Origin of the sequence: Sphingomonas kyeonggiensis, from assembly GCF_030812785.1 — a bacterium.
GTDB classification, from domain to species: Bacteria; Pseudomonadota; Alphaproteobacteria; order Sphingomonadales; family Sphingomonadaceae; genus Sphingomonas; species Sphingomonas kyeonggiensis_B.
The window spans coordinates 1-106,659 of sequence record NZ_JAUSTJ010000002.1; the positions used below are offsets into that span (position 1 = coordinate 1).

General features: G+C 67.5%; 117 protein-coding genes and 1 tRNA gene (1 of these 118 only partly in view). 66 read left to right on the plus strand and 52 right to left on the minus strand.

Features of this window, described 5'->3' with window-relative positions:
* Positions 1-261: 261 nt before the first annotated feature.
* A complete protein-coding gene (recN, locus tag J2W22_RS09405; protein WP_307118017.1) occupies positions 262-1,923 on the plus strand; it encodes a DNA repair protein RecN in 1,662 nt (553 codons plus the stop codon).
* Between the two features lie 133 nt (positions 1,924-2,056).
* On the opposite strand, the gene J2W22_RS09410 is transcribed toward recN, so the two are convergent.
* The 5 genes from J2W22_RS09410 to J2W22_RS09430 form a co-directional block, all read right to left on the minus strand.
* Positions 2,057-2,350, minus strand: a complete 294-nt coding sequence (locus tag J2W22_RS09410) for a winged helix-turn-helix domain-containing protein (RefSeq protein WP_307118018.1) — start codon at positions 2,348-2,350, stop codon at positions 2,057-2,059.
* Between the two features lie 5 nt (positions 2,351-2,355).
* The gene (locus J2W22_RS09415; RefSeq protein ID WP_307118019.1) at positions 2,356-2,985 is read right to left on the minus strand and encodes a hypothetical protein; all 630 of its coding nucleotides are present in this window, start codon (positions 2,983-2,985) and stop codon (positions 2,356-2,358) included.
* Positions 2,982-4,193, minus strand: a complete 1,212-nt coding sequence (locus J2W22_RS09420; RefSeq protein ID WP_307118020.1) for an acyltransferase family protein — start codon at positions 4,191-4,193, stop codon at positions 2,982-2,984. Before J2W22_RS09420 ends, J2W22_RS09415 begins: the two co-directional genes overlap by 4 nt.
* A 148-nt stretch (positions 4,194-4,341) precedes the next feature.
* Positions 4,342-5,160: a hypothetical protein gene (locus J2W22_RS09425; RefSeq protein ID WP_307118021.1), complete on the minus strand. Its 819-nt coding sequence runs from the start codon at positions 5,158-5,160 to the stop codon at positions 4,342-4,344.
* Positions 5,161-5,226: 66 nt separating this feature from the next.
* Positions 5,227-5,508, minus strand: a complete 282-nt coding sequence (locus J2W22_RS09430; protein WP_307118022.1) for a TM2 domain-containing protein — start codon at positions 5,506-5,508, stop codon at positions 5,227-5,229.
* Positions 5,509-5,765: 257 nt separating this feature from the next.
* Between J2W22_RS09430 and J2W22_RS09435 the strand changes: the two genes are divergently transcribed.
* Positions 5,766-6,140, plus strand: a complete 375-nt coding sequence (locus tag J2W22_RS09435) for a hypothetical protein (RefSeq protein WP_307118023.1) — start codon at positions 5,766-5,768, stop codon at positions 6,138-6,140.
* A 220-nt stretch (positions 6,141-6,360) separates the two neighbouring features.
* Here J2W22_RS09435 and J2W22_RS09440 read toward each other — a convergent pair whose 3' ends face one another.
* The 3 genes from J2W22_RS09440 to tgt all read right to left on the minus strand — a co-directional run bounded on the left by J2W22_RS09440 (position 6,361) and on the right by tgt (position 8,996).
* A complete protein-coding gene (locus tag J2W22_RS09440) occupies positions 6,361-7,392 on the minus strand; it encodes a cell wall hydrolase (RefSeq protein WP_307118024.1) in 1,032 nt (343 codons plus the stop codon).
* Between the two features lie 124 nt (positions 7,393-7,516).
* A complete protein-coding gene (locus J2W22_RS09445) occupies positions 7,517-7,843 on the minus strand; it encodes a hypothetical protein (protein WP_307118025.1) in 327 nt (108 codons plus the stop codon).
* Positions 7,844-7,865: 22 nt separating this feature from the next.
* A complete protein-coding gene (tgt, locus tag J2W22_RS09450) occupies positions 7,866-8,996 on the minus strand; it encodes a tRNA guanosine(34) transglycosylase Tgt (protein WP_307118026.1) in 1,131 nt (376 codons plus the stop codon).
* A 184-nt stretch (positions 8,997-9,180) separates the two neighbouring features.
* Here tgt and J2W22_RS09455 point away from each other — a divergent pair, with 184 nt between their 5' ends.
* Entirely contained in the window at positions 9,181-9,498 is a 318-nt protein-coding gene (locus J2W22_RS09455) for a cupin domain-containing protein (protein WP_307118027.1), read from the plus strand.
* Here J2W22_RS09455 and J2W22_RS09460 read toward each other — a convergent pair.
* From J2W22_RS09460 to coaD, 8 genes are all read right to left on the minus strand, one after another.
* A complete protein-coding gene (locus J2W22_RS09460; protein WP_307118028.1) occupies positions 9,467-10,399 on the minus strand; it encodes a bifunctional helix-turn-helix transcriptional regulator/GNAT family N-acetyltransferase in 933 nt (310 codons plus the stop codon). The genes J2W22_RS09455 and J2W22_RS09460 overlap by 32 nt on opposite strands.
* An 82-nt stretch (positions 10,400-10,481) precedes the next feature.
* Positions 10,482-11,552 carry a calcium:proton antiporter gene (locus tag J2W22_RS09465; protein WP_307118029.1) on the minus strand — a complete coding sequence of 357 codons (1,071 nt, stop codon included), beginning with the start codon at positions 11,550-11,552 and terminating at the stop codon, positions 10,482-10,484.
* A 59-nt stretch (positions 11,553-11,611) separates the two neighbouring features.
* Positions 11,612-12,259 carry an HAD hydrolase-like protein gene (locus J2W22_RS09470; RefSeq protein WP_307118030.1) on the minus strand — a complete coding sequence of 216 codons (648 nt, stop codon included), beginning with the start codon at positions 12,257-12,259 and terminating at the stop codon, positions 11,612-11,614.
* Positions 12,252-13,199: a cation diffusion facilitator family transporter gene (locus tag J2W22_RS09475; protein WP_307118031.1), complete on the minus strand. Its 948-nt coding sequence runs from the start codon at positions 13,197-13,199 to the stop codon at positions 12,252-12,254. Before J2W22_RS09475 ends, J2W22_RS09470 begins: the two co-directional genes overlap by 8 nt.
* A gap of 43 nt (positions 13,200-13,242) precedes the next feature.
* Positions 13,243-13,761: an EF-hand domain-containing protein gene (locus J2W22_RS09480; RefSeq protein WP_307118032.1), complete on the minus strand. Its 519-nt coding sequence runs from the start codon at positions 13,759-13,761 to the stop codon at positions 13,243-13,245.
* Positions 13,762-13,846: 85 nt separating this feature from the next.
* The gene (gene queA / locus J2W22_RS09485; protein ID WP_307118033.1) at positions 13,847-14,905 is read right to left on the minus strand and encodes a tRNA preQ1(34) S-adenosylmethionine ribosyltransferase-isomerase QueA; all 1,059 of its coding nucleotides are present in this window, start codon (positions 14,903-14,905) and stop codon (positions 13,847-13,849) included.
* A gap of 4 nt (positions 14,906-14,909) precedes the next feature.
* Complete coding sequence (locus J2W22_RS09490) at positions 14,910-15,653, minus strand: peptidylprolyl isomerase (RefSeq protein ID WP_307118034.1); 744 nt, start codon at positions 15,651-15,653, stop codon at positions 14,910-14,912.
* Positions 15,654-15,710: 57 nt separating this feature from the next.
* Positions 15,711-16,220 (minus strand): pantetheine-phosphate adenylyltransferase, encoded by a 510-nt coding sequence (coaD, locus tag J2W22_RS09495; protein ID WP_307118035.1) that lies wholly within the window; start codon positions 16,218-16,220, stop codon positions 15,711-15,713.
* A 107-nt stretch (positions 16,221-16,327) separates the two neighbouring features.
* On the opposite strand from coaD, the gene J2W22_RS09500 reads away from it, so the two are divergent.
* Positions 16,328-17,080, plus strand: coding sequence for a hypothetical protein (locus J2W22_RS09500; RefSeq protein WP_307118036.1), 753 nt, complete (start codon positions 16,328-16,330; stop codon positions 17,078-17,080).
* Positions 17,081-17,589: 509 nt separating this feature from the next.
* On the opposite strand, the gene J2W22_RS09505 is transcribed toward J2W22_RS09500, so the two are convergent.
* A complete protein-coding gene (locus J2W22_RS09505; RefSeq protein WP_307118037.1) occupies positions 17,590-18,489 on the minus strand; it encodes a polyprenyl synthetase family protein in 900 nt (299 codons plus the stop codon).
* Positions 18,490-18,497: 8 nt separating this feature from the next.
* Positions 18,498-18,743 (minus strand): exodeoxyribonuclease VII small subunit, encoded by a 246-nt coding sequence (locus tag J2W22_RS09510; protein ID WP_307118038.1) that lies wholly within the window; start codon positions 18,741-18,743, stop codon positions 18,498-18,500.
* A gap of 110 nt (positions 18,744-18,853) precedes the next feature.
* Between J2W22_RS09510 and J2W22_RS09515 the strand changes: the two genes are divergently transcribed.
* Positions 18,854-20,236 carry an NAD-dependent succinate-semialdehyde dehydrogenase gene (locus J2W22_RS09515; RefSeq protein ID WP_307118039.1) on the plus strand — a complete coding sequence of 461 codons (1,383 nt, stop codon included), beginning with the start codon at positions 18,854-18,856 and terminating at the stop codon, positions 20,234-20,236.
* A 121-nt stretch (positions 20,237-20,357) separates the two neighbouring features.
* Here the strand turns inward: J2W22_RS09515 and J2W22_RS09520 are convergent, their stop codons facing one another.
* From J2W22_RS09520 to J2W22_RS09550, 7 genes are all read right to left on the minus strand, one after another.
* Complete coding sequence (locus J2W22_RS09520; RefSeq protein ID WP_307118040.1) at positions 20,358-20,720, minus strand: copper-binding protein; 363 nt, start codon at positions 20,718-20,720, stop codon at positions 20,358-20,360.
* A complete protein-coding gene (locus J2W22_RS09525; RefSeq protein WP_307118041.1) occupies positions 20,717-22,411 on the minus strand; it encodes a long-chain-fatty-acid--CoA ligase in 1,695 nt (564 codons plus the stop codon). The genes J2W22_RS09520 and J2W22_RS09525 overlap by 4 nt, the downstream gene beginning before the upstream one ends.
* A 31-nt stretch (positions 22,412-22,442) precedes the next feature.
* On the minus strand, positions 22,443-22,649 hold the full coding sequence (locus J2W22_RS09530) for a hypothetical protein (RefSeq protein ID WP_307118042.1): 207 nt from the start codon (positions 22,647-22,649) through the stop codon (positions 22,443-22,445).
* Between the two features lie 41 nt (positions 22,650-22,690).
* A complete protein-coding gene (locus J2W22_RS09535) occupies positions 22,691-24,376 on the minus strand; it encodes a GGDEF domain-containing protein (protein ID WP_307118043.1) in 1,686 nt (561 codons plus the stop codon).
* Between the two features lie 140 nt (positions 24,377-24,516).
* The gene (locus tag J2W22_RS09540; RefSeq protein WP_307118044.1) at positions 24,517-25,698 is read right to left on the minus strand and encodes a hypothetical protein; all 1,182 of its coding nucleotides are present in this window, start codon (positions 25,696-25,698) and stop codon (positions 24,517-24,519) included.
* A 192-nt stretch (positions 25,699-25,890) separates the two neighbouring features.
* Positions 25,891-28,215 carry an ATP-dependent Clp protease ATP-binding subunit ClpA gene (gene clpA / locus J2W22_RS09545; RefSeq protein WP_307118045.1) on the minus strand — a complete coding sequence of 775 codons (2,325 nt, stop codon included), beginning with the start codon at positions 28,213-28,215 and terminating at the stop codon, positions 25,891-25,893.
* 224 nt (positions 28,216-28,439) lie between these two features.
* Entirely contained in the window at positions 28,440-28,709 is a 270-nt protein-coding gene (locus J2W22_RS09550) for a DUF1192 domain-containing protein (protein WP_373422964.1), read from the minus strand.
* Between the two features lie 4 nt (positions 28,710-28,713).
* Here J2W22_RS09550 and J2W22_RS09555 point away from each other — a divergent pair, with 4 nt between their 5' ends.
* Positions 28,714-29,712 (plus strand): NAD(P)H-quinone oxidoreductase, encoded by a 999-nt coding sequence (locus tag J2W22_RS09555; RefSeq protein WP_307118046.1) that lies wholly within the window; start codon positions 28,714-28,716, stop codon positions 29,710-29,712.
* A 190-nt stretch (positions 29,713-29,902) separates the two neighbouring features.
* Here J2W22_RS09555 and J2W22_RS09560 read toward each other — a convergent pair whose 3' ends face one another.
* Complete coding sequence (locus tag J2W22_RS09560) at positions 29,903-30,073, minus strand: hypothetical protein (protein ID WP_307119615.1); 171 nt, start codon at positions 30,071-30,073, stop codon at positions 29,903-29,905.
* Between J2W22_RS09560 and J2W22_RS09565 the strand changes: the two genes are divergently transcribed.
* From J2W22_RS09565 to J2W22_RS09590, 6 genes are all read left to right on the plus strand, one after another.
* Positions 29,990-30,553 (plus strand): YqiJ family protein, encoded by a 564-nt coding sequence (locus tag J2W22_RS09565; protein WP_307119558.1) that lies wholly within the window; start codon positions 29,990-29,992, stop codon positions 30,551-30,553. The two genes, J2W22_RS09560 and J2W22_RS09565, sit on opposite strands and share 84 nt — an antisense overlap.
* Before the next feature lie 37 nt (positions 30,554-30,590).
* Complete coding sequence (locus tag J2W22_RS09570) at positions 30,591-32,306, plus strand: flotillin family protein (RefSeq protein ID WP_307118047.1); 1,716 nt, start codon at positions 30,591-30,593, stop codon at positions 32,304-32,306.
* A gap of 35 nt (positions 32,307-32,341) precedes the next feature.
* A complete protein-coding gene (locus J2W22_RS09575; RefSeq protein WP_307118048.1) occupies positions 32,342-32,932 on the plus strand; it encodes a hypothetical protein in 591 nt (196 codons plus the stop codon).
* 92 nt (positions 32,933-33,024) lie between these two features.
* Positions 33,025-33,645: a glutathione S-transferase family protein gene (locus J2W22_RS09580; protein WP_307118049.1), complete on the plus strand. Its 621-nt coding sequence runs from the start codon at positions 33,025-33,027 to the stop codon at positions 33,643-33,645.
* Between the two features lie 142 nt (positions 33,646-33,787).
* A complete protein-coding gene (locus tag J2W22_RS09585; RefSeq protein ID WP_307118050.1) occupies positions 33,788-34,666 on the plus strand; it encodes a UDP-2,3-diacylglucosamine diphosphatase in 879 nt (292 codons plus the stop codon).
* Positions 34,667-34,686: 20 nt separating this feature from the next.
* Positions 34,687-35,709, plus strand: coding sequence for a glycosyltransferase family 4 protein (locus J2W22_RS09590; RefSeq protein WP_307118051.1), 1,023 nt, complete (start codon positions 34,687-34,689; stop codon positions 35,707-35,709).
* A 6-nt stretch (positions 35,710-35,715) separates the two neighbouring features.
* Here the strand turns inward: J2W22_RS09590 and J2W22_RS09595 are convergent, their stop codons facing one another.
* Entirely contained in the window at positions 35,716-36,462 is a 747-nt protein-coding gene (locus J2W22_RS09595) for a hypothetical protein (RefSeq protein WP_307118052.1), read from the minus strand.
* A gap of 155 nt (positions 36,463-36,617) precedes the next feature.
* Between J2W22_RS09595 and J2W22_RS09600 the strand changes: the two genes are divergently transcribed.
* Positions 36,618-37,310, plus strand: a complete 693-nt coding sequence (locus tag J2W22_RS09600) for a DUF1013 domain-containing protein (protein ID WP_307118053.1) — start codon at positions 36,618-36,620, stop codon at positions 37,308-37,310.
* Here J2W22_RS09600 and J2W22_RS09605 read toward each other — a convergent pair.
* Complete coding sequence (locus tag J2W22_RS09605; RefSeq protein ID WP_307118054.1) at positions 37,307-38,119, minus strand: arylamine N-acetyltransferase family protein; 813 nt, start codon at positions 38,117-38,119, stop codon at positions 37,307-37,309. The genes J2W22_RS09600 and J2W22_RS09605 overlap by 4 nt on opposite strands.
* A gap of 139 nt (positions 38,120-38,258) precedes the next feature.
* Between J2W22_RS09605 and J2W22_RS09610 the strand changes: the two genes are divergently transcribed.
* Together J2W22_RS09610 and J2W22_RS09615 are read left to right on the plus strand one after the other, a co-directional pair.
* Positions 38,259-39,104, plus strand: coding sequence for a dienelactone hydrolase family protein (locus J2W22_RS09610; RefSeq protein ID WP_307118055.1), 846 nt, complete (start codon positions 38,259-38,261; stop codon positions 39,102-39,104).
* A 103-nt stretch (positions 39,105-39,207) separates the two neighbouring features.
* The gene (locus J2W22_RS09615; RefSeq protein WP_307118056.1) at positions 39,208-39,846 is read left to right on the plus strand and encodes a glutathione S-transferase family protein; all 639 of its coding nucleotides are present in this window, start codon (positions 39,208-39,210) and stop codon (positions 39,844-39,846) included.
* Positions 39,847-39,852: 6 nt separating this feature from the next.
* On the opposite strand, the gene J2W22_RS09620 is transcribed toward J2W22_RS09615, so the two are convergent.
* The 5 genes from J2W22_RS09620 to J2W22_RS09640 all read right to left on the minus strand — a co-directional run bounded on the left by J2W22_RS09620 (position 39,853) and on the right by J2W22_RS09640 (position 43,667).
* Positions 39,853-40,806, minus strand: coding sequence for an amidohydrolase family protein (locus J2W22_RS09620; RefSeq protein ID WP_307118057.1), 954 nt, complete (start codon positions 40,804-40,806; stop codon positions 39,853-39,855).
* A gap of 117 nt (positions 40,807-40,923) precedes the next feature.
* Positions 40,924-41,112, minus strand: coding sequence for a DUF1289 domain-containing protein (locus tag J2W22_RS09625; protein ID WP_307118058.1), 189 nt, complete (start codon positions 41,110-41,112; stop codon positions 40,924-40,926).
* The gene (locus tag J2W22_RS09630; protein ID WP_307118059.1) at positions 41,109-41,624 is read right to left on the minus strand and encodes a thioredoxin family protein; all 516 of its coding nucleotides are present in this window, start codon (positions 41,622-41,624) and stop codon (positions 41,109-41,111) included. Before J2W22_RS09630 ends, J2W22_RS09625 begins: the two co-directional genes overlap by 4 nt.
* A complete protein-coding gene (locus J2W22_RS09635; RefSeq protein ID WP_307118060.1) occupies positions 41,621-43,033 on the minus strand; it encodes a DEAD/DEAH box helicase in 1,413 nt (470 codons plus the stop codon). The genes J2W22_RS09630 and J2W22_RS09635 overlap by 4 nt, the downstream gene beginning before the upstream one ends.
* A gap of 160 nt (positions 43,034-43,193) precedes the next feature.
* Positions 43,194-43,667, minus strand: coding sequence for a hypothetical protein (locus J2W22_RS09640; RefSeq protein ID WP_307118061.1), 474 nt, complete (start codon positions 43,665-43,667; stop codon positions 43,194-43,196).
* Between the two features lie 74 nt (positions 43,668-43,741).
* Between J2W22_RS09640 and J2W22_RS09645 the strand changes: the two genes are divergently transcribed.
* From J2W22_RS09645 to J2W22_RS09660, 4 genes are all read left to right on the plus strand, one after another.
* Positions 43,742-45,190, plus strand: a complete 1,449-nt coding sequence (locus tag J2W22_RS09645; protein WP_307118062.1) for an FAD-binding oxidoreductase — start codon at positions 43,742-43,744, stop codon at positions 45,188-45,190.
* Positions 45,191-45,242: 52 nt separating this feature from the next.
* Entirely contained in the window at positions 45,243-46,022 is a 780-nt protein-coding gene (locus J2W22_RS09650) for a SapC family protein (RefSeq protein ID WP_307118063.1), read from the plus strand.
* A 15-nt stretch (positions 46,023-46,037) separates the two neighbouring features.
* Positions 46,038-46,586, plus strand: a complete 549-nt coding sequence (locus tag J2W22_RS09655) for a cytochrome b (protein WP_307118064.1) — start codon at positions 46,038-46,040, stop codon at positions 46,584-46,586.
* A 251-nt stretch (positions 46,587-46,837) separates the two neighbouring features.
* Positions 46,838-46,984 carry a hypothetical protein gene (locus J2W22_RS09660; RefSeq protein ID WP_307118065.1) on the plus strand — a complete coding sequence of 49 codons (147 nt, stop codon included), beginning with the start codon at positions 46,838-46,840 and terminating at the stop codon, positions 46,982-46,984.
* An 8-nt stretch (positions 46,985-46,992) separates the two neighbouring features.
* Here J2W22_RS09660 and J2W22_RS09665 read toward each other — a convergent pair whose 3' ends face one another.
* Positions 46,993-47,877 (minus strand): N-formylglutamate amidohydrolase, encoded by an 885-nt coding sequence (locus J2W22_RS09665; RefSeq protein ID WP_373422965.1) that lies wholly within the window; start codon positions 47,875-47,877, stop codon positions 46,993-46,995.
* A gap of 74 nt (positions 47,878-47,951) precedes the next feature.
* Between J2W22_RS09665 and cpdR the strand changes: the two genes are divergently transcribed.
* The 4 genes from cpdR (at position 47,952) to J2W22_RS09685 (ending at position 50,340) form a co-directional block, all read left to right on the plus strand.
* Positions 47,952-48,326, plus strand: a complete 375-nt coding sequence (gene cpdR, locus J2W22_RS09670) for a cell cycle two-component system response regulator CpdR (protein ID WP_307118067.1) — start codon at positions 47,952-47,954, stop codon at positions 48,324-48,326.
* A gap of 69 nt (positions 48,327-48,395) precedes the next feature.
* Positions 48,396-48,470 (plus strand) — tRNA-Val (locus J2W22_RS09675).
* Between the two features lie 100 nt (positions 48,471-48,570).
* Positions 48,571-49,467 carry a TRADD-N-associated membrane domain-containing protein gene (locus J2W22_RS09680; protein ID WP_307118068.1) on the plus strand — a complete coding sequence of 299 codons (897 nt, stop codon included), beginning with the start codon at positions 48,571-48,573 and terminating at the stop codon, positions 49,465-49,467.
* Between the two features lie 45 nt (positions 49,468-49,512).
* A complete protein-coding gene (locus J2W22_RS09685) occupies positions 49,513-50,340 on the plus strand; it encodes a class I SAM-dependent methyltransferase (protein ID WP_307118069.1) in 828 nt (275 codons plus the stop codon).
* Here the strand turns inward: J2W22_RS09685 and J2W22_RS09690 are convergent.
* On the minus strand, positions 50,337-51,644 hold the full coding sequence (locus J2W22_RS09690) for a methyl-accepting chemotaxis protein (RefSeq protein ID WP_307118070.1): 1,308 nt from the start codon (positions 51,642-51,644) through the stop codon (positions 50,337-50,339). The genes J2W22_RS09685 and J2W22_RS09690 overlap by 4 nt on opposite strands.
* Positions 51,645-51,803: 159 nt before the next feature.
* On the opposite strand from J2W22_RS09690, the gene J2W22_RS09695 reads away from it, so the two are divergent.
* The 3 genes from J2W22_RS09695 to J2W22_RS09705 all read left to right on the plus strand — a co-directional run bounded on the left by J2W22_RS09695 (position 51,804) and on the right by J2W22_RS09705 (position 54,588).
* Positions 51,804-52,424: an ATP-binding cassette domain-containing protein gene (locus J2W22_RS09695; RefSeq protein WP_307118071.1), complete on the plus strand. Its 621-nt coding sequence runs from the start codon at positions 51,804-51,806 to the stop codon at positions 52,422-52,424.
* A 105-nt stretch (positions 52,425-52,529) separates the two neighbouring features.
* Positions 52,530-54,026, plus strand: a complete 1,497-nt coding sequence (locus tag J2W22_RS09700; RefSeq protein WP_307118072.1) for a CoA-acylating methylmalonate-semialdehyde dehydrogenase — start codon at positions 52,530-52,532, stop codon at positions 54,024-54,026.
* 4 nt (positions 54,027-54,030) lie between these two features.
* Positions 54,031-54,588 carry a hypothetical protein gene (locus tag J2W22_RS09705; RefSeq protein WP_307118073.1) on the plus strand — a complete coding sequence of 186 codons (558 nt, stop codon included), beginning with the start codon at positions 54,031-54,033 and terminating at the stop codon, positions 54,586-54,588.
* On the opposite strand, the gene J2W22_RS09710 is transcribed toward J2W22_RS09705, so the two are convergent.
* Together J2W22_RS09710 and J2W22_RS09715 are read right to left on the minus strand one after the other, a co-directional pair.
* Positions 54,507-55,310, minus strand: a complete 804-nt coding sequence (locus J2W22_RS09710) for a sterol desaturase family protein (protein ID WP_307118074.1) — start codon at positions 55,308-55,310, stop codon at positions 54,507-54,509. The two genes, J2W22_RS09705 and J2W22_RS09710, sit on opposite strands and share 82 nt — an antisense overlap.
* 93 nt (positions 55,311-55,403) lie before the next feature.
* Positions 55,404-56,438, minus strand: a complete 1,035-nt coding sequence (locus tag J2W22_RS09715) for an AraC family transcriptional regulator (protein ID WP_307118075.1) — start codon at positions 56,436-56,438, stop codon at positions 55,404-55,406.
* Positions 56,439-56,530: 92 nt separating this feature from the next.
* On the opposite strand from J2W22_RS09715, the gene J2W22_RS09720 reads away from it, so the two are divergent.
* From J2W22_RS09720 to J2W22_RS09750, 7 genes are all read left to right on the plus strand, one after another.
* The gene (locus J2W22_RS09720; RefSeq protein WP_307118076.1) at positions 56,531-57,517 is read left to right on the plus strand and encodes a polysaccharide deacetylase family protein; all 987 of its coding nucleotides are present in this window, start codon (positions 56,531-56,533) and stop codon (positions 57,515-57,517) included.
* Entirely contained in the window at positions 57,514-58,656 is a 1,143-nt protein-coding gene (locus J2W22_RS09725; RefSeq protein WP_307118077.1) for an acyl-CoA dehydrogenase family protein, read from the plus strand. The genes J2W22_RS09720 and J2W22_RS09725 overlap by 4 nt, the downstream gene beginning before the upstream one ends.
* A complete protein-coding gene (locus J2W22_RS09730) occupies positions 58,653-59,696 on the plus strand; it encodes an enoyl-CoA hydratase/isomerase family protein (RefSeq protein ID WP_307118078.1) in 1,044 nt (347 codons plus the stop codon). Before J2W22_RS09725 ends, J2W22_RS09730 begins: the two co-directional genes overlap by 4 nt.
* Positions 59,696-60,049: a YunG family protein gene (locus J2W22_RS09735; protein WP_307118079.1), complete on the plus strand. Its 354-nt coding sequence runs from the start codon at positions 59,696-59,698 to the stop codon at positions 60,047-60,049. The genes J2W22_RS09730 and J2W22_RS09735 overlap by 1 nt, the downstream gene beginning before the upstream one ends.
* On the plus strand, positions 60,050-60,823 hold the full coding sequence (locus tag J2W22_RS09740) for an enoyl-CoA hydratase (RefSeq protein WP_307118080.1): 774 nt from the start codon (positions 60,050-60,052) through the stop codon (positions 60,821-60,823).
* 125 nt (positions 60,824-60,948) lie between these two features.
* Positions 60,949-61,824 carry a 3-hydroxyisobutyrate dehydrogenase gene (gene mmsB, locus J2W22_RS09745; RefSeq protein ID WP_307118081.1) on the plus strand — a complete coding sequence of 292 codons (876 nt, stop codon included), beginning with the start codon at positions 60,949-60,951 and terminating at the stop codon, positions 61,822-61,824.
* A 127-nt stretch (positions 61,825-61,951) separates the two neighbouring features.
* On the plus strand, positions 61,952-62,908 hold the full coding sequence (locus J2W22_RS09750) for a right-handed parallel beta-helix repeat-containing protein (RefSeq protein WP_307118082.1): 957 nt from the start codon (positions 61,952-61,954) through the stop codon (positions 62,906-62,908).
* 107 nt (positions 62,909-63,015) lie between these two features.
* Here J2W22_RS09750 and J2W22_RS09755 read toward each other — a convergent pair whose 3' ends face one another.
* On the minus strand, positions 63,016-63,363 hold the full coding sequence (locus tag J2W22_RS09755; RefSeq protein WP_307118083.1) for a VOC family protein: 348 nt from the start codon (positions 63,361-63,363) through the stop codon (positions 63,016-63,018).
* A complete protein-coding gene (locus tag J2W22_RS09760) occupies positions 63,360-65,015 on the minus strand; it encodes an alkaline phosphatase family protein (protein ID WP_307118084.1) in 1,656 nt (551 codons plus the stop codon). The genes J2W22_RS09755 and J2W22_RS09760 overlap by 4 nt, the downstream gene beginning before the upstream one ends.
* Before the next feature lie 78 nt (positions 65,016-65,093).
* Here J2W22_RS09760 and J2W22_RS09765 point away from each other — a divergent pair, with 78 nt between their 5' ends.
* The 5 genes from J2W22_RS09765 to J2W22_RS09785 all read left to right on the plus strand — a co-directional run bounded on the left by J2W22_RS09765 (position 65,094) and on the right by J2W22_RS09785 (position 71,231).
* Complete coding sequence (locus J2W22_RS09765; RefSeq protein WP_307118085.1) at positions 65,094-67,118, plus strand: protein-disulfide reductase DsbD family protein; 2,025 nt, start codon at positions 65,094-65,096, stop codon at positions 67,116-67,118.
* A 14-nt stretch (positions 67,119-67,132) separates the two neighbouring features.
* Positions 67,133-67,747 carry a redoxin domain-containing protein gene (locus J2W22_RS09770; RefSeq protein ID WP_307118086.1) on the plus strand — a complete coding sequence of 205 codons (615 nt, stop codon included), beginning with the start codon at positions 67,133-67,135 and terminating at the stop codon, positions 67,745-67,747.
* Positions 67,748-67,859: 112 nt separating this feature from the next.
* Positions 67,860-69,296: a circularly permuted type 2 ATP-grasp protein gene (locus J2W22_RS09775; RefSeq protein WP_307118087.1), complete on the plus strand. Its 1,437-nt coding sequence runs from the start codon at positions 67,860-67,862 to the stop codon at positions 69,294-69,296.
* Between the two features lie 178 nt (positions 69,297-69,474).
* Positions 69,475-70,410 (plus strand): alpha-E domain-containing protein, encoded by a 936-nt coding sequence (locus J2W22_RS09780; protein ID WP_307119559.1) that lies wholly within the window; start codon positions 69,475-69,477, stop codon positions 70,408-70,410.
* A gap of 8 nt (positions 70,411-70,418) precedes the next feature.
* Complete coding sequence (locus J2W22_RS09785; RefSeq protein WP_307118088.1) at positions 70,419-71,231, plus strand: transglutaminase family protein; 813 nt, start codon at positions 70,419-70,421, stop codon at positions 71,229-71,231.
* Between the two features lie 153 nt (positions 71,232-71,384).
* Here the strand turns inward: J2W22_RS09785 and J2W22_RS09790 are convergent, their stop codons facing one another.
* Both J2W22_RS09790 and J2W22_RS09795 read right to left on the minus strand, forming a co-directional pair.
* Positions 71,385-72,170, minus strand: coding sequence for an arginyltransferase (locus J2W22_RS09790; protein ID WP_307118089.1), 786 nt, complete (start codon positions 72,168-72,170; stop codon positions 71,385-71,387).
* Positions 72,171-72,818: 648 nt separating this feature from the next.
* Positions 72,819-74,063, minus strand: coding sequence for a threonine ammonia-lyase (locus tag J2W22_RS09795; RefSeq protein ID WP_307118090.1), 1,245 nt, complete (start codon positions 74,061-74,063; stop codon positions 72,819-72,821).
* Between the two features lie 126 nt (positions 74,064-74,189).
* On the opposite strand from J2W22_RS09795, the gene J2W22_RS09800 reads away from it, so the two are divergent.
* Together J2W22_RS09800 and J2W22_RS09805 are read left to right on the plus strand one after the other, a co-directional pair.
* A complete protein-coding gene (locus J2W22_RS09800) occupies positions 74,190-75,845 on the plus strand; it encodes an amidohydrolase (RefSeq protein WP_307118091.1) in 1,656 nt (551 codons plus the stop codon).
* A gap of 1 nt (position 75,846) precedes the next feature.
* Complete coding sequence (locus tag J2W22_RS09805; protein ID WP_307118092.1) at positions 75,847-76,524, plus strand: HPP family protein; 678 nt, start codon at positions 75,847-75,849, stop codon at positions 76,522-76,524.
* A 57-nt stretch (positions 76,525-76,581) separates the two neighbouring features.
* On the opposite strand, the gene ctrA is transcribed toward J2W22_RS09805, so the two are convergent.
* From ctrA to J2W22_RS09820, 3 genes are all read right to left on the minus strand, one after another.
* Complete coding sequence (gene ctrA, locus J2W22_RS09810) at positions 76,582-77,295, minus strand: response regulator transcription factor CtrA (protein ID WP_307118093.1); 714 nt, start codon at positions 77,293-77,295, stop codon at positions 76,582-76,584.
* Positions 77,296-77,456: 161 nt separating this feature from the next.
* Positions 77,457-78,386: a LysR family transcriptional regulator gene (locus tag J2W22_RS09815; RefSeq protein ID WP_307118094.1), complete on the minus strand. Its 930-nt coding sequence runs from the start codon at positions 78,384-78,386 to the stop codon at positions 77,457-77,459.
* 22 nt (positions 78,387-78,408) lie between these two features.
* A complete protein-coding gene (locus J2W22_RS09820; RefSeq protein ID WP_307118095.1) occupies positions 78,409-78,993 on the minus strand; it encodes a hypothetical protein in 585 nt (194 codons plus the stop codon).
* 146 nt (positions 78,994-79,139) lie between these two features.
* Here J2W22_RS09820 and J2W22_RS09825 point away from each other — a divergent pair, with 146 nt between their 5' ends.
* The gene (locus tag J2W22_RS09825; protein WP_307118096.1) at positions 79,140-79,838 is read left to right on the plus strand and encodes a pirin family protein; all 699 of its coding nucleotides are present in this window, start codon (positions 79,140-79,142) and stop codon (positions 79,836-79,838) included.
* Between the two features lie 18 nt (positions 79,839-79,856).
* A complete protein-coding gene (gene wrbA / locus J2W22_RS09830) occupies positions 79,857-80,483 on the plus strand; it encodes an NAD(P)H:quinone oxidoreductase (RefSeq protein ID WP_307118097.1) in 627 nt (208 codons plus the stop codon).
* Here the strand turns inward: wrbA and J2W22_RS09835 are convergent.
* Positions 80,414-81,175: a M15 family metallopeptidase gene (locus tag J2W22_RS09835; RefSeq protein ID WP_307118098.1), complete on the minus strand. Its 762-nt coding sequence runs from the start codon at positions 81,173-81,175 to the stop codon at positions 80,414-80,416. The two genes, wrbA and J2W22_RS09835, sit on opposite strands and share 70 nt — an antisense overlap.
* Positions 81,176-81,327: 152 nt before the next feature.
* Between J2W22_RS09835 and J2W22_RS09840 the strand changes: the two genes are divergently transcribed.
* The 3 genes from J2W22_RS09840 to arfB are packed head-to-tail and all read left to right on the plus strand — an operon-like array spanning position 81,328 to position 83,140.
* Positions 81,328-82,041: a mannan-binding protein gene (locus J2W22_RS09840; RefSeq protein WP_307118099.1), complete on the plus strand. Its 714-nt coding sequence runs from the start codon at positions 81,328-81,330 to the stop codon at positions 82,039-82,041.
* Between the two features lie 54 nt (positions 82,042-82,095).
* Positions 82,096-82,746, plus strand: a complete 651-nt coding sequence (locus tag J2W22_RS09845; RefSeq protein ID WP_307118100.1) for an RluA family pseudouridine synthase — start codon at positions 82,096-82,098, stop codon at positions 82,744-82,746.
* Complete coding sequence (gene arfB, locus J2W22_RS09850) at positions 82,739-83,140, plus strand: alternative ribosome rescue aminoacyl-tRNA hydrolase ArfB (RefSeq protein WP_307118101.1); 402 nt, start codon at positions 82,739-82,741, stop codon at positions 83,138-83,140. The genes J2W22_RS09845 and arfB overlap by 8 nt, the downstream gene beginning before the upstream one ends.
* On the opposite strand, the gene J2W22_RS09855 is transcribed toward arfB, so the two are convergent.
* Complete coding sequence (locus J2W22_RS09855; protein WP_307118102.1) at positions 83,137-84,192, minus strand: AraC family transcriptional regulator; 1,056 nt, start codon at positions 84,190-84,192, stop codon at positions 83,137-83,139. The genes arfB and J2W22_RS09855 overlap by 4 nt on opposite strands.
* Before the next feature lie 54 nt (positions 84,193-84,246).
* Between J2W22_RS09855 and J2W22_RS09860 the strand changes: the two genes are divergently transcribed.
* From J2W22_RS09860 to J2W22_RS09870, 3 genes are all read left to right on the plus strand, one after another.
* A complete protein-coding gene (locus J2W22_RS09860) occupies positions 84,247-85,053 on the plus strand; it encodes a DUF2306 domain-containing protein (RefSeq protein ID WP_307118103.1) in 807 nt (268 codons plus the stop codon).
* 40 nt (positions 85,054-85,093) lie between these two features.
* On the plus strand, positions 85,094-85,579 hold the full coding sequence (locus tag J2W22_RS09865) for a GAF domain-containing protein (protein WP_269574408.1): 486 nt from the start codon (positions 85,094-85,096) through the stop codon (positions 85,577-85,579).
* 114 nt (positions 85,580-85,693) lie between these two features.
* Positions 85,694-86,710, plus strand: a complete 1,017-nt coding sequence (locus J2W22_RS09870) for an RcnB family protein (protein WP_307118104.1) — start codon at positions 85,694-85,696, stop codon at positions 86,708-86,710.
* Between the two features lie 374 nt (positions 86,711-87,084).
* Here J2W22_RS09870 and J2W22_RS09875 read toward each other — a convergent pair whose 3' ends face one another.
* Positions 87,085-88,350: a M20/M25/M40 family metallo-hydrolase gene (locus J2W22_RS09875; RefSeq protein ID WP_307119560.1), complete on the minus strand. Its 1,266-nt coding sequence runs from the start codon at positions 88,348-88,350 to the stop codon at positions 87,085-87,087.
* Between the two features lie 179 nt (positions 88,351-88,529).
* A complete protein-coding gene (locus J2W22_RS09880; protein WP_307118105.1) occupies positions 88,530-88,985 on the minus strand; it encodes a universal stress protein in 456 nt (151 codons plus the stop codon).
* 130 nt (positions 88,986-89,115) lie between these two features.
* Here J2W22_RS09880 and J2W22_RS09885 point away from each other — a divergent pair, with 130 nt between their 5' ends.
* The 7 genes from J2W22_RS09885 (at position 89,116) to J2W22_RS09915 (ending at position 94,824) form a co-directional block, all read left to right on the plus strand.
* Positions 89,116-90,426 carry a pyruvate dehydrogenase complex dihydrolipoamide acetyltransferase gene (locus J2W22_RS09885; RefSeq protein ID WP_307118106.1) on the plus strand — a complete coding sequence of 437 codons (1,311 nt, stop codon included), beginning with the start codon at positions 89,116-89,118 and terminating at the stop codon, positions 90,424-90,426.
* 17 nt (positions 90,427-90,443) lie between these two features.
* Positions 90,444-90,671 (plus strand): hypothetical protein, encoded by a 228-nt coding sequence (locus J2W22_RS09890; protein WP_307118107.1) that lies wholly within the window; start codon positions 90,444-90,446, stop codon positions 90,669-90,671.
* 49 nt (positions 90,672-90,720) lie between these two features.
* Complete coding sequence (locus J2W22_RS09895) at positions 90,721-91,056, plus strand: acyl-CoA thioesterase (RefSeq protein WP_373422966.1); 336 nt, start codon at positions 90,721-90,723, stop codon at positions 91,054-91,056.
* Between the two features lie 65 nt (positions 91,057-91,121).
* A complete protein-coding gene (lpdA, locus tag J2W22_RS09900; RefSeq protein WP_307118109.1) occupies positions 91,122-92,519 on the plus strand; it encodes a dihydrolipoyl dehydrogenase in 1,398 nt (465 codons plus the stop codon).
* Positions 92,520-92,582: 63 nt separating this feature from the next.
* On the plus strand, positions 92,583-92,981 hold the full coding sequence (locus tag J2W22_RS09905; protein ID WP_307118110.1) for a hypothetical protein: 399 nt from the start codon (positions 92,583-92,585) through the stop codon (positions 92,979-92,981).
* Between the two features lie 19 nt (positions 92,982-93,000).
* Entirely contained in the window at positions 93,001-94,404 is a 1,404-nt protein-coding gene (locus J2W22_RS09910) for a hypothetical protein (RefSeq protein WP_307119561.1), read from the plus strand.
* A gap of 75 nt (positions 94,405-94,479) precedes the next feature.
* Positions 94,480-94,824 carry a DUF3140 domain-containing protein gene (locus J2W22_RS09915; protein WP_307118111.1) on the plus strand — a complete coding sequence of 115 codons (345 nt, stop codon included), beginning with the start codon at positions 94,480-94,482 and terminating at the stop codon, positions 94,822-94,824.
* Between the two features lie 221 nt (positions 94,825-95,045).
* On the opposite strand, the gene J2W22_RS09920 is transcribed toward J2W22_RS09915, so the two are convergent.
* Together J2W22_RS09920 and J2W22_RS09925 are read right to left on the minus strand one after the other, a co-directional pair.
* A complete protein-coding gene (locus tag J2W22_RS09920; protein WP_307118112.1) occupies positions 95,046-95,576 on the minus strand; it encodes a hypothetical protein in 531 nt (176 codons plus the stop codon).
* A gap of 252 nt (positions 95,577-95,828) precedes the next feature.
* Positions 95,829-96,302 (minus strand): GFA family protein, encoded by a 474-nt coding sequence (locus tag J2W22_RS09925; protein ID WP_307118113.1) that lies wholly within the window; start codon positions 96,300-96,302, stop codon positions 95,829-95,831.
* Positions 96,303-96,403: 101 nt separating this feature from the next.
* On the opposite strand from J2W22_RS09925, the gene J2W22_RS09930 reads away from it, so the two are divergent.
* Complete coding sequence (locus tag J2W22_RS09930; RefSeq protein WP_307118114.1) at positions 96,404-97,006, plus strand: DUF4142 domain-containing protein; 603 nt, start codon at positions 96,404-96,406, stop codon at positions 97,004-97,006.
* 182 nt (positions 97,007-97,188) lie between these two features.
* On the opposite strand, the gene J2W22_RS09935 is transcribed toward J2W22_RS09930, so the two are convergent.
* Complete coding sequence (locus J2W22_RS09935) at positions 97,189-97,674, minus strand: bactofilin family protein (protein WP_307118115.1); 486 nt, start codon at positions 97,672-97,674, stop codon at positions 97,189-97,191.
* Between the two features lie 5 nt (positions 97,675-97,679).
* A complete protein-coding gene (locus tag J2W22_RS09940; protein WP_307118116.1) occupies positions 97,680-98,234 on the minus strand; it encodes a hypothetical protein in 555 nt (184 codons plus the stop codon).
* 271 nt (positions 98,235-98,505) lie between these two features.
* Here J2W22_RS09940 and rpsL point away from each other — a divergent pair, with 271 nt between their 5' ends.
* From rpsL to rplB, 10 genes are all read left to right on the plus strand, one after another.
* Positions 98,506-98,877 (plus strand): 30S ribosomal protein S12, encoded by a 372-nt coding sequence (rpsL, locus tag J2W22_RS09945; protein WP_019831557.1) that lies wholly within the window; start codon positions 98,506-98,508, stop codon positions 98,875-98,877.
* Positions 98,878-98,940: 63 nt separating this feature from the next.
* A complete protein-coding gene (gene rpsG, locus J2W22_RS09950) occupies positions 98,941-99,411 on the plus strand; it encodes a 30S ribosomal protein S7 (protein WP_184169897.1) in 471 nt (156 codons plus the stop codon).
* A gap of 101 nt (positions 99,412-99,512) precedes the next feature.
* Positions 99,513-101,606: an elongation factor G gene (gene fusA / locus J2W22_RS09955; RefSeq protein WP_307118117.1), complete on the plus strand. Its 2,094-nt coding sequence runs from the start codon at positions 99,513-99,515 to the stop codon at positions 101,604-101,606.
* A 106-nt stretch (positions 101,607-101,712) separates the two neighbouring features.
* Positions 101,713-102,909, plus strand: coding sequence for an elongation factor Tu (gene tuf, locus J2W22_RS09960; protein WP_307118118.1), 1,197 nt, complete (start codon positions 101,713-101,715; stop codon positions 102,907-102,909).
* A gap of 163 nt (positions 102,910-103,072) precedes the next feature.
* A complete protein-coding gene (locus J2W22_RS09965; RefSeq protein ID WP_307118119.1) occupies positions 103,073-103,519 on the plus strand; it encodes a hypothetical protein in 447 nt (148 codons plus the stop codon).
* A gap of 164 nt (positions 103,520-103,683) precedes the next feature.
* Positions 103,684-103,995: a 30S ribosomal protein S10 gene (gene rpsJ, locus J2W22_RS09970; RefSeq protein ID WP_029936463.1), complete on the plus strand. Its 312-nt coding sequence runs from the start codon at positions 103,684-103,686 to the stop codon at positions 103,993-103,995.
* Between the two features lie 387 nt (positions 103,996-104,382).
* Positions 104,383-105,141, plus strand: coding sequence for a 50S ribosomal protein L3 (rplC, locus tag J2W22_RS09975; RefSeq protein ID WP_307118120.1), 759 nt, complete (start codon positions 104,383-104,385; stop codon positions 105,139-105,141).
* Positions 105,142-105,756, plus strand: coding sequence for a 50S ribosomal protein L4 (gene rplD, locus J2W22_RS09980; protein ID WP_307118121.1), 615 nt, complete (start codon positions 105,142-105,144; stop codon positions 105,754-105,756).
* Positions 105,749-106,069, plus strand: a complete 321-nt coding sequence (locus tag J2W22_RS09985) for a 50S ribosomal protein L23 (RefSeq protein ID WP_307118122.1) — start codon at positions 105,749-105,751, stop codon at positions 106,067-106,069. Before rplD ends, J2W22_RS09985 begins: the two co-directional genes overlap by 8 nt.
* Positions 106,069-106,659, plus strand: the 5' portion of a protein-coding gene (gene rplB, locus J2W22_RS09990; protein ID WP_307118123.1) for a 50S ribosomal protein L2. 261 nt of this gene lie beyond the right edge of the window; the window shows 591 of its 852 coding nt (coding positions 1-591); the start codon lies at positions 106,069-106,071; its stop codon lies beyond the right edge, outside the window. The genes J2W22_RS09985 and rplB overlap by 1 nt, the downstream gene beginning before the upstream one ends.

Sequence of the window (106,659 nt, forward strand, 5' to 3'; positions counted from 1 at the left end):
TGGTCGTGTTGATCCTGACCCTCGGCTTCTCCGGCGACCCTACCGACCCCCCCGCGCCCCCCCACCCCCCCCCCCCCGCCCCCCCCCCCCCCCCGCCGCGAAGCGGTCGCGTCAGGAAGGCCGCTGGACAGCGTCACGTCTCTTGCGCGTGGCGCCGCCACGCGACTGCGAGCCGTTCCTTGCCAGCGGCCTTCCTGACGCGATCACGGCCGTTGCGGGAAGTGGGTGCACACCCTTGGTTCCTGCGATAGGGGCAGGCGCATGCTGACTGCGCTGGCCATACGCGACGTCGTCCTGATCGAGGCGCTGGACCTGGAGTTCGGCGCCGGCCTGGGCGTGCTCACCGGCGAAACCGGGGCGGGCAAGTCGATCCTGCTCGATGCGCTGGGCCTGGCGCTCGGCGCGCGCGGCGAGACCGGGCTGGTGCGGAACGGCGCGAGCCAGGCGGTGGTGACCGCCAGCTTCGAGCCGCCGGCGCGGGACGGCGAGATCGCCAATATCTTCCACCAGAACGGGCTGGAGCTCGAGCCGGGCGAGCCGCTGATCGTGCGGCGCATCGTCAAGGCCGATGGCGGCAGCCGCGCCTTTCTCAACGACCAGCCGGCGTCCGCCGGGCTGCTGCGCGAACTGGCGCCGCATCTCGTCGAGATCCATGGCCAGCATGACGATCGCGGAATGCTCAATGCGCGGGGGCACCGTGCGCTACTCGACGCATTCGGGCGGTGCGATCCGGGTCCGGTGGCGGTCGCGCACAAGGCGTGGCGCGATGCCGAGGCGGCGCTGGCGGTGGCGCGGGCCGAGCAGGACGTCACCGAGCGCGACCGCGAATGGCTGGAACATGCTGTGGCCGAGCTGCGCGCGCTGGCGCCCGAGGCGGGCGAGGAAGAAACGCTGGCCGAGCGCCGGGCGAGCATGCAGCGCGGCGAGAAGATCGCCGGCGAGCTGCAGGGCATCGCCGAGCTGCTCGACGGATCGGAGGGCGGGCTGAGCCAGCTCCGCCAGGCCGCGCGAGTGCTCGAGCGGATCGCCGAGGATCATGCGGCGCTGGGCGAGGCGCTCGCCGCGATCGACCGCGCGATCACCGAAGCGGCCGAGGCGCAGGACAAGGTCGACAGCGCCGCCGAGGCGCTCGCCTTCGATCCCGCCGCGCTGGAAGCGGACGAGGCACGGCTGTTCGAGTTGCGCGGCATCGCCCGCAAGCACCGGGTGCAGCCGGACGAACTGCCGGCGCTGCTCGAGGAACTGGCCGGAAGGCTGGAACGGGTACAGAGCGGCGGCGCGGGGATCGCCCGTCTCGAGGCGGTGGTGCGCGAGACGCACGCCGCCTATGCCGATGCCGCGAAGACGCTTTCCGCCAATCGTACCCTCGCCGCGGCACGGCTCGATGCGGCGGTGATGACCGAGCTCAAGCCCCTCAAGCTCGACGCTGCGCGATTCCGCACCGTGGTCGAGCCGCAGGCCGAGGCGAACTGGTCGAGCTTTGGCATGGACCGGGTCGAGTTCGAAGTCTCGACCAACCCGGGCGCGCCCTTCGCGCCGCTGATCAAGATCGCCTCGGGCGGCGAGCTGTCACGCTTCATTCTGGCGATGAAGGTGGCGCTGGCCGAAGAGGGCGGGGCGCGGACGCTGATCTTCGACGAGATCGACCGCGGCGTCGGCGGTGCGGTGGCGAGTGCGATCGGCGAGCGGCTTGCCCGGCTGGCCGACACCGCCCAGCTGCTGGTGGTGACGCACAGCCCGCAGGTCGCGGCGCGCGGGGCCCAGCATCTGCTGATCGCCAAGAGCCATGACGGCATCGTCACCCGCACCGGCGTGACGCCGCTCGATGCCGCCCAGCGCCGCGAGGAGATTGCGCGGATGCTCTCGGGCGCCGAGATCACCGACGAGGCGCGTGCGCAGGCGGAACGGCTGATTGCGGCCTGAAGCCCTCTCCCTCTGGGAGAGGGTTGGGTGAGGGCGACGGTTCCGCTAGCGATGCGTCTGGAGCTGCGCGACCCTCATCCCTCCCACCCGCTTTGCGGGCGGGCCCCTCCCTTCTCCCAATGGGAGAAGGGGCTCACCCAATCAGCTTTCCCAGCGCTTCCAGATATTCCGCGAAGGCCTTGCGCCCCTTCGCGGTGATCCGCGCGCGGGTCAGCGGCTTGCGGCCCATGAAGCTCTTCTCGATCTCGACATAGCCGGCATCCTCCAGCTTGCGGAGATGGACCGAGAGGTTGCCCTGCGTCGCCTGGAGCAGCGCCTTGAGCTCGTTGAACTCCGCCGCCTCGGCATCGACGAGATAGGCCATGATCCCCAGGCGCATGCGCCCGTGGATCACGTCGTCGATCTTGCCGATGTCGAACTGGCTCATGGAAGTCAGGCGGTCTCGCGCTGGCCGGCGCGCATGAGGAAATAGCCGGGCAGGGCGAGCAGCCCCAGCATCGCCGCGCCCAGGATCAGCAGGAACAGCGGGATCGGCCCGCCCATGCCGAGCAGTCCGGCCAGCACCAGCGAGCAGAGGAACCACCCCGCCGAGACCAGCCCGTACCAGCCGCGCCGCCGCACCGCATGGGCGATGTACCAGATCGTGCCCTGCACCACGCAGATCATGATCGGGTGGAGCAGCCAGGTCCCCATGTTCTGGGTGCGGAAGGCGAGGAAGCCGAAGATCAGCGCAGTGCTCAGCGCCGCCAGCCCGCCGCCGCCGAACGCGGCGTTGATCGCGCGGGTGCCGACGCTGTGCTTGCTCATCCCCTTGTCGCGCACGGTGATGCGGATGATCGCGACGAGGAAGATCACCGTCGGCAGGATGCCTACCACCAGGTGCACCGCGACGGGCACCGGCACGCCGGTGGAGAGCCAGGACTGGATCAGGCACTGCACCCCGTAGCAGGCGCCGGCCCAGAGCAGCGCCTGTCCCAGCGAATCCTGGACCTGTCCGCTCTCGCTCATGAGCGCGCGGACGAATGCCAGGTCGTCGCGCGCGCTCTCGGTCGGGTCCTTCATGCCGCCTGCATCTCCATTCCGCTCCTAGCCGCGCGCCGGGGAAGCTTGCGCCCGTTCAGCCACTTGCCGATCCAGCTGTGCCGGACAAGCAGGTGATAGCTGGCGAGCAGGATAAGGAAAGCGCCGCCGGTGACGAGGGCGAGTTTCATAAAGGCGGGCGCCTGGACCGGATAGACCAGCACCTGCAGCGCCATCACCACCGGCAGGTGGACGAGGTAGATCCAATAGCTGGCATCGGCGACGTAGCGGATCGCCGGCCGCTCGCGGGTGAGGAAGCGCAGCGCGGCACCGGTCAGGCCCAGCGTCCAGCTCCACACCGCCAGCGCATAGGTGCAGGCAAGCGCGGTCTTGGCGCCACCCTCGGCGATCGGAACCACGAAGCTGATCGCGCCGAGCTGCCACAGGCACGCGCCGGTCAGCGCCAGCGCCGCGACCAGATGGACCGGGAACCAGCGGCGGATGTCGCCGAGCAGGTCCTGTTGGCGGTGGAGCAGCCAGCCGAACGCGAAGGCCGTGCCGAAGCCGATCAGCGCCGCGCTGTTGGGCAGGAAGCCCTTGTCGGGCGTCGGGATGCCGCCCCAGGGGAACCACAGGGGCTGCATCGACAGCGCGATGGCGAGCGGGGCGGCGAGCGCCACCGCGGCGAATGGCGTGGCGGTCAGCAGCCGCATCGCCCCGTCGGCGAGCCCGCCGTCGCGGTCGACCAGCCGGCCCAGCGCCCTAAGCGCCAGCGCGCCCGCATAGAACAGCAGCAGCAGGTACAGGAACCATAAATGGGTGAGCGGGAAGGTCTGCGCCGTCATCGGCGGGGGCGGCGCCTGGTTGGTCGGCGGAGTACCGCCGTTCATCACCACCGCGCCCCAGATGAAGGTGGCGACGATCCCGAACATCGCGATCGGCCAGAAGGCGAGCAGCGGCAGGCCGATGCGCGCCAGCCGGTTGCGGACGAAACCGCCGGTGCCGCGCCGCTCGAGCAGCATCCGCCCGAAAAAGCCCGCGATCAGGAAGAAGGCGGCCATGCGGAAGATATGGGCGACGAAGAAGAAGTCGAGCACGCCGCCGCTCTCCACGTCGCGCACCACCCAGATCTGGGGGCCGGGAAGGAAGGAGAGCGAGGCGTGGAAGGCGACGCCGAGCAGCAGCGCGCCGGCGCGGACGGCATCGAGCGCATGGAGCCGCTCGGGGGCCTGAACCTGGTCTGTGGTCATGGCGAATCTCCTCGGGCGACGTCCGCCCGCGAATCGCTGGATACGTGAACTAGTTTGTAATGTAAACTTGTTGGCGTGTTTCGGGTCGGCGCAGTAGGATACGCCTTCACGGAAACGGTGGAAGATCAGCGGACTGGAAGGGCAGCGCTCAGGCGGTGACGGCGCCGCTGGGCGGCGTGGCGCGGCGTCCCGCGATCCAGCCGGCATAGCCGATCCCCGCGCCGATCAGCCCGGCGGCGAAGGCGAACGGCATCGCCGGCAACTGCGCGAACTGGGCGAATATCTGCCGCCAGGCCGGAAGCGGGCCGAGGAACTGGAACAGCAGCGCCCCCAGTACGACCACCGCGCCGGCGAGGAAGAAGGGGCGGCCATGGCGTCCGCTGCGCAGCGCCAGGACGAAGGCGATCGCGGCGGTGAGCGCATTGGCAAGCTGGAAGCCGATGCCGAGCTTCCAGAAATCCTCAGGCCCATTGATCGCGAGCGGCGGCAGGATCGGCATGAGCCGGCCCAGGATCGGCGGCAGCAGGAAGATCACCGTCGCCAGCATGTAGCGGGCATGGATCTGGACCTGCCGCCGCGTGCGCAGCGCCGAATAATAGCACCAGGCAAAGGCCGCGACCGAGACGACATCGATCCAGGCCAGGCCCGGGGCGAACAGCGGATAGAAGGGCGAGGGCGCCTCGACGAAACGCTGGGCCATGCCGAGGAAGATCATCGATCCGCCGGCGAGGAACAGCGGGAACAGCACCAGGCTCGACGTGCCGAGCGTCCGGTGCAGCCGATTGTTGCCGGCATGGATCGTCCAGCTCTGCGCGATGAGGAGCAGCAGCCACAGGGTCGCGGTCACGCCATGCGCATGCATCTGCAGCGGTGCGGTGCCGATCGTGGCGAGATAGCCGGGCCAGAAGGCCAGTGCGGCCAGCGGGAAGATCGCGAGCAGGAACCAATGGGCGTGACGATACGGCATGCGACTGATCCCCCCGGCATTCACCTTCAGAATATCGCAGGTATGGGGGCAGTCAATGCGGGGAGGTCAGCCCCGGGTCAGCGCCCGCATCAGGTCGTGGCGGATTTCGTCCTGCTTCTCGCGGATCATACCGGGGATCAGTGCGGCGTCGACCAGCAGCCAGACGAAGCCGATCAGGATGAAATAGGACAGGATCTGCAGGATCGCCGACACCGGCTTGCCCAGATAGAAACGGTGCGCGCTGACGAACCAGAGGAAGAACCAGAACAGATAGGCCACCGCGATGCTCGGCCCGTCATTGGTCACGCGCTGTTCGACCAGCGTCATTTCGGCAATCGAGAGCGCCATCGGGTTCCTCTTGGTTTCGCCCCTGAATCTAGAGGCAGCCGACGGGGCGTCAATCGCTTTGCCTCGGCGCGGCCGGCAATCCGCACCGCTTCGGTACGTCGCACCGGGGACTCCTCCTCCCGAAGATGAACGGAACTCTGCGCCCCGCGACAGCTTGCGACACAAAAGCACAGGTCCGGGGACAAGGCTGCGACAGGCACTCGCCATAACGGTGTCAGGCCGCAGGGACGGCCAGGATTTCGAAGAGGAGCGTAGACATGAAGAAGTTCACCCTGATGCTCGCCGGCCTTGGCATCGCCGTCTCAGCCGTTCCGATGACCGCCGCGACGGCCGCGCCGCACCCGGCGCCCGCCTTCCAGGCATGGCAGTCGATCAATGCGCGCCAGGCCAATCTCGATCGCCGGATCGACCAGGGCGTCCGCTCGGGCGCGCTGACCCGGGGCGAGGCTGCCCGGCTCCGCGCCGACCTCAACGGCCTGGCACGGCTCGAGGCCCAGTATCGCCGCTCGCGTCCGGGCCTGACGCTCGCCGAGCGCCGTGACCTCGATCGCCGTTTCGATGCCCTGTCGGCACGGGTCCGCATCGAGAAGCACGACCGCAACGATCGCCCCGGCCGTCCCGGCCGCTGGTAAAAGGCTGACGGGTTCCCTTTTGCCCCCTTGGGGAACCTGACCAGGACGGGCTCCTCCGCAAGGCGGGGCCCGTTGCTGTTTGGGGGCAAGTAGATCCCTACTTCGTCACCCCGGGCTTGTGCCGGGGTCCACTGTGCCGCGAGGACGTAGCAAGCACCTCTTGTCCGGTATCCGCCTCCCGGTGGACCCCGGAACAAGCCCGGGGTGACGGTGGTGTGGGTCACCGCAGCGGCTTGCCGCTGTCCTTCCACTTGTCGAGAATCTGCGACTCGCCCTGGTCCATCGGCGAGACGCTCGGCGCGGGCTTCGGCGCGACATAGCCGCCGATCGGCGTGCCGCTCTGGGCATAGGCCGGCTGGATATTCTCGCGCGGCGTGGCGACGGGTGCGGCACTCTTGCCCGGCACGGCTGCCACCGGCACGGGAAGGGGCGGCGCTACCGGCGCTAGGTCCACCCGGGCATGCGGCTCGGGCAGCGGCTCGCCGCCGCGATAGGCCTGGCGGAAGGCATTGGCGGTGCCCCACCAGCCCTTCCAGCGATGGAAGAAATGCGCGCCGAACACCCCGGTCATCACCAGGCTGCGGTTCCAGGTCGGGGTGACGGCATAGGTGTGGTAGTGCGTCGCCATCCCCACCGGCGCGAACACCTGGCCGGCGAGCGCCGCGGCGGCGACGCGGCCGGCGCGGTCCCAGGCCGAACGGGCCGGCTGGCGGGCCATCGCGCCGTCACAGGCGAAGCTGAACTGGCAGCCGCGCTTCTCCGATCCCTGGAACACCACGCCGCACACGGTGGCGGGGAAGGCGGGATGGCGCACGCGGTTGAGGATCACCTGCGCCACGGCCCGCTGCCCGTCGTTGGGCTCGTTCGCCGCCTCGTAATAGATGGCGGTGGTCAGGCACTGGAGCGCCCGCGTCTTGTCGAGCCCGCTCCCCGCCAGGTGGAAGGGCAGGGCCGGCTGGATCGATCCATCGACGGCATTGTCGACCGCGTCGGCGGGGATCGGCATGTCGGGCAGGGCGGTGGTGCCGGTCGTGCCCGCGCCGACCGCGGCATCGTCGTCCACTGCGTAGTAAAGCGCGGCGCCGGGGAAATGGTCCTCGGCCTCATAGCCGACCGCGACGGGCTTCGGCTCGGCCTTGCGCGGCTGGGCAGGGGCGAGCGCCTGGGCGGAGAAGCCGGCGCCGATCAGCGACACGACGATCGCCGCCGCGAAACCGCGCGCCTGCATCTTCGAGAAACGCCGCCAGAACAAAGTTACGCCTACCCCGCTCGAGCCTTTCGCCCGGGCGCGGCATAGCCGATTTCAGGACGCGCTTCGCCCCCGGATTCTACCGCGTCCCACGGCGAAACACTTGATGGTTAAGGTAATTTTTAGACTAGTGCCCGCCGCCGGCCATTTTCGGGAAGAGCAGCAGGATCACCACCAGGTTCACCGCCATGCCGGCGATCAGCAGCGGCTCGACCGGCCGGCTCGGCACCAGATAGGAAGCGAGCGCGACCGAGAAGACGCCGAAAGCATAGGCATTGGCGGCGACCAGGGCTGCGGCCGCGCCCTTGTTCGGGATCAGCGCGGCAAGCACCATCGCGGCGCCGACGGCGAGGTCGGGCACCTTGAACAGCGTGCCGACCATGTGCCCGTCGAGCACGCGCCAGGCGGTGAAGCCGCCGACGATCAGCGAAAGCAGGCGAAGCGCCAGCAGCATCGGATACCCCTCTTGTCCCGGATCAGTCCCGCCCGCCATGATAAGCGGCGCGGAAGCCATTGGCGAATTCGGTCAGCCGGCCCGCCGCGATCGCGTCGCGCAGGTCCTGCATCAACACCTGGTAGAACCAGATATTATGCTCGGTCATCAGCATCGCGCCGAGGATCTCGCCGGCGCGGACGAGATGGTGGAGATAGGCGCGGCTCCAGCCCGCACAGGTCGGGCAGGGGCAGGCGGGATCGAGCGGGCCCTGGTCCTCGGCGAACTTGGCGTTGCGGATGTTGATCGGGCCGGTGCGGGTGAAGGCCTGGCCGGTGCGGCCGGAACGGGTGGGCAGCACGCAATCGAACATGTCGATGCCGCGCTCGACCGCGCCGACGATGTCGTCGGGCTTGCCGACGCCCATCAGATAGCGCGGCTTGGCGGGATCGAGCTGGCCTGGGGCATAGTCGAGCACCCCGAACATCGCTTCCTGGCCTTCGCCGACCGCGAGGCCGCCCACGGCATAGCCGTCGAAGCCGACGTCGAGCAGCGCGTCGGCGCTGGCCTTGCGCAGCCCCTCGTCGAGCGCACCCTGCTGGATGCCGAAGATCGCATTGTGCTCGGCATGGTCTTCGGCGGCTAAGAAGGCGTCGCGGCTGCGCTTCGCCCAGCGCATCGATCGCTCCATCGCCGCGGCCTGCACCTCGCGGGTCGAGGTGGTCGGGACGAGCTCGTCGAACGCCATGGTGATCGAGCTGCCGAGCAGCCGCTGGATCTCGATCGAGCGCTCGGGGCTCAGCATGTGGCGCGAGCCGTCGAGATGCGACTTGAAGGCGACGCCTTCCTCACTGCGCGTGGTCAGGTCGGCCAGGCTCATCACCTGGTAGCCGCCCGAATCGGTGAGGATCGGCCTGTCCCAGCCCATGAACTTGTGCAGCCCGCCGAGCCGCGCGACGCGCTCGGCGCCGGGGCGCAGCATCAGGTGATAGGTATTGCCGAGGATGATGTCGGCGCCCGCAGCGCGGACGTCCTGCGGCTTCATCGCCTTGACGGTGGCGGCGGTGCCGACCGGCATGAAGGCGGGCGTGCGGATTTCGCCGCGCTGCATGGCAATGGTGCCAAGGCGCGCCTTGCCATCGGTGGCGTGGATGGTGAACTCGAAACGGGGCATGGGAGTTGCCTTGGCGCGAGAGGCGAGCAGAGTCTACATCTCCCGCTCCCTTTGGGAGCGGGAAGGGGCCCGCGAGGCGAAGCCGAGTGGGAAGGGTGAGGGTCGTGCTACTTCTCGACCCTCACCCTTCCGCCGCTTCGCGGCTCCCTCCCTCTCCCGATGGGAGAGGGATATAGGAACAGGAATGATCGCCAATCTCCTCGCCGATCTGCCCGATGCCAGCGCGGGCGAAGTCTTCACCGAGCTGCTCGAGCGCCCCGGCATCCGCATCGAGCGCATCGTCTCGCGCGGCCAGTCGACGCCCGAGGACGAACCGATGGTGCAGGACTGGGACGAGTGGGTGCTGCTGCTCGAAGGCGCCGCCGGTATCCGGATCGAGGATTCGGCGGTGGTCGCGCTGGCACCCGGCGATCACCTGCTGATCGAGAAGGGTCAAAAGCACTGGGTCGCCTGGACCGCGAAGGACCGCGCTACGGTGTGGCTGGCGGTACATCTCGGCTGAGATCGAGCGACCAGGTCTCGCCCATGATCGGCTCGCCGAACCGGTCATGTTCCTCGGTGCCGACCAGTTCGAAGCCGTGTCCGTCATAGATCCGCCGTGCACTCGTCAGGATCGTGTGTGTCCACAAGTCCAGTCGAGCATAGCCCGCCTCCCGCGCGAACGCGATGCAGCGCCGGACCAGCGCCTCGCCGATGCCAAGGCCCCGGGCCCAGGACTCGACATAGAGCAGGCGCAGCTTGGCGACGCCGTCGCCGCCATCGGCGAGCATCACCGAGCCGAGCATCTCGCCGCCGCGCTCGGCGACCCAGCATTGCTCGCGCCCCGGCTGGAAGTCGCGCAGGAAGCCGGTGGTGACGTCGTTGAGCAGCAGCTCCATCGGCCGCTCCCAGCCATAATGCTCGGCATAGAGGATCGCCTGGCGGCTGGCGATCGCGCCCATGTCGCCGGGGCGGAGCGTGCGGATCGTCCAGGCACCGGCGCCGCCCTCGATCAGCGCGCGCGCCGCCGCGAGATGATGGCCGAGCAACGCGCCACCGCCTGGGCCGAGCGACTCCAGCTGGCGGCGGCTGTGGGAACGCGTCGCCTCGTCGAGCGCGTCGAATATTGTCTGTCCGGCGGGTAGCAGGGCGATCGGGCGCTGGCGGGCGTCCTCCGCGCCGCGTTCGCGCACGACCCAGCCGCGTTCCTCGAAGCGCTTGACCGCCCGGCTGACATAGCCGGCGTCCAGTCCCAGTATCTCCTGAAGTTCGCTCGCCAGCACGGGCTGGCGCCCGGCGATCTCGTAGAGCAGCCGCGCTTCGGCGACGCCCATTTCCGTGTCCATATAGTGCGGAGCGAGCACTGCGGCGAAGCGGGTATGGGCGCGGTTGAAGGCGCGGAATTGATCGACGGCATGTTCCATGGGCAGAAAGGTGCACTGATATAGTTGATTGAGTCAAGTATATCAGTGCGAGAAGGTGCCCGTCGGCGCCACTTTGGCGAACTTAGGGGACCAGAGTGGTGAAGACGAACACCCCGAAGATGACTAGATGGACCACGCCCTGCAGCACCGTCGTCCGCGCGGTGGCGAGCGACTGGGTGGTGACCAGCAGGGTCAGCGAGAGCAGCACGATGCCCTTCGAATCGAGGCCGAGCGCCAGCGGCAGGCCCTGGCTAAGCGAGAGCATCGCCACTGCCGGGATGGTCAGGCCGATCGTCGCCAGCGCCGATCCGAGCGCGAGGTTGAGGCTGGTCTGCAGCCGGTTGGCCATCGCCGCGCGCACCGCCGCGACGCTCTCGGGCAGCAGCACCAGCGCTGCGATCACTACGCCGACCACGGCATGCGGCGCCCCCGCCGCGGCGACGCCATCCTCGATCGACGGCGCCAGCGCCTTGGCGAGCAGCACCACTTCGACCAGGCAGGCGATGAGCAGCACGCCGGAGATCAGCGTCTGGCGGTTGCTGGGCGGCGGGGCATGCTCTTCCTCCGTGGCCTCTCCGCCGGGCGGGAGGAAATAGCCGCGGTGCCGCACCGTCTGGACCATCACGAAGGTCAGGTAGAGCAGCAGCGACACGATCGCGACGAAGGCGAGCTGCGAGGGCGCGTAATAGGGGCCGCGCTCTGCGGCGGCGAAATTGGGCAGGACCAGGGTCAGCACGGTCAGGGTGCAGAGCGTGGCGAGCGAGGCACTGACTCCGACCTGCTGGAAGCTCTGCTCGCGGTGGCGCAGCGCGCCGAGCAGGATGAACGCGCCGAGCAGGCCGTTGAGGATGATCATCACCGCGGAGAAGACCGTGTCGCGCGCCAGCGTCTCGGCGCCGGCCTTGCCCTGCAGCATCAGCGTGAGGATCAGCCCGACCTCGATCACCGTGACGGCGAGCGCGAGCAGGAAGGTGCCAAAGGGCTCGCCCACCTTGTGCGCGATCAGCTCGGCATGATGTACCGCGGCCAGCACGGTGACGATCAGCACGATGCCGAGCAGCAGCGCCGGGATGGAGGCCGTGCCCCCGAGCAACAGGCTGGCCGCGCCCGCAAAGGGGGGAAGCCAGATCCAGGTCCAACGCAATCGCTCCATGCCCGTCACTCTACAGGTCGGGCAGGCGAGTTCAACGACCAGCTGGACCGGTTCGGGCCTCAGCGATGCGCGGCGACATATTCGATGATGTCCTGCGGGGTGCGGAACATCACGTCGGGCTGCATCGCGGAGAGCAGCTCCTCGGCGGCATAGCCCCAGAGCACCGAGCCGGCGCGCATGCCCACCTCGCGCGCCGCATCCACGTCGCGGGTCTCGTCGCCGATCGCTAGCACCTCGTGCGGCTTCACGCCCATCTTCCGGAGCACGCGGCGGAACTTGGGCGCCTTGCCGAACAGCGAGGAGCCGCAGGCGAAGCAGTCGATCCGTGCGGCGTGCACCGGGCCGAGGATCTTGCGGGCATTGTCCTCGGCATTGGAGGTGACCAGCGCGATCTTCACGCCGGTCGCGGCGATCTGCTCGAGCAGGTCGGGCGTGCCGGGAAACAGCTCGATCTGGTGCGCGTTGCGGCCGACCAGCCGGCGGACATGGCGGGCGATCAGTGGCAGCTTCCACTTGGAGATGCCGAGGAACTCGATCACGTCGCGCGAGCTCTTGTTGCGCAGCATGTCCACTTCGCCCGGCTGGACGGTGCGGAATCGGAACTTGCGCGCCAGCTCGTCGACGACCGACAGGAACCAGTCGCCGCTGTCGCTGAGCGTACCGTCGAAATCGAAGATGACCAGGCGGATGGGCGCCGCGTCAGTCATGCGCGTGTCCATTCCCATGCATCCGACATTCTGCCCCGTCCCCCAATTCGATCTGAACGGTCGTATGATCGATCCTGAAGTCGTGCGCCAGCCGATGTTGCAGCGCGATGAGGAAAGCGTCGCCGGGATGCCCGTCCGGCATGATCAGATGCGCGGTGAGCGCCGCCTCGGTCGTGCTCATCGGCCAGATATGGAGATCGTGCACGCGCGTTACGCCGGGTAGTGCTGCGAGCGCGGCTTCCACCGCCTGCGAATCGATGCCCTTCGGCACGGCCTGCAGCGCCATGGTGAGCGATTCGGTGAACAGGCCCCAGCTGCTCCACAGGATCACGCCGACGATGACCAGGCTGATCACCGGATCGATCCAGTCGGCGCCGGTGAACAGGATCAGCCCGCCGCCGATCACGACCCCGGCGGAGACCGCAGCATCGGCCGCCATGTGGAGATAGGCGCCGCGGATGTTGACGTCGCCCTTGCGCCCGCGGGCGAAGAGCAGGGCGGTCGACAGGTTGATGACGATGCCGGCGCCGGCGACCAGCATCACCGCCAGCCCCGGCACGTCGCGCGGCTCGGACAGGCGCTGGATCGTCTCGAGCAGGATCGCGCCGACCGCGACGAACAGCAGCACGGCATTGGCCAGCGCGGCGAGGATCGAGGAGCCGCGCAGGCCATAGGTGAAGCGCGGCGAGGCCGGGCGCTTGGCCAGCTCGGCACCGCCCCAGGCGATCAGCAGCCCGAGCACGTCGGACAGATTGTGCCCCGCGTCCGCCAGCAGCGCCATCGAATGGGTGAGGAAGCCCGCCGTGCCTTCCACCGCGACGAACGCCAGGTTCAGCGCGGTGCCAATGGCGAAGGCGCGCCCGAAGTCCGCGGGCGCGTGGCTGTGGCCGTGATGGCCGTGGCCATGGTGGCTGTGATTATGCTCGTGATGCGCGGCCATCGTTTCCGCTCTTAGCCGGCTCGCGGCATGTGATGCTAGGACATCAATTCGGGCGGCGATCCTTCTTGCCCCGGCCCGGGCCGTTCGTCGCCTGCGGGCGGATGGTGACGAGCTCCTTGCGCTCCAGCACGCCGTTCTTGTCGGCATCGAAGCGGGTGAAGAGCAGGTCGAAGCGCTCGGCGATCTCGGCATAGGTGATCTTGTTGTCGCCGTCGCGGTCCACCTCGAACGGGCTCGGCACGGTGTTGCGGTCGCCCATCCAGCGCTCCTGCCAGTCCGAATAGGCGATATAGCCGAGCCAGCCCTGGCGCCGCGTGTCGACCGCGTCGAAGCTGCGCCGGAGCCCGGCGTCGAACTCGGCGCGGGTCACCTTGCCGTCGCCGTCCGCGTCGAAGGCGGCGATCATCATCGCGGCCGGCTCGACGATCACGGTAAAGGCCGGCTGCTGGCGCGTGCTGACGCCGATCGCCGTGCCGTCCTGCTGCGGCGTCGGTATCGAGAGCTGGCCCTGCGCAAAGGCGGGAGTCGCGATGAGCGTCGCGAGAGCAAGCAGCAGGCGCATCGGGGTCCTTCTCGAATCGCGGCGGCGAGAACCGCCGGCGCGCGGCCACCCAAGCCGCAATCTGTGGCGAAGGTGGGGCGGGCGCTCAGGGCAGGAGGAGCGAGGCATCGCCATAGGAGTAGAAGCGGTAGTCGCTGGCGATGGCATGGGCATAGGCGCCCTGCATCCGGTCGAGCCCCATCAGTGCCGAGACCAGCATGAACAGCGTCGAGCGGGGCAAATGGAAGTTGGTGACCAGCCCGTCGATCCCCTTGAAGCGATAGCCGGGGGTGATGAAGATCGCGGTGTCGCCTTCGAAGGGGCGGATCAGCTTGTCCTCGCCCGCGGCGCTCTCGATCAAGCGCAGGCTCGTGGTGCCGACTGCGATCACCCGGCCGCCGGCGGCGCGGACGGCGTTGAGGCGGTCGGCGGTGGCCTGGTCGATGCGGCCCCATTCGGCGTGCATCTTGTGATCCGCCGTGTCCTCGGCCTTGACCGGCAGGAAGGTGCCCGCGCCGACATGGAGCGTCAGCGTGGTATGGCCGACGCCGGCGGCATCGAGCGCCGCGAGCAGACCGGGCGTGAAGTGCAGCGCCGCGGTGGGAGCGGCGACGGCGCCGGGTTCGTTGGCGAACATCGTCTGGTAATCGTCGGCGTCCTGGACGTCGGTCGGGCGCTTCGAGGCGATATAGGGCGGCAACGGCATGCGGCCGCAGCGTTCGAGCAGCAGTTCGACCGGCTCGTCGCCGTGGAAGTCGAGCGCGAAGCTGCCGTCCTCGGCACGGTCGCCGGCGGTTGCGGTGACGCCCGCGCCGAAATCGACCGTGTCGCCGTCGCGCAGCCGCTTGGCGTTGCGGATGAAGGCGCGCCAGCGGCGCGGTCCCTCGCGCTTGTGGAGCGTGGCGCCGATCTTCGCCCCAGACGCGCTTTGCGCGTCGTCTTCCCGAGCTTCGCGGGTGCCTTCGAGCTGCGCGGGGATCACGCGGGTGTCGTTGAACACCAGGCAGTCGCCGGCGCGGAGCTGGCCGGGCAGGTCGCGGACATGGAGGTCGCGGGTCGCCTCGGGGCCGTCGAGCACGAGCAAACGGGCCGAATCGCGCGGGGCCGCAGGGCGCAGCGCGATCCGGTCGTTCGGCAGCTCGAAATCGAAAAGGTCGACGTTCACCGGATTATTGCGGCAGCGTCGCCTTGGTCTCGCCCGGCGGCAGCGCCTTGGGGGCGTCGGCCGGCAGGTTCGCATAGGGCGGCGGGTTGTCGGACTGGATATAGGCGTGGACGATCTTGGTCGGGTTCGCCGGCGGCTCGCCGCGCTGGATCTTGTCGACCCACTCCATGCCCGAGACGACGCGGCCGAACACGGTATAGTCGTGGTCGAAGGCCAGCTTCGGCATCATCATGATGTAGAATTGGCTGTTCGCGCTGTTCTCGGCATCGGTCTTCTGCGCCGCGGTGGCATTCTCCGGCGCGCCGCGGCGGGCGGCGGCGACGGTGCCGCGGGTGTGCGGCAGGTTGTTGAACTCGGCCGGCACGTTGGGCAGGTCCGAATCGCCGGTGCCGTCGCCCTTGGGATCGCCGCCCTGCGCCATGTTGTAGGGATCGTCGACCACGCGGTGGAAGGTCAGGCCGTCATAGAAATGGCGGCGGGTGAGCGTCTTGATGCGCTCGACCATCTTGGGCGCGGCATCGGGGCGCAGGCGAATCAGCACGCGACCGCCGGTCGACAGGTCGAGCACCCAGGTCTCGGCGGGATCGGCGGGCACGACAGCGGGATAGATGCTGTTCACATCCTCGGCGCCGACGCCCTTGAGCGGCTCGGCGACCGGCTTGGGGGCCTTTCCGCCGCCGCCCTGGGCGAGCGCGGGCGTGGCAATCATCATCAAGGCCGAAGCGGCCAAAGCGGCAAGCAAACGCATCAAATTCCCCACTCGGAATACACCCTCGATCGGACCGTCTAGCCCAATAGCGTGGGCTCAACCACTCCCTTTGCGACCGATCGTCGCGATCCGGGTAACCATCTCGTCGTTGACCGCGGGTGAGACGAATTTGCGGATGTCGCCGCCATAGAGCGCGATCTCCTTGACCAGCCGGCTGGCGATCGGCTGGAGCGAGACATCGGCCATCAGGAAGACCGTCTCGATCCGGTCGTTCAGCTGCTGGTTCATCCCTGCCATCTGATATTCGTACTCGAAGTCGGCGACGGCGCGCAGGCCGCGGACGATCATGCTGGCGCCCTCGCGCTCGGCAAAGTCCATCAGCAGCGAATCGAAGCTGACGACATGGATCTCGCCGGCGATCCCCTCGACCTCGCGCTTCACCATCTCCATGCGTTCCTCGACGGTGAACATCGGGTTCTTGGAGGGGTTGGTGGTCACGCCGATCACCAGCCGGTCGACCAGCTTCGCGCCGCGGCGGATGATGTCCATATGGCCAAGCGTGATGGGATCGAAGGTGCCGGGATAGACGCCGGTGCGAGTGGTCATGCTGTACCTCGTCTCAGGAACCCTCTGGACGTGCTGCGGGTGCGAAGCCGAGTCAAGGGCGGTGCTGCGCGCTTGCGGCACGCCAGGCTTTCCGCCAGCCTGCGGCCATGATCGACGATGTGCGTAACAACGCGGTGCTGGTGCTCGAGATCGGCTATTACGACGCGGCCGATGCGCGGACCTCCGGCACCGCGATCGAGCGGCTGGCCAATGCCTTTGCCCAGGAGACCCGGGCGGGGCAGAACCGCTATGGGCTGGAGCTGGTCCGCGTCGAGATCGCCAGCCTCCATGCCTGGTTCGACCTCGGCAAGACGATGCTCGACCTGTACGAGCAGCGCGCGCTGCTGGGCGGCTTCCTGCAGACGGTGGCGGTGGCGCTGGAGACGGTGATGAACGCCAGCGGCGGCCAGGTCGGCGGGATTTCCGCCTCGGTGCGCAGCTTCCTCGTCTCGCTCGCCGGGCCGATCGTGCGGAAACAGGCTTCGCACGCCAAGCTCTCGGTGCAGGGCGACAACAACATGATCATCTATATCGAGAACCTGCAGGCCGAGCGGATCGACCAGCTGTTCGACGCGCCGCGGCGGGTGCGGGGCGGGGGCGGGTTCGTCACCCAGGTCGAGAGGGCTCCGGAGGCCAAGGCGGATCTGCCCGCGCCGGAGGAGACCAGTGCGACTTTGCTCAACATCGCCGGCGCCTGGTATGCGCGCCCGGCAGGGTTCCAGGGCGTGATGCTGCCGGTCGCCGAGGGCGGCGTGGCGGTGGAGAAGCTGGCGGAGGCGAGGAGCTATACGGCCTCGGGCATGATCGTGCGCGAAGGCGGCAATCCGACGGCGTTCCGGGTGCGGCGGGTGGAGCGCTGAGGGGGTAGCTTGTGTCAGCCCCTCCCCCGACCCCTCCCGCGAGCGGAAGGGGAGCGATTGGGGCAGGCGCTCCCCTTCCTCGTTCCCCTTCCGCTTGCGGGAGGGGCTAGGGGAGGGGATGGTTGCCTCGGGCGGGTGCCGCCGCTCCCTATTTCGGCCGCGGCGCCGACTCGGCAAAGTCCACGAAGTTCACGCCCAGAGCGGGTTCTTGCGCGCGGAAGTTCACCAAGTTCGCACTAGTGGCGGGCAGCCGCGCAATATCCTTGCGTGGGCGGGGTCCTATTTTTCCTACGGCGTCAAAGAGCGGCTGGGTGGTGCCCGGCCGGAGGAAGGCAAGCAGGGGGAATCCTATTTTGCAAGGTGCGGGCGCCCCACCTTCCCGTCATCCCGGCAGAAGCCGGGATCTCGTGCGGCTCCTGTCCCGCGCCTTCGCCTGAGATCCCGACTTTCGTCGGGATGACGATTTGGGGCGGGATGACGGTTGTGAGGCGGGGTGGCGCCGGCGGGTTCTAGCGATCGCGTTCCAGCGTGTAGCGCGCGATGTCGCGCAGCAGGTCGGCTTCGACGCCATAGGGCTTGAGGTGGGTGATCGCCTGATCGACCAGCATCCGGGCCTGTTCCTTCGCCCGGTCGAGCCCGAGCAGCGAGAGGAAGGTCTCCTTGCCTGCCTCGCCGTCCTTGTGGAGCTTCTTGCCGACTAGCGCCTCGTCGCCCTCGGCATCGAGGATGTCGTCGGCGATCTGGAAGGCGAGGCCGACGTCGCGGGCATAGCCGCGCAGACCGGTGCGGCCCTCGGGCGGGATGCGGCCGAGGATCGCGCCGCTCTCCACCGCGCAGCTGATCAGCGCGCCGGTCTTCATCGCCTGGAGGCGGGTGACGGTGGCGAGGTCGAAGCTCGATTTCTCGGCCTCGAGGTCCATCATCTGCCCGCCCGCCATGCCGGCGGGGCCGGCAGCCTGGGCGAGCGTGCCCGACAGCTCGATCCGCACGAACGGATCGGGATGGGTCCGCTCGTCGGCGATCACTTCGAAGGCGAGCGCGTGCAGGCAGTCGCCCGCCAGGATCGCGGTCGCTTCGTCGAACGCCCTGTGCACCGTCGGCTTGCCGCGGCGGATGTCGTCATCGTCCATCGCCGGCAGGTCGTCGTGGATCAGCGAATAGACATGGATGCATTCGAGCGCGAGCGCGGTGCGGGCGATGCAATTGCGGTCGACGCCGAACAGCTGCGCGGTCGCCGAGACGAGCAGCGGCCGCAGTCGCTTGCCCCCGCCGATCGCGGCGTGGCGCATCGCCTCGTACAGCCCCTTGCGCGGATCGCCGGGCACGGCCAGCAACAGGTCGAACTGGCGGTCCATCTCCGCCGAGACCTGCTTGAGCGCCGCCTGCAGCGCGAGGGAGGCCTGCGCCATGTCCGGGATCAGCCGGCGGCGAAGGGCGTGGTGCCGGCGGCGCGGCCTTCGGCATCGGTGCGGATCGCCTCGATCCGCGCCTGCGCCGCATCGAGCCGCGCGGCGCATTGCCGGCGCAGCCGGTCGCCGCGCTCGTACAGGTCGATCGCTTCCTGGAGCTGGGCCTCGCCGCTCTCCAGCCGTGCGACGATGCGCTCCAGTTCCTTCAGCGCTTCCTCGAACGAAAGCGCGGTGACGTCCGCTTCTTCTGCCATGGCGACGCTATGCGCCGGGCTTGGGCCGGAAGGCAACCTGCCATGGTATGATTGCAACCATGCATCCGCCGCCCTAGCTCCACGTTACCTCGGCTGAAGGAGACGCGCGCATGTTCACCAGCATCAATCCCGCCACCGGAGAGACGGTTGATACCCATGAGGCGCTCGATGCGGACGGGATCGAGATGGCGCTGGCCCGCGCCGATGCCTGTTTCCGCTCATGGCGCGATTCGCCGCTGGAGCGCCGCACCGAGCTGCTGACGAAGATCGCGGATGCCTGGGAGGCCAACAAGCAGCACCTTGCCGAGACCGCGACCAGGGAGATGGGCAAGACGCTGGCGAGCGCGATCGCCGAGGTGGAGAAGTGCATCAGCGGCTTCCGCCATTATGCCAAGGCCGGCCCGTCCTATCTGGAGCCGACGACCGTGCAGACCGCGAGCGGCCATGCCGTGGCGCGCTGGCTGCCGATGGGGCCGGTGCTGGCGGTGATGCCGTGGAACTTCCCTTATTGGCAGGTGATCCGCTTCCTCGCGCCGACGATCATGGCGGGCAATGTCGCGCTGCTGAAGCATGCCTCGAACGTGCAGGGCTGCGCAGCCCTGATCCAGCAGATGATGGGTGCGGCGGGCGCGCCGGACGGGCTGTTCCAGAACCTCGCCATCAAGTCCGACAAGGTCGCCGCGATCATCGCCGACAAGCGGGTGGTGGCGGTGACGCTGACCGGCAGCGAAGGCGCCGGCGCGCAGGTCGCCCAGGCCGCAGGGCGTGCGCTGAAGAAGGTGGTGCTGGAGCTGGGCGGATCGGACCCGCTGATCGTGATGCCCTCGGCCGATCTCGACCTGGCGGCGAAGACCGCGGTCACGGCGCGCGTGCAGAATGCCGGGCAGAGCTGCATCTGCGCCAAGCGGATGATCGTGCATGCCGACGTGTATGAGGCGTTCCTCGAGAAGTTCGAGGCGGGGATGAAGGCGGTGAAGATCGGCGACCCGATGGAGAGGGAGACGGGCATGGGCCCGCTCTCCAGCGTCGCCCAGCGCGATACGGTGCTGGAGCAGGTGGCGCGTGCCGTCAGCGAAGGCGCGACGCTGCGCTTCGGGGCGGAGAAGATTGAGAAGGAAGGCGCCTGGATGACGCCGGGCGTGCTGACCGACATGGATCCGGAGAGCGACGTGGCGAAGGAGGAAGTCTTCGGACCTGTAGCGGCGGTCTACAAGGTCGCCGATATCGATGCGGCGATCGCGCTGGCCAATGACGTGCCCTACGGGCTCGGCTCGGCGGTGTGGACGACGGACGAGGCCGAGATCGAGCGGTTCGTGCGCGACATCCAGTCGGGCATGACCGCGGTCAATTCGCTGCTCGCCTCGACGCCCGAGGCGCCGTTCGGCGGGGTGAAGCTGTCGGGGCATGGCCGCGAGCTGGGGCCGTGGGGCATGCACGAGTTCATGAACCTGAAGGCGGTGATGTTCGGCAAGGATGTGGTGGCGGGGGATTGAGTAGCAATAGCCCCTCCCCTTCAGGGGAGGGGTTGGGGTGGGGGCTGTCAACGGGCTCCCGGTCTCGATGAGATACATGCCCCACCCCAAACCCCTCCCCTGAAGGGGAGGGGCTTAGGAGTTAGCTCACCACGAACTTCCCCGTCATGCCGAAGCTGGCATGGAGCAGGTGGGTGCATTTGATCGGGTAGCTGCCTGCCTTGGGCGCAGTGAAGTGGAGGTCGACGGCGCGGTCGCTGTCCAGCTCGATCTTGCCGTCCTTGAGCTTCGCGCGGTCCGCGGCGGGCATCGTCGCGGCGGCGAAGAAGTCCCTTGCCGCGAAGCTGTGGCCGCCGCTGCTGGTCAGGTGCAGGACGTAGCTCTGGCCGTGGACCAGCGCGATCGTCGCGGGCGTGAACTTGAAGTTGGACAGCGCGACGTCGATCCGCTGCTCGTGCGCGGGGGCCGCGAGGGTCAGTGCCAGAAGCGCCAGCAGCGTCTTCATGCCTGTTCTCCCTGCATTTCCTTCAGCAGGTCCTTGCGGCTGAGCTTGCCGATCATCGTCTTGGGCAGGGTCTCGCGGACCACCACCTCGGACACGCGCTCATGCTTGCCGAGCTTGCCGTTGAGCCAGGCGCAGATCTCGGGCCCGCTCACGTCCGAGCCTTCGTCGAGCGTGACATAGGCGTGGGGCAGCTCGCCATGATAGGCGTCGGGCAGGCCGATCACGAGCGCCTCCTTCACTGCCGGATGCTGGTAGAGCACCGCCTCGATCTGGCTGGGGAAGACCTTGAAGCCGCCGACCGCGATCATGTCCTTCAGCCGGTCGACGATCTTGATATAGCCGTCCTCATCGATCAGCCCGACATCGCCGGTGCGCAGCCAGTGCGGCTCGCCATCGACCGTGACGAACACCTCGGCATCGGCATCGGGGCGATTCCAGTAACCCTGCATGATCTGCGGGCCATGGACGACGATCTCGCCGGGCTCGCCCTCGGGCGGCGGGCGGGTCGGGTCTTCCTTGTCGACCAGCTTGACGCGGGTGCCCTGGAGCGGCTGGCCGATCGTGCCGGGCTTGTTGAGGCCGACATAGGGATTGGTGCAGACCACGCCCGAGCTTTCGGAGAGGCCATAGCCTTCGATCACGCGGGCGCCGGTGATCTTCTCCCATTCCTCCTTGAGCTGGGCGGGAAGCGGGGCGCCGCCCGAGATGCAGTAGCGCAGCGAGGCGAAGTCGGACGGCTTCATGCCCGGCGCGTCGAGCAGCGCCTGGTACATGGTCGGCACGCCGGGCAGCGCGCGCGGCTGGGTGCGGCGCAGCTCGGCCAGTGCCTGCTTGGCGTTGAAGCGCGGCAGCATCGCGATCTCGCCACCGGTCACCACGGTGCGGTTGAGCACGCAGGTATTGGCGAAGACGTGGAAGAAGGGGAGGACGCCCAGCACCTTGTCCTTGGCCGTGCCCATCTCGGGATCGAGCCGGGCGACCTGGCGGGCATTGGCCGAGAGATTCTGGTGGGTCAGCACCGCGCCCTTGGGGGTGCCGGTGGTGCCGCCGGTATACTGGATCAGCGCGACGTCCTTCTCGGGATCGATCTTCGGCGCGTCGCAGATGCCGTTGTTGGCGATCAGCTTGGAGAAGGCGAGGATGCGCTCGTCATGCGGGCGCTGCGCCACTTCGGCGCCACGGAACAGCCGGTAGAAGAGCGACTTGGCCGCGGGCAGCGCACCGGCGACCGACCCGACCACCAGCCGCTCGAGATCGCTCTGCTCGAGCACCTTGAGCGCGGTCGGCAGCAGCGCCGAGGCGGAGATGGTGAAGAGCAGCCGGGTGCCCGAATCGGCGACCTGGTGGCTCAGCTCCTCGACCGTGTAGAGCGGCGAGAAATTGACCACCGTCGCGCCGAGCTTGAGGATGCCGTAATAGGCGGCGACATAATGCGGCACGTTGGGCAGGAAGAGCCCGATCCGGTCGCCTGGACCATAGCCCAGCGCCTTGAGGCCGCAGGCCACGCGGTTGGCGCCGTCCAGCGTCTCGCCATAGCTGTAGTGCCGGCCCATGAAATCGAGCAGCGGGGCCTGGGGGTGGGCGCGGGCGCTCGCCTCGAACAGATCGACCATGGACTGGGGCGGGAAGGGCGTGTCCCAGGCACCGGGATGGTTGTACGCGGTACGCCAGATCTGTTCGGGGTCAGTCATTGACACTGGTGTAAGCAAGCCTTTTCGGGGGTCAAGTCGTAAGCCGCTTGCTCCAGGTGACGAGCACGGAAATCGCGAAGATGCCGATATCGACGACCGCCTCGACCCGTTGCGGCGTGAGGTCGTCCACGCGGTGCATGTGGATGGCGATGTCGGCGCGGCGATCGAGGGATGCGAAGGCAAGCAGCGCAAGCGCGGCAAGCGCCCCGATGGCGATCTTCCTGGCTCGTCCCGACATGGTGAATCCCATACGCCGGGCAGCGGCGCCGGGCAAGCGGATCAGGCGGCTTCGCGGTGGGCCGAGCGCGCGCGGTCGCGGCCGGCGGACTTGGCTTCGAACAGCGCGATGTCGGCGCCGCGATAGAGAGTCTTCCAGTCGATATCGCCGGTCAATGGGCCGGTGCAGCCGCCGATGCTGGCGGTGACCTTCAGGTCGAAGGGCATGCGGGTGGCGCGCAGCCGGGCGAGCAGCTGCTCGGGCTCGATTCGCGCATCGACCGAAGACAGGATGGCGAATTCCTCGCCGCCCATCCGGGCGACTAGCGTGCCGGCGGGGGCGGCGTGGCGCAGCGTGCGGGCGAACAGGCGCAGCACCTCGTCGCCGCCGTCATGGCCGAGCGTCTCGTTGACGCGCTTGAAATGATCGATGTCGGCGATGAGCAATTGCTGCTCGCCCGGCCGGCCGATCGCCTGGGCAAGGAAGGCGCGGCGGTTGAGCAGGCCGGTGAGCGGATCGGTATCGGCCAGGCGGCGGGCCATCACCTCGCTGGCGATGGCGTCGTCGCGCTCGTCGCGCAGCAGCTTGATGCGATAGGCGATGGCGAGGCTCGACATCAGCGCCTCGAGCGCCATCGACAGCAGGGTCGAATTGTCGAGCCAGAAGTTCCACTCGATGAGGTGGAAATTGGCGAGCGTGCGCAGCAGCGAGGTGAGGATCGGTGCCCCCCAGCCGATCGCGAACAGCCAGAGATAGTTGGAGCGCACCTGCCAGGCCCGCCACAGGGTCGGCCCGACCACTGCGCCGAGCAGCAGGAAGGTGGTGGTGAAGGCGGCGTCGACGATCTGGACGTTGAGCGGGGCGAAGCAGAAGACCAGCAGCCCGACGCCCAGCAGCGCGCCCGCCACGACATAGACGAAGCGGCCGAGCCAGCCGGTGAACACCGCCTCCTCGAAGAAGCTGCGCGCGAAGATCAGCGCGCTGGCGCCGGTGAAGCCGAGCAGGAGATAGTTGAGCCGCAGCCGATCGTTGTTGACGATGTCCGGAAAGGCCCAGGCGAGCGCGCCCGAGGACGAGAAGACATAGCCGAGCAGCCCCAGCGCCATCACGCAATAATAGAGCTGGAACCGGTGGCGCAGCGCCCCCCACAGCGCGAGATTATAGACGAGCAGCCCGAGGCACAGGCCACCGAACCCGGCATAGAGTGCGGTGAGGGCGATGGTGGCGCGCTGGCTCTCGGTGCCGGTCACCAGCCGGGTGCCGAGCATGATGCCGCGCATGTTCGCCGAACCCTCGACATGCCAGAGCAGGCGGACGACCTTGGCCTCGCGCCGCTCGATCTGGATCTCGCCGACCGCGCCGAGTTGGATCCAGGGGGTGATGCCGCGCGCATCGGTGCGCTGGCTGAACATCCGCCCATCGGCATAGAGGGTGTGCATTGCCATGCCCTGCTGCCACAGGCTGGCGAAGCGCGCGAACAGGCGGGCGCCGGGGCGCGAGCTCTGGTCGATATCGCCCGAGATCACCCAGAAACTGCCGGGGCCGAGCTTGTACTGCCGGGTGGTGCAGTCGAAGCGTTCGGGATGCTGGATCAGCTCCGCGGGGTTCATGCCGCCGGTGTCGCGCAGCACGCAGATGTCGAGCGCCCGCCCGACATTGCCCTGGGCATTTGCGGGCACGGCGATGCCCAGCAGCGCGATCAACGCGCCGACAAGGACGGACAGCCGCAGGAGACGCAACGCCAGCATGGCGCAGGCCTAGCCCAACATGACAAACAACCCGTAAAGATAACCGGTCCCGGGCCATGTTTATAAAGCGCGCCAGCGGTTTGCCGGACGAAATGAAGGGGCGGCAGGAACGCCGCCGCCCCTTCGGCACCGGTCCGGGTTCAGCAACCGCTGCCCAGGCCCGCGGCGCGCTTCAGCAGGCCGCCCAGCTTGGGCTTGCAGGGCTTGGGCTTGGGCTGCTCGGGCCGGCCGTCCTCATTGTCGGTCCGGCCGAGCATCGCATCGCCCATGTCGGGCATGCCGGGCATGAAGGTGCCCTGCGCCCGATAGCGGACCTTGGCGGTCCATTTCGGGTGCCAGGCGACCTTCGGATCCTTGGGCCGTTCGGGGAAGGCATAATTCGCCTCCGGACCATAGGCGGTGAGGAAGCCCATCATCATCTCGCCTGCGGCGGCCTTCGCCTCGGCGGGGATGGTGCAGCTGGTCTGGCTGGGCGGCATCACCACCTTCTGCCCGATCAGCCGGTTGACCGTGCCCGGCGAGAGCCAGTTCCACAGGTCGCCGCCGAACTGGCGCGAGGCGGAGGAGGCCCACCAGACGACGTCGCCATTCTTCGCGCGGTCGCCGGCGCCCATCGCCCAGGCATAATAGCCGGTCGCCGCCGGCACCGCGCCCCAGTTGAGCGGGATCGAGCCGTCGCCGGCGCTGCCCGACTTCACCCGCGGCGCCGCCATGAAGTCCTGATTGACCGCGAAGCTGATCTCCGGGCTGTAGTTGCCGGCGATCCGGTGCTGGCCGATCAGCGAGGAATTGCCACGGACCTGCGCGCTCGACTTGCCGTTCGGCCAGTCGCCATAGGTGCGGCTGTTGCCCGGGCGCGGTCCGACCTCGGACGCGATGCTCGCCGAGAACAGGTCGGGCGGCACCTGGCCCTTGGCAAGCTTGGCGAAGTCGATGATCACCGGCTGGCCCGGGCCGGCATGCGCGCCGCAACCCCAGAAGATCAGCAGCCGGCCCTTGGGCCGCTCGAACGGCTGGGTGTCGGTTCCGCCCTTGCTCGCCTCGGGCGTGATCAGCGGCACCGATGCGCCCATGCGCATGCCCTCGGGCAGGAAGTGATCGGCCTTGGGGGCGCCGCCGGTCGCGGGCAGCCGCGAGCCGAGCCGCAGCACCACTTCGCGTCGATCGCCCTGGCCCATCATGCCGGCATGGGTGCCGACGTCCATCACATAGCGCGCCTCGGGCGCGGTATCGTTGCTGGTCTGCGCGACGACCAGGCCGGCGGCGAGCATGCCCGCCAGCGCCGTTCCGGCACCCAGTATCTTCATTCTCTTCGATCGCATTCGGATACTCCCTGGAAGAACCATGGCTGCGACCCGAAGCGAGAGTGCGTTGTTCTAATTGCGCGCATCATAGCGCAGGACGCATCTGCGCGATTGTGCAAATCCGACGAAGCGGGCCGGGCGTCCCCGACGCAAACGAAACGGGCCGGGAGTTTCCTCCCGGCCCGATCGGTTCTGCAAAGGTCAGAAGCCTTACTTGGACGCCTTGGCGGCCTCGGTCTTCTTGCCCTTCTTGGGCTTGGGCGCCGCGGGCGTGATCTGGAAGTTCAGGGCATTGTCCTTGAGCTTCACATTCACTTCGCCGCCATGGACGAGCTTGCCGAACAGCAGTTCCTCGGCGAGCGGCTGCTTGACCTTCTCCTGGATCAGCCGGCCCATCGGGCGCGCGCCATAGAGCTTGTCATAGCCCTTCTCGGTGAGCCACGCCTTGGCGGCCTCGTCGAGCTGGATGTGGACGCCGCGGTCCGCCAGCTGCAGTTCGAGCTGGAGGATGAACTTGTCCACCACCCGGCTGACCACCGCGGTCGGCAGGTAATCGAACGGCACGATCGCATCGAGACGGTTGCGGAATTCCGGGGTGAAGAGCTTCTTCACCGCTTCTTCCTGCACGTCGTCGCGACTGATCTCGCCGAAGCCGATCGACTCGCGGGTCATGTCCGACGCACCGGCATTGGTGGTCATGATCAGGATGACGTTCCTGAAATCGACCGTCTTGCCGTGGTGATCGGTCAGCTTGCCGTTGTCCATCACCTGCAGGAGGATGTTGAACAGGTCCGGATGCGCCTTCTCGATCTCGTCGAGCAGGAGCACCGAGTGCGGCTGCTGGTCGACCGCGTCGGTGAGCAGGCCGCCCTGATCATAGCCGACATAGCCCGGAGGGGCACCGATCAGACGGCTGACCGAGTGACGCTCCATATATTCGGACATGTCGAAGCGCTGGAGCGGGATGCCGAGCAGCTCGGAAAGCTGCTTCGCCACCTCGGTCTTGCCGACGCCGGTCGGGCCCGAGAACAGGTAATTGCCGATCGGCTTGTCCGGATCGCGCAGGCCCGCACGGCTGAGCTTGATCGCCGAGCTGAGCACCTCGATCGCCTTGTCCTGGCCGAACACGACCCGCTTGAGGTCGGTTTCCAGATTGGCCAGCGTCTTGGTGTCGTCGGTCGACACGCTCTTCGGCGGGATGCGCGCCATGGTCGCGATGACCGCCTCGATCTCCTTGACCGTGATCGTCTTCTTCCGCTTCGACGGCGGCACCAGCATCTGCATCGCACCAGCCTCGTCGATCACGTCGATCGCCTTGTCCGGCAGCTTGCGGTCGTTGATGTAGCGCGCGCTCAGCTCCACCGCCGACTTGATCGCGTCGGGGGTGTACTTCAGCTGGTGATGCTCCTCGAACGCCGAGCGCAGACCGGTGATGATCTTGATCGTGTCCTCGACCGTCGGCTCGTTCACGTCGATCTTCTGGAAGCGACGGAGCAGCGCCCGGTCCTTCTCGAAGTGGTTGCGGAACTCCTTGTAGGTGGTCGAGCCGATGCAGCGGATCGAGCCGCCCGACAGCGCCGGCTTGAGCAGGTTCGACGCGTCCATCGCGCCGCCGCTGGTCGCGCCGGCACCGATCACGGTGTGGATCTCGTCGATGAAGAGAACCGCGTGCGGCAGCTTCTCGAGTTCGGTGACGACCTGCTTGAGGCGCTCCTCGAAGTCACCGCGATAACGGGTGCCGGCGAGCAGCGCGCCCATGTCGAGCGAGTAGATCACCGCTTCCTTGAGCACGTCGGGCACCTCGCCCTCGACGATCTTGCGCGCCAGGCCCTCGGCGATGGCGGTCTTGCCAACGCCCGGATCGCCCACATAGAGCGGGTTGTTCTTCGAGCGGCGGCACAGGATCTGGATCGTACGATCGACTTCGGCGGCGCGGCCGATCAGCGGATCGACCTTGCCGGCCTTGGCCTTCTCGTTGAGATCGACGGTGAACTGCTTGAGCGCGCTTTCTCCCTTGCCCGACTTGGGCTCCTGCTTGGCGGCCTTGTCCTCGTCGGCCGCGCCCTTCGGCGTGGTCGATTCGGTGCTGCCGGTGCTGCCCTTGCCGACGCCGTGCGAGATGTAGCTCACCGCGTCGAGGCGGCTCATGTCCTGCTGCTGCAGGAAATAGACGGCATAGCTCTCGCGCTCGCTGAACAGGGCGACGAGCACGTTCGCGCCGGTCACTTCGTCGCGGCCCGAGGACTGGACGTGGAGGATGGCGCGCTGGACGACGCGCTGGAAGCCGCTGGTCGGCGAGGGATCGGTGGCCTGCTCGACCTTCAGCGCCTCGAGCTCGGTGTCGAGATAATGCGCCACGGTATTCTTGAGTTCGCCCAGATCCACGCCGCACGCGCTCATCACCTTGCTGGCATGCTCGTCGTCGACGAGTGCGAGCAGCAGATGCTCGAGGGTGGCATATTCGTGGCGACGCGAGCTTGCTGCTTCGAGAGCCTTGTGCAGCGTCGATTCCAGGGCGGAGGCGAAACTAGGCATTCAGGTACAACTCCTGTGGGCCGGAAAGGATACACGGCCCCTGTCTCCCCTTATGTCGGGAGGCATGGGCCCCGCATCAAGCGCCGCGGCCCCGCACCGGAGTTGAATGGCGGAGACCCGCCTGCTGCCAGGTGCGATATGCCACCCGGCATATCGCAGGCCATGCCGGGGGCATGGCCGGCCTGGCACCAGGAGGGTCTCCCCCATCTCCGGTGCCGTAACGCTCATTTCTTAAATAGAGCGTCTGCGCTTGCGCGGTGATTAATGGACCGTGAAATTTTGCTTCGAGTCCGATCTATCTCGGCCTCGAGCAGGGTGATGCGTTCGGTAAGTTCCTCAACCGAAAGGGGATCGAGGTCCTGGCGTCCGAGCTGGACGACAAGGTCGTCCTTGCGACGCGGAAGATTTTCGTCGGCGTCCATCGGGGCAGCGTTGACCCTGGCAGGGCCGATGTCAATAAGACGCCCGGTTTCTCCTGCGTTCGAAAGCGACATGGCGATGGCTCTCCCGGAAACGATGCTGGCAATCGATCCCGAGGCGCCCGGTGGGCCCGAGGTGCTGGTGCCGGTATCGCGCCCCGTGCCGACGCCCGGCCGGGGCGAGGTGCTGGTGAAGGTCGCCGCCGCCGGGGTGAACCGGCCCGAGGTGATGCAGCGCAAGGGCCAGTATCCGCCGCCGCCCGGCGCGCCCTCGATCCTCGGCATGGAGATCGCCGGCAAGGTCGTCGCGGTGGGCGAGGACGTGCCGCGCGAGATGCTGGGCACGCCGGTCTGCGCGCTGATCGCGGGCGGGGCCTATGCCGAATATGCGGTGGCACCTTATGGCCAGTGCCTGCCGGTGCCGCCGGCGATCACGATGATCGAGGCGGCGGCGATTCCCGAGACTTTGTTCACCGTATGGAGCAACGTGTTCGAGCGCGCTTATGCGACGGAAGGGGAGTGGATCCTCGTCCATGGCGGCACTTCGGGCATCGGCACGATGGCGATCCATCTCGCCAATCTGTTCGGGCTCAAGATCATCGTCACCGCCGGATCCGACGACAAGTGCGAAGCGGCGCGGCGGATCGGCGCGGATCACGCGATCAACTACAAGACCGAGGACTTCGTCGCCCGGGTGATGGAGATCACCGCGGGCAAGGGCGTCAACATCGTGCTCGACATGGTCGGCGGCGACTATGTGCCGCGCAACCTCCAGTGCCTGGCCGAGGAGGGGCGGCACGTCTCGATCGCCGTGCAGCGCGGCATGCAGGCGACGATCCCGATCTTCGAGATCATGCGCAAGCGGCTGGTCCTGACCGGCTCGACGCTCCGCCCGCGCTCGGTGGAGTTCAAGTCGCTCCTCGCCGACGAGCTGCACCGCATCGTCTGGCCGTTCGTGGCCGAGGGCAGGCTCAAGCCGGTGATCGACGCGGTCTTCCCGCTGGCCGATGCGGCGGGTGCGCATGCCAGGATGGAATCGGGCGAGCATGTCGGGAAGATCGTGCTGACGGTGGAATAGGGGATGTCCGGCATCCTTCTCCCTCTCCCCTCCGGGGAGAGGGCTGGGGAGAGGGGCATGACGCCAGCGGCATGCATTCGGCTTCGGATCAGGACACACTGCCCCTCTCCCCGAGGGAGAGAGGGAGAGCAGCTCAGCCCTCTGAACAGATTCCGATTTCGCTAGTGGAACGTATGCCCAGCATTTAGGCTCACCCTTCGAATCGGGGGTGTCCAGGGTGCTTGCGTTCCTTCTCGCAGAGGGGAATTTCGCGTTCGTCGTAGCCGTGGTGCTGATGTTGCTCATCGGCATTGTGCAGGCTGTCGGCGTGGGACATGACGTGGACGGGGATCTTCATGCCGACATGCATGCCGATCTCCATTTCGATTTCCTCTCCTGGCTCGGCGTCGGGCGGCTGCCGCTCTTGATGCTGATCGTGATCTTCCTGGCGATCTTCGGGATCGGCGGGCTCGCGCTCCAGCAGCTGCTGCGCGACTGGACCGGCGCGCCGCTGCCGACGCTCGCCGCGGTGCCGGCGGTCGGCGTCGCCGCGCTGCCGCTGACGGGACTCGCAGCGCGGCTGCTTGCACCGATCCTGCCGCGCGACTTCACCACCGCCGTACCGCTCGAGGTGCTGGTCGGCACCAGCGCGCAGATCGTCACCGGCCGCGCTAGCACCGGCTCGCCGGCCCGCGCCCGGGCCGAGGATCACCACGGCCAGGTCCATTACGTCATGGTCGAGCCCGACAATGACGGCCAGGTCTTCGAGGAAGGCGAGCGCGTGCTGCTCGTCCGCCGCGAAGGCGAGTGCTTCCGCGCGATCTCGCGCGGCGATTTCCATTTACCCCGACTGGATGGCTGAACCGATGAACGCGATCGTGCCCGCAGGAGCCACTTCGATGATCCCGTATCTGATCTATGCCGGCATCGCGCTGTTCGCGCTGCTGATCCTCGGCCTCACGCTGGCGCGGCTCTACAAGCGCGCCTCGAAGGAGATCGGCTTCGTCCGCACCGGCTTCGGCGGCGAGAAGGTGGTGATCAACGGCGGCGCGCTGGTGCTGCCGGTGTTCCATGAGACGATGCCGGTGAACATGAACACCGTGCGCCTCGCGGTGGAGCGCAAGAACATGGACGCGCTGATCACGCTCGACCGGCTGCGGATCGACGTGAAGGCGGAATTCTATGTCCGCGTCCGGCCCGACGCCCAGGCGATCGCGACCGCCGCGCAGACGCTCGGAATGCGCACGATGCACCCCGATGCGCTCAAGGAGCTGGTCGAGGGCAAGTTCGTCGACGCGCTGCGCTCGGTCGCCGCGGGCATGACGATGGCGCAGCTCCACGAGCAGCGTGCCGAGTTCGTCCAGAAGGTGCAGCAAGTCTCGTCGGTCGATCTGGCGATGAACGGCCTCGAGCTGGAGTCGGTGTCGCTCACCGGGCTCGACCAGACGTCGATCGAGCATTTCAATGCCAACAACGCGTTCGACGCCGAGGGCCTGACCAAGCTCACCGAGCAGATCGAGCTGCGCAAGAAGGCGCGCAACGATATCGAGCAGGATACGCGCGTGCAGATCGAGACCAAGAATCTCGAGGCCGCCCGCCAGTCCTTCCTGATCAGCCGCGACAATGAGTTCGCCCGGCTGGAGCAGGAGCGCGAGGTCGAGATGCGCCGTGCCGCGCAGGCGGCGGAGGTCGCGCGCGAGCAGGCGCTGCGCCAGCAGGAAGCGGATCAGGCGCGGATCGAGGCGAAGAAGCTGGTCGACAGCCAGCAAATCGAAGCGGACCGCGCGGTGCAGCAGGCCAAGATCGCCCAGGACCAGGCGCTCGAGCTCGCCCGGCAGGAGCAGCAGATCGCGGTGCAGAACAAGAGCCGCGAGGAAAGCCAGGCCAAGGCCGAGGCGGACAAGGCGCGCGCCGAGGCGGTGGTCGCCGAGGAACGCGTCGGCACCGCGCGCGAGGCCGAGGTCGCCGAGCGCCAGAAGCGGATCGAGCTGATCGACGCCGCCCGCGAGGCGGAGCGCGCCGCGATCGGCATCAAGGTTCAGGCCGATGCCGAGAAGCAGGCGGCGTCCGACCGCGCCGAGGCCGCGCGCCTCCAGGCCGAGGGCGAGGCGGAGGCCGCCAAGCTCAAGGCCGAGGCGGACCGGGTGCGCTTCGAGGTGGAGGCCGCCGGCCAGCGCGCGATCAACGAGGCGGCGAACCTGCTCTCGTCCGAGACCATGTCGCTCCAGACCAAGCTGGCGCTGCTCAAGGTGCTGCCGGAAGTGATCCGCGAGGCGTCCAAGCCGCTCGAGGCGATCGATTCGATCAAGATCGTGCAGGTCGACGGGATCACCGGCCGCGGCGGTGCGGGCGGCGGGGTCGCCAATGACGGTGGCGAGGGGGATCGCAACCTCGCCAACTCGGCGGTGGCGGCGGCTTTGCGCTACCGGGCGCAGGCCCCGGTGATCGACGGGCTGATGCGCGAGCTTGGCTTTGACGGCGGCACGCTGGACGGGCTGGTCGCGGGGGCGGCCGATCTTGGCACCAAGGCCATTCCGGCAGTGCCGGCGCAGGATGGCGACGGCGACGACAAGCCGTCGGGCGCGTCGCCGCGAAAGGCGCGTTCCGGCAGCTAGGGCCGGGCGGCAAGGTCACCTTGGGGGAGGGGCATATGGAAGTTCTGCGGAAGGAGTGGGCGCTCAGCCTGGTGTGCGGCGCGCTCGCGCTGGTGCTGCTCGGTGCGCTGGTATTCTCGGATCGCTACTGGGTGGCTGCCAGCCGCCCGACGGTCGACGAGCTGGCCGAGGTGAAGGTGCCGCCCGAGCTGGGCGACATGATCGCGGCGATCGATGCCTATGGCGTCCACATCCAGCGCGTGCACAGCAAGGCCGAGCAATATATCGCGATCAAGCGCGCCCAATACGGGCTGGGCCAGCCCGCGCCTTCCTATGCCAATATGAGCGCGCCGAAGTTCGGCTATTCGGTGCGCGAGACGACCTTTCTCGGCATGCCCTTCTGGTACGGCACCGAATATGGCCATGTGCTGTTCTTCAGCTCGGACTGGGGCGTGGTCGCAGCGCCGCTCAACCCTGTCGGCCAAGCCGCGCTCGACAAGGCCAATGGCCGCGACCTGCGCGCGACCGGCATGATCCCTTGGTGGAAGCATCTTTGGGGCTGGCTGTTCCTCGCCGGCCTGGCGTTCGCGATCTGGCTCTGGCATCGCCGCACGGTCCGCTGGCGGACGGAGAATGGGTATCTCTGATCATAAGCTCGGCTTATGATTTGTCCGGCCCGTTTTGTTGGACGTCGCGCGGGGCTGCGCCCGAAGGGGGCGTCCGGACAAGGGAGGGACTGATGGCCGCGCTGGTGCTTCACGAATATGCCGCCTCGGGCAATTGCTACAAGATCCGGCTGACCGCCGCGCATCTCGGGCTGGAGCTCGAGCGGCGCGAGTACGACATCATGAAGGGCGAGACGCGCACGCCGGCGTTCCTCTCCCAGGTCAACGCCAATGGCCGGATCCCGACGCTCCAGGTCGGCACCGACGACTTCCTGCCCGAGAGCAATGCCGCCTGCTTCTACCTGGCCGATGGCAGCGACCTGATCCCGCACGACCGGTTCGAGCGGGCGGACATGCTGCGCTGGCTGTTCTGGGAGCAGTACAACCACGAGCCCAATGTCGCGACGCTGCGCTTCTGGGCGAAGTGGGTCGGCTTCGACCATCTGAGCGCGGTCCAGCGCGCCAACCTGCCGGCCAAGCAGGCGGCGGGCGAGGCGGCGCTGGCGCTGATGGACGAGCATCTGGGCAGGCGCGACTGGTTCGTGATCGACCGGCTGACGCTCGCCGACATCGCGCTCTACGCATATACCCATGTCGCCGAGGATGGCGGGTTCAGCCTCCAGCCCTATCTGGCCGTGCGCGCCTGGATCGACCGGGTGGCGGCCCAGCCCGGACATATTCCGATCACTGCATGAAGGATAACCCCCTGATTCGTCAGGGGGAAGCGCCCCATTATGCATATTTCTATGACATCCGCGTGAAGCGGAAACGATTCGAAATGTCACATTACGCGGCCATTTAGCCGAGCCAGGCAAGGGCAGTTGCAGGGCTGGTTAGATGGCCACGATCACGAGGCTTCCGTTCGACGCGCAGCACGTCGCGGACTTTCACGCATCGACTCCGTCGATCCCCGAAAAGGCGGTCACGGAGCGCAAGCGCTACCGCACGGTGTGGATCTCCGACGTCCATCTCGGCACGCGCGGCTGCAATGCCGAGATGCTGATCGACTTCCTCGACCATGTCGATTGCGACCTGATGTACCTGGTCGGCGACATCCTCGACGGCTGGGCGCTCAAGAAGCGCTTCTACTGGCCCGATTCGCACAACGACATCGTCTGGCGCTTCCTCAAGCGCGCCAAGCGCGGCACCGAGATCATCTATATCCCGGGCAACCATGACGAAATGTTCCGCCAGTTCTCGGGCCTGAACTTCGGCGGCGTGCACATCCGCCGCCAGGCGATCCACACCACCGCCGATGGCCGCCGCCTGCTGGTGCTGCACGGCGACGAGTTCGACGCGATCACCATGTCGCACCGCTGGCTCGCCCATCTGGGCGACGCCGCCTACGAGATGATGATGGGCCTCAACCGGCTGGTGAACCGCGTCCGCCGCTGGATGGACCTGCCCTATTGGTCGCTGAGCAAATACGCCAAGGCCAAGGTGAAGAACGCCGTCGAGTTCATCTCGAAGTTCGAAGAGATCGTCGCGCACGAAGCCGGTGCGCGGGGAGTCGACGGCGTGATCGCCGGACACATCCACACTGCGGAGATGCGCAGCATCGAAGGCATCGCCTATTACAATGACGGCGATTGGGTGGAGGGTTGCACCGCGCTCGTGGAGCATTACGACGGTACCATGGAAATACTCCATTGGGCCGAAGAGATGGCGAAGCGCGAAAGCGAAGCAGCGTCCGGGGTCAGACTGGCGGCTGCGTGACGGCAACGGAGGTCGGACCGGTGCGGATAGCTATCGTGACGGACGCCTGGGAGCCCCAGGTGAATGGAGTCGTGCGTACGCTGCAATCGGTGCGCAGCGTGCTCGAGAAACAGGGCCACCTGGTCAAGGTGATCTCGCCCGACCTCTTCTATTCGCTGCCATGCCCGACCTATCCGGAGATCCGGCTGGCGCTTGCCCGCGTCGCCAGCGTCGGCGCGATGCTCGAGGAATTCGGGCCCACTGCGATCCATCTGGCTACCGAGGGGCCGCTCTGCGTCGCCGCGCGGCGCTGGTGCATCCGCAACGAGATGCCCTTCACCACCGCCTATCACACCCAGTTCCCCGACTATGTCTCGGCGCGCTCGGGCGTGCCGGCCGAGTGGATCTGGCGTTACATCAAGTGGTTCCACGCGCCGAGCCAGGCGATCCTGGCTTCGACTCCGTCGATCCGCCAGTCGCTGACCGATCATGGGCTCAGCCATGTGAAGCATTGGGGCAGGGGCGTCGATCTGGCCAATTTCCACCCCGGCATCGCGCCGCATCCGGCGATGCAGGGCCTGGAGGGGCCGGTGCAGCTCTATGTCGGCCGCGTCGCGATCGAGAAGAACATCGAGGCGTTCCTGAAGTCGTCGCATCCGGGCACCAAGGTGGTGGTGGGCGACGGCCCGGCCCGCGCCTCGCTTCAGGCGCGCTTCCCCGAGGCGAAGTTCCTCGGCCCGATGTTCGGACCCGAGCTCGCCAGCGCCTATGCCGCGGCCGATGTCTTCGTCTTCCCGAGCAAGACCGACACGTTCGGACTGGTGATGATCGAGGCGCTGGCCTGTGGCGTGCCGGTCGCCGGCTATCCGGTCACCGGGCCGATCGACGTGCTGACGCCCGAGACCGGCGCTACCGACGAGGACCTGACCAGGGCGATCGGCGCAGCGCTGACCAGGGACCGCACGGCCTGCGCCGCCTATGGCCGCACCTTCACCTGGGAAGCGAGCGCGCGCCAGTTCCTCAACGCGCTCTATCCGCTGTACGGGGACCGGGCTGCGGCCTGAGCCGGGTTACAGCTTTAGTATTTTCCTGATCACCTCGGGTATCTGCGCCCGTCGCTCCGCTACGGTTTTCGCTGCGATCGCGGGGTCGGCAAGTCCGGGCTTGTAGCCGGGAGCCGGTTCGACGTTGAAGGTGCGGCCGAACTGGCCCTTGGGCGTTGGCACCTCTCGCGGCGCGCCGGCCTGAAGTCCGGCGGTCATCTTGGCCATGCCGCCGCGACAGACAGTGGGGTTGTAGCCATCGCGGAGCCGACTGGTGGCTGTACGCGCTTCCATTTCGGTTACGATCTCGAACAGGATCTTGCGCGTCTCGATCGGGAACCTGTCGGCGCCGACAAGAGTGTCTCCCGCGATCTGCCCCAATTGATCCATCTGGTGCGCGGGGGCGCTGGCATCGGCGCAATAGGCGCCGTCGACGGTGATCACGGCATAGGCAATGAGTGCCATCATGCTTGCGCTTTCCAGCATCTGCGTCCGCCCCTGCTCGGACATTTGCGATGCCATGGCGCGAAGGTCGCGGATGTAGAGGAAGGTGATGGCGAGTGGCGCGCCGCGGATCGTCCAGTCCCGTTCCCAGTTCATATTGCGATATAGCGCATCGAGATCTTTGGGCGCCGAGAGCGCCTTGCTGACTCCCGAAAGATCGCCGGCGGCCAACATCGCATCGAGTTGGGCCGCATTTGCCGGCATTGGCGCCGGCTGGTTCTGGATTGAGCCGAGAAAAAGCGCGGTAGCGGCGACAAGGCCCAGCATCATGTTCCCCCGATATTCACCTCGACCTAGCGGATCCTGATCGGCACGGCCAGATCATGGGCGCGCTTCTTTCTTGCCCCCGGCGCGTTCCCGCATTAAGTCAGGCCCGTTACAGGCCGCCCGTGAAGGGCGGCCCTTTCTATTTCTGGAGACTCCAAGTGGCCCAGCCGCTGATGCCGCACGCGACCGCTTCCTGGCTGGTCGACAACACGTCGCTCTCGTTCGACCAGATCGCCGAGTTCTGCGGCCTGCACATCCTCGAGGTCCAGGCGATCGCCGACGATACCGCCGCGACCAAGCTCACCGGCCGCGATCCGGTCCGCGCGCACGAGCTGACGATGGACGAGATCGAGAAGGGCCAGAAGGACCCGAACTACGTCCTCAAGATGCTGAAGGGCCCCGAGCAGGTCCGTCGCACCAAGGGCCCGCGCTACACGCCGGTCTCGAAGCGCCAGGACAAGCCGGACGGCATCGCCTGGATCCTGCGCAACCATCCGGAGATCTCGGACGGCGCGATCGGCAAGCTGATCGGCACCACCCGCACGACGATCGCCGCGATCCGTGACCGCAGCCACTGGAACATCGCCAACATCGTGCCGAAGGACCCGGTGACGCTGGGCCTCACTTCGCAGCGCGAGCTTGATGCGCTCGTCGCCAAGGCGGCCAAGGCAGCCGGCATCGAGGCACCGACCGACACGCGCCTGGAAGGCGACCGCGAGGCGCTGATCGAGCAGCTCCGCGCCGAGCGCACCGCGGCGGCCCGTGAGGCCGAGGGCGCAGGCGAGGACGCGCCGGCAGCGCCGATCGAGCATACCGCCGAGACGCTGTTCCGCAGCAGCAGCAACAACTAAGCGTCGTCGGGGAACAGGGCGGCGTGGCGGGCGCAGATCGCGTCCCATAGCCCCGCCGCCTCCGGCACCTGCAATCCGAAGCGCTGGTCGAGCCGCTCGACCAGCGCTTCTGCGTTCTGGAGCCGCTCGCGCGTCTCGCCTTCGGGGCCGCGCGTGATGAGAACGCGGCCGCGCAACGTGCTGTGCGTGTCGCCGCGGCGCTGCTGGACGACGAGATTCTGGACGAAGGGCGATTCGGGATTGGTCTGCAGATCACTGCAGCGCCGGGCGAACAGTGCCTCGTCTGCGGGCGCGGTGGTGAAGTCGTAGCTGAACGGATCGGCCTCGCCATAGTGCTCCTCGAAGCGCCAATGGCCGTCGATCTCGCGCAGGCAGATGCGATAGGGCGGGTGGCTCTCTGCGCCCAGCGCGATCGGCAGAGGTCCGGTCAGGATGCCGCCAAAGCCGACATCGACCAGCCAGGGCCGGTCTTCCAGAGTCACCATGAGCGCGAGATGGTTGCCCATCGATATTTCGCCGTGCACGTGCCGCATCACCCCGCACGAGATGCGCTGGACGTCATAGTCGAGCGCGGTGAGCACCCGACCAAACAGCCCGTTCTGCTCATAGCACCAGCCGCCGCGGCGCCGGGTCACCAGCTTGTCGAAGATCGCCTCGGGATCGAGCGAGACCGGCCGGCCGAGTTGTACGTCGAGATTCTCGAAGGGGAAGGTCGCCAGATGCGCGCGGATCAGCGCGGTCAGTGCCGTGCGGTCGGTGGTGCCGGGCCGCGCCTGGCCGGTCCGCGCGAAATAGGCCTCGAGATTCATGCGCAGCTCCCCCTCGTCCGGCCCGAGGCATGCAGGGGCCGGAAGCGGATGTCGAGCCTCGGCAGGACGGGGCGGGGCGTGTAGCCTCGCCCGGCGCGACTCGGGGCACCGGGCGCCATCCGGACAATGGAGGGATCCCATGTGTGACGAGCTGACCGCCGCCGACAACGAACGCTTCCTGATCACCCGGCGCGAGTTCGGGGCGGGCGCCGCTGCGGCGGGTGCGCTGGCGCTGCTCCCGGTCCCGGCCAATGCCGCCGAGATCAAGGGGCGCGACGTCACCATCACCACGCCGGACGGCAGCTGCGACGCCTATTTCGTCGCGCCGGCCAAGGGCAGGCACCCGGCGGTCATCGTCTGGCCCGACATTTTCGGGCTGCGTCCCGCCTTCCGCCAGATGGCCGATCGGCTCGCCCAGTCGGGCTATGCCGTGCTCACCGTCAATCCCTTCTACCGCTCGACCAGGTCGCCCTTCGTCACGCCCGGCCAGGGCTTCGACGATGCGCTGCGGGCGAAGGTCACGCCGTGGCGAGCGCTGCTCACGCCCGATGCGACCCGGCGCGATGCCGCTGCCTTTATCGGCTTCGTCGACAAGCAGCCCGAGGTGGATACGAAACGCGGCATCGGCACCACCGGCTATTGCATGGGCGGGCCGCTGGTGATGCTCACTGCCGCCGCTTCGCCGGCGCGGGTGCGCGGCGCGGCGACCTTCCATGGCGGTGGGCTCGCCGCGGAGGGCCTGCTCGTGCTGGTGCCGACGATGAAGGCGCGCTTCCTGATCGCCATCGCCGAGAATGACGATGGCCGCGCGCCGGCCGACAAGGACAAGCTGCGCGCGGCGTTCGACGCCGCCAAGCTCCCCGCCGAGATCGAAGTCTACAAGGGCACGATGCACGGCTGGTGCCCGCCGGACAGCCAGGTCTACAACGCCGACCAGGCCAACAGGGCGTGGGACCGGCTGCTGGCGACGTTCAAGACGCTCTGACCCATGACCGTCATCCCGACTTTCGCCGGGACGACGGTTGGCGGGAGCTTGACGACGCGGGTCGTCGTGTTCACCTTATGTTCCATCGATTCGGAGGCAGGCCATGGCAGACGAGCTGATCTTCTACACCCATCCCCAGTCGCGCGGGCGGATCGCCCGCTGGGCGCTGGAGGAAGCGGGCGCATCCTATGAAACGCGGGTCGTCGAGTACGGCACGACGATGAAGGGCGAGGATTATCTCGGCATCAACCCGATGGGGAAGGTGCCCGCGATCGTCCATGACGGCCGCGTCGTCACCGAATGCGCAGCGATCTGCGCCTATCTCGCCGAGGCGTTCCCCGAGGCCGATCTCGCGCCCACCGCGGACGAGCGTGCCGACTATTATCGCTGGCTGTTCTTCGCGGCCGGCCCGGTCGAGCAGGCGGTGACCAACAATTTCGCCAAGTTCGAGCCTTCGGCCGATCAGGGGCGGATGTTCGGCTATGGCAATTACGAGCTGGCCGTCGACGTGCTGGAAAAGGCCGTGTCGGCGCACCCGTACATCGCCGGCGACCGCTTCACCGCAGCGGACATCTATGTCGGCTCGGCGATCGGCTGGGGCACGATGTTCGGCACGCTGCCGAAGCGGCAGCCGTTCCTCGACTATTTTGCCCGGCTGAGCAGCCGCGAGGCGTTCCAGCGCGCGGGCGCGAAGGACGATGCGCTGGCGGCGGAGTTGGAAGCGGCCAAGGCACCGGCCTGACCGCTTCTACCCGGCGGGCGCCAGCTTGTAGAAGCGCATGGCATTGTCGTGCAGGATGTCCTGCTTCTGCGCTTCGGTGAGGAAGTCGGCGCTCTCGATGCCGTCGATGGCGAGGCCGATCGCATCGGGCCAGTACATATGGTCCGACCCGAACATGATGCGCTTCGAGAAGCCCGACTCGACCAGCGTGCGAAGCCAGGCGTGGAAAGCGGGGCGCGGCAGCAGCCAGTCGACCGCGCCGGTGTCGATGTTCACGTTCGGATAGAGCATCAGCATCGCGATCGTGTCGTCGAGATACGGCCAGCCGCCATGCATGATGTTGAGCCGCAGCCTGGGGTGGCGGTTCAGTGCCTCCTCGATCAGCTCGGGATTGCCGAGCCGTGCCCGCGCCGTGGTGCAGCAGGGATCGAAGCTGGTTCCCGCGGGCATCGTGCCGGTGTGGAGCGCGACCGGCGCGTCGAACTCCTCGGCCAGTGCCAGATAGGGCTCGTAGCGGGGATCGCTGAGCGAGAAGCCGGCATATTGCGAGGTCACTTCGCCGAGCACCTTGAGCTTGCCGGAGGCGAACGCCGTGCGGAGCTGGCCGAGCGGCGGCAGCGGCGTGTCCTCCGATCCGCGGATGCCGGCGCCGGCGACGAACCGATCGGGGTCACGGTCGTGCCAGTCGATCGCGGCCTGGATCCGGTCGCCATCGCCGCCGCTGACGACGCCCTTCACGACATTGCGCTTCTTCATCTCGGCGATGCAGGCGGCGAGATGGTCCGCGCCGGTGCGGATCGGGCTCACCAGGCCCGTGATCGGATTGGTGACCGGCGTGGAGAGCTGCATCGTCGCCGGATAGGCGTGCATGTGGACGTCGATGATCGCCCGCCCGCTCGGCGCCGCTACCGCGCCTCCCGCCAGCGCATAGGCGGCGCTGGCCCCGCCGAGCTTGATGAATTCCCTGCGGCCAATACGCATGACGAGTCCTCCCTGGGCGCTCCGTGTCCGCCGGAGCCGCTTCCGGGATCGCAATCCGGGCGGGGCGCTGTCCATGTCGCTGGTCCCGCCGGCGGCGCGTTCGTCACAATTGCGCGCTTACGAAGCGAGCTTCTCCATCCGCGCCGGCAGCTCCGCCATCACCGCGTCGCGATCGGCCTGGTCGGTGCTGCCCCAGCGGGCGATCTCGTCGAGGGTGCGGCCGCAGCCGATGCACCAGCCGGTCGCCTCGTCCATCACACAGATGCTGACGCAGGGGCTTTCGATGATGGGGACATATTCGATCATCGCGTCCAGCGCGCGAGCCAGTCGGCCATTTGCTGGGGCTGCAGGAGCCGGGCATCGCCCAGGCCGAGTATGTCGTCGCGATTGCGCAGCCTGCCGGTGCGCGGATCGACCACCAGGATCGCCGGCACCGCTTGGAGCGGGGCGCCGCCAAAGCGGCGGGGCAGGTCGAGATTGCGGTCGAAAATGCCGATATCGACCTGGACCAGCTCGAAATTGCGGGCCAGCCAGCTACGCATCTCGGGAAGCTCGAGCACGCCGGCCAGTACCCGGCAATCGACACACCAGTTGGCACCGAGATCGATCAGCAGCAGCTTGCCCGACTTCTTCGCCCGGGCAAGCGCCGCGTCGATATCCTTGCGGGCGTCGCGGGTCGCGTCATAGGGCGCGGGCAGGGGAAGCGGCAGCTGGGCGAGCGTGCGCGCCTTGAGCCGCGGTGCGGACTGCTGGGCCAGCGCCGCGCCGGGCAGCATCGCTGCCGCCAGCGCAAGCACCAGCCCGGCGCGCCGGATCATTCGGCGGCGAGCGTGTAGTTCAGGAAGTCCGGGATCGGGCCGTTCCAGCCCACGTCCGGACCGTCATCGCGCTCGTCGCGGCGGCGACCGCCACGCTCGCGGCGCGGCTGCTCGTCGCGGCTGCGGCTCTCGCGGAACAGCGGCTCCTCGCGGCGATCTTCGTCCCGCTGCTTCGGCTCGGCCTTCTTCGCCTTGCCGCGAGCGCCGCGCTCGGCGCCCTTGTCTTCGTCGGCCTTGCGCCTGCGGCTGCGCGGCGCTTCCTCGCGCTCGTCCTCGGACGGGGCGGAGGCCGCCGTCTTCAGCTTTACGCGGTTGATCTTCTGGCCGGTGAGCTTCTCGATATTCTCGATATTCTCGGCGTCTTCCTTGGTCACCAGCGTATAGGCGGTGCCCTTCGCCCCCGCGCGGCCGGTGCGGCCGATGCGGTGGACATAGTCGTCCGGATGCCAGGGCGCGTCGAAATTATAGACGTGGCTGACGCCCTTGATGTCGAGCCCGCGCGCAGCGACGTCCGAGGCGACGAGGATGTTGACGTCGCCCTTCTTGAACCGCTCCAGCTCGGCGAGGCGTGCCGGCTGGTCCATGTCGCCATGGATCTCGGCCGAGCGGAAGCCGTGGCGCTGCAGGCTCTTGTTGAGCTCGCGCACCGTGGTCTTGCGGTTGCAGAAGATGATGCCGGTCTGGACGTTCTCGGCCTCGAGCAGCCCGCGCAGCGTCTCGCGCTTCTTCATCGTCGTGGTCTCGACGAGGAACTGCTTGATGTTGGTGTTGGTCGTCGCCGGGCGGGCGACTTCCACGCGCTTGGGATCGTTGAGGAACTTGTCCGCCAACTTCTTGATCACCGGCGGCATCGTCGCCGAGAAGAGCAAGGTCTGCCGTTCCTTGGGCAGCTTGGTGCAGATTTCCTCGATATCGGGGATGAACCCCATGTCGAGCATCCGGTCCGCCTCGTCGATGACGAGCAGGCTGCAGCCGTTGAGCAGGATCTTGCCGCGGCCGAACAGGTCCATCAGCCGGCCCGGCGTGGCGATCAGCACGTCGACGCCCTTTTCGAGCGCCTTCACCTGGTCGCCCATCTGCACGCCGCCGATCAGCAGGGCCATGGAGAGCTTGTGGTGGGTGCCGTACTTCTCGAAATTCTCGGCGACCTGGGCGGCCAGCTCGCGCGTCGGCTCGAGGATGAGCGAGCGCGGCATCAGCGCGCGGGTGCGCCCTTCGCCGAGGATGTCGATCATCGGAAGGACGAAGGCGGCGGTCTTGCCGGTACCCGTCTGGGCGATGCCGATAAGGTCCTTACCCATGAGGACCGGGGGGATCGACTGCTGCTGGATCGGCGTGGGCTCGGTATAGCCCGCATCGGTCACTGCGCGCAGAAGTTCGTCAGAAAGGCCGAGATCGGCAAAGCTCATGCAATTTTCCGGAAAATCGGCGTGGCAAAACCCACGCGCGAAGTCTGCACGCGCTTGCGGATTTATCGGCCAAAGTCAAGCACAGAGGCGTTTCCGGATATGAAGGAGCGCGCCCGCACCGCCTCGAAATACGCTTTTCGCGTATCTCCGGGCCAAACCTTCAGCGTTCCAGCGATAGCGTCCTGAAGTTCTCGACGTCGCAGGAGCGCCCCGCCCGGGTGCGGATCGAATCGCGTCCGGCGCAGATCTTCTGGTCCTTGTTCGTCTTCACATAGAAGCCGTTGTAGAAGCCCAGCGCCTGGCATTTGCGGCCAAGCTTGGCGCGCAACAGCGAACCGTCGCGCAGCACCAGATCGACGCTGTCCTGGGTGTTGACGCCCGCGAAGCCGGAAATGTCCTGGACCTTCACGCAGTCCTTGGCCTTCTTCTCGATCAGGCGCGGCGCGCGGCGCACGACGATGGTGGTGCTGCTGGTGATCGTGACGCGCGGCACCTGGATCGTCACGCGCTGCTGCTGTCCCTGCTGCTGGAGCGTGAAGCTCGCTCCGGTCCAGTCGGGCGCGCCAGCAGGCGCCGCGGCGGGCGCGGCGGCGAGGAGCAGCAGGCTGGAGGTGACGGCAAACGGATTCGGCATTTCGCGTTGGTTATGTACGACCCAGGTTTGAACAGTGGATGAACTGGTGCCCAGCGTGCTAGCCCAAAAATGTCATGACACCAGCACAACAGCAGCTCGTCGATACCGTATTGGAACGCTTCGGCCCCAAGGCGGTCACCACGGACGCCCAGGAGATCGCTCCCTGGGAATCGGACTGGCGCGGCCGTTATCACGGCAGCGCGCCGGCGCTTCTCTCCCCCGGATCGACCGAGGAGGTGGCTGAGATCGTCCGCCTCGCCGGCGAGCTTGGGGTGAAGATCGTGCCCCAGGGCGGCAATACCGGGATGGTCGGCGGGGCGACCCCGCCCGAGGACGGTTCGGCCCTGCTCCTCTCCACCCGCCGGATGAACCGCATCCGCGCGATCGACACGGTGGGCAATCTCGCCGTGGTCGAGGCCGGCGTGATCCTCACCAATTTCCACAATGCGGTGGCCGAGCAGGACCGCCGCTTCCCGCTCACCCTCGGCGCCAAGGGCAGCGCGACGATCGGCGGGCTGGTCTCCACCAATGCCGGCGGCACCCAGGTGCTGCGCTTCGGCAACATGCGCCACCTCGTCGCGGGGGTGGAGGCGGTGCTGCCCGACGGATCGATCCATGACGGGCTCGCCCCGCTCAAGAAGGACAATCGCGGTTACGACCTCACCCAGCTGCTGATCGGTGCCGAGGGCACGATCGGTATCGTCACCGCCGCGACGCTGCGCCTCTATCCGGCGATCGTCGAGCGCGCCGCCGCCTGGGTGGGCGTGGCGAGCCCCGAGGATGCGCTGAAGATCCTGCGCATGATGGAGGCACGCACCGCCACGATCGAGAGCTTCGAGATCATCCCGGGCGAGATCGTCGGCCATGTCGTCCGGCACATTCCCGGCATCCGCGCGCCGCTGTCCGGCGCGCACGCCTGGCACGTGCTGATCGAATCGGTCGCGACCGAGCCCGGCGCCGAGCCGCCCGCCGAGCTGCTCGAGCGGCTGCTCGCACCGGTGTTCGAGGCGGGGCTGGCCGAGGATGCGGTGATCTCGGCGAGCGAGGCGCAGGTCGAGAGCTTCTGGAAGATCCGCGATTCGATCTCGGAGACCGAGCGCGCGCTCGGGCCGGCGATGCAGCACGACATCTCGGTGCCGGTCGACAAGATGCCGCGCTTCATGATCGAGGCCGCCGCGGAGGCCGAGCGCCGCTTCCCCGGCGCGACCGCCACGGCCTTCGGGCATCTCGGCGACGGCAATGTCCATTTCCATGTCCGCGCGCCGGCCGGCGTCGACCGCGACGGCTGGTATGCCGGCGACGGGCCGGCTATCAGCCGCCTGGTCTATGACATGGTGGTGGCCGAAGGCGGCTCGATCTCGGCCGAGCATGGAATCGGCCAGATGAAGCGTGCCGAACTGGAACGGCTGAGCCCGCCGTCACGCATCGCGGCCCTAAAGGCGATCAAAATGGCACTGGATCCGCGTGGAATCCTAAATCCCGGCAAGCTCGTAAGCCTTGCGCCCGAGGCTGACACCCCATAGACCCTCGCCCCGGGATTCCAGACATCAGCATTTTGTTCCCAGGAGATTTAGGATGGCTTCCGCCCCGCAGCAGTCGCTGCCTCTGTTCTACAACGAGCTTCTGCCGCTCTCGAGCCAGCAGCACGCCGAATACAAGATTCGCGCCGCCGACAAGGCGCCGTTCCTCGCCAAGCAGCACGCGGTGCCGGTCACCGTGGAGGAATTCCCGCTGGTCCAGCGTTTCATGCCGATCGTCTTCTCGCAGGGCGAGGAGCCGGTTCCGCTGGCGCTGATGGCGCTCAACGAAGGCGTGAACACCTTCTTCGACGAGGACGGCTCGCTCAACGAGCAGAACTTCTACGTTCCGGCCTATATCCGCCGCTATCCGTACCTGCTGGCGCGCCTGCGCCCGGACACCGACGAGCTGTCGCTCTGCTTCGATCCGACCTCGGACACGGTCGGCGCGTTCGAGGAAGGCGATGCCCTGTTCGTCAATGGCGAGCCGAGCGAGACCACCAAGAACATCCTGCAGTTCAACGAGCAGTTCGAGCAGGCCGGTGCCCGCACCGCGCAGTTCATGAAGGAGCTCAAGGAGCTCGACCTGCTGATCGACGGTGAAGTCACCATCCAGCCGGACGGCTCGGCGCAGCCCTTCGTCTATCGCGGCTTCATGATGATCGACGAGAACAAGCTCAACGAGCTGCGCGGCGACCAGCTGCGCAAGATCGTCCAGAACGGCATGCTGCCGCTCATCTACGCCCACCTCTTCTCGCTGGGCCTGATGCGCGACATCTTCGGCCGCCAGCTGCGCCAGGGCAAGATGCCCGAGCCGCAGCTCGTGTCGAACGCGTGATGTGCCAATAATTTGATGAGGACTGGGCGCGGCGATCGGTACAGCCGGGGGGCGATCGCCTTCCACTGGTCGATCGCCGCGCTCGTCCTTCTCAACCTGATCATCGGCCTGTTCCACGACGCGATGCCGCGGGCGTGGGGCGTGATGCCGATCCACAAATCGCTGGGCATCGCCGTGCTGGTGCTCACGCTTGGCCGCATCGCCTGGCGACTGACTAACAAGCCGCCGCATTTGCCCGAGCTGCTGCCGGCTTGGGAGAAGGCGACCGCCCACACGGTCCATTTCATCCTGTATGCGCTGCTGCTGATCCTGCCGGTCAGCGGCTGGCTGCTCTCCTCCAATCCCGAGCGCCCGCGCCCGATCAACTGGTTCGGCCTGTTCGAGATCCCCGTGCTGCCCGCCACGCCGGCCATCGCGCACAATGCTCACGAGGCGCATGAGCTGCTCGGTTATCTGATGGCTGCGCTGGTGGCGATCCACATCGCGGCGGCGTTGCGCCACCATTTCCTGCTGCGCGACAAGGTGCTCGCGCGCATGCTTCCGGGGCTTCGCCGCAACGGCTGATCGCGCGTGGAAAACGGTTTCACGCAGCCCCTTGAACTATCTGACCCCTCACTTATATTTGCTGTGTACGGCGTCGTGTCCCCCCTTTCGCGAAGCCGTACGGCACGCCCTCGGGCGTGTCTCCTCCCTGAACCTTGGCCACCTCGTGGGTAACCACGAGGTGGTTTTTTATGTGCGCTTGTCAACGAGGCCGCGGCCCGGCAGTTGGCTCGCATGGGCAAGCGATCCGGGTTCCCCACCGCGACGAAGAATTGGCTGCACTCAGCATCGCGGAGTTGCAGGCCGAACTCACGCGCGCGCAAGACCGGCTGACGTTTGTCGGGGGTGGCGCGAAGGCTGCCAAGCAATGGCACAAGCGCATTCATTGGCTCGAGGCGGCGATTGCCAACCGGGCCTGAGGCGCGGTTTACTCCGCCGCGATCGCTCCCGGCAGGGCCTCGTCGGCCACTGCATCGATGATATCGCGCAGCAGGCGCACTGCCACCGCCAGTCCCGGCCCAGGCTGGTCGAGCGCCGGATCGAGATAGAGCGCTCGGTCGAACTCGAGCTGGATCGCGTGCACGCCGCGGCGCGGCTCGCCGTGGCGCTCGAGGATGTGCCCGCCCGAATAGGGGGTGTTGGCCGCGGTCCGCACGCCGTGCGCGCGCGCCACGCCTTCGATACGCCCGAGGAAGCGCGCCGCGGCCGACTTGCCGAACCGGTCGCCCGGCACCAGCCGCGCCGCTACTGCCGGGCTGCCCAGCGGGGGCATCGAATGGACGTCGAGCAGCACCGCCACGCCGAATCGCGCCCGCGCCGATGCCAGCGCTGCGCCGACCGCTGCGTGCCAGGGGCGATGGTCGGCGAGGATGCGCTGCTGCACTTCGTCGGCACCAAGCCGCCGCCGCCAGATGTCGCCGGCATTGCTGACCCGGCGCGGCACCAGCCCCAACCCCGAGCGGATCTTCGCCGATAGCGGCGCGCCGTGCATCCAGGCCCCGTCGTCGAGCCGTGGGTCGCGGTCCTGCTCGGCGCGGTTGAGGTCGATCCAGGCGCGGGGGCGGGTGGCGACGAACAGCGTCTCGTCGCGCCGGGCGGCGAGGGCGATGGCGTCGGCATGGCGGTCCTCGAGCCCGCGCAGCGCTTCCAGCGGCACACGGAGCAGCGCCTGCAGCGCCGGCGGATAGTCGCGCCCGGCATGCGGCACGGACAGGATCACCGGGCTCAGCGGCTCTGCGGGGCCATGGCGGACGAAGGAAGCTCCGGTCACGACGTCATGACTAAGGCTGCCATTGCCGCGCCGCAATGCCATGGGATAGGATGGGAACGGAAAATCTTAAGGGCTTTCGGTATAGGAATAGCCCTGTCGATTTCGAGTGGGGAAACATGATCCGAATATTGCTGGCCGAGGATGACCGCGTGATGCGGGAATACCTTACCCGGGCGCTCGAGCGTTCGGGATACGCGGTCAGCGCGGTCGATCGCGGCACCGCGGCGATGCCGCTGCTCGAGAGCGAGCGGTTCGACCTGCTGCTCACCGACATCGTGATGCCCGAGATGGACGGCATCGAACTGGCCCAGAAGGCCAGCGAGATCGCGCCCGAGATGCGCGTGATGTTCATCACCGGCTTCGCGGCGGTCACGCTCAAGGCCGGCAAGCAGGTGCCCCAGGCCAAGGTCCTCTCCAAGCCCTTCCACTTGCGCGACCTCGTGCTGGAGGTCGATCGGCTGTTCGAAGCGGAGAACGCCGGATTTAATTGATATTGGGTCCTTGCGCGGTTCGAAAAGTCCCGCTAGAGGCCCGCTTCCCGTTTCGGCCGAAAGGCCAATGGGCGCGTAGCTCAGTGGTAGAGCACTGTGTTGACATCGCAGGGGTCGCAAGTTCAATCCTTGCCGCGCCCACCATATAGAAAACCCCGGAAGTCTCAGGACTTCCGGGGTTTTTTGCTTTTCGAACCAGCATTCCCGCTCCCCGAACCTCTCTCCAAAACGGTTGCATGCGAGGTTGCGCCCGATCGCATTTCTGCGAGACGGTCGGGCAGGGGAGAGGTGCATGGCCGAAATAATCGAAGCTGCAGAAGGGGCTGTGGAGGCGGGGGAGCACGAACGGCAAGCCGGCCTGGGCGCGAAAGCCGAAGCGGGTTCCTTTCTCGATCACATCTTCGCGGCGCCGCCCGCGATCCGACGACATCTGATCGCTTCCTTCGCGCTGTATCTCGGCGGTGCCGTGATGGCGATCGGCGGCATCTGGTGGGACAACGCCGGATATGGCGTGCTGCCAAAACTCGCGACGGCCGTTGGCGTTACGGGGTTCGTCGCGGGCGCCTTTTACGGCCTCGTGGTGATTTCGTACCAGCGCTTCCTGCTGCGGCAGAAGAAGGAGCAGGTGGAAGAGGATGCGGAAAAGGAGGCGCGGGCCAATCCGCAGGTCTCGAAATTCGCCTGGGACGCTGCCCGCCGCAAGCTCGAAAGCTATCTGGACCGCAATCTCAGCCAGGTGAGTTCAATATACCGCGTTGTGGTCTCGGCGATGATCGTTGGCGGCGTGCTGATCGGCATCGGCGTTTGGCGCGCGATCGTCGCGCCGGCCGAGCTTACCGGCCCGCTGCTTCCCGCGGTCAGCGGCGTGATCCTGCAGTTCATCGCCGGTACCTTCCTGGTGATCTATCGCGCCACGATGGAACAGGCGACTCGCCATGTCGAAGTGCTCGAGCGCATCAACGCCGTCGGCATGTCGATCAGCATTCTCGACGCGATCGAGGGCGATCCTGCGGTGCGGAACAGCGCACGCGTCGAGATCGCGCGCGAGTTGCTCGGCCTCTACGGGAGGGCACCGGCTTCGGCCGGAGCGAAGGAGGGCACGCGCACACGCCGCAAGCCGCGGACCGCGGCGGAGGACTAAAAGGCGCTCTGGTATCCTGCTGTGCTTCGGCGCATCCTCGTCCCCATGCAGAAAAGCCTTTCCGAATCCGGCTATGACTGGGCCAGCGGTCGCGGTGCGCTGTGGCGCGACAAGCTCGACGGGATGGAGGCGCTGCTCGCGCCGGTCGATATGCCGCTCATCGAGGCGCTCGCGCTCGACCTGCCCTGCAGGATCGCCGAGATCGCCTGTGGGGGTGGGGGCACCACCCGCGCCATCGCCGCGGCGGCGCCCGCCGGCAGCGAAGTCACCGGCTTCGACATCTCGCCCGACCTCGTCGCCGCCGCCACCGCCCGCGCCGGGGACGTCGCGCGCTTCGTCGAGGCCGATGTCTCCACCTACCGGCCCGATCGCCCCTTCGACCGGCTCGCCTCGCGCTTCGGGGTGATGTTCTTCGAGGATCCGGCCGCAGCCTTCGCCAATCTGCGCCACTGGCTCGCACCCGGCGGGCGCCTCGCCTTCGCCGTCTGGGGACCGGCCGCCGAGGTCGGCTTCATGGCGCAGCTTCGCGCGACGGTCGCTTCGGTGATGGAAGTGGCGTCCGCCGATCCCGACGCGCCCGGCCCGTGCCGCTATGGCGATCCGGCCAAGCTCATCGCGCTGCTCGGCGCCGCCGGCTTCGAGGACACTGCCAGCCGGAGCGTGCATTGCATGCTGCCCGTGCCGGGAGACACGCCCGAGGCTGCCGCGGCCTTCCTGCTCGCCTCCTCGTCGATGGCCGCTCCGCTCGCCGATGCTCCCGCAGAGCTGCGCGAAAGGGCGCACGCCCGCCTGACCGAGATCTGCTCCGGCCATTTCGAGGACGGCCGGGTGCAGATGCCCGCCCGGGTCGAGATCGTCACCGCGGCCGGCTAGGCTACCCGCAGCTCCGCCAGGAAGGCATGGACCTGGTCGGACAGCGCGTCGGCACCGACGTGCAGCCGCCCCGCCACTTCGCGCATCGCCCGCGCCTGGGCCGATGCGTCGCGCGAGGTGCCGCCGATCGCCTCGACGTCGCGCTGGATGCCCGTGCTGGCGTGCACCGCCTCGTCGACGTTGCGTGCGATCGTCCGCGTCGCCTCTTCCTGCCGGGCGACCGCGCTTTCCACCGCATCGGCCAGCGTCGCCATAGCGCCGATCGCCTGCTCCACCCGGTTGTGCCCGGCCGCGACCTCGTCGATCCCGCCGCGGATCTCGCGGACATGCGCGGTGATCCGGTCCGCGGCGATGCCGGTCTGGGTCGAGAGCTGCTTCACTTCGTTCGCCACCACGGTGAAGCCGCGCCCCGCCTCGCCGGCGCGGGCCGCCTCGATCGTGGCGTTGAGCGCGAGCAGGTTCACCTGCCGCGCGATGTCGCTGATCAGCCCGATCACCGAATCGATCGACTGGGCGGAATGGAGCAGGTCGCGGGTGCGTTCGCTGCCGGTCTCGACCAGCTGGGTGACCGCCGCTGCCGCCTGGCGCGCGTCGCTGGTATTGTGCGCGATGCCCGAGAGCGCGCCGGCCAGCTCGCGTCCGCGCGCGGCGATCTCGGCCATGTTGTCGCTGGTCTGCGAGGCGGCGGTCGCCACTGCGATCGCGCGGTCGCCCAGGCCGCTCGCCCGGTCCGCCGTCGCCACCGCGCCGTCCTCCAGCTCGGTCGAGAGATCGCCCATGTCGCGCGACAGCGCCTCCACCTGCGCCTCGAACCGCTTGCTCGCCGCCTCGATCCGCGCCGCGCGCTCCACCTGCGCGCGCGCCGTGGCGATCTCGCGCTCGGCGGCAAGATGGACGAGCCGGCGGTTGTTCACCGTCGCCTGCACCCGGCCTCCCCGGGTCAGGATCATGCCCTCGCTGCCGCCCGAGGCGCGATAGGCTTCCATCAGCCGACCGAGATCCTCGGTCATCTCGGCGGCGGGGCAGGCGCGGACATAGCGCGACACCGCCGCACCGTACGCCGGGTTGCGCATCAGCGCATGGCCGAAGGGGTTGAGCAGCAGCCGCCGCACGTCCTTCTCGAAGATCGCGCCGAGCGGGCGGGCCTTCTCGTCGACGATGGCGACCAGCCGCAGCTCGGGATCGCTGCCGAACAGCTCCGCCGCCCGCCACATCGTGTCGGTGAGCGTCAACAGCGGCGGATCGAGCTCGCGCTCGGTAAGCCAGGTGCCGCGCGGGGCAAGCGGGGGATCGGCGAGAGACATTGCCTGCCGGATAGGTGGCACTTGGTAAATGCGCACTTAGCCCAGCGTTACAGTACCGAGACAAAGCGCATTTTTTCGCGGGTTACGGGCGATTTCTTGCGAAAGTGGCGGGCCCGCCTGTAACCAGCCTGTCATCCGCCGGTGACTAGGACCAAAGCCATGAAGTTCAGCATCGACAATCTGGCCCTGAGCCATGCCGATCACCGGGGGGTCGAGGGTGTCGACGCGGTGCTCGAACCGGGCAGGGTCGTCGTGATTCTCGGGGCTGCCGGGTCGGGCAAGGCGCTGCTGCTGCGCGCGCTGGCCGGCCGGGCCGATGCGGATGCCGGGCAGGTCCGCCTTGGTGGCCGGCTGATCGGCCGGTTCACCGGGGCCGAGCGCGCCGGGGCGATCGCGCAGCCGGGGGCAGGGCGCCGCGGCCTGTTCGGCAGGAAGCCGCTCGACCTTGCCGATGCCATCGCCGGGAAGCCGCACTGGCTGTTCGCCCAGGATCCGCTGAGCGCGCTCGATCCCCTCACGCAATTGGCCCGGATCGCCCAGCTCCGCGACGCCGCGCGACAGGGCATCGGCGTGGTGGTCACGCTCGCGGATCCGGTCCTCGCCGCCCGGCTGGCCGATGACGTGCTGCTGCTCGGCCAGGGGCGCATGCTGGCCTTCGGGCCTGCCCGTGAGGCACTGGAGCACCAGAAGCTGCGCCAGGCATTCGGCGTCGAAGTGATGGTGATCGGCGACGCCAATGGCCGCCTGCTCCCCGTGCCGATCGGCTACGCCACCCAGTAGAGACGCCCTGTCGACCGGCGCGTGACAGCGACCGTTTCTTGTGCCAGTGCGTAATTAAATTACACAGTGAGTCGGGCCGCCAGAGCCTGAAGCAGGAGAAATATGGTGCGTAACATCGACCATGTCATCGTCGGCCATAGCGGCGGCGCGGGTGCCCGCACGGGTGAGGTCTTCAACCCCAACACCGGCCAGGTCCAGGCCCAGGTCCAGCTCGGCAGCCAGGCCGATCTCGACAAGGCGATCGCCGCCGCCCAGGCTGCCCAGCCCGGCTGGGCGGCGACCAACCCGCAGCGCCGCGCCCGCGTGATGTTCGCCTTCAAGGCGCTGGTCGAGAAGAACATGGACGAGCTGGCGCACCTGCTCAGCTCCGAGCATGGCAAGGTGATCGCCGATGCCAAGGGCGACATCCAGCGCGGCCTCGAAGTCATCGAGTTCGCCTGCGGCATCCCGCACGTCCTCAAGGGCGAATATACCCAGGGCGCCGGTCCCGGCATCGACGTCTATTCGATGCGCCAGCCGCTTGGCATCGGTGCGGGCATCACGCCGTTCAACTTCCCGGCGATGATCCCGATGTGGATGTTCGGCGTCGCCATCGCCTGCGGCAATGCCTTCATCCTCAAGCCGTCCGAGCGCGATCCCAGCGTCCCCGTCCGCCTCGCCGAGCTGATGCTCGAGGCCGGCGCGCCCGAGGGCATCCTCCAGGTCGTCCACGGCGACAAGGAAATGGTCGACGCGATCCTCGATCACCCGGCGATCTCGGCGGTCAGCTTTGTCGGCTCGTCGGACATCGCGCACTATGTCTACCGCCGTGGCGTCGAGGCCGGAAAGCGCGTCCAGGCGATGGGCGGCGCCAAGAATCACGGCATCGTCATGCCCGATGCCGATCTCGACCAGGTCGTCGCCGATCTGTCCGGCGCCGCCTTCGGCTCGGCGGGCGAGCGTTGCATGGCGCTGCCGGTGGTCGTCCCCGTCGGCGACAAGACGGCCGATGCCCTGCGCGAGAAGCTGATCCCGGCGATCGAGAAGCTCCGCGTCGGCGTCTCCACCGATGCCGAGGCGCATTACGGCCCGGTCGTGAACGCCGCGCACAAGCAGCGCGTCGAGAACTGGATCCAGACCGGCGTCGACGAAGGCGCCGAGCTGGTGATCGATGGCCGCGGCTTCCAGCTCCAGGGCCATGAGCAGGGCTTCTTCATCGGGCCGAGCCTGTTCGACCGCGTCACGCCGGACATGCAGAGCTACAAGGAAGAGATTTTCGGCCCGGTCCTCCAGATCGTCCGCGCGCCGGACTTCGAGACCGCGCTCAAGCTGCCGAGCGACCACCAATATGGCAACGGCGTCGCCATCTTCACGCGCAACGGCCATGCCGCCCGCGAGTTCGCCGCGCGCGTCAATGTCGGCATGGTCGGCATCAACGTGCCGATCCCGGTGCCGGTCGCCTATCACACCTTTGGCGGCTGGAAGCGTTCGGCGTTCGGCGACACCAACCAGCACGGCATGGAAGGCGTGAAGTTCTGGACCAAGGTCAAGACGATCACCCAGCGCTGGCCCGATGGTGGCGGCACCGGCGACAGCGCCTTCATCATTCCGACGATGGGGTGACGGCATGCCCGCGACGATCGCGCTGGCTGCTCTCTTCCTGGGGTTCGCGCAGGATGCCGATGCGCGGCCGGCGCCGCTGCGCGGTCCGCTTGCGGTCTGCTTCAATTACAGCAGCCTGGACCTGGCAGCCGGCCAGCGCCTCGAGGATTTCCAGGCGGGGACCGAATCGATGCATGCCCGGGTGCGCGGGCCGGGCGCAGGGTACGCGATCATAGAGAGCCAGCTGTTCGGCCCGCCGGAGACGCCGGGCGATCGCGGCACCCTCGTTGCGACCCATGGGGCCACGCGCGTCTATCGCCTCAAGGATGCCAGGGGTACCCGCTACGCGATCTACGGTCCCGCGAAGTTCTTCGGCGGGGAAGAACGGAAGGTCGTTCTGCTCAGTGGCTCCGCCTTCACCGGTGGGAAGGGCGATGCGGCGATCTATTCCCGCTTCCGCATCGTCGACCCCGATAGCGCGCCGTGCAAGCATCGCTTCATCTACGACTGGGAGGCGATGTCCTGGGACGCCGATCCGCCCGCGCCGGACCAGGGCAGCGCCGCCGCCTCGAAAGCCCCGTGATACCCCGGATGCTCGGTGCCCATCCAGCGATCCCACCAGGTGAAGTACAGCCCGAAATTATGTCCGCCGCCGCTATGGTGCAGGTCATGATGCGTCGCCGTGGTCAGCCAGGCGGTGAGGGGGAAGCGCGTGAACCCCGGCGGCATCAGTTCGTGCCCCGAATGGCCGAGCACGTTGCGCCCGATCTGGTGGAGCAGGAAGGCGATCAGCACGATCCCGTGCATCGGCACGAGGAGCAGGAAGAGCGGCAGGAACATGCCCTCCAGCATGCCTTCGATCGGCGCGAAGCTATAGGCGGCCCAGGGCGTCGGCGTGCGCGACTTGTGATGGGTCAGATGCGCACGGCGGAACATCGCCCTGGTGTGCAGCCCGCGGTGCATCCAGTAGAAATAGGCATCGTGCGCGATCACGATTCCGGCGAACTCGAGCGCGGCCTGCCACCAGAGCGGCGCGGCGAAGGTGACGTGGATGATCCCCGCCTGGTTCATCGCCAGCGTGGCAATGCTCCACAGCGCGAAGATAGTGACGGACAGCATCGAATTTCCGAACTCGCGGGCGCGATCCCGCCTCGTCGGCGCGCGCTTCTGGATGCGTCGCGCGGCGGTCCAGCGGGCACCCGCCCAGACTATGCCGGTCATCACCCCGGCGGCGACCAGATAACGGACAAGCTCGACAGTGAAGCTGTGCACGCCGTGCGCGGCGAGCGGGATCATCCAATGCATGTGCCATCCTCGAAAGCGGATGGCGGCGCGTTACCCCGCGCGTTTGGCCCGGTCCCGCCGCGCCCGGAAAATGCCGCGCATTTCCGGAATCGATCAGCTTTTTTCGATTATGGCGGTGCGGCGATACTCGCTCGGGCTGGTGCCGGTCATGTCGCGAAAGGCGCGGTTGAACGGCGCCAGGCTGCCATAGCCCAGGTCCATGGCGAGCGTGAGCACCGGCAGGTCGACGCGGGCCGGGTCGCCGAGCCAGGCGCGCGCGTCGCCGATCCGGTGCGAATTGAGGAAGTCAGAGAAGTTGCGATAGCCCAGCCGCTGGTTGATCAACGCGCGCAGCCGGTGCTCGGGCACGCCCAGTCTGTCGGCGAGCACGCCGATCGTGAGCCCGCTTTCGCGGTAGACATGAGCGGCCATCGCCGCGTCGAGCTTCTGCTTGAGCACATGCTCGGCCGGGGAGAGCAACGCGCGCTCGGGCTTGGGGGCATCGGCATCGAACAGCAGCTCGGCATTGGCCGAGAGCATCGCCACGCCGAACGCCAGGATCGCGATCAGCGCGGTGCTCGACTGGAGCAGCATCAGCCAGATGTCGGTGCGCAGCAGGTCATAGACGCTTTCCGCCACGACGATGCCCAGGGTCTGCACGCCGACCACGATCACGAAGCCGACACGGAACACGCGGCGCTTCTCGCTCAGATCGTCACCCCTGTTGGCAATCGCGATGGCGATGGCATGCGCGGCGCACAGGAAGGCGATGCCATGCTGCACCGCGCCGGCCAGGACCGGCATCTCGTGCGTCACGTAGAGCGCGCGGGCGAACAGCAGCCAGTCGACCAGCGTCACGCCCAAAGCGAGGCCGAACAGGCGCTTGTCCACGCGCCGCTCGAAGATCAGGTGGGCGAACACCCACAGCGCCAGCGGCGCGTTGAGCGAGAAGAGCTGGATCACCGGCCAGGCCAGCGAGCGCCACAGGTGCAGCGCTGGCGAGACGATCGCGAGATAGGCGGCCACGCACACCAGCAGCGCGATTGTCGCCCAGCGGATGCGTGCCGGCGCGGCGCTGCGCCCGATCACCGCCGCCATCAGCAGCAGCTGGCCGACCCCCATCAGCCGCATCGCCGTATCGAAAAGCAACAGCCGCTCCATGCGCTGCCTTATGGCGCCGCTACCGGCCAGCGTCTATTCTCCCGCCCGGCAGGAACAGGCATGGGGGCAGGGGCGTGATCGTGTTGCGGTGGGTCCTGAAGACATTGATCTACGTCGTCGCGCTGGCATTCGTCGTGCCCGGCCAGCGCACGATCAACGTCATCGCGGCACCCCAGCCGGTGGCGGGGAAGCGGATCGCGCTCAGCTTCGACGATGTGCCGCGCGGCGCCGGCGCCTTCCTGACGCCCGACGAGCGCACCGCCCGGCTGGTCGAGATCTTCCACTCGCGCAAGGTGCCCCAGCCGGTCTTCTTCCTGAACCCGGTCCGCATCGTCCATTTCGGCTCGGGGATCGACGCGCCCAAGCGCATCGCCGCCTATGTCGCCGCCGGCGGCGTGCTCGCCAACCATACCGACAGCCACCCCAAGCTGACCAAGGTCTCGGCCGACTATTATCTCGCCGATATCGATCGCGCCGCCGCCTATCTGAAGACGCAGGGCAAGGCGTACCGCCCCTGGTTCCGCTTCCCCTTTCTCGACGAGGGCGGGCCGGACAAGGCCAAGCGCGACGCCGTCCGCACCGGGCTCGCCGCACGCGGGCTGATGAACGGCTATGCGACGATCGACGGGTCCGACTGGAACATGGAAGGCCAGGCAATCGCCGCGAAGAAGGCCGGCAAGACCATCGACATGGACGCGCTGCGCGATCTCTATGTCGAGACGCATGTCGAGTCCGCCGATTTCGGCGACGACCTCGCACGCCGCGCGCTCGGCCGCTCGCCCGCGCATGTCCTGCTGCTGCACGAGACCGATATGGCTGGGCTGTTCCTCGGCGACCTGATCGACGCGTTGCGCAAGGACGGCTGGACGATCATCGGCGCCGACGAGGCCTATGCCGATCCCATCCATCTCGAAAAGCCCGACGTCGCCTGGACTGCCGGCACGCTGATCGAGCAGATCGCCTGGGAGAAAAAGCTCCCCAAGCCGCGCTGGTACGAGCGCAACGACGTCAAGATCGCCAACGCCCTCTTCGCAGAGCGCGTCCTTCACGAAGAAAAGAAGCCATGACCCAGTTCGAACTCACCGACGACCAGCTTGCCATCCAGGAGATGGCGCGGAAATTCACCGCCGATGCGATCACTCCGCACGCGGCCGAGTGGGACGAGAAGCACATCTTCCCGCGCGACACGATCAAGGCGGCGGCCGAGCTCGGCTTTGCCTCTATCTATGTGTCGGAAGAAAGCGGCGGCATCGGCCTCGGCCGGCTCGAGGCGGCGCTGATCATGGAGGCGATGGCCTATGGCTGCCCGTCGACCAGCGCGTTCATCTCGATCCACAACATGGCGAGCTGGATGATCGACACCTTCGCCAGCGCCGAGCTGAAGGCGAAGTATCTGCCCTCGCTGATCACGATGGAGCGGATCGCTTCCTATTGCCTCACCGAGCCGAGCTCGGGCTCGGACGCGGCGGCGCTCAAGACGCGCGCGGTGCGCGACGGCGATCATTATGTCGTGAACGGCTCGAAGCAGTTCATCTCGGGCGCCGGCGAGAACGAAGTCTATGTGACGATGGTCCGCACCGGCGAGGAAGGCCCCAAGGGCATCTCGTGCCTGGTGATCGACAAGGACATGCCGGGCGTCAGCTTCGGTGCCAATGAGCGCAAGCTCGGCTGGCACTCGCAGCCGACGCGCCAGGTCACCTTCGAGGATGTCCGCGTGCCGGTGTCGAACCGCGTCGGCGACGAGGGCGCCGGCTTCCGCTTCGCGATGATGGGCCTCGATGGCGGCCGCCTCAACATCGGTGCCTGCTCGCTCGGCGGCGCCCAGCGCTGCCTCGACGAGGCGGTGCAGTACACCAAGGATCGCCAGCAGTTCGGCAAGCCGATCGCCGATTTCCAGAACACCCAGTTCGTGCTGGCCGACATGGCGACCGAGCTCGAGGCCGCGCGCGCGCTCCTCTATCTCGCCGCCGCCAAGGTGACTGCTGGCGCACCGGACAAGACCAAGTTCGCGGCGATGGCCAAGCGCTTCGCCACTGACACCGGCAGCTCGGTGGTCGACCGCGCGCTCCAGCTGCATGGCGGCTATGGCTATCTGATGGACTATCCGATCGAGCGCTTCTGGCGCGACCTGCGCGTCCACTCGATCCTCGAGGGCACCAACCAGGTCATGCGGATGATCGTCGGCCGGGAGCTGACGCGCCAGTGACCGACGATGTCCTCATCCAGATCGAAGGCCGTACTGGCCGTATCCGGCTCAACCGCCCCAAGGCGATCCACGCGCTCAACACCGGCATGTGCCGGGCGATGCTCGATGCGCTGACGGCGTGGCGGAATGACCCTGCGGTCGAGATCGTGCTGATCGACCATGCCGAGGGGCGCGGATTCTGCGCCGGGGGTGACATCCGGATGATCGCCGAGAGCGGCGCCGGAGACGGCCACGAAGCTCGCGACTTCTTCCGCGTCGAGTATCAGCTCAACCACGCGCTGTTCACCTATGCCAAGCCGGTCGTGTCCTTCATGGACGGCATCACCATGGGCGGCGGCGTCGGCATCTCGCAGCCGGCCAGGTATCGCGTGGCGACGGAGAACACCAAGTTCGCCATGCCCGAGACCGGCATCGGCCTGTTCCCCGATGTCGGTGGCGGCTGGTACCTGTCGCGCCTGCCGGGGAAGATGGGCGAGTATCTCGCGCTCACCGGCCACCGACTCAATGGCGACGAGTGCCTCGCGCTCGGTCTCGCCACGCATCATGTGCCGTCGGCCCTCCTCGAAGCCATGAAGGCCGAAATTGTCGGCGAACCCCATCGGCTGGAGGCGATCCTGGCGGCATGGGGCTATTCGGGCGCGATCGAAGGGCCGATTCTGGCGCATCGCGAAGCCATCGACGGGTTGTTCGCGGCCGACACGGTCGAAGCCATCTTCGCCGCGCTCGAAGCCGATGGCGGCGACTGGGCCACCGCCCAGCTCGCCACGCTGCGCACCAAGTCGCCGCAGTCGATGAAGGTCTCGCTCCGCCTGGTCCGCGAGGGCCGCTCCAGGGCGAGCTTCGCCGAGGAGATGGCGCAGGAATTCGCCATCGGCAGCCGCGTCGCGCAGAGCCATGACTTCATCGAAGGCGTCCGCGCGCTGATCGTTGACAAGGACAATGCGCCGCAATGGAACCCCGCTACGCTTGAAGGCGTCAGCGATGCGATGGTCGACGCGATCTTCGCACCGCTGCCCGCCGATCAGCAATGGAACCCGTGATGCGCTACGCCACGCCCGCTGATTTCTATCATGCCGTCAAACGCGCCTGGAGCGCCGAGACGATCGCGGACGCCTTCGATCCGGCCAATCCCTGCCGCAACCAATGCGCGGTGACGGCGCTCGCCGTCCAGCGCGCGTTCGGCGGCGAGATCTTCAAGACCGCCACCAAGGGCGGCACCCATTTCTATAACCGGATCGACGGACGCTATTGGGACCTTGCGGCCGATCAGTTCGACGAACCGATCCCGTATGACAACAGCCCCAGCTCGACCGATGAGGCGCATGAGCACGCGACCCCCGCACAGCTCGCCACGCTCCTCGCCAATGTCGAGCGCCTGCATCAGGAGGCCTGAATGAGCTACGAAACCATCCTCGTCGAACAGCGCGGCGGCGCCACGCTGGTCACCCTCAACCGGCCCCAGGCGCTCAATGCGCTGAACAGCCAGATCCTCTCCGAGCTGCTCGATGCGATGAAGGCGTTCGACGCCGATCCGTCGCAAGGCTGCGCGGTAATCACCGGCAGCGAGAAGGCGTTCGCCGCCGGCGCCGACATCAAGGAGATGCAGGCCCAGGGCTTTGCCGACATGTACGGCCATGACTTCTTCGCCGGCTGGGACGTGTTCACCCGCACGCGCAAGCCGGTGATCGCCGCGGTCTCGGGCTATGCGCTGGGCGGCGGCTGCGAGCTGGCGATGATGTGCGACTTCATCCTGGCGGGCGACAATGCCAAGTTCGGCCAGCCCGAGATCAAGCTCGCGGTCTCGCCCGGCATGGGCGGCTCGCAGCGGCTCACTCGCGCGGTCGGCAAGGCCAAGGCGATGGAGATGTGCCTCACCGGTCGGATGATGGATGCCCAGGAAGCCGAGCGTGCCGGGCTGGTCAGTCGCATCCTCCCCGCCGCCGAGCTGGTCGAGGAAGCGGTGAAGACCGCGCAGGCGATCGCCTCGATGGCGCCGCTCGCCGTGCTGGCGAACAAGGAGATGGTCAACGCCGCCTTCGAGACCGGCCTTGCCCAGGGCGTCGCCTTCGAGCGCCGCCTGTTCCACGCGCTGTTCGGCACCGCCGATCAGAAGGAAGGCATGACGGCATTCGTCGAGAAGCGTCCGGGGAACTGGACGGGGAAGTAAGCTCTTCTTCCTCCCCTCCTGCTTGCGGGAGGGGTCGGGGGAGGGGCTGTTAATTCCGGGGAGAGGTCAGACAGGCCCTCCCCTAACCCCTCCCGCAAGCGGAAGGGGAACAAGGAGAGAAACGAGTGGCACGCGTAGCATTTATCGGCCTGGGCAATATGGGCGGTGGCATGGCCGCGAACCTTGCGAAGAAGGGGCATGACGTCCGCGCCTTCGACCTGAGCCAGGATGCGCTCGACAAGGCGAAGGCCGCGGGCTGCCTGCCTGCCGCCAGCGCCGTCGAAGCGGTGGACGGTGCCGAGGCGGTGATCACGATGCTGCCCGCCGGCAAGCATGTCGAGGCGACCTATGCCGATGTGCTGCTCGACCATGCCGCGCCCGGCGCGATCCTGATCGATTGCTCGACGATCGACGTCGACACCGCCCGCCGCGTCGCCCAGGCGGCGACCGAGCGCGGGCTGATGGCAGTCGACGCCCCCGTCTCGGGCGGCATCGCGGCGGCCAATGCCGGCACGCTCACCTTCATGGTCGGCGGCACCGAACAGGCTTTCGGCCGCGCCGAGCCCTTCCTGGCCGACATGGGCAAGGCGGTGATCCATGCCGGCGCCAGCGGCGCGGGGCAGGGCGCCAAGATCTGCAACAACATGATCCTGGGCGCGACGATGGTCGCCACCTGCGAGGCGTTCGCGCTGGCCGAGAAGCTCGGCCTCGACGCCCAGCGCTTCTACGACATCGCCTCGGTCAGCTCCGGGCAAAGCTGGTCGATGACGAGCTATTGCCCGGTCCCCGGCGTCGGCCCCGAAAGCCCCGCCGATCGCGACTATCAGGGCGGCTTCGCCGCGCCGCTGATGCTCAAGGACCTCAAGCTCGCGCTGGAGGCGGCGGCAAGTGTCGGCGCGCAGGTGCCGATGGGGACGCGGGCGGAAGAGATCTACCAGGCGTTCGTCGATGGCGAGGGCGCGGGGCTGGATTTTTCGGGCATTATCAAGACGTTCAAATAGTAGCCGTCATCCCGGCGAAAGCCGGGATCTCGTGCGGCTCCTTCCCCGCGCCATCGCCTGAGATCCCGACTTTCGTCGGGATGACGGCTGTGGGCCGGGATGACGATAAGGGGAGATTTAACGCCTCATGCTGCATAGCCTCAGCATGCGCCTGCCCATCCTCTCGGCTCTCGCCCTGATCGCCGCGCCTGCTGTCGCCCAGCAGCAGCGATCGGCCCCCTTCGTCATCGCCGAGACCGGCCAGGGCTTCGCCCACTTGGACGACGCGGTGAACGCGGTCCGCGACGGCACGGCCACCATCCTGATCGCGCCGGGCACCTACCGCGAGTGTACCGTCCAGACCGGCGGCAAGATCACGTTCAAGGCGGTCCAGCCCGGCACCGCGATCTTCGAGAACCAGGTCTGCGAGGAAAAGGCCGCCTTCGTGCTGCGCGGGCGCGGCTCGGCGGTGGATGGCGTGGTCTTCCGCGGCTTCGCGGTGCCCGACGGCAATGGCGCCGGCATCCGCATCGAGATGGGCGACCTCACCGTCACCAACTCGATGTTCCTCGACAGCCAGGAAGGCATCCTCGGCGGCGGGCACGAGACGGTGCGCCGCATCACCATCGACCACACCACTTTCGCCGGGCTCGGCCAGTGCGAGACCGAGAATTGCAGCCACGCGATCTATCTCGCGGTGGACGGCGACGTGATCGTCACCAACTCGCGCTTCGAGCGCGGCACCGGCGGCCACTACGTCAAGCTGCGCGCCCGTCGGGTGACGATCACCGGCAACAGCTTCGACGATTCGAAGGGTAACAAGACCAACTACATGATCGACCTGTCCGAGGGTGGCACCGGCGCGATCACCGGCAACACCTTCGTCCAGGGGCCGCGCAAGGAGAACAGCTCGGGCCTGATCGTGGTCGCGGCAGAGGGCCGGACCTATCCGTCGACCGGTCTGCGCATCGAAGGCAACACCGCGACGCTGGCGCCCGGCGCGCCGGGTAACCCGGCCTTCGTCGCGGACTTCACCGGCCAGGTGGGACCGCTCGGCCAGAACGACCTCGGCCCCGGCATCCGCATCTTCGAGCGGCGGCGGTAATCTCCCTCTCCCCGCTTGCGGGGAGAGGGCGGGGGAGAGGGGCCTGTCGAAGGCACCTGAACTCCCTCTCTCCCCGGCCCTCTCCCCTGAAGGGGAGAGGGAGTGGATCAGCCCCTGTTCGAAATCTGGAATCGGTTCCCGTCCGGGTCATGCCCGTCGCAGAACGCGGTCTCGTCGAACCGGCTCACCTTGCCCATCTTCACGCCGCGCGCGATCAGCTCGGCGCGCACCGCCTCCACGTCCGCGGCGAAGAAGGTGATCTTGTGCGCACCCGCTTCGCCACTGCCGCCACCCCGGCCGGCGTGGATCGCCAGCCGGATCGGCCCCGCGTCGAAATCCGCCCAGCCGTCCTCCTCCTCGGCGAGCTCCAGCCCCAGAACGTCGCGATAGAAATCGCGCATCGCGGCGAAGTTCGTCGTGAAGACGATGACCCGGCGGACTTCCAGGCGGATCACTTGCAGGTGTCACCCTGGCCGGCATCCAGGTCGAGGCAGCGGCCGTCGATCGCCACCGGCACCGGCACATGGATCATCGCCGCCAGCGTCGGGGCGATGTCCACCGTCTCCACCGACAGCGGCTGCTCGAATCCGGTCATGCCCTTGCGCCAGAACAGGATCGGCACGCGGCGGTCATAGTCCCAGAAGCTGCCATGGGTGGCGATCGAGCCGCCCTCGGTGCCGGCGATCGGCGTGACGCGCGGCTTGAGCGCGATCACCAGGTCGCCCGAGCGCTGCGGATCGTAGGAGGCGCGGGCACGCTCGAGCAGGCTCCACGTCTCGGGCGGGGTGTGGACGATCGGCGTCGCCGCGATCTGGGCGCGGGTGAACACTGCCTCGACCTGCGGATTGGCGGTCCAGCGCTTGATCGCCTCCGCCTGCACGCGGCCGCGGTCCGCCTTGCTCAGGTCCGGCGCGAGATAGACGTCGCCCGAATTGCCGCCAACCAGCACCGCACCCCTGATGTTCAGCGCCGCACCGATCTCCTTGCCCATCGTCTTGGCGTCGAGCCCCTTGGCGATGCGCGCCGCCATCGGCGCGGCATGCTCGCGGTTGCGCTCGGGCATGTCATGGCCGCCATGGTCGGCGGTCAGCACCACGGCATAGTCGATGCCGGTCTTGTCGAGCACCGCGAACAGCTTGCCGAGCGTCTGGTCGAGCGAGAGCAGCTGCAGGCACATCTCGCTGCCCTCGGTGCCCAGCGTATGGCCGACATAGTCGGTGGCCGAGGCGCCGACGATCAGCAGGTCGGTATGGCCCGACTGGCCGAGCTTCATGTCGGTCGCCAGGCCGGCGGCGGTCGCCACGATCGCCTCGTCGAACTCGGGCGAGGCGCGGAAGGCGATGCTGTTGCCCGCCGCGCGCGCGAAGCGGCCGGCGCCCACGCTGCGGCTGGGGTTGAGCTGGAAGGCGCGGCTGCGCGCCTGGCAGAAGGGCGGCAGCTCGAGGGGCTCCTGCGCCTCGCCGATGCGCTTGGTCACGTTCGCGTTCATCCGCGTGACCATCGCCGGCTCGGCGCGACCGGCATAGGAGACGAACGCCTTGCCGTTCCACCACCAGATCTCGTCGGTCTTGTGGCCGCCCATCATCACCGCGGCGCGGTCCTTGCCCGCCACCGAGACGACGCGGCTCTGCGGATCGGCCAGCTTCATCCACTCGCCCAGCGTCGGCACCTTCAGATGCTTGTCCGAGACGGTGTAGCTGTTCGAATTGCTGCCGGGCACGCTCTCGTCCTCGGCGCAATAGACGGTCTTGTCCTCGCGCGGGGCGCTGAAATCGGTCCAGTCATTGGCGATGATGCCAGTCTTGGCCGGATGGTCGCCGGTCAGGATCGTCGAGTGGCCGGGGCAGGTCTCGGTCGCCGCGTGGCTCTGATAGCCCGAGGGGAAGACCGCGCCGGTCATCAACCGCGCGAAGCCCGCGCTGAACTGCGCGCGATATTCCGCGAACAGGTCGGCCGAGAACTGGTCGACCGAGACCACCACCACCAGCGACGGCGCGGCGCGCGGCGCCTCGGAAGGGACGATCTGCGCCGGCGGGGTCTCCTGCGCGGCGAGCGGTGCTGCAGCGAGCAGCGCGACGGCTGCCGCGAGCGGACGGAACGACTTCATGCTTTGGCCACCTCCGGCGTGTTCAAATCCTGCCGGGCTGCTATTGGGCCAACAGCTCTTCCACGGCAAGGACGCTCCATGGCGACGGTTCGTTTCGGATTGATGGCGTTGATGTTCTGGTTGTTTGCCGGCGTGGCGATGGCCCAGGCGCCCGGCGAGCAGCATGTGCGGATCGATCTGGTTGCCGAGAGTGACCGCCCCGCCCCCGGCAGCGAGGTCACGCTCGCGCTCGCCTCGGTGCCCGAGAAGGGCTGGCATGCCTATTGGCTCAACCCCGGTGACGCCGGCCTGCCGGCGCGGGCCGAATGGACCCTGCCCCAGGGCGCTAGCACCGGCGACTTCCGCTATCCGGTGCCACAGCGGCTGATGATCGCCGGACTGATGAACTATGTCTATGAAGGCCCCTTCGCGCCGCTGGTGACGCTCAAGGTCCCGGCCGATGCAAAGGGTGCGTTCCCGATCCGGCTGAAGCTCAGCTATCTCGTCTGCACCGACGCGATCTGCGTGCCGGGCAAGGCGGACCTGTCGACCACGCTCCAGATCGGCGACGGCAGCGTCGCCCCCGATCGCCGTGCCCGGTTCGATGCCTGGCGCGCGGCACTCCCGAAGCCGCTCGGTTCGGAAGGGACCTATCAGGTTACGGGCAAGGCGCTGCGCTTCGCCGTGCCGTTCCCCGCCGCGGCCAAGGCGGAGGGCGAGGGCTATTTCTTCCCGGCCACCCACGGTGCGTTCGACTATGCCGCGCCCCAGAAAGTGGTGCGCGACGGCGATCGGGTGGTGGTCGATACCGCGGGCGTGAAGTCGGTCGGGCCGATCGAGGGGCTGCTGGCGTTCGGCAAGCAGGGCTTCTGGGTCAAGGCGGTGCCCGGCACGGTTCCGGTGGCCAGCGGTGCCGCACCGGCTGCGCAGTTGCCGTGGACCGGCGCGGTCCTGGCTTTCCTCGGCGCGGTACTGGGCGGGCTGATCCTAAACATCATGCCCTGCGTCTTCCCGATCCTCAGCCTGAAGGCGCTGAGCCTCGCCAAGGCCAATGCCGAGGGCGGCAGCCCGCGTGCCGAGGCGCTCGCCTATACCGCGGGCGTGGTGCTGGTCTGCCTAGTGCTGGGCGGCGCGTTGCTCGCGCTCCGCGCCGGCGGGGCGACGCTCGGCTGGGCGTTCCAGCTCCAGGATCCGCGCGTGATCCTCGTGCTGCTGCTGCTCGTCACCGGCATCTCGTTCAACCTTGCCGGCCTGTTCGAGCTGTCCGCGCCGGGCTTCGTCAACCGTGCCGCGTCGAAGGGCACCGGCGGCGCCTTCGCCACCGGCGCGCTCGCTGCGTTCGTGGCGACGCCCTGCACCGGACCGTTCATGGGCGCGGCGCTGGGCGCCGCGCTGGTCCTGCCCTGGCCGGCCGCGCTGGCGGTGTTCGGCGGCCTCGGCCTCGGCATCGCCTTGCCCTTCCTGCTGCTCGGCTTCATCCCGCCGCTGCGCCGCCTGCTGCCCAAGCCGGGCGCCTGGATGGAGACGCTGCGCCGCATCCTCTCGGTGCCGATGTTCCTCACCGCGCTGGCACTCGCCTGGGTGCTGGGGCGGCAGGCGGGCGTGCCGGGCATGACGATCGGTCTGGCCGCGGCGCTGCTCGCGACGCTCGGCCTGTGGTGGACGGGCTTGCGCCAGCGCAAGGGCAAGACGCTCGCCTGGGCGCCGGCGGGGGTGCTGTTGCTGGTCGCTATCAGCGCGATCGCTTTCGTCCAGGCGGCGCCGGCGGAGAGCAAGGCGGTGTCCGGCGCCGAGAAGTTCAGCGAGGCACGGCTTGCCGAGCTGACCGCGCAGGGCAAGCCGGTCTTCGCCTATTTCACCGCCGACTGGTGCCTCACCTGCAAGGTCAACGAGAAGGCGGTGATCGAGACCGCTGCGGTCGAGAAGGCGCTGGCCGACAACAAGGTTACCGTGCTGGTCGGCGACTGGACCGATGGCGACCCTGTGCTCGGCCGCTTCATCGAGCGGCACAACCGTGCGGGCGTTCCGCTCTATCTGTGGTACAAGCCGGGCGAGGCCGAGCCGCGAGTCCTGCCCCAGATCCTCACGCAGGACATGCTGCGCGACCTCGCAAGCGGGGGCTGAAGAGGAGAGCGAAGATGATTCATCGCATGCTGGTCGATGCCGCGGTCGTTGCGGCAGGTATCGCTGCCGCCCCGCTGATGGCCGAGCCCGAGGTCGCCGCCACCGTCCCCAATTTCCGCGCCCTCGACATGACCGGCAAGGTCGTCGACCTCTCCGCCTATCGCGGCAAGACCGTGGTGCTCGAATGGAACAACCCCGGCTGCCCCTTCGTGAAGAAGCATTATGGCAGCGGCAACATGCAGAAGACCCAGGCCGCGGCGACCGCGCAGGGCGTGGTCTGGCTGACGATCAACTCGGGCGCGCCGGGCCAGCAGGGCCATATGACCGGGCCCGAGGCACAGAAGTTCGTGGCGGGCGCCAAGGCCAGGCCGACCGCCTATCTGCTCGACCCCAAGGGGCTGGTCGGCAAGGGCTATGGCGCTAAGACCACGCCGCACCTGTACATCATCGATGGCAAGGGCCAGCTCGCCTATAAGGGCGGGATCGACGACAAGCCGACCGCCGATGTCGGGGACATCGCCGGCGCCCGCAACCACGTCCTCGCCGCGCTGGCCGAGATCCGTGCGGGCAAGGCGGTATCGGTGCCCGAGACGCGCCCCTATGGCTGCAGCGTCAAATACGCGAGCTGATCTCCCTCTCCCCGGCCCTCTCCCCTAAAGGGGAGAGGGAGTACCCCCTTGTGCAACGCAGCAAAGCGATGCAGCATGGAACCCGCTGATAATATCGGCATTTGGGAGGCGCATGGGGGCACCGGGAGCGTTCGACGAAATCTGGGGGCATGGCGGGCCTGAGCGTCCGCGCGCCGAATTCGCTGCGCTGTCGCAATGGCTGGCCGAAACCGATGCCGCCGAGCTTCAGCGCCGCCAGCAATCCGCCGAGGCCGCCTTCCGCCAGCTGGGCATTACCTTCGCGGTCTATGGCGACACCGAGGCGGCGGAGCGGATCATCCCGTTCGACATCGTCCCCCGCGTCTTCCTCGCCGGCGAATGGCAGCGGCTCTCCGAGGGGCTGGTCCAGCGGGTCGAGGCGATCAACGCCTTTCTCGAAGACATTTACGGCGAGCGGCGGATCCTCAAGGAAGGGATCATCCCGCCCGAGCTGATCTACCTCAACGAGCAGTTCCGCGCCGAGGTCGACGGCGTCCGTCCGCCCCACGGCGTCTGGGCGCATATCTGCGGCATCGACCTGGTCCGCACCGGCCCGGACGCGTTCTATGTGCTGGAGGACAATGCCCGCACCCCCTCCGGCGTCTCCTATATGCTGGAGAATCGCGAGGCGATGATCCGGCTCTGCCCCGAGCTGTTCCGCGACTTCCGCGTGGCGCCGGTCGACTCCTATCCGGACATGCTGCTCAAGACGATGCAGTCCGTCGCGCCGGGCAACAATCCCCGCCCAGTCTGCGTCGTGCTCACCCCCGGCCATTTCAACTCGGCCTATTACGAGCATAGCTTCCTCGCGGACTCGATGGGCGTCGAGCTGGTCGAGGCGGCGGACCTGGTCGTCGACGACGATGTCGTCTGGATGCAGACCATTGCGGGGCGCGTGAAGGTCGACGTGATCTATCGCCGGATCGACGACGACTTCCTCGATCCGCTGGTGTTTCGCCCGGATTCGATGCTCGGCGTCCCCGGCATCATGGCCGCCTACCGCGCCGGCAATGTCGCGATCCTCAACGCCCCGGGCAACGGCATCGCCGACGACAAGGCGATCTACAGCTACGTGCCCGAGATCGTCCGCTTCTATTCGGGCGGCGAGGCCAAGCTGCCCAATGTCGAGACCTATCGCTGCCGCGAGCCGCAGGCGCTGAAATATGTCCTCGATCGCCTGCCCGAGCTGGTGGTCAAGCTGGTCGATGGCTCGGGCGGCTACGGCATGCTCGTCGGCCCCACCGCGACGAAAGCCCAGATCGAGGAGTTCCGCGCCGCGCTGGTCGCCGAGCCCCACCGCTACATCGCCCAGCCGACCCTCGCGCTCTCCACCGTACCGACTTTGGTCGAGCAGGGCCTAGCCCCGCGCCATGTCGATTTCCGCCCGTTCGTGCTGACCGGCAGCGACGGCGTCCGCGTCGCGCCGGGCGGGCTCACCCGGGTCGCCCTCCGGGAAGGCTCGCTGGTGGTCAACTCCAGCCAGGGCGGCGGCACCAAGGACAGCTTCGTCCTGCTGGACGACGGGGCATGAGGAGGCAGCTCACCCATTCCTCCCTCGCTCGCAGAGCGGGGGAGGGGGACCGCCGGCGAAGCCGGTGGTGGAGGGGGCATGGCCACTGGCGCCCCGCTCGTGGTGAGGCCCCCTCCACCACGCCGCTGCGCGTCGTGGTCCCCCTCCCCCGCTTCGCGAGGGAGGATTTCCCATGCTGATGCTCTCCCGCACTGCCGCCGCGCTCTACTGGCTCGGCCGCTATCTTGAGCGTGCCGACTTCATCGCCCGGCTTGTCGAGGCGACGATCCGCCTCGATGCGCTCTCCACCCGCCCGGCCGGCGAGGCCGCCTGGCAGAGCGCGCTCGCCGTCACCTATACCGACGAGGCCTTCGCCCTGACCGGCGATGAGTTGACCCAGGCCAGGGTCGCCCGCTTCCTCACCCTCGACGACAGCCATCCCGGCTCGATCGTCCGCTGCCTCGACCGCGCGCGCAACAATGCCCGCGCGGTGCGCACCGCGCTCACCCGCGAGGCCTGGACGGCGATCAACCGCGCCTGGCTGCTGTTCCAGAACCGCCAGACCACCGGCGGCGCCACCGCGACGCTCAACCTGCTCGAACAGGTCAAGGGCGAGACCCGCGGCTTCGAAGGCGCGATCCACCGGATGATGCGCAACGAGGCGACGCTGCTGATCCAGCTCGGCGCCGCGATCGAGCGCGCGGACAACACCGCGCGGCTGGTCGACGTGAAATACCATCTGCTCCTCCCCGAGGGCGAGCAGGTCGGTGGCGTGGTCGATCGCGACCAGTGGAACACGATCCTCCAGACCGTCTCCGCGGTGAACGCCTATCGCTGGCTCTACAATGACGGGCTCCAGCCGGCGAACGTCATCGACCTGCTCATCAGCCGCGCCGAGCTGCCGCGCAGCCTTGCCGCCTGTGTCGAGGAAGTCGTGGCGCTGCTCAACGCGCTTGCCAAGCGCACCGGGCTGCAGGGCGAGGCGGACCGCATGGCCCGCGCCCGCATGGCCCGCGCGCAGAAGACGCGGACCCATGACGTGATCGTCTCCGGCCTGCACGAGCATCTCGAGGCCTTTGTCGGCGAGAACGCCCTGCTCGACGGCGCGATCGCCCGGCAGTTCAGGTTCATCTAGGAGCCGGCATGCGCATCGCGATCGAGCACCGCACGACCTATCGCTTCTCGGAGCCCCAGGCCCGCATCGTCCAGATGCTGCGCCTCACCCCCTGCGACACCCAGGACCAGACGGTGGTGAGCTGGCTGGTCGGCGTCGATTGCGACGCCAGGCTGCGCGACGCGAGCGACGGCTATGGCAATGCAGTGACCATGCTCTATGCCGAAGGTCCGATCGAGGCGCTCGACATCACCGTCACCGGCGAGGTGCTGACCAGCGAGTCCAGCGGCGTCGTGCGGGGCAGCGCCGAGTCGCTGCCGCCGCTCTACTATCTGCGCGCCACCCCGCGCACCAAGGCGAGCGACGCGCTGTTCGCCTTCGCGTCGGACAGCATCGGCGCCGGCAGGGATCCGCTGGAGCAGCTCCACGCGCTCAACGCCGCGCTCCACCAGCGCTTCCCCTGCGTGCCCGACCTGCCCGATGCCGGCTGCACCGCCGCCAAGGCATTCGAAGGCAGCCGTAAGGTCAGCTCGCGCGACGTCGCCCAGATGTTCATCGCCGCGGCGCGCGGCCTCGCGGTGCCGGCGCGCTACGTCTCCGGCTACCGCGCCGAGGAAGCCGCCCGCTCGGCCCCGCATGCCTGGGCCGAGGCGCAGGTCGAGGGGCTGGGCTGGGTCGGCTTCGATCCCTCGACCGGCCTCAGCCCCGACGAATCCTATGTCCGCGTCGCGATCGGCCTCGATGCTAGCGGCGCCGCGGCGACCGGCGGGATGCGCATCGGCCAGGGCCAGGAGCAACTGGCCGTCGATCTCCACGTCGATCAGCTGGGGGTGGAGGAATAAAATCCTCCCTCGCGAAGCGGGGGAGGGGGACCGCCGGAGAAGCCGGTGGTGGAGGGGGTCTGGCCTCAAGCGACGCCCATATGGAGAGCGGGTTTCCCCCTCCGTCGCGCTGCGCGCGCCACCTCCCCCGCTGTGCGAAGGAGGATCTAAGGATCAGGCGAAGGCCGAAGCGTTCGCCGGCACCGGCATCGAGACGGCCATGTCCTCGTCCTCGAGCAGCGTCCAGCCATTGGGGCCGAGCACTTCGATCGGGCGGTAGCGCGTCTTGTACGCCATCCGCTCGCTGCCCTTCACCCAATAGCCGAGATAGACATAGGGCAGGCCGGCGGCCTGGCTGCGCAGGATGTGCTCCATGATGATGAAGTTGCCTAGGCCCGGGCGGCTTTCCTCATCGGCCAGGAAGAAGCTGTAGATCATCGACAGGCCGTCGGCCTGCTGGTCGGTGATGCAGGCGCCGACCAGGCGGCCGCGCTCGCCGTTCACCGAAGGCTCGCGATATTCGATCACGTACGAGCTGACGGGCGACTGCTCGACCATGTCGGCATAGTCGTTCTCGTCCATCGCCGCCATGCCGCCGCCCGGATGGCGGGCGCTGAGGTAACGATGAAGCAGGGCGAACTGCTCCTCGGTCGCCCAGGGCTTGCAGGCGGTGATTTCCAGGTCCGAATGGCGCTTCAGCAGCTTGCGCTGGCTGGCATTGGGCTTGAACTCGTCGGCGACGACGCGGACCGAGACGCAGGCGGTGCAGCCCGCGCAGCTCGGCCGGTACGCGACCGACTGGCTGCGGCGAAAGCCGATGCGGCCCAGCGCGTCGTTCAACTCGCCGGCATGCTGTCCCGAAAGCTCGGTGAAGATCTTCCGCTCCTGGCGCCCCGGCAGATAGGGGCAGGGCGAGGGGCTGGTGACGAAGAACCGCGGAAAACGGGAAAGTGCAGTCACCCCAAATGCCCCTTTGCTCCGGCCGTAACCTTGGCCCGATGCAAGGGACTATGCTGCGGTTCTCGAAGGATGAAAAGCTGCTTTACCATGAAAGAGAGTTAACGATTCACCACTTCCTCGGAGAGGGGGTGCGTTAACCATCGGGCCGCGGGATGCGCTGCCGATAAAGCGAAATCTGCCTGGTGCATCGATCATATCGAAGGCGGTGAATCGTGTGAATCCAGCGACGACTCGGTTCGTCGCACGTGCGATTCATTTCGTCGGTTTATCGCGACTCGCGGACTCCTGCCGAGTCGCTGGGATTAAGCCCTCTAAAGCCCCTCCCCTTCAGGGGAGGGGTTTGGGGTGGGGCATGTATCTCACCGAGACCGAGGGCGCGTTGACAGCCCCCACCCCAACCCCTCCCCTGAAGGGGAGGGGCTTTGCGTTGTTGCAAAATAGGATTCCGCCTGCTTGGCTCAGCCGTCTTCGGACCGCTCTTTGACCGGTAGGAAATATAGGATCGCCCGCGCGCACGGATGCTGCGCGGCGACCGCCACACCACCCCTTCAGTGTACGACCTTCGCAATCTTGGCCGCCGAAAAACCAGGCTTTGGCGTGTACTTCGTGTCCTTTGCCGAGTCCCGCCGCGCGCCTGGATAGGAAACGTCAGGCCAGCTCGACCAGCTGCACCTCGTACTGCGCGCGGCGCAGCGCAGTCATCAGCCGGTCGAGATGGTCGCGGTCGCGCGTCTCGCACTCCACGTCCAGGCTCAGGCCCTTGGCGGGGAGGTTGGTGAAGATGCGCTGGTGCGACAGCTCGAGGATGTTGACCGAGAGCTGCTCGAAGATCTGCGCCACCTTGTAGAGCGCGCCCGGCCGGTCCTGCAGGCGGATGCGCAGCCGCGCCATCCGGCCCGAGCGGGCGAGGTCGCGCAGCAGCACATAGGCGAGCAGCCGCGGGTCGATGTTGCCGCCGCACAGGATGATGCCCACGGTCCGGCCCTTGAAGCGCTGCGGCTCGGAGAGCAAAGCGGCCAGGCCGGCGGCGCCGGCGCCCTCGACCACGGTCTTCTCGATCTGGAGCAGCAGGCTGACCGACTCTTCCAGCCGGCGCTCGCTGACCAGCATGATGTCGTCGACCAGCGCCTCGACCAGCTTCGAGGTGATGCCGCCCGGCTCCTTCACCGCGATGCCCTCGGCCAGCGTGTCGCCGGCGCAGGGCATGTCGGTGTGGTGCACCCGGTTGTACATCGACGGGTAGAGCTCGGCCTGCACGCCGATCACTTCGATGTTGCGCCCGTCGGACTTGGCGACCGTCGCGCAGCCCGAGATCAGGCCGCCGCCGCCGATCGGGATCACCAGCGTGTCGATCTCCGGCACGTCCTCGAGCATCTCGAGCGCGACCGTGCCCTGGCCGGCGATGATGCGGGGATCGTCGAACGGATGGACGAAGGTGAAGCCATGCTCGGCCTCGAGCTTGCGGCTGTGCGCATAGGCGGCGTCGAACGTCTCGCCTTCCAGGATGACGTTGGCGCCGTGATGCTCGGTCTGGGTGACCTTCACGATCGGCGTGTTCTTGGGCATCACGATCGTGCTCGGGATGCCGAGCCTTGTGGCGTGATAGGCCAGGCCCTGGGCATGGTTGCCGGCCGATGCGGCGATCACGCCCTTGGCGCGCGCCGCCTCGTCGAGCTGGAGCAGCGTGTTGAGCGCGCCGCGCTCCTTGTATGCGGCGGTGAACTGCAGGTTCTCGAACTTGAGGTAGACCGTCGCGCCGGTCAGCTCCGACAGCGTCTTGCTCACCAGCGTCGGCGTCCGCACGATCTGTCCCATGACGCGCTTCTGCGCGGCTCGGACGTCATCGATCGAAACGGACAGCGGCGTGTTCGCCGGGAGGGTCTTGGTGGCCATAGAATCGCCCGCCTAGACCATCTCGCGGCGAGGGGAAACCACGCTTCTGCAACCAGAGCCATGTTCAGGGGGCATGAAGGCGCGCCATCTGGCGCGGCGGGGGAACAGGCCCTATGCCCTGCGGCCATGCTGAAGCGCCTCCTGCGGCCGTTCGCCGCGCTCGCCCTCCTCCTCGCGCCCGTTGCCGCCCTGGCGGACGGGCTGATTGACAATGTCAACGGCATGACGCTGGACGAGAAGGGCGACGTGGTCCGCTTCACCGGCATATTGTTCAACCGCGACGGCAAGATCACCCAGATCCTGACCCGCGAGGACAAGCGGCCCAAGAAGGTCGAGTGGAAGCTCGACATGGGCGGCAAGACCATGCTCCCCGGCATGATCGACGCGCATGGCCATGTCATGGGGCTGGGCTCGCAGCTGATGCTGCTCGACTTGTCGGGCACCACCTCGCTCGAAGAGGCGCTGGCCAAGATCAAGGCCTATGCGGACGCCAACCCGACCAAGTGGATCCTCGGCGGCGGCTGGAACCAGGAGACCTGGAAGCTCGGCCGCTTTCCGACCGCCGCGGAGCTCGACAAGGTGGTGAGCGACCGGCCGGTCTGGCTCGAGCGGGTCGATGGCCATGCCGCCTGGGCGAACAGCCGCGCGATCCAGATCGCCGGCGTCACCGCCGCCAACAAGGACACCAATGGCGGCCGCATCGAGCGCGACGCCAAGGGGGCGCCGGCGGGCGTGTTCGTCGATGGCGCGATGGGGTTGGTCGACAAGTTCATCCCCAAGCCCACGCCCCGGGAGAGGAACGCCGCCTTCCTCGCCGCGCAGGACAGGCTGCTTTCGCTCGGCATCACCGCCAGCGCCGACATGGGCACCACCACCGACGACTGGCTCACTTATCGCCGCATCGCCGATATCGGCCAGCTCCGCATGCGGATCATGAGCTATGCGCACGGCGTCGAGACGGCGCTGCAGGTGGCGGGGCAGGGGCCCACGCCATGGCTCTATGGCGACAAGCTGCGGATGGGCGGGATCAAGCTCTATGCCGATGGCGCGCTGGGCAGCCGCGGTGCCTGGCTCAAGGCCGACTATAGCGACGCGCCGGGGAACAAGGGCCTGGGTTTCCTCACCGACGACCAGCTGCTCAACCTGATGACCCGCGGCGCGATGGACGGCTTCCAGATCGCCGTCCATGCAATCGGCGACCGCGCCAATGGCCAGGTGCTCGATGCGGTCGAGGTGCTGTCGGACACCTACAAGGACGATCGCCGCTGGCGGATCGAGCATGCCCAGATCGTCGATCCCAAGGACCTGCCGCGCTTCGCCAAGCTGGGCGTGATCGCCTCGATGCAGCCGGTCCACCAGACCAGCGACATGAACATGGCCGAGGCGCGGCTGGGCAAGGACCGGCTGGCGGGCGCCTATGCCTGGAAGACGATGCTCAAGGACGGCACCCACATCGCCTTCGGTTCGGACTATCCGGTCGAGAGCCCCGATCCGTGGGCCGGCTGGGCAGTGAGTTTCACCCGGACCGACGCCAATGGCCAGCCGTTCGGCGGCTGGCGGATCGAGGAGGCGGTGACCCGCGAACAGGGCTGGGCGGGCTTCACCACTGGCGCCGCCTGGGCGGGCTTCGCCGAGAACCTGATCGGCCGCCTCGCACCGGGCATGCGCGCCGACTTCATCATCGTCGACCGCGACCCGCTGCTCGCCGCCCCGGCCGATCTGCGCCGCACCCAGGTGCTCGAGACCTGGGTCGGCGGCGCGCGGGTCTATGTGAAGAAGTAGGATGACTGCCGCACTGCTGAGGCTGCGCCTGCTGGCGGGCGCCAACTGGCGCGAGCGGGCCGTCGCCGCACTGGGCGCGGCGCTCGCCACCGGCATTGCCGGCTATGTCAGCACGCTGGTCGCCGGCCAGCATGCCGCTTTGCTCCTCGCCGCGCCGATCGGCGCCTCGGCGGTAATCCTGTTCGCAGTGCCGTCGAGCCCGCTTGGCCAGCCCTGGCCGGTGATCGGCGGCACGATCGTGTCGGTCGCCTGCAGCATTTTTGCGGCCCAGACGCTCGGCCACGGCGCGCTTGCCGCGGCGGTGGCGGTCGGGCTGTCGATCGTCGCAATGTCGGTGCTGCGCTGCCTGCACCCGCCCGGCGGCGGCTGCGCACTGCTCGCGGTGGTGGGGAGCCCCGAGCTGCTGGCCAAGGGCTATTGGTTCGCGCTGGTGCCCGGCGGGCTCAACGCGCTCCTGCTCGTGCTGGTCGGCTATGTCTTCCACCGCTATTCGGGGCACAGCTATCCGCACCGCCCGGTGCCCGTCCCTGCCGACCCACGCATCCTGGCCGAGGATATCGACGCGGCGCTCGCTGAAGCGCACGAGACCTTCGACATCAGCCCCGAGGACCTGGCGGCGCTGCTCGAAGCGGCTGAGCGCCATGCCATCGCTCGCCGCAAGCAGGCGAAGCGCCGATAAAGGAAAGGCCGCGATCTTGCGGACCGCGGCCTCTTCTACCCCCGTAGAACTTGTGCGTCAGGCGACGGCCGAAACCGGCTCGTGCTCCTCGGCGCCGTCCGGCTCGCGCAGCACATAGCCGCGGCCCCAGACGGTCTCGATGTAATTGTCGCCATCGCATGCCATGCTCAGCTTCTTGCGCAGCTTGCAGATGAACACGTCGATGATCTTGAGCTCGGGCTCGTCCATGCCGCCATAAAGGTGGTTGAGGAACATTTCCTTGGTGAGCGTCGTGCCCTTGCGGAGCGAGAGCAGCTCCAGCATCGCATATTCCTTGCCGGTCAGGTGCACGCGGGCACCGTCGACCTCGACCGTCTTCGCGTCGAGATTGACCGCCAGCTTGCCGGTGCGGATGACCGACTGGCTATGGCCCTTCGAGCGGCGGACGACCGCATGGATGCGGGCAACCAGCTCTTCGCGGTGGAAGGGCTTGGTCACGTAGTCGTCGGCACCGAAGCCGAACGAACGCACTTTGGAATCCATCTCGTTGATGCCCGAAAGGATCAGCACCGGCGTCTGCACGCGGGCGACGCGGACCTTCTTCAGGACGTCATACCCGTGCATGTCGGGCAGGTTCAGGTCGAGCAGGATGATGTCGTAATCATAGAGCTTGGCCAGGTCCAAGCCCTCCTCGCCGAGGTCCGTCGTATAGACGTTGAAGCCCTCGGTCGTGAGCATCAGCTCGATCGCCTTGGCAGTGCTCGGCTCGTCTTCGATCAGCAGCACGCGCATCGTCAAAGTCCCCTTGCCCGCAGGCTGCCTTGCCCCAATGAAAGGCATGCCTCGGACGATTCATTAACCTAAGCGTGTCTGAAGGCAAAAGGTTAATTTCTCCCTAACCGGCCTGACTCCACGAGTCGTAGGGAATCTACCTATGCGAGGACTCAGAACCGTTACGGAGTCGAGTCATTCCGGTGGAATTCCCCACAGGTTTTGCGCAGCCGGTCCGACAGGAACTCGATCAGCACCTCGACGCGTGCGGGGCGCAAGGTGCCCGGCGGCGTTAACAAATGCAGGCCGGCAGCACTGACCGACCAGTCCTCCAGCACCGCCTCCAGTTTACCATTTGCGAGCTCCTGCCCGATCAGGAAGTCCGGCAGCCGTGCGATGCCCAGGCCGGCGCACAAAGCGGGGATCATCGCATCGCCGCTGTCGGTGCGGATCGGCCCGTCGATACGCACCGCGGCCTCTTCGCCGCCCGCCTTGCGGAAGCGCCAGACGTCGGGATTTGCGGTGTTGGTATAGGCGAAGCAGGCGTGGTGGGCGAGGTCAGCGGGATGGCGCGGGCGGCCATGCTTGTCGAAATAGTCGGGCGAACCCACGATGTGCGACACGACCGGTCCCAGCCGGCGGGCGCGCAGCGAGCTGTCGGGCAGCTCGGCGATGCGCAGCGCGATGTCGATGCCCTCGCCGACGATGTCGATGAACGCGTCGGACAGGCGCAGCTCGACCTTGATGCCCGGATAGAGCTTCATGAAGTCCGCCAGCACCGGGGACACCGCCTGGATGCCGAAGGTGAGCGGTGCGGCCAGGCGGACCAGTCCGGCGGGCGCGCTCGCGGATTCGAAGGCGGCCTCTTCCGCTGCCTGGCCTTCGTTGAGGATGCGCTGGGCATGGTCCGCCAGGCTGCGGCCGCTGTCGGTGAGTGTCAGCCGGCGCGAGGTGCGGTGGAACAGGGTGGTGCCAAGACGCCCCTCCAGCCGGGTGATCGCCTTGGATACGGTCGCCTTGGAAACCGCCAGCGCGTCCGCCGCGCCAGAGAAGGAACGGTGCTCGACCACCGCGGCGAAGACGGCCCAGGCCTCGAAATCAGGTAGCTTCATTGATTGGGTCTCCGGCGGTCGTTCATGCGCGCCGCGTATCGATGACGATCCAGTTCACTTCCCAGTTCCTGCCGCCATCGGCGGAGAAGGCCTGTTCGAACCGTGCGGAATTGGGCGTGATGTCCGAGATCACGAAGCGTACCAGGATGGCGCGGTCGTTCCAGTTGTCCTGCGCATAGAATTCGCCGCAGCCGCCACGGAAGGCGCCGATCGTCGGTGGCGTCAGCACGCCCGTGCCCGCGCCGGTGAAATGGAGCGCCCATTGGCGGGCCTTGGGATTGTACAGCCGCAGCGACGCGCCTTCGATACGGCCGGCGGGGCCTGCGACCTTGAGTTCCACAAGATTGGCGCGCCCGTCCATCACCGGGCGGACATCGGTCGTGCCCTCATATTCGAGCCAGGTCGTCGATCCGGACAGCGGGCTCTTTAGGCGCTTGAGCTTGGTCGTCCAGGAGCCGATCTCCCAGTCGAAATCCCTCTGACCATCGGCATCGGCAGACGCAGCGGCGGGGCAGGTGACCGGGACCGGAGCCTGCTGGGCCAGTGCGGGGACGGGCGAGGCGAGAAGTGCGGCATGGAGCGGAAGTCGACGAAGCGGATGCGGCATGACGGCTGCTTTCGGCTGTGGACTTGCCCAGTCTAGCAGCTTTGCCGCCGAACGGAAGGGTTTCGAAACGATCGGTTTCCAACGTTTCCATTTACGGCGCGATCCGCTGCCCTATCTTCCTGCTCAACACAGGAGGTTCACACCCCATGATCGACAAGAGACCCTTTGATACGCTCGGCCATGCCGACCATGGCTGGTTGAACGCACGGCATCATTTCAGCTTTGCCGACTATTATGATCCGAGCCGCATGAGCTGGGGCGCGCTCCGCGTCTGGAACGACGACGAGATCGCCGGCGGGGCCGGCTTCCCGCCGCATCCGCACCAGGACATGGAAATCATCACTTATGTCCGCAAGGGCGCGATCACCCACCAGGACTCGATGGGCAACAAGGGCCGCACCGGGGCCGGCGATGTCCAGGTGATGAGCTCAGGCAGCGGCGTGCGTCATGCCGAGTATAATCTCGAGCCGGAGACGACGACGCTCTTCCAGATCTGGATCATGCCGCGCGAGCGGGGTGGCCAGCCGAGCTGGGGCGCCAAGCCTTTCCCCAAGGGCGATCGCTCGGGCAAGTTCGTCACCCTGGCGAGCGGTTTCGCTGATGACAGCGACGCGCTGCCGATCCGGGCCGATGCCCGGGTGCTCGGGGCCACGCTGAAGGCCGGCGAGAGCGTGACCCACCAAGTGGGTGCCAATCGGCACGCCTATCTGGTGCCTGCAGCCGGCACGATCGAGATCGACGGCGAGCGGGTGAATGCCCGAGACGGAGCCGCGCTCGCCGGCGGCAAGACCTACTCCATCACCGCAATCGAGGACGCCGAGATCGTCCTGGTCGACAGCGAATAACAAGGAAGGGAAACCATCATGTCCAAGATTCTCGTGCTCTACTACTCGTCCTATGGCCACCTCGCGAAGATGGCCGACGCCGTCGCTGAGGGCGCGCGCAGCGCCGGTGCGGTGGTGGATGTCCGCCGCGTTCCAGAGACTGCGCCGTTCGAAGTGGCGCAGGCCGCCGGCTTCGCGGTCGATCACAGCCATGAGGTGCTCGAGGACGTCAACGAACTCGCCAACTATGACGGCATCATCGTCGGCGCGCCAACCCGCTTCGGGCGGATGGCGAGCCAGATGGCGAGCTTCTGGGATCGTGCCGGCGGCGTCTGGTTCCAGGGCCAGCTGAACGGCAAGGTCGGCGGCGCCTTCACCTCGACCGCGACCCAGCATGGCGGCCAGGAGACGACGCTCTTCTCGATCATTACCAACCTGCTGCACTTCGGCCTGAACATCGTCGGCCTCGACTATGGCTTCCAGGGCCAGGGCGGCGTCAACGAAGTGAAGGGCGGCTCGCCCTATGGCGCGACGACCATCGCGGATGGCGACGGCAGCCGCCAGCCGAGCGAGGTCGAGCTGGAAGGCGCCCGCTATCAGGGCCGCAAGGTCGCCGAACTGGCCAACAAGATCGCGGCTCCCCACCGCGAAGCCGAGACCGCGTAAATTCCCCCTCCTGGCGCGGTCTCCAGGGACGGCGGCCGACCTTCGGGTCCGGCCGCCGTTTTTATGTGCGGTGCGGCCGGCAGGGCAGGGAAGCTGGCCTGGGCCGCTGCGAAGCGGGCGCGGGCCGCGGGCGCGCCGACCCAGCGCCAATGCCAGGGTTCCCAGCCGACACCCTGCTTGTTGCCCGCCGGGAACGACATCTCGAAGCCGAATGCCGGCGCGTGGCGCATCAGCCATTGGCCGCCGGGCGTGAGGAAGAAGCATTGCTCGACCGCGCGGCAGTCTCCGCCACGCTGGACGAAGTCGATCGCATAGCCGGTGGCGTGCTCGCTATATCCCGGCGGTGCGACGAAGCGCGCCCGCAGCGCCGCCACCGTGTCGCAATTGCCGGCGCCCGCGCAGAACACCCGGCGCTGGTGCTGGATCGAGCGGAAGCAGGAGACGGCGCCCAATTCGATTCCTTCGGCCCGGGCGGCGGCCAGCAAGCGCTCGACATCGAACACTGCCTCGCGGGCCATGGAACAGCCTGGCAGACTGGGAACCGGGAGCAGTTCGGCCGCGCCCATCTCGCCATAGAGCAGGTGATTGAACAGCCTGGCGACGGAGGCGGTTGCCGGCGGGGGCGGCGTGTCCTCCTCGGCCCGGGCCGCCAGCGGCGCGAGCAGAAGCAGGGCGAGGACCGGGACACGCATAGGCAACCCCATCACGCTGCCGGAAGGGCATCGCCGTTCAAACGCGGTTCAAGCGAAAAAGGTCACGCAACCATGCGCATCGCTGAATCGTTGCGCAGCTGTCTCGATCGGGTCAAATATCGACCCTAGTTGCAGCCAGGGGAGAATGAACCATGCTCGCACGAATTTCCTGCCTAGCCTTGTCCGCGGCGCTGATGGGCGCCACCGCCTCGGCCGCTCCGGCACCGAATCCCGCCGCGCCAGGCGCCATGCAGCGGGTGGACGGCAACAATGCCGGCCGGGTCCGTCACTCGGGCGGCGGTGCCTTTGTCGAGACCCGGCCCGGCCGCTGGGTCGAGTTCGCCGATGACGGCACGCTGATCCACCGCTTCGACGAGACCAACCGCAACCGCGACGCGGTCAACCTCTACGATCCGTCGCGCGGCGCCCGCGTGCGCCTCGATATCCGCGGCGGCGTGATCTCGGGCATTCCGCGCACCGGCGGCCCGCGCCTGCTCTATCGCATCACCGACGTCGATCCGCGCCGTTCGAACGGCTGGGGCGACAGCGGCGGCTGGGGCGAGGGCGGCTGGGGCCGTCCGGGCGGCGGCCGCCCGGGTGGCGGCGGTGGCTGGGATCGTCCCGGCGGCGGCCGTCCCGGTGACGGCGGCTGGGATCGTCCCGGCGGCGGTCGCCCGGGTGACGGCGGCGGCTGGGGCTCGGGCGGCGTGATCCGCGACATCGAGGTAGGCCCGATCTGGAACCAGCGCGACGCCGAGACCAAGTGCCGCAACAAGGCCCGCGACATGCGCGCGGAATGGACCGGCAACTGGCGGACCACCGTGCAGGGGCGCCAGTCGACCTGCTCGATCCGCTTCCAGCGCTGAGCTGAGAATCCACCACCGCTGGCGCTCGGGCGCCGGCGGTGGCATGGGCGGGCGATGTTCAAGGATCGCGTGCTCTTCATCGATGGCGAAGCCCTGGTGATCGACAAACCCGCCGGGCTGCCGGTTGATCGCCCGCGGGACCGCGCCGAAAGCGTCGAGGACCTGCTCGACCAACTCACCTTCGGCTTCCAGCGCTTGCCGCTGCCCGTCCACCGGCTCGACCGCGACACCAGCGGCTGCCTGCTGCTCGCGCGCAATCCCAAGGCGATGAAGCGCTTCGCCCAAGCCTTCGAAGTGGGCGCCGTTACCAAGCGCTACCTCGCCATCCTCGACGGCGAACCCAAGGAAGACAGCGGCACGATCGACCTGCCGCTCGGCAAGGTCTCGACTCGCGAGGAAGGCTGGCGGATGATCGGCGATCCCAAGGGCAAGCCGTCGATCACCCGCTACAAGGTGATGGAGCGCAAGGACGGCAAGAGCCTGGTCGCCTTCTATCCCGAGACCGGCCGCACCCATCAGATCCGCGTCCATGCCGCCGAGGGCTTGGGCGTGCCGGTGCTGGGCGACCCGGTCTATGGCCAGGGCGGGCCGGCGATGATGCTCCACGCGGTCGAGCTGACCGTGCCGCGCGAGGGCAAGCCCGACATCCACGCCACCGCGCCGCTGCCGGTGCGCTTCCACAATGCGGGCTTCGGCCGTGGCTGAGCTGCCCGACGAGGCGATCGTCGAGGAGAAGTTCCTCGCCTCGACCGGACCGGGCGGGCAGAACGTCAACAAGGTGGCGACCGCCGTCCAGCTGCGCATCGACGTGTTCAAGCTCGGCCTCGCACCCTATGCCTATCAGAAGCTCAAGACGCTGGCCGGCACCAAGTTGACCAGCGGCGGCGAACTGGTGATCACGGCCCGCAAGTTCCGCACCCAGGAAGCCAATCGCGCCGATGCCCGGGAACGGGTGATCGAGCTGATCGACAAGGCGCATGAGCGCGACGCCAGGCGGATCAAGACCAAGCCGAGCAAGGCCGCCAAGGCCCGGCGGGTGGACGAGAAGAAGGGCCGGAGCCAGGTCAAGGCCGGGCGCGGCAAGGTGCGGCTGGACTAGCCTTCCCGCTCCACCCAGCCGCGCGGGCTCGTGCCCGTCCAGCGCTTGAAGGCGCGGGAGAAGGCGCTGGGGTCGGAGAAGCCGATCAGATAGGCGGTCTCGTTCACCGAGGTCCGGCCTCCGCTCAGATAGTTCAGCGCCATGCGGTGGCGCAGCGCATCGAGCAGCGCCTCATAGCCGGCATCCTCCTCCCTCAGCCGGCGCTGGAGCGAGCGCTGGCTCAGCCCGAGCTTCCGGGCGACCGTCTCCATCGCCACATCGCCCTTGTGCAGCATCGGGATCAGCGCCGCCTCGACGCGGCCGCGCATCGATTTCGCGCTCTCCAGCTCGTGCATCAGCCGGTCGGCGCGCTCGCTCAGCACGCCGAAGGCGTAACGGCTGGGATTGTGCAGCTCGATGCCGAGCCAGGACGGGTCGATCCGGATCGCATTGTATACGCTGCCGAACACCACAGGAGTTCCCAATACCGCTTCATACTCGGCGGCATGCGCCGGTGCGGGATGGGTGACATGGACGGCCAGCGCGAAGGGCGCGTCGGGGAAGTGGCGGCGCGTCTCTCCGATGAAGCGCGCCCAGGTTGCCTCGGTCATCTCCGGGAAGGCATCGGGATCGGCGCGGGTGTCGGTCAGCCACATGCCGCCGTCGCGCTGCTCGATCCGGAAGCGCGGCCCCGCCATCGCCAGATCGACCTCGGCGACTAGCCGGCCATAGCGGTTGAGCTCGGCCAGCGCCTCGCCCATGGTCGGCGCGGCATAGCAGATCAGCCCGACCACCGAGAATTCGCGGAAGTCGTTGCCGGCGCCCAGGTGCAACGCGAGCGAAGGCATGCGGCACAGCTCCTTGGCGGCGCGCATCAGCGCCTCGTAGCGGGCGAAGGGCACGCGAGTGTCGGGATCGGCGAGTTCCGTCGCGTTGATCCCCGACCGGCGCGCCAGCTCGGCTTCGTCGGCGCCGCGTGCCGCTGCGAAGCGCCACAGATAGCCGGCATAGCCCGCCGAAACGGTCGGCGCCGGCTGGCGTGCAGGGTCATGCTTTCGGGTCGGCGCGGTCATGTCCGCGGCCAGTCTCGCCGGAGTAGGCCCTTGCTGGCAAGTCCGGGAGGGAAGATGGCCGAGAAGACAGTCGCCGCGCGGAGCGTGAAGGCGCTCAGGGGTTCCGCCATCTTCTGGTTCGTCGTGGCCACGATCGGCCAGCTCGCCTTCGTCGCCTATATCGCCGGTTTCTACGGCCGCGCGGCGGCGGAGGGCGACTTCGAGCGGTGGAACAAGGTGCTGGTCGGCGGCTATGTCCCGGGCGGGCTCGCAGGCAACATCGTCCTTGCCGCGCACCTGCTGCTCGCCGCGGTCATCACGCTGGGCGGCCCGGCCCAGCTCCTGCCCTGGATCCGCCGCCATCATCCGCGCCTGCACCGCTGGAACGGTCGCATCTACATGCTGACCGCGCTGCTGATCAGCCTGGGCGGACTCTACATGGTGTGGACCCGCGGCACGGCGGGCGGGCCGTCGCTGCGGATCGGAATCAGCCTGAACGGGCTGATGATCGTCGGCGCGGCGCTCATGGCCTGGAGATTCGCCCGGATGCGCCGCTTCGCCGAGCATCGCCGCTGGGCGCTCCGGACCTTCACCCTAGCAAGCGGCGTATGGTTCTTCCGTGTCGGGCTGATGTTCTGGATCCTCGCCAATCGCGGGCCGGTCGGCATCGGGCCCGGCTTCGACGGGCCCTTCGTCCGAGCCTGGGCATTCGGCTGCTATCTCGTCCCCCTCGCCATGCTCGAGCTCTACCTCTCCGCCGAGCGCCGGGGGCCGCTGTCGCGCTTCGCCACCGCCGCAGGGCTCGGGCTGCTGACGCTAGCGGCCGGAGTCGGCATCTTCGGCGCGGTGATGGCGATGTGGTTGCCGCGCATGCTGCACTGACCCCTCCCGCTGGCGCCCGGGATCGCCTACATGGCTGCCCATGTACGCCTTCGACATCGAAACCACCGACAAGACCGAGCTCTACCGCGACCTCGCCGCCGCGCTCGATTCGCTCACCGCCGACGAGCCCGACGCGATCGCCAACATGGCGAATGTCTCGGCGCTGATCTGGCAGTATCTGCCCGACCTCAACTGGGCCGGTTTCTACCGCAACGTGAACGACGAGCTCGTCCTGGGACCTTTCCAGGGCAAGGCCGCTTGCATCCGTATCCCGTTCGGCAAGGGCGTGTGCGGTGCCGCCGCGACGACCCGCGAGACCCAGCTGGTCGAGGACGTTCACGCGTTCCCGGGCCATATCGCCTGCGACGCGGCCAGCCGCTCGGAGCTGGTCGTGCCGATCGTCGTCCAGGGCGAACTGATCGGCGTGCTCGACCTCGACAGCCCCAATCCGGCACGCTTCGATGCCGGCGACGCGGCGGGCTGCGAGGCGCTGATGCGGATCCTGGGTCCCAGACTCGTCGGCTGACCCGGATCGGGACTCCGTTAAGCATAGGCAAAAGTGGCGCCGGCCCCGCACGGGGTTTAATTCTTCGTCAACCATGGGAGCGACGCGGGCTCCTGGATGGCGAAGGAGTGTATGATGCGTCACCTGATCAAGCCGGCCCTGATGGCCACGGCGCTCCTGGCAGCCCTGCCGGCGGCTGCGCAGGTGACGTCGCCCGGCCCGACCTGGGGCGGCAGCGGCGGTCCGATCCCGGCGCCCGGCGGCACCTATGGCCGCAGCGTGCCGATGCCGCCGCCTCCGCGCGTCTCGCCCAACCCCCCGCACATCCCCGGCCCGCCGCCGGTCGTCCATGGCCGCCCGGGCGTGCCGACCGCCGGCCCGCGCGTCTGGCAGAATGGCCGCTGGAACGCCTTGCCGCCGCGGGGCCATGGCCAGGTCGCCCGGCATGACGGCAATCGCTGGGGCGGGATGGTCAATGGCCGCTGGTATGCCGGCGCCCAGGCGCCCGGCGGCTGGGGTGGCTATCGCCGACTCGGCCGCGGCCATCACCTGCCCAATTACTGGATGGGCAGCGGCTTCCGCATCCCCGACTATCTGAGCTGGGGCCTCGCCGCGCCGCCCACCGGCTATTTCTGGGTGCGCTATTATGACGATGCCGTGCTGGTCGACGACGGCGGCGACGTGTGGGACTCGGTGAGCGGGATCGGCTGGGCCGATGCAGATGCCTGGTCCGATGCGAGCGGCAGCTACTCGAACTCCTACAGCTATTCGAGCGCGGGCGCCGGCTATCGCGAGCCGATCCAGTCCGTCGACCCGAACGACTATTATGACGGTTACTCCAGGGGGAGTCTGCCGCCGGCTGGTGCGATCGGTGCACCGCCGGCGGCACAGGTCCAGGGCTATTACGGCTCGGGCCATGCCTATCAGGGCGGCGGCAGCTACCAGGCGGGCGCGATCTATTATGGCGCCCCGGTCGGCACGACCGTGATCGTCATCCCCGGCGCGACCACGACCACCACTACGGTGACCGAGGAAGTGATCGAGAGCCGCGCGACCTATGTCCGCTCGGCCCCGCGCCGCGTGCTGCGCAAGGCGCCGGTGCGGCGCTACCGCGCGCCGGTGGTGAAGTGCTGCGTCTGCGGCTGCCGCTGAGTTCCTACGCTGCCAGGCTGGGGCGACTCGGCAAAGGACACGAAGTACACGCCTAGAGCGGGTTTTTCGGCGCCCAAGACTGCGAACATCGTGCACCTAAGGGGGAGCGCGACGCTTGCGGCGCAACCTCCGTGCATGCGGCGATTCCTATATTTCCTACGGGTCAAAGAGCGGTCGGAAGACGGCTGAGCCCAGCAGGCGAAATCCTATTTTGCAAGACGCTCTAAAGCCCTCTCCCTTTGGGAGAGGGTTGGGTGAGGGCGACCTGTCCATGGGCGTCGAGGCTTGAGGCCTGCTACCCTCATCCCTCCCACCGCCTTCGGCGGTGGGCCCCTCCCTTCTCCCAATGGGAGAAGGGTTTTTGAGAGAAAGGCTCAGCGCCGCCCGAAGGTCACCAGGCTCTCGCTGCCATCGGCGCCGATCGCCGAGACGCCGACGAAGCTGTCGTCCACCACCACGCCCTTGAGGCTCGCCTCGGTGCCGGTGACGTCGCGCTGGCTGGTCCAGTCCTGCGCGTCGGCGCGGCGCCAGTGGATGCGGTACTTGGCTGCGCCCGGCACCGCGGTCCACTTCACCGAGGTATCCGCGGCGAGTGCGCCACCGATCGTCACCTTGTCCGGCGCGGCCGGAGCCGAGGCGAGGCGGCGGATCGTCGCGACGTTGAGCGCGGTCACCTTGGCGAGATAGGGAAAGTCCATCTTGTCGACCGTGTCGCCCTTGCCGGGGACCAGGTCCTGGTGCTGGGCGTCGTAATTCTCGACGCCGACCGAAAAGCGCACCGCCGGATAGCCGAGCCGGAGGAAGGGCGTGTGGTCGCCGCCGCGGCCGAACCGGTCGGGCCGGCGAACGAGGAAGGCATCGAGCCCGGCAGGGACGGTGCCGGCGACCTGGTCGATCGCCTTGGCGAGCGCACGCGACGGGCCGTCATCCTCGCCGCCATCGGCGCGCAGGCCCTTCAACGCCTTGGGCTCTTCATTCTCGCCAAAGGTCTCGGAGAAGACGCGGACCCGGTCGGCGACCTTCTGGCCGTTGGTGCCGACCGTGTTGCCGACAATGTCGTTGTTGAGGACGGCGGTGATCGTCCAGCCGCGCTCCTTGGCGGTCTCGGCAAGCAACTGGCCGCCATACAGGCCCTGCTCCTCGCCCGACAGCGCTGCATAGACGATCGTCGCCTTGAACTTCTGCTTCGACAGGATCCGCGCCGCCTCGAGTACCAAAGCAGTGCCCGAGCCGTCGTCATTGGCGCCGGGGGCGTCGGCGGTGGCGTTCATCACATCGGTCACACGGCTGTCGATATGGCCCATCAGGATGACGACCCGCTTGGGATCGGTGCCGGCCTGGAAGCCGAGCACGTCGACGATATTGACACCGTTGGGCGCGCGATCGCCAGTGAAACTGCGGGCGATATTGGCGACTTCGATGCAGTTGCACTGGTCGCCGATCTTCGAGAGCTCGGCGGCGAACCAGCGGCGCGCGGCGCCGATGCCGCGGGTGGGATTGTCGGGATCGGAAAGCGTGTGGCGGGTGCCGAAGCTCACCAGCTTCTCGACATCCGCCTTGAGCCGGGCGGGGTCGGGCTTTTCCTGGGCCTGGGCGGGGAGGGCGATCAGGGCGAGGGGGGCTAGGGCTAGGATGCGCATGGAGCGGAGAGTGGCGGGGGAGGGGCTCTGGGTCAATAAATCTCCCGCTCCCGCTGGGAGCGGGAAGGGGCCCGCGAGGCGAAGCCGAGTGGGAAGGGTGAGGGTAGACTGACCTCTCGACCCTCACCCTTCCGCCGACTGCGTCGGCTCCCTCCCTCTCCCAATGGGAGAGGGAATTTTCAACTCAATCGGTCGATCGCATCCATGTCCAGCGCGCCCGGGATGACCATCAGCGGCACCGGCAGGTTGCCGGCGTCCGATCCGGCGAAGTGGGTGACCAACGGCCCCGGCGGGCCGCTTGCCGCGGCGCCGAGCACCAGGGCGGCGATCTCGCGATTGGCGGCGAGCATCTCGCGGACGATTCTTGGACCGTCGCCTTCGCGCACCGTGATCGAGGGCTGGAGGCCCGACTCGGAGAACAGCGTGCCGGCCGCGCGGGCGACCAGAGCCTCGGCGCGTTCGCGCGCTTCCTCCTCGATCGTGGCCATCACGCCGCCCCACTGGACGAAGTCCATCTTGGGAATCAGGGCCAGGATTTCGACGTTTCCGCCGGTCTTCGCGGCGCGCCGCGCGGCGAAGCGCAGCGCGATCTCGGCCTCGGGGCTCTCGTCGATCACCACCAGATAGGTGCGCATGGATTGATCCTCTCGCTCGTGCGTTACGTGCCCCGTAGCGTCATTTCCTGCAAGCGCGTCTCTTGACCCGGGGCGGGGGCGGCGCAAAGAGGGCCCGAACCTGTTCCGGGCTCCAATGACGGGAACCTTCATGTCGATCGAAATCAAGATGCCTGCGCTTTCCCCCACCATGGAAGAGGGCACCCTCGCCAAGTGGCTCGTCAAGGAAGGCGACACCGTAAAGTCCGGCGACCTCATGGCCGAGATCGAGACCGACAAGGCCACCATGGAATTCGAAGCGGTGGACGAGGGCGTGATCGCCAAGATCCTCGTCGCCGAGGGCACCGACAATGTGAAGGTCGGCACCGTGATCGCGATCATCGCAGGTGAGGGCGAGGACGCCTCGACCGCCGCTGCCGCGCCGGCCCCGACTCCGGCGGCCGTCCCAGCTCCGGCACCTGCCGCCGCTCCGACGCCGACTCCGGCCGCTGCGCCTGCGCCGACTCCGGCGCCTGCCCAGGCCCTGGCCGCCTCAGGCGAGCGCGTGAAGGCGAGCCCGCTCGCCAAGCGCATCGCCGCCGAGAAGGGCGTCGATCTTTCCGGCGTTGCCGGCACCGGTCCGAACGGCCGCATCGTCAAGGCGGACATCGAAGGCGCCAAGCCCGGGGCCGCGCCGACCGCTGCCGCTCCCGCCGCATCTGCTGCGCCTGCAGCTGCTCCGGCTGCCGCTGTCGCCCCGGCCGAGCACAAGCCGGTCTGGTGGGACGAATCGATCCCGCACGAGGCCGAGAAGCTCTCGAACATCCGCAAGACGATCGCGCGCCGCCTCACCGAGTCGAAGCAGACCGTCCCGCACATCTACCTGACCCTCGACATCCGCCTGGACGCGCTGCTCAAGCTGCGCGGCGACCTGAACAAGGCGCTCGAGGCGCGCGGCGTGAAGCTCTCGGTCAACGACCTGCTGATCAAGGCGCTCGGCGTGGCGCTGGCCCAGGCGCCGAAGTGCAACGTCACCTACACCGGCGACCAGCTGATCAAGTACAGCCGCGCCGACGTGTCGGTCGCGGTGTCGACGCCGACCGGCCTGATCACCCCGATCATCCGCGATGCGGCGAACAAGGCGGTCTCGGCGATCTCGGCCGAGATGAAGGATCTCGCCGGCCGTGCCCGCGAGGGCAAGCTGAAGCCGGAAGAGTATCAGGGCGGCACCGCGTCGCTCTCGAACATGGGCATGTTCGGCATCAAGCAGTTCGAGGCCGTGATCAATCCGCCCCAGGGCATGATCATGGCGATCGGCGCGGGCGAGAAGCGCCCGTACATCGTCGATGACGCGCTGGGCGTGGCGACCGTGATGTCGGCCACCGGCAGCTTCGATCACCGTGCGATCGACGGGGCCGACGGCGCCGAGATGATGAAGATCTTCAAGGAGCTCGTCGAGAATCCCTTCGGGATGATCGCCTGAACCGGAGGGCTGCGCCGATGCGCGTGCTGATCGAAGTGGTGCATATCGCGATCGGACTGATCGCCGCGGCGTTGATCTCCGCGGCGGCCGCCTGGTCCTATCCGCGCGCGACCGGCGACATCTGGCTGGTCGGCTATGCCTGCATGCTCGCCGTGGTGGCGATGGGCGTGGGTCCGGTGCGCAAGGCCTATGCCGAGGACAAGGCCAGGCTGGCCGGCGGCGTGGGGACGCAGGCCGATGGTTGAGGGCGGCGGACAGCCTCCGCAGCAGCAGCCGGCGATCCGGGTCAGCACCATGCCCGCGGATGCAAACGCTTATGGCGACATCTTCGGCGGCTGGCTGATGGGCCAGATGGACCTGGCCGCCGGGCTGGTCGCCGCGCGCCATTCGCGCGGGCGGGCGGTGACCGTCGCGGTCGAAGGCATGAAGTTCCACGCGCCGGTCTCGGTCGGCGACGAAGTCTCGGTGTTCGCCGATATCGTTAAGGTGGGGCGCACCTCGATGACGATCGAGGTCCAGTCCTGGCGCCGTGCCCGGCATTCGGAAGAGAGCTGCCTGGTCACCCAGGCGCAGTTCGTGTTCGTCGCCGTGGACGAGCACAAGCGGCCGCGCCCTGTTGATACAATTTAGGCGCTCGATGAAATTCCGGGCTGACCGCCCATATTCGCATCAAACCCAATTGAAGGATTCCTCCCTTGGCTGACACCTATGACGTGATCGTGCTCGGTTCGGGCCCCGGCGGCTATGTGGCGGCGATCCGCGCCGCGCAGCTGGGTCTCAAGACGGCGATCGTCGAGCGCGAGCTGCTGGGCGGCATCTGCCTCAACTGGGGCTGCATCCCCACCAAGGCGCTGCTCCGCTCGTCCGAGATCTATCATTACATGCAGCACGCCAAGGATTACGGGCTGGTCGCCGAGAAGATCAGCGCCGACCTGGAAGCCGTGGTGAAGCGCTCGCGCGGCGTCGCCAAGCAGCTCAACCAGGGCGTCACGCACCTGATGAAGAAGAACAAGATCGCGGTGCACTTCGGCACCGGCGTGCTGACCGCGCCGGGCAAGCTGACCGTGACCGCCGAGGACGGCAAGAAGACCGATATCGAAGCGAAGAACATCATCGTCGCGACCGGCGCCCGCGCCCGCGACCTGCCCTTCGCCAAGGCCGACGGCAAGCGCATCTGGACGTACCGCACCGCGATGACCCCGCCGGAGATGCCGACCAAGCTGCTGGTCATCGGCTCGGGCGCGATCGGCGTCGAGTTCGCCAGCTTCTACAACGACATGGGCGCCAAGGTGACCATCGTCGAGATGCTCGACCGGATCGTGCCGGTGGAGGACAAGGACGTCTCCGCGCATCTCGAGAAGCAGTTCAAGAAGCAGGGCATGGACATCCGCACCGCGACCGGCGTCGAGAAGATCGACGTTACGGCCACGGGCGTGAAGGCCTCGATCAAGGGCAAGGACGGCAAGGTCACCGTCGAGGAGTTCAGCCACGTCATCGTCGCGGTCGGCATTGTGCCGAACACCGAGAATATCGGTCTCGAGACGCTGGGCGTGAAGAGCGAGCGCGGCCACATCGTCACCGACGCTTCGTGCAAGACCAACGTGCCGGGCCTCTATGCGATCGGCGACGTCACCGCGCCGCCGTTCCTCGCGCACAAGGCGAGCCATGAGGGCGTGATCGCCGCCGAGGCGATTGCCGGCAAGCATCCGCATGCGATGGACGTCCGCAACATCCCGGGCTGCACCTATTGCCACCCGCAGATCGCGTCGGTCGGCCTGACCGAGGCCAAGGCCAAGGAAGCCGGCTATGAGGTGAAGGTCGGCAACTTCCCCTTCATCGGCAACGGCAAGGCGATTGCGCTGGGCGAGGCCGAGGGCTTCGTGAAGACCGTGTTCGACGCCAAGACCGGCGAGCTGCTCGGTGCCCATATGATCGGCGCGGAAGTGACCGAGATGATCCAGGGCTACACGATCGGCAAGACGCTCGAGACCACCGAGGCCGAGCTGATGGAGACGGTGTTCCCGCACCCGACGATCAGCGAGACGATGCACGAGGCGGTCCTCGGCGCCTATGGCCGCGCGCTGCACATCTAAGCGGCCTTCACGCTTTGTTTCAAATCTTCCGCCATGTTCCCCGGAACTGGTGGGAGATTTGGCGTGCGCGCGTTCAAGCTGATCCTGTCGCTGCTGCCCCTGCTCTATATCGGCGGGCTGCTCTATTATTTCACCGGCTTCTCGGGCTGGAGCGACGGCCCGATGGCGGGCGGGCTGGGGCCGACGGTGCTCGGGCTGGCGGCGGTCGGACTGCTCTTCTGCATCCCGCTGGTCTTCCGGCTGTTCAAGCTGGTGATCACGCCGCGCGGGCCGGCAGCCGCCCGGGAAGGCGTGGAGGAAGAGGCGGGGTCGGACTTCGATGCCGATGCGGCGCTGGCCCGCTATCTGGCGCGCAAGGCCGCGGCCGGCGAGCGGATGCCCGAGGCGCCCGCCGCCTTCGCGCCCGCTGCCTCCCCGCAGGGAGATGCCCCGCGCCCGGTGTTCGGCCGCAAGACCAGCTGAAGGTCTTGCATTGACCCGCGTGTCGCCCGCGGGATGGGCGGCGCTCGCGGCATCTTTGCTCTGCCTCGCCCTGCTCGCCGCCTTCTGGCCGGGCATCGCGATGTTCGACAGCCTCAACCAGTATAGCCAGATCCTTTCGGGCAGCTATGACGACTGGCACCCGCCGGCGATGGCGCGGCTATGGGCGCTGTTCCATGCGGCGGGCTGGCAGGGGCAGGCGCCGATGTTCCTGCTCCAGATGCTGCTTTGCTGGACCGGCCTCGGCCTTATCGCGGCGGCGCTGGCCCGGCGCGGTGCCCGGATCGCGGGCGGCGCGGTGCTGCTGCTCGGCATCTGGCCGCCGATCGCCAGCTGGCAGGTCGCGGTGCTCAAGGACGGGCAGATGGCGGGGGCATTGCTCGCCGCGACGGGGCTCGCTGCCTGGTGGAGGCTGGACGACCGGCCGCTGCCGCGCTGGGCGGTTCTGCTGGTCGGGCTGTTGCTGCTCTATGCCACGCTGGTGCGGATCAACGCGGTGTTCGCGACCGTGCCGCTCGCCTTCGGGCTGCTCGGCAGCGGCGGCTGGAAGCCGGTGCGGCACGGCGCGTTGATGCTGGCGGCGACGGTCGCGGTGCTGGCGGCGATGCCGCTGGTCAATCAAGGGCTGTTGCGCGCGAGCGCCAGCGATGTCGGGCGCTCGCTGCCGATCTACGACCTGGCCGGCATCGCGCAGCATGCCGGGCCCGAGGCGGTGCCGGTGCTGCCCGCTGCTGTTTGGCGCGCAGCCGAGGTGCAGCACTGCATCCGGCCGCTGCTCTGGGACCCGCTTGGCGACCGCTGCGATTTCGTCTCGGACGGCCTCGCCCGTGCCGCGCCCGGCAGCGCGCTGACCCGAGCCTGGATCGCGGCGATCGTGCAGCATCCGCTCGCCTATGCCGCGCATCGGCTCGCCCATTGGAACGCGACGATGCGCTGGTTCGTCCCCGAGCGCTTCCCGCTTGCCGAGCCGCAATCGGACAGCGAGCCCAACAGGCTGGGCCTGGGCTCGCCTTCGCCGCGGATCGCGCCCTTCCAGCGACTGGCGGGGATGCTCGCCGAAAGCCCGCTGGGCGCGCCGATCCTGTGGCTGGCGGCGGCGATGGCAGTGCTGGCGCCGGCCTGGCGGGGCGAGGGCGGGCGGCAGCGGCTGGCCGTGGCGCTCACCTTGTCGGCGGTGCTGACCGAGCTCGCCTTCCTGGTGATCAGCGTGGCGGCGGACTATCGCTATCACCTGTGGGCGATGCTCGCGACCGGGCTGGCGGTGGCGCTGGTGGCGGGTACGAAGCTGCCGCGGCGAGGCCTGGGATTCGCGCTCGCCGCGCTGCTGCTGGTCGGCGCGACCTCGCTCGCGGCACGGCTCGTGCTGCCGCCGGTCGGGGAAACTTACACCGATGCGGCTGGATAAAATCTCCGCGGCGCGAAACTCCGGGCTAGGGCCCACCGTTACGCATGGGTAACGTGACGATAACGGAGAAGCGGGTTGGCAGGTCGCGACGATCACGAGGAGATATGGCGCAAGTTCCACCAGGTGGTGAACATGGCGCCGGCGGAAATCGAAGCGTGGCTGGAGACGGACGAAAGCCGCAAGGTCGGCTTCAAGCGGGACGGCGGGGAGAGCATCGGCCATGCCTCCGGCCGGCGGATCGTCGGGATCCTGCGGACGCAGAAGGACGATCTCGACGGTGGCGATTATGCCCATATGCGCAAGGTCGTCGGCTTCGTCGCCCGCCACCGCGCCCAGGGACCGCACGAGGACTATCGCATCCCCACCTCACGCTGGCGCTATTCGCTGATGAACTGGGGGCATGATCCGATGAAGGAGTAGCTATCGGACGTTCACGAAAGGCGCTCCGAGGACGATCTCTGTCTCGAAGGCCATTTCGCGTAACTCGACCGGCAGGCTTCCGCGATCGAGACGGGCGGTGGGCGAGCACACCAGCTCATAGGCTCCCTTTGCGTCAGCGCGTACACCCGGTCCGGGCGTTTCGCCCTCAAGTCGACTCGGGAATTTAAGCGCCGGCAAAGAGCGGAAGGCGGGCCAGGGGATCAACTGCCCCCCTTTGCCCCCTTCTTCACACATTGAAGATAGGCCTTCCGCACAAAGCTGGGCAGTTCCCCCCGGCTCTGGATTTCCAACAGCTTGTCGAGATTTGGCGATACTACATTCGGCCGAACGGCGCGCATAGATCGATAGGTGGTCAGCGCGCTTTCGACCCCCGCCAACTGCTGTGCATCGGGATCGTTCAACTTGCCGGGATTCTCGAGGATGAAAGCGGCCATGGCCAGCATGTACTGGACTATGATTTCAGGACCCGGAGCAAAGGTCTTTTCAGGCATGCCTCCGAGTGGGTCCGCGCACACGGTGACCGAAACATCCGGGGCATCCGTCAACCATTGAACGGCCCAGGCCCGGTCACTCCGCAGGCGCGGGTCGAAAGGCGTGCGTTCCAGACTTTGCACGATCGTGACGAAGCGCCGCCGATCGTCCGGCGAAGAATGCGCGTTCGTTTGCGCAATCGCCGGCGTCGTGAGGAAGCAGAGCGTAAACAGGGCGGTGAGCGGTGCGACCATCTTCATTGGGATCTTCTGCATCAACGGATCGGATGTTCGCAAGCATGGCACGCCGGTTGGCAGTCCGCCCCCAGCCGTGTGCCCGCCCTGCTGCATTGCTGACCTTGGGCGATGATCGGTCTCTCGATCGCTTCTTCGGGGGTCTGCAGCCGAGGCGCTGACAGTCGTCCAGGTCAATCTCCTGAAACGGCGGCTATGGCCCGTGCAATCTCCAAAGCTGTCAGTCGGCAAACTACCCAATCCCGGTCGGTTCGCCGACTAGGTGCTCGCCGCGGAGCCCACGGTCCCCGCATATTCCTGCGTCAGAACCTCCCAGTCGTTCCAGTCGGGATCGCCCGGATAGCTGCGCGTGGCGCGGGTCTCGACCCAGGGGAGCTTCTCGCTGGCCCAGGCCTCGAGGAAGGGCGGCTGGTCGTCGGGGGTGTCGAGCATCGTCGTGCGGATGTTGACGAACCAGTCCATTCCCTCGGCGCGAGTGAAGACCCAGCTCTTGCAATGGTCGCAGTGATAATGGTGCGCGACAGGACCGTGCAGGCCGCCGATCACCGGCTCGCCCTGGAGCAGCTCGAAGGCCTGTGCGGGCACGGTCAGGGTCAGCGAGAAGGCGCTGCCGCTCATCTTCTGGCAGCCGGTGCAGTGGCAGGCGCTGGTCAGCATCGGCGCCCCGTCCAGGCGGAAGCGCAGCGCCCCGCAGCGGCATCCGCCTTCCTGTGCCTTGGTCCAGTCGGTCATCGCCCATCTCCCTTCTCGCTTCGCCGCATCCCGGCACGATAGCCGGAACGGCGCTCCCACGCCCGCGTTCCTTTCTGCAAAACAGGAGAGGGAATGCCTGCATGAACAGATACTTCTTCGCGCTTGGGCTCGGCCCGGCGGTCGCACTCAGCGCCTGTGGCGGTGCCGAGCCGGTGACCACGGTCGACAATATCGTCGCCACCGACACGATCATCCCCGAGAACAGCATCGACGCCAATGCGGCGAGCGGCACCGACGTCAACATGGCCTCGGGCACTGTGGCGCTGACTGGCCAGACCTTTGCGGACACCGCCGGAGCGAGCGACGCCTATGAGATCGAGGCGGGCAAGCTTGCCCAGCAAAAGGCGACGGTCCAGGCATTGAAGGACTTCGGCGGGATAATGGTGACCGCCCATGGCGAATCGACCGCCAAGCTGAACGCGGCGGGCGGCAAGGCGACTCCCGCGATCAAGCCGGACCCCAGGCTGAGCGCCGAGCAGGAGGCGAACCTGGCGACGCTGCGCCAGGCGACGGGATCGGACTTCGATGCGGCCTACAAGGCGCAGCAGGTCGTCGCGCACGAGAAGACGCTGGCGGTGGTGAAGGACTATGCCGCAGGCGGCACCGTGCCCGAGCTCAAGGGTTTCGCGGCCGAGGTGGCGCCGGTGGTGCAGCAGCATCTGGACAAGATCCGGGGGCTTTGAGCTTCTGACTTCCTTTTCCCCGGCGAAGGCCGGGGCCCAGTCCTTGAAAGTCACCACCGCGCACTGCTTAGTCTGAGCCCCGGCCTTTGCCGGGGAAAGAAGGGGACAGGCCCCGCCCCAAAAGCAAAGGGCGCGCTCTCGTGCGAGAACGCGCCCTGCCTGTTTTCCGAAAAGCCGGGAGCTTATTCGTTCGCCGCCGTCGCGAAGGGCGAGGGGGCCGCTTCGACCGGGCGCGGGCCCGAGGGGGCGGCCGGGGCCGCTGCCTGGACGGTGCTCATATGCTTCAGGCGGCCGTCGATATGGCCGCCATTCTCGATCGTGATGTTCTCATACTCGACATCGCCGGTGATCTTGGCCGAGCGCTCGATGGTGAGCTGGCGCACGCGGACCGTGCCTTCGATCGCGCCGGCGAGGCGGGCGGTCTCGGCGGTGACGTTGCCGAACACCTGGCTGTCGGCGCCCTGGGCCAGGCTGCCGCAATTGACGTCGCCTTCGATGCGGCCGTCGATGTGCAGGTCGGCGCTGGCGGTGATATTGCCGGTCACCGTCACGTCCGGACCGATCACCGAGAACATGCCGCGCTTGCCGCCATTGGCCTGCTGCGGCGGCGCCGGCGGCATTGCCGGACGCTCATCCCTGTCGCGACCACGATTATTACCGTTGAACATTCACGCTACTCCCCAAATTCGTAACCCGAATCCCGTGGGATATCTCTAGCATAACGCAGGGAAGTGGGCACCGGCCAAAAGCTTGCCATGCGTTCCAGAGAGGGATTGTCGTTCGCCGCCGGGCTTCGGGCGCGGCAAAGCCACGCGGCGGCGAGCATCGTTACGCCGGCGACTCCCGCGGCGACGGGTCCGGTGCCGAGCGCGGCGAGCACGCCGGCGAGTGCCAGCGGCGCGGCGAATCGCTCGGCGGGCAGCAGCGCGAGGGCGAGGGTGGCGGGCACGAGCAGGGCGGCCGCGCCGGCATGCGGGAAGATAACCAGCGGGATCAGCGCGGCAGGCAGCGCGGCCCGGGCGAGCGGCGCCGGGGGCAGGGCGGTCAGCTGCGCGAGGTGCCAGGCGAGGAAGCCGGCGCCCCCGACGATCGCCAGCCCGAACGCCTCCCAGCCGAGTAGCGCCGCAGGGCCGGACAGCGCCGGGCCGAAGGCGCCGAGCAGCAGAGTCGCGGCCAGGGCGGCCAGGGCGGCGGCGAGGGGCTTGAAGCGGGAAGCGTAACGAACCATCTCCCCATCTCTAGCCCGGCGGTGGTTGACGCTCTGTTATCCCGCTTCGGGCGACTCAGTTGACCCGCTCGCCACCCGTCGCTATAGGCGCCCCCGTTCCGCGAGGGGCCGGTCTTCCGGCGCGAATCCCCCGTGGGGCAAGAGCTGAACGTTGCTGGAGACGCAATGGCCCGGGGGGTCGAGGACACCCGGGGCCTTTTCGTATTCTCAAACACAGGGTTCCAGCAAAGTAACCGCCGGCCATGCCGGTAACATAAAGGTGAAGGGCTTCATGCCGACGATCAACCAGCTGGTCCGCAAGGGCCGCGAACCGCAGAAGGCCAAGTCGAAGGTCCCTGCGATGGAGCAGAACCCGCAGAAGCGTGGCGTTTGCACCCGCGTCTACACGACGACTCCGAAGAAGCCGAACTCGGCGCTCCGCAAGGTTGCCAAGGTCCGCCTGACCAACCAGCGCGAAGTCATCTCGTACATCCCGGGCGAAGGCCACAACCTGCAGGAGCACTCGGTGGTGCTCATCCGCGGCGGCCGTGTGCGCGACCTTCCCGGCGTGCGCTACCACGTGCTGCGCGGCGTGCTCGACACCCAGGGTGTCAAGGACCGCAAGCAGTCGCGTTCGAAGTACGGCGCCAAGCGTCCCAAGTAATCACAGCCATAGTAAGCCCCGGACAGGTTCCGGATCGGCTGAAGTTTTAGAAGGAAATTCAAGATGGCTCGTCGTCGTCGCCCAGAGAAGCGCGAAATCCTGCCGGATCCCAAGTTCGGTGATATCGTTCTCTCGAAGTTCATGAACTCGGTCATGCTGGACGGTAAGAAGTCCGTTGCCGAGGGCATCGTCTATTCGGCCCTGGAAACCGTCGAGACGCGCGCCAAGCGCGATCCGATCGGCGTGTTCCATGATGCGCTGAACAACATCAAGCCGGGCATCGAGGTCCGCAGCCGCCGCGTCGGCGGTGCGACCTACCAGGTTCCGGTGGAAGTCCGTCCGGAGCGTGCCCAGGCGCTCGCGATCCGCTGGCTGATCACCTCGGCCCGCAATCGCAGCGAGAACACCATGTCGGCGCGCCTCTCGGGCGAGCTGCTGGACGCTTCGAACAATCGCGGCAACGCGGTGAAGAAGCGCGAAGACACCCACCGTATGGCCGAAGCGAACCGCGCTTTCAGCCACTACCGCTGGTAAGTCTTTCTCCAGCGCCGGGGCAACTGGCGCTGGAAATTTTCGTTCCTACATATCGGGGAGCTGGATCGTCCGGCTCCCCACATCCTTAAGGAAACCAGGTCATGGCCCGCAGCCATCCGCTCGAGCGTTACCGCAATATCGGCATCATGGCGCACATCGACGCCGGCAAGACGACGACGACCGAGCGCATCCTCTACTACACCGGCAAGTCCTACAAGATCGGCGAAGTGCACGAAGGCACTGCGACGATGGACTGGATGGAGCAGGAGCAGGAGCGCGGCATCACCATCACCTCGGCGGCGACCACCTGCAAGTGGCGCGCGGAAGAGGGCAAGGGTGAAGAGCACCTGATCAACATCATCGACACCCCCGGCCACGTCGACTTCACCATCGAAGTCGAGCGTTCGCTGCGCGTGCTCGACGGCGCGGTTGCCTGCTTCGACGGCGTTGCCGGCGTGGAGCCGCAGTCGGAGACCGTGTGGCGCCAGGCCGACAAGTACGGCGTGCCGCGGATGTGCTTCGTCAACAAGCTCGACCGTACCGGTGCGAACTTCTATTTCTGCGTGGATACGATCGTCGACCGCCTCGGCGCGCGTCCGGCCGTGTTGTATCTGCCGATCGGCGAGGAAGGCGGCTTCAAGGGCCTGGTCGACCTGGTCGAGAACCGCGCGATCATCTGGCTCGAAGAGTCGCTGGGCGCGAAGTTCGAATATGCCGAGATTCCCGACGACCTGAAGGAAAAGGCTGCGAAGTATCGCAGCGAGCTGATCGAGATGGCCGTCGAGCAGGACGACGCGCTGATGGAAGCGTATCTCGAAGGCAACGAGCCTTCGACCGCCGACCTGAAGCGCCTGATCCGCAAGGGCACGCTCGAGATGGCGTTCGTTCCGATCCTGTGCGGCTCGGCGTTCAAGAACAAGGGCGTGCAGCCGCTGCTCGACGCCGTTGTCGACTATCTGCCTTCGCCGCTGGACATTCCGGACGTGCAGGGCGTGAAGCTCGACGGCGAGACCCCGGATTCGCGTCCGGCCTCGGACTCGGCGCCGCTGTCGCTGCTCGCGTTCAAGATCATGAACGATCCGTTCGTCGGCTCGCTCACCTTCGCCCGTATCTATTCGGGCACCCTCACCAAGGGTCAGTATCTGAACTCGGTGAAGGACAAGAAGGAGAAGATCGGCCGTATGCTCCTGATGCACGCGAACTCGCGTGAGGACATCGAAGAAGCGCGCGCCGGCGACATCGTCGCCATCGCGGGCCTCAAGGAGACGACGACCGGCGACACGCTGTGCGACACCGCGAACCCGATCATCCTGGAGCGCATGGAGTTCCCGGAGCCCGTGATCGAGCTGTCGGTGGAGCCGAAGACCAAGGCCGACCAGGAGAAGATGGGCCTCGCCCTGAACCGCCTGGCCGCCGAGGATCCCTCGTTCCGCGTTTCGACCGACCACGAGTCGGGCCAGACCATCATCAAGGGCATGGGCGAGCTCCATCTCGAGATCCTGGTCGACCGCATGAAGCGCGAGTTCAAGGTCGAGGCGAACGTCGGTGCGCCGCAGGTGGCGTATCGCGAGTATCTCGCGAAGCCGGTGGACATCGACTACACGCACAAGAAGCAGTCGGGCGGCACCGGCCAGTTCGGCCGCGTCAAGGTCAAGCTGACCCCGGGCGAGCGCGGTTCGGGCTTCGTCTTCAAGGACGAAGTCAAGGGCGGCAACGTGCCGAAGGAGTATATCCCGGCGATCGAGAAGGGCTTCCGCGAGACCGCAATGACGGGTTCGCTGGTCGGCTTCCCGATCATCGACTTCGAAGTGCTGCTCTATGACGGTGCGTACCACGACGTCGACTCGTCGGCGCTGGCGTTCGAAATCACTGCCCGCGCAGCAATGCGCGAAGCCGCCCAGAAGGCCGGCATCAAGCTGCTCGAGCCGGTGATGAAGGTGGAAGTCGTGACCCCCGAGGACTATCTCGGCGACGTCATCGGCGACATCAACAGCCGCCGTGGTCAGATCCAGGGCACCGACAGCCGCGGCAACGCGCAGACGGTCGAGGCCATGGTGCCGCTGGCGAACATGTTCGGTTACGTGAACCAGCTCCGCTCGTTCACCCAGGGTCGTGCGCAGTACTCGATGCAGTTCTCGCACTATGACGAAGTGCCGCCGAACGTGGCAGACGAAGTGAAGGCGAAGCTGGCCTGACGCGCTTAGCGCTTGGGCTGGCGTAACTTGAAAACAGCCGCTATGGGGCCGCCTTCCGGCGAATCCCCTGGCGGCGCGGAATCAGAGATCAGAAGGTAGGAAAACAATGGCGAAGGCAAAGTTTGAGCGGAACAAGCCGCACCTCAACATCGGCACCATCGGTCACGTCGACCACGGCAAGACCTCGCTGACGGCCGCTATCACCAAGATTCTGGCAGAGAACGTTGCGGGTAACGCCGCCGTCGACTTCGCCAACATCGACAAGGCTCCGGAAGAGCGTGAGCGCGGCATCACCATCTCGACCGCGCACGTCGAGTACGAGACCGACAAGCGTCACTATGCGCACGTCGACTGCCCGGGCCACGCCGACTATGTGAAGAACATGATCACCGGCGCTGCCCAGATGGACGGCGCGATCCTCGTGGTCGCCGCCACCGACGGCCCGATGCCGCAGACCAAGGAGCACATCCTGCTCGCCCGTCAGGTCGGCGTGCCGACGATGGTCGTGTTCCTCAACAAGGTCGACCTGGTCGACGACGAGGAAATCCTCGAGCTCGTCGAGATGGAGATCCGCGAAGAGCTGTCGCGTCGTGAGTTCGACGGCGACAACATTCCGATCATCCGTGGTTCGGCGACCGCCGCCCTCTCGGGTTCGGACGAAAAGCTCGGCAAGGACGCGATCCTGGCCCTCATGGCCGCTGTCGACGAGTCGATCCCGCAGCCGGAGCGTCCGCTCGACAAGCCGTTCATGATGCCGATCGAAGACGTGTTCTCGATCTCGGGCCGCGGCACCGTGGTGACCGGTCGCGTCGAGACCGGCGTGGTCAAGGTTGGCGAGGAAGTCGAGATCGTCGGCATCCAGGAAGCCGTCCGCAAGACCGTCGTGACCGGCGTCGAAATGTTCCGCAAGCTGCTCGACCAGGGTGAGGCCGGCGATAACATCGGCGCGCTGATCCGCGGCGTCGGCCGTGACGAAGTCGAGCGTGGCCAGGTTCTGGCCAAGCCGGGTTCGATCAAGCCGCACACCGACTTCCAGTCGGAAGTGTACGTCCTGTCGAAGGACGAGGGCGGCCGTCACACGCCGTTCTTCGCGAACTATCGTCCGCAGTTCTACTTCCGCACCACCGACGTCACCGGCACCATCGAGCTGCCGGCCGGCACCGAGATGGTGATGCCGGGCGACAACGTCGCTCTCGGCATCAAGCTGATCGCGCCGATCGCCATGGACGTCGGCCAGCGCTTCACGATCCGCGAAGGCGGCCGCACCGTGGGTGCCGGCGTCGTCGCCGAGATCCAGAAGTAAGCTTCGCCCTTTAGGGTAGAGTTCGAAGGGCCCGGTCTCCGCAAGGAGGCCGGGCCTTTTCGTTTGGAGGCATTCCGCTGGCTGGTGCCCTGGTGGCGGTAGAAGCTGGCTTGGCTGGCTCCGAAGGCGCTAGAGATCGGCTGGGGAAATCTACGGAGCTGGTATGACGAGTCTGTCGCCTACGCTGTTTGCCATCGATCACGACGACTATGGCGCGCGATATGTGGGGCGAACTGCCGACGGCCGCCAATTCTTCCTCACTACGCCCTTCGTCCCCGCAATGGGGCACGCAGGCGGTGAATTCATCGCCCTCTATATCTTCGATGCGCAGGGTGTGCTGCTGGAGGCGCAGATCGACGCCCTTGGTCCTCGCGCTGATCTCGACTTGGGCATCCGTGCGAAGCGCCGGGACGAGTGGCTTGCCGACCTTGGCGACATCCGCTTTGGGCGGATCGAGATTGCTCCCTTCTCAGTCGATCGTTTCGACACCGTGTTCGGGTTGGTGGCGCGGGCGCCGGAGGACGACGACGATGTCTGGGCGGTCGAGGCGCAACCCGGCAACTATATGGCGTTTTTCGAGCCTTGGGACAGCGGTGAGTACGACACCTGAAATGGCGAAGGGCGAGGCTCGGTTCAGGCGCTGCGCACCGGCTTCGCGAAAACTGTCGCCAGCCCCTTGATCCGAATCATATCTGTCTGTAAGGGCCGCCCCTTCGGTTCAAACACAGCATAGAAGTCCGGCAACGGGCTCCGCTCTTTCGCATTGGTAGGGACATGGAAACGCAGAATATCCGTATTCGCCTGAAGGCGTTCGATCATCGAGTGCTCGACCAGGCGACCGGCGACATCGCCGACACTGCCCGCCGTACCGGCGCTCTCATCCGTGGCCCGATTCCGCTTCCGACGAAGATCGAGAAGTTCACGGTCAACCGTGGTCCCCACATCGACAAGAAGTCGCGCGAGCAGTTCGAGGTGCGCACCTACAAGCGCATGCTCGACATCGTGCAGCCGACCCCGCAGACCGTGGACGCGCTGATGAAGCTTGACCTCGCCGCCGGCGTCGACGTCGAGATCAAGCTGGCCTGAGCCGGTTGAAGACCCCTGCGAAAGCGGGGGTCTTTCTCGTCCTGCCGCATACTTCGCAGGAATGCAGGTGTGGGGGTGGACAGGGAAGCGCTGCTGACGTAAAGGCGCGCCTCCACACGAGATTCGCGATTCCCTTATGGGGGATTCGCCAGGTTCCTCCACCGGATCGATCCCGATCCAACGCAAGGAACCGGAGGGCGCCACGGGCGCACTCGCATCGCGATAGGGATACCGCCGGCCTCTTCGGAGAACCGGGACTGCGTCCCCCGTCGCCTCTTCCTTCGGGAAGGGGTTCAGCCCGGACGGGGGCTCGCATCATATTTTCGGGCTGAAGCACGCACCCGTGGGAATTCCCCCTCGGGTGCCTATGCATAGGAGCAACTGGTCATGCGCACTGGCGTGATCGCGAAGAAGTTGGGGATGACCCGCCTGTTCCAGGACGACGGCCGCCACGTGCCCGTCACCGTCCTGGCTCTCGAAGGCGTGCAGGTCGTCTCCGTCCGCGAAAAGGATCGTGACGGCTACACCGCCGTCCAGCTCGGCGCCGGCACGGCGAAGAGCAAGAATGTCGCCAAGCCGCAGCGCGGCCACTTCGGCAAGGCCGAAGTCGAGCCCAAGGCGGTCGTCCATGAGTTCCGCGTCGACGCGGACGGCCTGCTCGAAGTGGGCGCCGAGATCTCGGCCGACCACTATGTCGCCGGCCAGTTCGTCGACATCCAGGGCAAGACCCAGGGCAAGGGCTTCGCCGGCGGCATGAAGCGTTGGGGCTTCGGCGGTCTGCGCGCCACCCACGGCGTCTCGGTCTCGCACCGCTCGCTCGGTTCGACCGGTCAGCGCCAGGATCCGGGCAAGGTCTTCAAGAACAAGAAGATGGCCGGCCACATGGGTGACAAGTTCCGCACCCAGCAGAATCTCGAGATCGTCGGCACCGACGTCGAGCGCGGCCTGATCTTCGTCAAGGGCTCGGTCCCTGGCTCGAAGGGTGGCTGGCTGTTCGTCAAGGACGCCGTCAAGGTCGCCCGTCCCGACGCCGCGCCGTTCCCGGCCGGCATCAAGTCGGTCGCCAACAACAACGACACCGCTCCCGCGGAGACTCCGGCCGAAGTGACCGAGACTCCCGAGGCGACCGAAGGCCAGGAGGGCTAAGTGAAGGTCAAGGTTCAAACCCTCGACGCCAAGGCTTCGGGCGACATCGAGCTCAACGACACCGTCTTCGGTGTCGAGCCGCGCGCCGACATCCTGCACCGCGTCGTCACCTGGCAGCTCGAGAAGCGCCGCGCCACCGCGCGCGGTACTCGCGAGCGTGCCGACGTCGCCCGCTCGGGCAAGAAGTTCGGTCGCCAGAAGGGCGGCGGTACCGCCCGTCACGGCGATCGCCGCGCTCCGGTGTTCATCGGCGGTGGTAAGGCGCACGGCGCCCGCGTCCGCGACTTCAATCCGTCGCTGAACAAGAAGATCCGCGCGCTCGGCCTGAAGATGGCCCTCAGCAGCCACGCCAAGGCCGGCTCGCTGATCGTCCTCGACGCGTTCGGCACCGCCAAGACCGCGGAGCTGAAGACCCAGTTCGCCAAGCTCGGCACCGGCAAGACTGCCCTGGTGATCGACGGCGAGGCCGGCAACGGCTTCCTGGCTGCGCGCAACCTGATCGGCGTGAACGTCCTCCCCGCGGTGGGCGCCAACGTCTATGACATCCTGAAGCACGACACGCTGGTCCTGACCCGCGCTGCCGTCGAGAAGCTGGAGGCGCGCTTCAATGGCTAAGAAGCAGGCAGCCGCGATCGACAACCGTCACTATGACGTGATTGTCGCGCCGCACATCACCGAGAAGTCGACGCTCGTCTCCGAGCACAACGCGGTTGTGTTCCGGGTCGCTGGCGACGCCACCAAGCCCGAGATCAAGGCCGCCGTCGAGGCGATCTGGAAGGTCAAGGTGACTGGCGTCAACACGATCGTCCAGAAGGGCAAGACCAAGAAGTGGAAGGGCGCCCCCTACAAGCGCTCTGACGTGAAGAAGGCTATCGTGACCCTCGCCGACGGTGAGCAGATCGACGTGACCTCGGGGGTCAATTCGTAATGGCACTCAAGAATTACAATCCGACGTCGCCTGGCGTCCGCGGCCTGATCCTGATCGACCGTTCGGCCCTGTACAAGGGTCGTCCGGTCAAGGCTCTGACCGAGGGCAAGACCAAGACCGGCGGCCGCAACAACAAGGGCCATGTGACCTCGCGCGGCATCGCCGGCGGCCACAAGCAGCGCTATCGTATCATCGATTTCAAGCGCCGCCTGTGGGACGTCGAAGGCACCGTCGAGCGGATCGAGTATGACCCGAACCGCACCGCCTTCATCGCGCTGATCAACTACGGCGCCGACGAAGCCGGCAAGGATCGCGTCGCCTACATCATCGCGCCGCAGCGTCTCGCTGTCGGCGACAAGGTGATCGCCGGCAAGAAGACCGACGTGAAGCCGGGCAACGCCATGGAGCTCGGCCAGATGCCGGTCGGCACCATCGTCCACAATGTGGAGATGAAGCCGGGCAAGGGCGGCCAGATCGCCCGTTCGGCAGGCACCTATGTCCAGGTCGTCGGTCGTGACCGCGGCATGGTCATCGTCCGCCTGAACTCGGGCGAGCAGCGCTACATCCACGGCAACTGCATGGCGACGGTC

What these genes read in the sequence shown, in the direction of transcription:
- J2W22_RS09510 (WP_307118038.1), bottom strand. Translation starts at nt 18,743, where the DNA reads ATGGCAGAAGAAGCGGACGTCACCGCGCTTTCGTTCGAGGAAGCGCTG.
- J2W22_RS09460 (WP_307118028.1), bottom strand. Translation starts at nt 10,399, where the DNA reads ATGGAACATGCCGTCGATCAATTCCGCGCCTTCAACCGCGCCCATACC.
- fusA (WP_307118117.1), top strand. Translation starts at nt 99,513, where the DNA reads ATGGCCCGCAGCCATCCGCTCGAGCGTTACCGCAATATCGGCATCATG.
- clpA (WP_307118045.1), bottom strand. Translation starts at nt 28,215, where the DNA reads ATGCCTAGTTTCGCCTCCGCCCTGGAATCGACGCTGCACAAGGCTCTC.
- rpsG (WP_184169897.1), top strand. Translation starts at nt 98,941, where the DNA reads ATGGCTCGTCGTCGTCGCCCAGAGAAGCGCGAAATCCTGCCGGATCCC.
- J2W22_RS09525 (WP_307118041.1), bottom strand. Translation starts at nt 22,411, where the DNA reads ATGACTGACCCCGAACAGATCTGGCGTACCGCGTACAACCATCCCGGT.
- J2W22_RS09865 (WP_269574408.1), top strand. Translation starts at nt 85,094, where the DNA reads ATGTACGCCTTCGACATCGAAACCACCGACAAGACCGAGCTCTACCGC.
- J2W22_RS09490 (WP_307118034.1), bottom strand. Translation starts at nt 15,653, where the DNA reads ATGCGTTTGCTTGCCGCTTTGGCCGCTTCGGCCTTGATGATGATTGCC.
- J2W22_RS09985 (WP_307118122.1), top strand. Translation starts at nt 105,749, where the DNA reads ATGGCTAAGAAGCAGGCAGCCGCGATCGACAACCGTCACTATGACGTG.
- J2W22_RS09735 (WP_307118079.1), top strand. Translation starts at nt 59,696, where the DNA reads ATGCGCTACGCCACGCCCGCTGATTTCTATCATGCCGTCAAACGCGCC.
- rpsJ (WP_029936463.1), top strand. Translation starts at nt 103,684, where the DNA reads ATGGAAACGCAGAATATCCGTATTCGCCTGAAGGCGTTCGATCATCGA.
- J2W22_RS09475 (WP_307118031.1), bottom strand. Translation starts at nt 13,199, where the DNA reads ATGGCCGCGCATCACGAGCATAATCACAGCCACCATGGCCACGGCCAT.
- J2W22_RS09535 (WP_307118043.1), bottom strand. Translation starts at nt 24,376, where the DNA reads ATGCTGGCGTTGCGTCTCCTGCGGCTGTCCGTCCTTGTCGGCGCGTTG.
- J2W22_RS09530 (WP_307118042.1), bottom strand. Translation starts at nt 22,649, where the DNA reads ATGTCGGGACGAGCCAGGAAGATCGCCATCGGGGCGCTTGCCGCGCTT.
- J2W22_RS09855 (WP_307118102.1), bottom strand. Translation starts at nt 84,192, where the DNA reads ATGACCGCGCCGACCCGAAAGCATGACCCTGCACGCCAGCCGGCGCCG.
- J2W22_RS09895 (WP_373422966.1), top strand. Translation starts at nt 90,721, where the DNA reads ATGCCCGCGGATGCAAACGCTTATGGCGACATCTTCGGCGGCTGGCTG.
- J2W22_RS09630 (WP_307118059.1), bottom strand. Translation starts at nt 41,624, where the DNA reads ATGATCCGGCGCGCCGGGCTGGTGCTTGCGCTGGCGGCAGCGATGCTG.
- J2W22_RS09725 (WP_307118077.1), top strand. Translation starts at nt 57,514, where the DNA reads ATGACCCAGTTCGAACTCACCGACGACCAGCTTGCCATCCAGGAGATG.
- J2W22_RS09795 (WP_307118090.1), bottom strand. Translation starts at nt 74,063, where the DNA reads ATGGCCACCAAGACCCTCCCGGCGAACACGCCGCTGTCCGTTTCGATC.
- J2W22_RS09835 (WP_307118098.1), bottom strand. Translation starts at nt 81,175, where the DNA reads ATGCGTGTCCCGGTCCTCGCCCTGCTTCTGCTCGCGCCGCTGGCGGCC.
- J2W22_RS09785 (WP_307118088.1), top strand. Translation starts at nt 70,419, where the DNA reads ATGCGCATCGCGATCGAGCACCGCACGACCTATCGCTTCTCGGAGCCC.
- J2W22_RS09465 (WP_307118029.1), bottom strand. Translation starts at nt 11,552, where the DNA reads ATGGAGCGATTGCGTTGGACCTGGATCTGGCTTCCCCCCTTTGCGGGC.
- J2W22_RS09575 (WP_307118048.1), top strand. Translation starts at nt 32,342, where the DNA reads ATGGAAGTTCTGCGGAAGGAGTGGGCGCTCAGCCTGGTGTGCGGCGCG.
- J2W22_RS09625 (WP_307118058.1), bottom strand. Translation starts at nt 41,112, where the DNA reads ATGATCGAATATGTCCCCATCATCGAAAGCCCCTGCGTCAGCATCTGT.
- J2W22_RS09610 (WP_307118055.1), top strand. Translation starts at nt 38,259, where the DNA reads ATGTGTGACGAGCTGACCGCCGCCGACAACGAACGCTTCCTGATCACC.
- J2W22_RS09800 (WP_307118091.1), top strand. Translation starts at nt 74,190, where the DNA reads ATGCTGAAGCGCCTCCTGCGGCCGTTCGCCGCGCTCGCCCTCCTCCTC.
- J2W22_RS09885 (WP_307118106.1), top strand. Translation starts at nt 89,116, where the DNA reads ATGTCGATCGAAATCAAGATGCCTGCGCTTTCCCCCACCATGGAAGAG.
- J2W22_RS09740 (WP_307118080.1), top strand. Translation starts at nt 60,050, where the DNA reads ATGAGCTACGAAACCATCCTCGTCGAACAGCGCGGCGGCGCCACGCTG.
- J2W22_RS09445 (WP_307118025.1), bottom strand. Translation starts at nt 7,843, where the DNA reads ATGCTGCTGGCGCTTCGCCTGCTTTCGCTGATCGTCGGCGGCTTCACC.
- J2W22_RS09620 (WP_307118057.1), bottom strand. Translation starts at nt 40,806, where the DNA reads ATGCGTATTGGCCGCAGGGAATTCATCAAGCTCGGCGGGGCCAGCGCC.
- J2W22_RS09870 (WP_307118104.1), top strand. Translation starts at nt 85,694, where the DNA reads ATGCGTCACCTGATCAAGCCGGCCCTGATGGCCACGGCGCTCCTGGCA.
- J2W22_RS09890 (WP_307118107.1), top strand. Translation starts at nt 90,444, where the DNA reads ATGCGCGTGCTGATCGAAGTGGTGCATATCGCGATCGGACTGATCGCC.
- J2W22_RS09770 (WP_307118086.1), top strand. Translation starts at nt 67,133, where the DNA reads ATGATTCATCGCATGCTGGTCGATGCCGCGGTCGTTGCGGCAGGTATC.
- J2W22_RS09615 (WP_307118056.1), top strand. Translation starts at nt 39,208, where the DNA reads ATGGCAGACGAGCTGATCTTCTACACCCATCCCCAGTCGCGCGGGCGG.
- J2W22_RS09820 (WP_307118095.1), bottom strand. Translation starts at nt 78,993, where the DNA reads ATGCCGCATCCGCTTCGTCGACTTCCGCTCCATGCCGCACTTCTCGCC.
- J2W22_RS09880 (WP_307118105.1), bottom strand. Translation starts at nt 88,985, where the DNA reads ATGCGCACCTATCTGGTGGTGATCGACGAGAGCCCCGAGGCCGAGATC.
- rplC (WP_307118120.1), top strand. Translation starts at nt 104,383, where the DNA reads ATGCGCACTGGCGTGATCGCGAAGAAGTTGGGGATGACCCGCCTGTTC.
- J2W22_RS09480 (WP_307118032.1), bottom strand. Translation starts at nt 13,761, where the DNA reads ATGCGCCTGCTGCTTGCTCTCGCGACGCTCATCGCGACTCCCGCCTTT.
- J2W22_RS09570 (WP_307118047.1), top strand. Translation starts at nt 30,591, where the DNA reads ATGATCCCGTATCTGATCTATGCCGGCATCGCGCTGTTCGCGCTGCTG.
- J2W22_RS09705 (WP_307118073.1), top strand. Translation starts at nt 54,031, where the DNA reads ATGCCCGCGACGATCGCGCTGGCTGCTCTCTTCCTGGGGTTCGCGCAG.
- tuf (WP_307118118.1), top strand. Translation starts at nt 101,713, where the DNA reads ATGGCGAAGGCAAAGTTTGAGCGGAACAAGCCGCACCTCAACATCGGC.
- J2W22_RS09655 (WP_307118064.1), top strand. Translation starts at nt 46,038, where the DNA reads ATGAGGACTGGGCGCGGCGATCGGTACAGCCGGGGGGCGATCGCCTTC.
- J2W22_RS09780 (WP_307119559.1), top strand. Translation starts at nt 69,475, where the DNA reads ATGCTCTCCCGCACTGCCGCCGCGCTCTACTGGCTCGGCCGCTATCTT.
- J2W22_RS09470 (WP_307118030.1), bottom strand. Translation starts at nt 12,259, where the DNA reads ATGACTGACGCGGCGCCCATCCGCCTGGTCATCTTCGATTTCGACGGT.
- J2W22_RS09750 (WP_307118082.1), top strand. Translation starts at nt 61,952, where the DNA reads ATGCTGCATAGCCTCAGCATGCGCCTGCCCATCCTCTCGGCTCTCGCC.
- J2W22_RS09505 (WP_307118037.1), bottom strand. Translation starts at nt 18,489, where the DNA reads ATGGCGCAGGCCTCCCTCGCGCTGCAGGCGGCGCTCAAGCAGGTCTCG.
- J2W22_RS09455 (WP_307118027.1), top strand. Translation starts at nt 9,181, where the DNA reads ATGATCGCCAATCTCCTCGCCGATCTGCCCGATGCCAGCGCGGGCGAA.
- J2W22_RS09520 (WP_307118040.1), bottom strand. Translation starts at nt 20,720, where the DNA reads ATGAAGACGCTGCTGGCGCTTCTGGCACTGACCCTCGCGGCCCCCGCG.
- J2W22_RS09435 (WP_307118023.1), top strand. Translation starts at nt 5,766, where the DNA reads ATGAAGAAGTTCACCCTGATGCTCGCCGGCCTTGGCATCGCCGTCTCA.
- J2W22_RS09540 (WP_307118044.1), bottom strand. Translation starts at nt 25,698, where the DNA reads ATGCGATCGAAGAGAATGAAGATACTGGGTGCCGGAACGGCGCTGGCG.
- J2W22_RS09500 (WP_307118036.1), top strand. Translation starts at nt 16,328, where the DNA reads ATGATCGACGATGTGCGTAACAACGCGGTGCTGGTGCTCGAGATCGGC.
- J2W22_RS09410 (WP_307118018.1), bottom strand. Translation starts at nt 2,350, where the DNA reads ATGAGCCAGTTCGACATCGGCAAGATCGACGACGTGATCCACGGGCGC.
- J2W22_RS09420 (WP_307118020.1), bottom strand. Translation starts at nt 4,193, where the DNA reads ATGACCACAGACCAGGTTCAGGCCCCCGAGCGGCTCCATGCGCTCGAT.
- J2W22_RS09840 (WP_307118099.1), top strand. Translation starts at nt 81,328, where the DNA reads ATGCTCGCACGAATTTCCTGCCTAGCCTTGTCCGCGGCGCTGATGGGC.
- coaD (WP_307118035.1), bottom strand. Translation starts at nt 16,220, where the DNA reads ATGACCACTCGCACCGGCGTCTATCCCGGCACCTTCGATCCCATCACG.
- J2W22_RS09640 (WP_307118061.1), bottom strand. Translation starts at nt 43,667, where the DNA reads ATGCCGAATCCGTTTGCCGTCACCTCCAGCCTGCTGCTCCTCGCCGCC.
- J2W22_RS09635 (WP_307118060.1), bottom strand. Translation starts at nt 43,033, where the DNA reads ATGAGCTTTGCCGATCTCGGCCTTTCTGACGAACTTCTGCGCGCAGTG.
- J2W22_RS09665 (WP_373422965.1), bottom strand. Translation starts at nt 47,877, where the DNA reads ATGGCATTGCGGCGCGGCAATGGCAGCCTTAGTCATGACGTCGTGACC.
- J2W22_RS09650 (WP_307118063.1), top strand. Translation starts at nt 45,243, where the DNA reads ATGGCTTCCGCCCCGCAGCAGTCGCTGCCTCTGTTCTACAACGAGCTT.
- J2W22_RS09585 (WP_307118050.1), top strand. Translation starts at nt 33,788, where the DNA reads ATGGCCACGATCACGAGGCTTCCGTTCGACGCGCAGCACGTCGCGGAC.
- tgt (WP_307118026.1), bottom strand. Translation starts at nt 8,996, where the DNA reads ATGCCCCGTTTCGAGTTCACCATCCACGCCACCGATGGCAAGGCGCGC.
- J2W22_RS09930 (WP_307118114.1), top strand. Translation starts at nt 96,404, where the DNA reads ATGAACAGATACTTCTTCGCGCTTGGGCTCGGCCCGGCGGTCGCACTC.
- J2W22_RS09860 (WP_307118103.1), top strand. Translation starts at nt 84,247, where the DNA reads ATGGCCGAGAAGACAGTCGCCGCGCGGAGCGTGAAGGCGCTCAGGGGT.
- J2W22_RS09595 (WP_307118052.1), bottom strand. Translation starts at nt 36,462, where the DNA reads ATGATGCTGGGCCTTGTCGCCGCTACCGCGCTTTTTCTCGGCTCAATC.
- J2W22_RS09550 (WP_373422964.1), bottom strand. Translation starts at nt 28,709, where the DNA reads ATGTCGCTTTCGAACGCAGGAGAAACCGGGCGTCTTATTGACATCGGC.
- J2W22_RS09875 (WP_307119560.1), bottom strand. Translation starts at nt 88,350, where the DNA reads ATGCGCATCCTAGCCCTAGCCCCCCTCGCCCTGATCGCCCTCCCCGCC.
- J2W22_RS09760 (WP_307118084.1), bottom strand. Translation starts at nt 65,015, where the DNA reads ATGAAGTCGTTCCGTCCGCTCGCGGCAGCCGTCGCGCTGCTCGCTGCA.
- J2W22_RS09845 (WP_307118100.1), top strand. Translation starts at nt 82,096, where the DNA reads ATGTTCAAGGATCGCGTGCTCTTCATCGATGGCGAAGCCCTGGTGATC.
- J2W22_RS09825 (WP_307118096.1), top strand. Translation starts at nt 79,140, where the DNA reads ATGATCGACAAGAGACCCTTTGATACGCTCGGCCATGCCGACCATGGC.
- J2W22_RS09710 (WP_307118074.1), bottom strand. Translation starts at nt 55,310, where the DNA reads ATGCATTGGATGATCCCGCTCGCCGCGCACGGCGTGCACAGCTTCACT.
- J2W22_RS09965 (WP_307118119.1), top strand. Translation starts at nt 103,073, where the DNA reads ATGACGAGTCTGTCGCCTACGCTGTTTGCCATCGATCACGACGACTAT.
- J2W22_RS09555 (WP_307118046.1), top strand. Translation starts at nt 28,714, where the DNA reads ATGGCTCTCCCGGAAACGATGCTGGCAATCGATCCCGAGGCGCCCGGT.
- J2W22_RS09695 (WP_307118071.1), top strand. Translation starts at nt 51,804, where the DNA reads ATGAAGTTCAGCATCGACAATCTGGCCCTGAGCCATGCCGATCACCGG.
- J2W22_RS09605 (WP_307118054.1), bottom strand. Translation starts at nt 38,119, where the DNA reads ATGAATCTCGAGGCCTATTTCGCGCGGACCGGCCAGGCGCGGCCCGGC.
- J2W22_RS09925 (WP_307118113.1), bottom strand. Translation starts at nt 96,302, where the DNA reads ATGACCGACTGGACCAAGGCACAGGAAGGCGGATGCCGCTGCGGGGCG.
- ctrA (WP_307118093.1), bottom strand. Translation starts at nt 77,295, where the DNA reads ATGCGCGTGCTGCTGATCGAAGACGAGCCGAGCACTGCCAAGGCGATC.
- J2W22_RS09515 (WP_307118039.1), top strand. Translation starts at nt 18,854, where the DNA reads ATGTTCACCAGCATCAATCCCGCCACCGGAGAGACGGTTGATACCCAT.
- J2W22_RS09690 (WP_307118070.1), bottom strand. Translation starts at nt 51,644, where the DNA reads ATGTCTCTCGCCGATCCCCCGCTTGCCCCGCGCGGCACCTGGCTTACC.
- rpsL (WP_019831557.1), top strand. Translation starts at nt 98,506, where the DNA reads ATGCCGACGATCAACCAGCTGGTCCGCAAGGGCCGCGAACCGCAGAAG.
- wrbA (WP_307118097.1), top strand. Translation starts at nt 79,857, where the DNA reads ATGTCCAAGATTCTCGTGCTCTACTACTCGTCCTATGGCCACCTCGCG.
- recN (WP_307118017.1), top strand. Translation starts at nt 262, where the DNA reads ATGCTGACTGCGCTGGCCATACGCGACGTCGTCCTGATCGAGGCGCTG.
- J2W22_RS09425 (WP_307118021.1), bottom strand. Translation starts at nt 5,160, where the DNA reads ATGCCGTATCGTCACGCCCATTGGTTCCTGCTCGCGATCTTCCCGCTG.
- J2W22_RS09805 (WP_307118092.1), top strand. Translation starts at nt 75,847, where the DNA reads ATGACTGCCGCACTGCTGAGGCTGCGCCTGCTGGCGGGCGCCAACTGG.
- J2W22_RS09775 (WP_307118087.1), top strand. Translation starts at nt 67,860, where the DNA reads ATGGGGGCACCGGGAGCGTTCGACGAAATCTGGGGGCATGGCGGGCCT.
- J2W22_RS09940 (WP_307118116.1), bottom strand. Translation starts at nt 98,234, where the DNA reads ATGGTTCGTTACGCTTCCCGCTTCAAGCCCCTCGCCGCCGCCCTGGCC.
- J2W22_RS09430 (WP_307118022.1), bottom strand. Translation starts at nt 5,508, where the DNA reads ATGGCGCTCTCGATTGCCGAAATGACGCTGGTCGAACAGCGCGTGACC.
- cpdR (WP_307118067.1), top strand. Translation starts at nt 47,952, where the DNA reads ATGATCCGAATATTGCTGGCCGAGGATGACCGCGTGATGCGGGAATAC.
- J2W22_RS09765 (WP_307118085.1), top strand. Translation starts at nt 65,094, where the DNA reads ATGGCGACGGTTCGTTTCGGATTGATGGCGTTGATGTTCTGGTTGTTT.
- J2W22_RS09935 (WP_307118115.1), bottom strand. Translation starts at nt 97,674, where the DNA reads ATGTTCAACGGTAATAATCGTGGTCGCGACAGGGATGAGCGTCCGGCA.
- J2W22_RS09560 (WP_307119615.1), bottom strand. Translation starts at nt 30,073, where the DNA reads ATGGAGATCGGCATGCATGTCGGCATGAAGATCCCCGTCCACGTCATG.
- J2W22_RS09645 (WP_307118062.1), top strand. Translation starts at nt 43,742, where the DNA reads ATGACACCAGCACAACAGCAGCTCGTCGATACCGTATTGGAACGCTTC.
- J2W22_RS09415 (WP_307118019.1), bottom strand. Translation starts at nt 2,985, where the DNA reads ATGAAGGACCCGACCGAGAGCGCGCGCGACGACCTGGCATTCGTCCGC.
- J2W22_RS09580 (WP_307118049.1), top strand. Translation starts at nt 33,025, where the DNA reads ATGGCCGCGCTGGTGCTTCACGAATATGCCGCCTCGGGCAATTGCTAC.
- J2W22_RS09920 (WP_307118112.1), bottom strand. Translation starts at nt 95,576, where the DNA reads ATGAAGATGGTCGCACCGCTCACCGCCCTGTTTACGCTCTGCTTCCTC.
- J2W22_RS09685 (WP_307118069.1), top strand. Translation starts at nt 49,513, where the DNA reads ATGCAGAAAAGCCTTTCCGAATCCGGCTATGACTGGGCCAGCGGTCGC.
- J2W22_RS09815 (WP_307118094.1), bottom strand. Translation starts at nt 78,386, where the DNA reads ATGAAGCTACCTGATTTCGAGGCCTGGGCCGTCTTCGCCGCGGTGGTC.